Raw genomic sequence first — 114,306 nt, forward strand, 5'->3', positions numbered from 1 at the left:
GCAACACGGCTTCGCGTACATCGATCATCATGATCACGAACAGGAAGAGGACCATGATCGCGCCGACATAGACGAATATCTGGATGACGGCGGGCAACGGTGCGTCAAGCAGGATGAAGATTGCCGAGATCTGCAGGAAGCAGGCCATCAACGCCAATGCGCTATGAACGGGATTGCGCGCCACGACCACAATGAGGGCCGCAATCACGCACACCGTCGCGAACAGAAGAAAAAACCCCTGACCCATCGACGCGACCCTCCCACGCAAACTGTCACCCAGCGCGAGATGGCCGGATTTGAGATAGTTGCGCACCTCAGGTGCATTTATAAATTGTGCCCTAGTCTCGGATCTTTCACAAGATTATTGTCATGGTGGCAGAAAACCCGGGCCCAACCCGCGTAGGGCGAACGATGCTCAAGAGAACCACTGGCCGGGGAGCCACCGGTTCCGTCACCGACGCGCTCTGCGTCGCTGCGACGCGCCAGAAAACTCCGTCTTGCCGCTGGTTCAAAACCGAAAGCACATCATCGGAGCTGGTCAATCGCGGGGTGAGGTTCACGCAACCCATATCTGAGGCTTGACGAACGCGATATTGGTTGCACCTCAGCGAGCCTCTGGAAGGCACTCGATGTGCTACAGATCCTGCTTCATCACGCCGTGATCTGGGTGGGCGTTTGCACCGCCCGACAGCAGCGTCGCGATCCACTTTCCAGATGGCGTGCCTGCGCAATAGACGATGAAGGCGATCAGAATAGGCACGCCGATGAAGGCACCGGAGATGCCCCACATGAAGCTCCAGAAGAAGACTGCGAAAATGACGGCGAAGGGAGATATTGCCAGCGACGCACCGGTAAGACGCGGCTCCAGATAGCTCCCGATGATGAACTGGATCACGTTCAGACTTGCGAAAATCAAGACCACGGATTGCCATTTCTCGAATTGGGCAATGGCAAACAGCGTTGGGAGCGCGGTTGCGACAAACGGTCCGAGGAAGGGGATGTAGTTGAGCGCGAATGCGATCGCGCCCCAAGCGGTCGCAAGTTCAAGCCCCGCACCCAGCGCAAACAGCCAGACCACCAGTCCGGTCAGGATACTGGCAAACGTCCGGACGGTCATGAAGCGACGCAGCTTGGCACCAATCACGCGATTGGCAGTCAGGATACGCATTCCGTGAGGTTGCGCTGCGGGAGAGACAAGGCGTTTGTTAAGGTCCTCGACCTCGAGGAGGCCGAGCATGACGAAGATGAAGACCAGCAGCGCAAAGCCGGCGAAGCTGTTCAAGCGGCCGGCCATTCCCTGCACGAAACCAACGAGCCAGGCAACATCGAAACGGTCGGCCAAGGGACCAGCGACCGCAAGGCCCCGCTCCTCCAGCCAATTTGTCCAGTCGACATAGACCGCCTGGAAACGGTCAGCATTGACGAACAGCCATTGCGCGAGCTTGCCAAACCCCCACGCTACCGCAGACCCGATCGCGATGATAACGGTCATTGTGACGATCAGCGTTATCAGGAGGGCGACGAGCTTGGGAAGCCAGCGCTGCAGGGCGGCCTGGCATGGCCAGACCAGGGCTATTACAAAGAGCGAAAAGATCAGGGGCGCAAAGATCGATTGGGCGACATAAAGCAAAGCGAGCACCAAAATACCGGTTGCTATCGAACCGATCATGCGACCACCGCCCGCTTCCTGCATGCTCGCCCCTTGAATAGTGATAGAGTTTCCGGATGCCGGCCGATGATAGCGGAGCTCGACGGCAAATTGAATACTTCGCGCAGAACTGGAATTTATCTACCGCAACTGCTGCGGATAGCTTAGAACAATGACGTGCTTCGGCTCATGCATGTTGCCACAGGAGCGACCGGACCGCTTGTCTTTGTTGTTGACCCTTTTGATAAGCTTGGCAGAAGATTAGGTCGAGCCCGTGTCCTCAATCCGTTTGTCGGTCATTGTTGTCATCCTGTTGGCTCTCGTCGGTTGTGGCGGACCGCGTGCGGTCCTTGGTCTCCCCGTCGCATCATCATCAGGCGCAGAACCGCGAGCCATCGTTCCGATCTATGTCGCGACCAACCGCGCCCGATCCAATAATCTCTCCCTGCCATACTCGGCTGAGCGGTCGAAAACATTGAATTTTGCAGAAGTCGACGTTGGGATTCCGCAAAACCATGTCGCCGGCCGCGTCGAGAAAAGTGGCAGGACCCCCGATCCGAGAAGACACTTTTCGGCAAGGACCTATCAGCCAATTGCCGGGCGAGAGGACTTCATCCGACGGCTGAATGCGGCGCTGGCGCAGAAGGCGCCCGAAAACCGTGAGATCTTCATCTTCGTCCACGGTTACAACAACAACTTCGCCGACAGCGTCTTTCGAAACGCCCAGATCAGCTACGACTTCGATGTCAAATCGGTCTCTTTGCATTACGCCTGGCCGTCAGGCGCGTCGATACCGCTCTACGTCTTTGATCGTGACAGCGCCCTTGTTGGCCGGCGTGGCCTTGCCGAAACAATCGAGATCGCAGCCGAAACCAATGCGAAGAGAATAATCCTGGTTGGTCATTCCATGGGCGCCTATGTCGTCACCGAGGCCCTGCGCGATCTCGCCCTCAGGGGGCGCACCAGTGCATTGAAGCGGCTGGGTGGCGTGGTTCTTGCTGCGCCCGATATTGATGTCGACGTGTTCCTGAGCCAGCTTGACGACATTGGGGACATACCGAGACCGTTTACAATCATTGTCTCGCGCCGTGATCGCGCGCTCGGGTTTTCACGGCGATTGGCAGGCGGCCGTCCGCGCGTCGGCAGTGGCTCCGAGCTCGCCGTCCTTCAGGCAAGAGAGATCGCGGTCATCGATGCCTCTGCTGTTGATGGCGGCACACACAGCGTCTTTGCGAGTTCACCGACGCTGATGGACATGGTCAACAACGATACTTTGATGCGTGGTCTTATCAGAGATGACGAGCCCCCCGCCGGCCAGACAATGCTTGCCGACGGCGCATCGGTGATCGAAGGCGCTGCATCGCTGATCGTTTTTCTGCCAAGCCGCATTCTGGGCGGGATCACACAGGCAGCCGCCAGCCAATAGCCATCGTGCCGGATTGCCGGCGCGATACGCTTGGCCCCAGGTTCGCCTGCTTCAGTAACTGCAGGGCCGATCGTTGCCGAATCCGCCCCTGCACGCTGGCCGCAGCGCAAAGTCGGCATTGTGAGCGCCATACCCGACCGACCCCGTCGTTCTGGGAGCCTCCGAGCTCGTCGAACACGCCGTCGCGACGCCCGCGACGGCAACCACTATTCCCAGGCACATCATTTTTCGAAGCGTTTTCATTGCATCCACCCCTACGTAGCCTGCCACCAGTTGTGACAGAAACTAGTTCGCGGCGGGATCGGGGAAACGGCACGTCAGATCAACACTTCGGCATCGAACGCTGCCAGGGGCGTCCTTCTGCAGCCGCAAGGCCGCCCTTCATCAGTTTGGCACGGCGTATGCATGACCTTTTCCGGGGTTCCTTTGTCAGGAGGGAAAAATGACGGCTTTGGTTAGCGATATCGTCAGCGCCACTGGTCAGCTTGAAGCAGCGATTCTCGATGCGACCACTGCAGATCCGGACATTCTGGTCTGCTCCAAGTCCTTGAGAGAGAAAGCAAAATTTCTCCCGCAGGTTTTGGTGGAGCACTACCCGGAACTCTTCTGGATCGAGAGCGAGCTGCGCGGCGTATTCGAGGCCTGCTCTGATGCTGTTGATCGCAAATCGGTCAATCCGTTGGTCGCAAAAGCGGCAATCTCGATCGCGGAGGAATACCGGCAGGTTATCGATGAGGTGAGGCGAAACAACTGACGGCTCACGAGAGCCGGTATCAGTTCGGATTGACCATCACAATCGCGTCCAGATAAGCGAGACGCAGATCACCTTCATCGTGCAGCCGCGCATACGCACGGTGTCGCCGCTCAGGGTCAGTACGCCAGTGAATGTCTTCTTGCTCTCGGGCTCGACGATGCTGCCGGTGAAATTGCCGTTGCTGCCTTTAAATGATCCTATGCGCCTTCCCGCATTATTGCCGGTTTTCATGGTAATGCAGTAGCCTTGGGCGCATTCGTCGATGGTCGCGGTGGTGCCGACTTGTGTCTTCCAGTTACCCACAACAGGCTCTTGAGCCAGAGCGGTGAAGGTCACGAGCGCCATTGGCGCGGTGATCAGTGCCAGCCTTAGCATGGTTTGCTCCCCTTCTTTGGAAATCAGGGTGAGGCCGTGGGAGGCCTAAAGCGTTCCACTATACGCCCCGATGGCGCCCCGCTCCAGCGCTGCGTGCTCCCCATGCTGTCTCGGCAGGTCATGCGCCCGGGACTGGTGTTAGGCAGACCCGGGCGATTGTTGCTGTCGGCTCAGGCTTCCAGCCACCTCACCTGTTCTGGTGTGAGCTTGATGTCGAGCGCCGAGAGGCTGTCTTCCAGTTCGGCGATAGTGCGCGGCCCGATCAGGGGAATGACCGGGAAAGGCTGGGCGATCACATAGGCGAGCGCGATATGGATCGGGCTGCGGCCGAGCTTGGCTGCCAGCTCGATGGCCTTGTCCCGGCGGTCGAAATTGCGATCCGAATACCAGCAACGGACGATTTCTTCATCGTCGTGCTTGCCGCGGCCCGCACGGTCGGTAAAGAAGCCGCGGCCCTGGCTCGACCAGGCGAAGTTCGGGATCTGCTTTGCGTTCAGCCATTTCTTCCAGTCGTCGTCGGAGGCCGCCACGCATCCAGCCCAGATCGGATCAAGCATTTCGGCAAGCGAGAAGTTGTTGGATAGGGCAGCCGGCGCCGTCTTGCCGTTCTTGGCCGCATATGCTGCAGCTTCGTCCATGCGCTCTCGCGTCCAGTTTGAACCGCCGAAGATGCCGCGGATCCGACCGCGCCTGACCTCCGCGTCCATGGCGTCGACAAACTCGCCGACCGGAATGTCGGTGTTGTCGCGATGCATGAAGTAGATGTCGACGTAATCGGTCTTCAGTCGGTTCAATGACTGATCGAGCTGCTTGCCGATCACATCGGGATAGCAGAGTGGGGAATGAACGCCCTTCCCGATCAGCACGATCTCGTCGCGCGGAACTTTCCGGCTCGTATGCCAGTCACCAAAGATGGCCTCCGTCTTGCCGCCGCCATAGACGAAGGCCGTGTCGAAGACGTTGCCGCCTGCCTCGTAGAAGGCGTCGAGGGTCAGCGACGCGGCAGCGAAATTCGGGAAGAACTCGAAGCCGAGAGTGACGACCGAAGCAGGCTTGGAAATGCCGGGGATCTGCCGCTGCGGAATACTGCTGCCGCGCCGAACGACACCGCCTGCAAGGTCCGTGGTCCGCCTGTCTGACTTCTCGACCCCATATTCCAGGCCGATCGAGGCGCGCCATTGATCGAGAACGCGCAGGTTTCCGATGGAATCGCTCCAGCCCATGCCGGGTGCTCGGAATTCCTTTTCGCCGGCGCGGATTGCATCGCCGGCTGCGTCTACTTCGAAGGAATAGAGCCAGCGGTCTTCCTTGACCTCGACGGTCTGCTGCTCGCTGCCCTTGAAGATCTCGATCCGGCCGACGCCGCCCTTGTGACCGGAGGCAAACCAGAAGTCCTTGACCTCGATGCGACCCTCCGAACCGATGATGCGAAGCGTGTTGTCCTGTTGCGCCATGATGGAGCAGGACACTTCGGCGATAACGCCGTTCGGAAATTTCAGGACCGCGGAGGCCCATTCATCGACACCCGACTGACCGAGATGACCGACACCGGAGACCTTGTCCGGTTCGAGGAACGGTTTGCCCTCGGCAGCACCCGCAATCAACCGCGCCATGGAGACCGGATAGCCGCCAACGTCGAGGATGCCGCCACCTGCGGTATCATTGGAAAAGAGACGATGTTCGGGTTTGAACGAGCCCATGTTGAAACCAAAGCTCGAACGGATGATCCGTACAGTGCCAATGACGCCGCTCTTGACCAGTTCGACGATCTTGGCGGTCTGCGGGTGAACCCGATACATGAAGGCTTCCCCGGCGAAGACGCCAGCCTTTTTGGCTTCATGATAGATCGCATCGGCATCGAATGCGGAAAGCGCGATTGGCTTCTCGACAAGAACGTGCTTGCCTGACCGGATCGCCTTGATCGCCCATTCAGCATGGCCGGTATGAGGGGTCGCGATATAGATCGCGTCGATCTCTGCATCTGTCAGCAGCGCGTCATAACCTTTGACAATCCGGGCGCCTGGGAAGTTTTCGGCAAGCCCCGGCTTTTCCGGATTGCGGGTGGCGATGGCAACGAGCTTTCCGGTGCGCGAATGGGCGATACCGTCCGCGAAGGTGCGGGCGATCGTACCCGGGCCGATGATGCCCCAACGGATCGGTTGGTCTGTGCTCATGGGAATTCCTCTTTCATTGAATAGGTCTTGGGATGAGGTGGCAGTCACCGGAGGCGGTTGCCGGCGCTGTCGAACAGGAAGCTGCGGTTGGCGCTCAGACCGACAGTCAGCGTGTTGCGATTGCCGGCCGCCCGCGATTCGGGACGCTCGATGATCAGCTGTTCGCCTGCCGCCGTGGTCGCATAGATGTAACTGGTGTTGCCGAGGTGTTCAGCGACATCGATCGTAACGGTAAGATCCGCATCGCCCTGCCCCGCGTCGACGAAGTGCTCCGGGCGCAACCCAAGCGTTACCGACTGACCAGCCTCGAGCGGGCCTGTTACCGGCATGGTCAGACGAACATTCTTGTCACCGGTGACCGCAACGGTGACGCCTGCAGCATTCCGTTCCAGGATTTCGGCCTTGAGGAAGTTCATTTTCGGCGAACCGACGAAACCGGCAACGAACTGGTTGGCGGGATCATCATAAAGGTCGAGCGGCGCGCCCACCTGCTCGATCTTGCCGGCCCGCAGGACGACGATCTTGTCGGCGAGCGTCATCGCTTCGGTCTGGTCGTGGGTAACGTAGATCATCGTCGTACCGAGCTGCTTGTGCAGTCGTGATATCTCGACACGCATCTGCACCCGCAGTTCGGCATCCAGGTTCGACAGCGGTTCATCGAACAGGAAGACCTGCGGTTCGCGCACGATGGCACGGCCGATGGCGACGCGCTGGCGCTGGCCGCCGGACAGTTGCTTCGGCCGTCGCTGCATCAACTCGTTGATCTGCAGGATGTTGGCCGCGTGCTTGACGCGCTTTTCCGTATCCTGCTTCGGGTTGCCGTTCATGCGCAGGCCGAAGCTCAGATTTTCCTCGACAGTCATGTGCGGGTAGAGGGCGTAGGATTGGAAGACCATGGCGATGCCGCGCTCGGCAGGTTCGACGTCATTGACGACCTTGCCGCCGATATTGATCTCGCCGCCCGTGATATCCTCAAGGCCCGCGATCATGCGAAGCAATGTCGACTTGCCGCAACCGGAAGGGCCGACGAAGACGACAAATTCGCCGTCCTTCACTTCAAGATTGGCGCCATGGATGATTTCCAGCGCGCCGAAGCGCTTGACGACATTTTTCAACGAAAGTTCCGACATCAGGCGTTCCCCGATTATTTGACTGCGCCGGCCGCGATGCCGGCGATGAAGTGGCGTTGCAGGAACACAAAGACGACCAGGATCGGGGCTGTCAGCATGATCGCACCCGCCATGATGCCTCCCCAGGACACCTTGGTCAGGCCGATCAGCGTTCCAAGGGCCACAGGCGCCGTCATCATTCCGGGCTTGGAGTTGATGAGGAGCGGCCAGAGATAGTTGTTCCAGGAGTGCAGGAAGAGGATGATGGCCAGCGCGGCCATCGTCGGCCTTGCAAGTGGCAGGGCGATGCGAAGGAAGATTTGCCACTCCTTGACGCCCTCGACACGTGCGGCATCGAAGAGCTCGCCGGGCATCATCGAAAACGCCTGACGCATGAAAAGAACGCCGAGGGAATTGAAGAGCGGCGGGACGATCAGCGCGATCCACGTGTTCGCCAGCCTGAATTCGCGGGCCACCATGATGAACTGCGGGATGACGACGACGGCAAAGGGCAGCGTGATGGTCCCAAGAATGATGCCAATGACGATCGACCGCCCGACGAAGCGGTAGCGCGCCAGCGCCCAGCCGGCCATCGAAGTGAGAAGCACCGACAGGAACGTATAGATCGCCGCAACGCCGATGGAGATGAACATTGCGCGGAGGAAGTCGGTGTCCGCCTGCAGGTTTTTAAAGTTCTCGACGAAGTTGGTCGACGGCCAGAGAACAATCTCGGGGCTGAAGATGCCGAAATCCGACATCGTGGAGAAGACGAACATCATCCATAGCGGAAACAGCCAGATGATGGCGAGCGGCGTCAGGACGGCATGAAGAGCGATCTGTCGCAGCAGCAGGGATTGAGACTTCGATCTCATTTGGGTTCCCTTCCGATCCAGAGGTTGAGCAGCGAAATCGCCACCGCCAGAGCTGCCATCGTGTAGGCGACAGCGGAGGCGTATCCGAAATTGAGAGAGCGGAAACCTTCGCGATAAAGCAGCAGGCCAAGCGTTTCGGTTCCACCGCCCGGGCCGCCGCGGTTGGTGATCAAGAATGGCTCGGTAAAGAGCTGCATCGTGCCGATGACCGACAGGATGACGCAAAACAGGATGATCGGTTTCAGGAGCGGCAGGGTGATGTGGAAGAACTGCTGTGTCTTGCTGACGCGATCGAGCGTTGCTGCCTCGTAGACGTCGTCTGGAATGGATTGCAGGCCGGCAAGTATGATGATCGCGTTATAGCCAGCCCAGCGCCACGTCACCGCGATGATGATCAAGGCCATGGCGGCGTTGGCATTGTCGAACCAGGAGACCGCCGGAAGGCCAACCAAGGTGATGATCTTGTTGATGATCCCGAAATCGAAGCTGAACATCAGGCGGAAGACTGCGGAATAGGCCACTTCGCCGACGACGACGGGTGCGAAAAACGCAAAGCGAAACAGGGGCCGCGCCTTTAGAAGCGGGGAGTTCAGCAGGACAGCCATGACGGTCGCAATCGTGATCATGACCGGCACCTGGATGACCAGGATGATCAGCGTGTTGTAGAGCGCGTTGTAAAAGGCAGGGTCACCAATGAGACGACCCCAGTTAACGCCGGGACTGAATTTCCAGGGGTTGACACGGGTATTCTGAAACGAGGTCAGAAACGAACTGATGATCGGCCATATCCAGAAGGTGGCAAATACCAAGAGATAGGGCGCAAGAAAAGCGTAGGCGTTCCGGTTCCGGATCGGCATTCTATTCTCCTCACAGACGAGACGAGCCATCCCTGAGGATGGAGGCCGGGCGCCAAGCGACGCCCGGCACCGTTACTCATTTCGCAAGGGGAAGACCGGTCGCCGTCGCGATCTGTTTTGCGGCGTCGTCAAGCGCGGCCTTCGCATCAGGATAGCCGCCGGCGAAGTACTTGGTCTGCGCTGCCCTGTAGATCGAGTCCGCATCCGTCTGGAACGGCGTCCCGCGGCTTGGAACGATCTTCGGCAGGGTCGAAAGGATATCGGCCCATACCTTCTGGTCGTGCCAGTAGGCCTGTGGTTCGTTTACGAACGGATCCTGGACTGCGGTCAACAGCGACGGGACGAGGCCGAAGGATTTCAGCATCGTCACCTGGCCCTCATTGGTGCCAAGTGCGTAGTTGATGTAGGTCCAGGCTGCTTCCTTGTTCTGGGAATTGGCAGCGATCGCAAGCGACGAGCCGCCGAGATTCGCAGCATGCGGTCCATCGGGCGTCAGGCTTGGCATCATGTAGACGCCCCACTTGCCGGAAAGGTCGGGCGAGCCGGAGCGAATGGTGCCTTCATACCAGCCGCCATACATCTGGCTTGCCACCTTGCCAGCGGTATTGGCCTGGATCTTCTCGTCCCAGATGGCCGCCGTCAGCGTTCCGGCGTCCTTCATCTGCTTGACTTTTTCGAGTGTCGCAACGCAGGCCGGCTGATTGATGGTAATCGTCTGGCCGTCCGTCGAGAAATAGCCGCAGCCCTGCTCGTTGGAAATCATGCGGAACCATTCGCTGTCGCCGTTGAAGTCGGCTTGCGCCATGACGACGCCCGGATTGGCCGCGGAGATCTTCTTGCCAGCCGCAATGAAATCGTCCCAGGACTTGATCGTCGACGGATCAACGCCGGCCTTTTCATAGAAATCACGGCGATAGAAAACGGCGACCGGACCGGAATCCCACGGCATGGCGTAAGCGACATCACCGACTTCAAGCTCCGTGCGCTTGAAATCCGGGAATTTCGCCTGGATTTCGGGAGTGTAGCCCAGCTCTTTCAGATTGGCGAAGCAGTCAGGGAAGCGGCTCCAGAAGATTTCCGCCTCGAAGTTTTCCACGCTGACGATGTCGGGCAGTCCTTCGCCACCGGCGGCGCAGGCGGCCAGCATCTTGTCGAAGACCTGCTGGTTGCCGAGATCCTCGACCGTGACCTTGATGTCAGGATGCTGCTTGTTGAAGCCTTCGAGCGTGGACTTCAGCGCCGATGCGGCGATGTTCCAGCTCCAGATGGTCAGATTGCCCGACTGCTGTGCAAAGGCAGAACCGGAAGCAAGAAGTGCGACTGCGGCGGTCGCACCGATGAGTTTGAAGCGCATTGAAAATCCTCCCTTTTCAATTGCCGTCCCTTAGCGAACGCGGCTAGACTATCTACAAGGGAGCCGCTGTCTCCTAAAAAGGGAACATGGACTTGGCGGAAAGTAAGATCGTAAGGCGGGCAGTCTATCAACCGGGAGCGAGCAGCATCGAGGGTTTGCCGACGGCCCTTCAGATGTTTCACAACCATCCACCAGTGATGCTCATGCCTCATTGGCATGTGCAGGTCGAAGTGAATTATATCATGCAGGGTAGCGTGCACTACCGCATGAACGGCCAGAAAATCTCGATGAAGGCGGGCGATATGTGCCTGTTTTGGGGTGGGCAACCGCACCAGATGGACGATTGTTCCGAGGACGCAATCTATGCCGGCGGCCACCTGCCACTGGTCTATTTCTTCCGTATGCGCCTGCCGATCAACATCTCCAGCCGACTGATGAAGGGTGAGATCCTGTTCACCTCGGCAACTGATGCGGCCGACCTCGAGAACTTTCCGCGCTGGGTGCGCTATACCAAATCCGGCGATCCCGCCAAGGCTCAGCACGCCGTCGACGAGATGCTGTTGCGGGTGGAGCGAATCGCACTCGAACCCTATTCCATGATCCCGACCCTCGGGCCGACGGATGCCGACGATATCGAGCAATGCTACCCGCAATCGTCGCGAAGCGTGGCGCGTATGTGCGACTTCATCGCTGTCAACTTCCTGCAGGAAATCGATTCGGTCGATATCGCTCGCGCCGCCGATCTTCATCCGAAATATGCGATGAACCTGTTCAAGAAGACCACAGGCATGACGCTCAGCAAATATGTCAATCTGCTGCGTCTGTCACGGGCGCAGGCAATGCTGATGAACGATGAGGCGAACGTCTTGCAGGTCGCGATGGACAGCGGCTTCGGGTCGATCAGCGCCTTCAACAAGTCATTCCGCCATATCGCCGGGATGTCGCCTTCCGATTTTCGTCGCGATGCGCGCATGGTCACGCAGTATGCGCCCTAGTCCACGGCCTCACAGATTTCGTGTCGTGGCAAACACATTGTAGACAAGCTCGGCGGAGGCCGACAGTTCACGTTCCTTGAGCTTGATGAGGCCGAAACCCGGAACGGAGATGTCTCCCTCGATCTGCAGCGCCTTGACGAGACCATGCCTCTCGAGGAGCGCGGCAACAGGCTCGGCGAAGATGCCAAGCCGCTGGCTCTGCAGGATCAACAGCATGGTCAGGAGCGCATCAGAGGTCGAAACGACGCTGGCCGGTACGATGCCATGGCGCCGGATGAAATCATCAATAACCTGCCTGAGAAACGAGCCATGCGGCTGCAGCACCCAGCTCTGGTGCCGGAGGTCGTCCTCGGTGACGACAGGTTTTGCCGAGAGCGGATGATCCACCGCCACGATGACGCGCAGCGTCTCCTGGCCAACAGGCAGATAATCAAACCAGAGTGGGTTCATGCCGCTCGGAATTCGGCAAACGGCAAAGTCGAGTCTCCTGCTCAGCACGTCCTCGAGCAGCACGTCGCTGCTTCCTACAGCGATGCTGATGTCGATTGTCGGATGGGTCTGGAAGATGCGTTTGAGCGCGGGCGCGACATAGTCGGCGGCTGGCGTCATGATCGTTCCGAACGCGACGCTGCCGCCCTGCCCGGCTGCTGCGACCACCATTTCGTATTCGGCGCGCTGTGCCTCGGAGATCAACATCTTGGCGTGGCGAACGATCACTTCTCCTTGAGGGGTGGGGATAAGTCCACGGTTGTGTCTCTCGAAGAGCTGGTGTCCGGACATTTGCTCCAACTCGTTCAATGTCCTCGACAGTGCCGGCTGCGAGACGCCGAACATTTCTGCAACGACACCGAGCTTTCCGTGCTCGCTGAGCGCCACGAGCATCTTCAGGTGGCGTAGCCTGAAACCATCCAATCCCATACTTGCCTCACTTGATATAAGGAATTTGCATATCAAAATGCGAAAGACTGATTATACATTCCTGTATCGATCAGCTAAGTGCATGACAACAACGGCGTCAAAGCAAGGAAATTCATCGTGGTTGAGAAGACACCTTCCCCGAATCAGAACGCAGTTCAAGAGCAGGACGGATCGCGCCAGCTTCGCTCGAAGGCCTGGTTCGACAATCTCGCAAATCCCGACATGACCGCGCTCTACCTCGAGCGCTACATGAACTTCGGTCTCAGCCAGGAAGAGCTGCAGTCGGGTCGCCCGATCATCGGTATCGCGCAGACGGGCTCTGATCTGTCGCCCTGCAATCGTCACCACATCGAACTCGCCAAGCGCGTTCGCGAAGGCATCCGTGACGCTGGCGGTATCGCCATCGAGTTCCCGGTCCACCCGATCCAGGAAACCGGCAAGCGCCCGACGGCGGGCCTCGATCGCAACCTTTCCTATCTCGGTCTCGTCGAGGTTCTCTACGGCTACCCGCTTGACGGTGTCGTTCTGACCATCGGCTGCGACAAGACGACGCCGGCCTGTCTGATGGCCGCGGCAACCGTCAACATTCCCGCGATCGCGCTGTCGGTCGGCCCGATGTTGAACGGCTGGTTCCGCGGCGAACGCACGGGCTCGGGCACGATTGTCTGGAAGGCACGCGAAATGATGGCGCGTGGCGAAATCGACTATCAGGGCTTCGTCAAGCTCGTCGCATCCTCCGCGCCCTCGACCGGATATTGCAACACGATGGGCACGGCAACCACGATGAACTCGCTTGCCGAAGCACTCGGCATGCAGTTGCCGGGCGGCGCCGCCATTCCGGCCCCCTATCGTGACCGTCAGGAAGTTTCCTATGAAACCGGCCTGCGAATCGTCGAAATGGTTCGGGAAGATCTGAAGCCTTCCGACATTCTGACCAAGGAAGCCTTCATCAACGCGATCAAGGTCAACTCCGCGATCGGCGGCTCCACCAATGCTCCGATCCATCTCAACGCACTTGCCCGCCACATCGGCGTCGAGCTCACGGTCGACGATTGGCAGACCTACGGCGAGGAAATCCCCCTGCTCGTCAACCTGCAGCCGGCTGGCGAATATCTCGGCGAGGACTACTATCACGCCGGTGGCGTTCCCGCTGTCATGGGCGAACTGATCAAGCATAACCTTCTCAACACCGGCGCAATGACCGTCAACGGCAAGACTGTTGGCGAGAATTACACCACGGCGACGATCGAAGACGACAAGGTGATTCGCCCGTTCGAGCGTCCGCTTAAGGAGCGCGCCGGGTTCCGCGTCCTGCGCGGCAACCTCTTCTCGTCGGCAATCATGAAGACGAGCGTGATCTCGCCCGAGTTCCGTCAGCGTTATCTCTCCAACCCGAATGATCCGGAAGCCTTTGTTGGCCGCGCTGTCGTCTTTGACGGACCGGAAGATTACCATCACCGCATCGACGATCCGTCACTGGCAATCGACGCTTCGACGGTCCTCTTCATGCGCGGCGCCGGCCCGATCGGCTATCCGGGTGCGGCCGAAGTCGTCAACATGCGCGCTCCGGACTACCTCCTGAAGCAGGGCATCAGTTCCCTGCCCTGCATCGGCGATGGTCGCCAGTCCGGGACGTCCGGATCACCCTCCATCCTCAACGCTTCGCCAGAAGCGGCAGCAGGCGGTGGGCTTGCGCTCCTCAAGACCGGCGACCAGGTTCGTATCGATCTCAAGAAGGGGAGCGCCAACATCCTCATCAGCGACGAGGAGCTCGCCGAACGCCGCAAGGTGCTCGAGGCGGCCGGGGGCTACGTCTATCCGGAAAGCCAGACGCCCTGGCAGGAAATGCAGCGTGCCTGTGTTGGTCAGATGGAAACCGGTGCCGTGCTCGAGCCTGCCGTCAAGTATCAGCGTATCGCTCAGACGAAGGGCATTCCGCGCGACAACCACTAAGTCGTCGGCGCGCGGGCGAGAGCACGTGGCGCCGAAGACAGTCCGATCGAGTACAATGGGCGCGACGCTGTCTCCGGCATCGCGTCCATTTGTGTTTCCGGTCGAGAATCCTTGGTTTTGACCTTGTCGTCAGGCACCGATTGTGATCGATTTTCGCGGCCGCTGGGTTGGAGGGCGGCCGGTTCGTTTTTCATTTTGAGCGCGTCCATCGCTCGCGTGACGGAACATGACGATGTCTTATACTCTTCTGGACTCTGCTGCCGCCGGTGGCTTGTTTGTAGGTCGTGCCTGGAACCCTGGTGTCCAAGGGCCGAGCGTCGTGGCGGTTCGGGATGGCCAAGTGGTCGATATCACCTCCAAGGCCGTGCCGACGCTGAGCGCACTTCTGGAGCAGGCCGACGCCGCAGCAGTTGCCCGTAGTGCACAAGGCCCTGTGCTCGGCACGCTGGAGGAGATCGCTGCCTCGGGCATCGGCACGCCCGACCTGTCGCGCGTCCATCTGCTTGCTCCGGCTGACCTTCAGGCTATCAAGGCCTGCGGCGTGACGTTTGCCCAGTCGATGATCGAGCGGGTCATCGAGGAGAAGGCCGCCGGAAACCCGGATCGTGCAGCAGCCATCCGGGAGCGCGTCAGCACGCTCATCGGCGGTAGCCTCAACAACCTGAAGGCCGGGTCGCCGGAAGCTGCCAAGGTCAAGCAGGCGTTGATCGAGGAAGGCATGTGGTCACAATATCTCGAGGTCGGCATCGGGCCCGACGCCGAGGTGTTCACGAAGTCGCCGGTGCTTTCTTCTGTCGGCTGGGGGGCCGATGTTGGTCTGCATCCGATCTCGACCTGGAACAATCCCGAACCCGAGATCGTGCTTGCCGTGAATAGTCGCGGGGACATCAAGGGTGCAACGCTTGGCAACGACGTCAATCTGCGCGACGTCGAGGGCCGCTCGGCGCTCCTGCTCGGCAAGGCGAAGGATAACAATGCTTCCTGCTCGATCGGCCCGTTCATCCGACTGTTCGACGAGACCTTTGGCCTCGATGACGTGCGCAGCGCAGAACTCGACCTCAAGGTTACCGGGACAGACGGTTTCGTCCTGCACGGCAAGAGCTCGATGTCGAAGATCAGCCGCGACCCGACTGACCTCGTCAAGCAGACCTGCGGCGCCCATCATCAGTATCCGGACGGCTTCATGCTGTTTCTGGGAACGCTGTTTGCCCCAACGCAGGATCGCGATGCGCCGAATCAGGGCTTCACCCACAAGGTTGGCGACGTCGTCGAAATCTCCTCGGCGGGTCTCGGCTCGCTCGTCAACACGGTGAGGCTTTCGACCGAGTGCCCGCCCTGGCGATTCGGGATTACGGCCCTGATGGCAAGCCTTGCAAGGCGCGATCTGCTGTAGGTTTTGAAGACGCGGTGCGGGCAGGCGCCGCTGAAATCTTGCGCCGGACGGGCGGGCTACCTGTTCCGGCGGAACTGATCACATATATGCTTCTAAAACAGGGTCGAAGCGTTGAGGATGCCATGAAGAAGAGAGCTCTTGTACTGGTTGGAGCATTGCTTCTTGCTGCATGCACGGCTGCAAAGGATTTTTCATCGCCCGGCCTCGAGCCGATCCCCGGCAGTGTCACCTATGGCGGTCAGCCACGCACCAAGCTGACGAAATCCCCGCCCGGATCGACGTTCCCCCACAACTTCATAGATCAGTGGGGTCAACAGGTCGATGAAACCTACATGATACAGCCCGACAGGTCTTTGAAGATCGTCCACAGGGAGTTCCGGCCAATTCGCTTCCACCGGTGAGCAATGTTGACACGGGGCCTTAGCGAAGGCCGTAGCCTGGCGATACTTGTGAGCGAGCCCTGGCCGCATGTTCGGGCTGGAGTCACATTCTTGTCAGATGATATTACCCAAGTAGGAAGAACTACCAATTGAATTTGGCCCATGCCTAATACACATTTATGGGAGTGCTATACCGGAGATCGAGCGATGATCGCCACGCCGGCCCGGTCATGGAAACGCGTATGATGAATGCAAAGACACCAAATGCCATCGATACCTATGTCGGTTCTCGCGTGAGGATGCGCAGGCAACTCCTAGGTCTCAGTCAGGAAAGGCTTGCCGACCAGATCGGTGTTACGTTCCAGCAGGTGCAGAAATACGAGAAGGGTCTGAACCGGATCGGTGCCAGCCGGCTGCAACGGATTGCCGAGGTCCTGAGTACGTCGCCGAGTTTCTTCTTCCAACAGAACGAATCCGAGGCGGTGAGCCTGGTTGAGACGAATGTCGCGGCTGACCCCGTCGCCGAATTCCTGCATTCGAAGGAGGGGCTCGCACTTAACCGCGCGTTCCTGAAGATCACCGATACGCAGCTGCGCGAAAAAATCGTCGCCTTGGTCAAGGCCATGGCGCAGGCGCAGGAAGGGCGTGACGTATCAGGTGAGCGAGGAAAACACGGCGAAACCTTCGCCTGAGCAATCAGGCTCATGTGATGTAGGGCCGGCCGGCAAGATGCAATTCCGCCTGTCATCCCGTGCGTTGTTCGGGCGGTCGGGCAACTTATGCTCGCTCTTCCCAAACCCTTGCAAGCTCAACCAGAGTGGCGACGGCCCTTTCCATGTCCTGCCTGCTGATCCATTCGCGTGGTGAGTGGAAGGCGTGTCCGCCTGCAAATATGTTCGGACATGGCAGCCCCATGAAGGAGAGACGCGAACCGTCCGTTCCGCCTCGAATACTGCCGCGGACCGGCGACATTCCGGCATGGCGGATCGCTTCGATGGCGTTTTCGACGATCTGCGGGTGGCGATCGAGAACCACCTTCATGTTGCGATACTGCTGCTTGACGGCGAACGTGTAAGACGAGCCGGGATAGTCCTCCATCACCTCCCGCACGATCGCTTCCAGACGCTTCTCCTTGTCGGCGAGGCCGCTTTCTTCGAAGTCCCGGACAATGAGGCTGATAGCCGCCTTTTCCATCGATCCGCTCAGACCGGTCGGATGGATGAAGCCTTCCCGTCCGTCGGTCGTTTCCGGTGCGATATTCCTGGGCAACCGATCTATGATCGCACCGGCGATCTTGATGGCGTTCTCCATCCTTCCCTTGGCAAAGCCTGGATGGATGGCGACGCCTTCGATGGCAATTTCCACACCGTCGGCCGAGAACGTTTCGTCTTCTATGTGTCCGGCTGTCTCCCCATCCATCGTATAGGCAAACTGCGCACCAAGCTTGGTCAGGTCGACCTTGTCAACGCCGCGACCGATCTCCTCATCGGGCGTGAAAAGCAGCTTGATCGTTCCGTGCCTGATGTCGGGATTGTCCATCAGGATTTGCGCCGCCGTCATGATTTCGGCGATGCCGGCCTTGTCGTCGGCACCGAGCAGCGTCGTCCCGTCGGTTGTAACGATATCGTTGCCGATCTGGTCATTGAGCGCCGGATTCTCAGTAACGCGAATGACCTGCTTCTGGTCGCCGGAGAGCTGAATGTCGCCACCGCCATAGTTGTGCAGGACTTTTGGCCTCACATTCGTTCCCGTGAAATCTGGTGCCGTGTCCATGTGCGAGCAGAAGCAAATGACCGGGACTGTCTTGTCGGTATTCGATGGAATGGTCGCATAGACATAGCCATGCTCGTCGAGGTGAGCATCGGACACGCCAATCCCCAGCAACTCGTCCACGAGCAATCGACCCAGGTCCTTCTGCTTGGCTGTCGACGGCTGTGTTGGTGAGCCCGCATCCGATTGAGTGTCAATAACGACGTAGCGGAGGAAACGATCGAGGACAGTATCGGTCATGGCGGCTCCGGTTTGTGTTTGGCGACGCACGGGTATAGCCTTCCAGGAGAGGTCTTGAATAGTGGTCTTCGACGCCCATGTTCGACCGCACGTTGGCGAAACCGGGGGTCCTGCCGTCCAGCGAATGTCAGTGTCAGACCTAAGTCCGATGGAACCTTGAGACGTCCGACTTAGTTCCTAAGCCGTAACGCAAAAATCAATTATGGTTGGAGTGGAAGATGAGAAAAATTATCCTGATTGGTGCATTTATGGGCGCGTTGGCCTCGTGCACCGCGACCGAGAAGGGAACGGCGATCGGCGCCGGTTCGGGAGCCATCATCGGCGGTGCAGTCAGCAATAGCTGGGAAGGTGCGGCCATTGGTGCCGTGGCCGGCGGCGTGGCGGGTGCCCTGATTGGACGCTCTACCGAACATCGCGGCTACTGTGTCTATCGTGACCGGTATGGCCGCAGGTATGAGGCGCGCTGCTAGGCGCATGCCCGATGACCGCCTCCTCCTCAAGAGGCGGTCATTTCCATCATGACCCCGCTAGTGGGCACTTTGTTGTTTTGCCCGCGCGACGATCTGCGTCGGGTTGACGAACTGCAGCGCGAGGACAAGCCAGAACAGTGTCGTGACCATATAGACCACCGCCATCGCATCGATGGACTGGCCTGCCCGGACGCCTGACGCGAAGACGGCGTAGTAGAGGGAGACGACGAGTGTTTGGGTCGTGGGGCCGGCAATCAGGAAGGTGAGTTCGAACATCGCGATGGTTCGAACCAGAACCAGAAGCAAGGCGGCCAGCATTCCCGGCAGGAGCAGCGGTAGCAAGATTCGCAGAAAGAGGCTCGTCGTTCCTGCACCGAACACGCGGGCTGCCGCTTCGATACGCGGGTCTATCTGCTCGATGAAGGGGATCATCACCAGGACCACAAAGGGCAGCGAAGGCACGATGTTGATCAGCACGACACCCCAGAATGTGCCGCCGAGGCCGAGCCGATAGAGGACGGTTGCAAGCGGAATACCGTAGGTCAGCGGCGGGATCAGCAACGGCAACAGGAATAGCAGGACGACAAGGCCCTTTCCGGGAAAGTTGCGCCTCGCAAGCGCATAGGCGGTCGTGACGCCCAGAATTCCAGAAATGATGACGACGGTGAAAACGATCTCGAAGGTGACGAGAACGACACTGGAAAGCTGAAATTCCTTCCAGGCACTGAAGTACCAGCGTGTCGTCCAGCCGGCCGGCAGCCATGTGCCAAGCCAGCGCGTCGCAAACGAATTGACAATGACGGCTGCGATGACGGCAAGCAGGTTTAGCACAAAAAGGATGGCTAGCGCCCAAATGGCGAAACGCCAGATCTTCGAGGTGAGGCCCTGATCTCGGATCATGATTAGCCTTTCGTGCCGCCGGCGGGGCCGCGGTAGAAGAGTGAGCGTATGGCGAGAACCGTCAGCACGACAGCGAGCTCCACGGCACCCATGATGAGCGCGATCGCCGAACCGAGCGAATGATCATATTGCTCGAAGGCGGCCTGATAGGCGGCAATGGAGATGACACGCGTCGGCCCTGCCGGCGCACCCAGAAGCACGGCGGAGGGAAAGACAGCGAAGGCCTGGACGAAGGCAAGGCAAAAGGTGACGGCTAGGCCCGGAACCAGAAGCGGCAGGAAGACGCGGAAGAAGCGCTGCCGTGGCCCTGCGCCCAATGTTGCGGCTGCCTGTTCAATCGCGGGATCGATACCGGTGACGTAGGACAGCGTGAGCAGGAAGGCAAACGGAAAGCCGGTGATCAGTAGCGAGGCAAAGACGCCCCAGTAATTGTTCGTCAGCTTCACGGGGCTGTCGAGGATGCCGAGCAGCAGGAGCGTATGATTGAACCAGCCACGCGGTCCGAGAAAGGTCAGCAGTCCGTCGGCCACGAAGACCGTGCCAAGGGTGATTGGCAAGACGAGAATGGTCGTCAGCAGGCGCTGTCGGCGCATCAGACGCACGCGCAGGGCAACCGGCACCGCGAATGCGAGGTTGATTATGGTTACCGGCAGGGCCAGCCACATGGTCGCAGCGATCGTTTGGTACTGGAACGGATCGCTGAAGAATTTTGTGTAGTTGGCATACCAGGCGCCCTCTTTCGGCATGAGTGAATCGGCCAGGCCATAGAGGAAGGGGTAGACGAACAGCGCGATCATGAAGATCAGGCCTGGCAGAAGCAGCAGCGTCGTGCCGTCAAGCCCACGAGCGGCAAGTCGAGTTTGCAGCGAGGGCTGGTTCATCCCGCCGCCCCCGAAAAGACCAGGGCCCGACCGGCAACCGGCTGCAGCCTCGTCGATGCGCCGCGGCCCAGCGGCTCGTCCGCCCGGAAATAGAGTTCCGAACCGTCGCCTGCCCGCGCCATGCCGAAAAATGCGCGTCCGCGATACTCCATGCTGCTGACGGTGGCGGCGATCCCCTCGCCGCTGGACGCGACAAGATCCTCCGGGCGGACGGACAGGATGGCTGCATCACCTGCCTTGAGGGGCGAACGCATCGTGCCGACGAGGCGAGCGCCGGCGACCTCGATCTCAGCCTCATCGCCGGACACGCGCGTAATGCGGCCCGGAACACGGGTTCTGAAGCCCATGAAGTCGGCGACATCAACGTTGACAGGCCGCTGGTAAAGATCCTGGGGCGAACCGATCTGCTCGATATGACCCTGGCTCATGACCACGATGCGGTCGGCAAGCGACAGCGCCTCGTCCTGGTCATGCGTGACATAGATGGTGGTGGACCCGATCTGGTCGTGGATACCGCGAATTTCGGCGCGCATTTCAAGCCGGAGCTTTGCATCAAGATTGGATAGCGGCTCGTCCATCAGGACGATTGGCGGGCGAATGACAATGGCGCGCGCGATTGCGACGCGCTGCTGCTGCCCGCCAGAGAGCTGGCCCGGCAATTTGTCGGCTTGGCTTTCGAGGCGAACCAGGGCCAAGGCATCGCGAACGCGCTGGTCGGCCTCGGGACCCTTTATGCCCTGCATGGCAAGCCCGAAGCCGACGTTCTTTCGGACAGTCATGTGTGGAAACAGGGCGTAGCTCTGGAAAACCATCCCAAAGCCGCGGCGCTCCGGTTCGAGCTGGTCGATGCGCGTGCCACCAAGGCGGATTTCGCCACCCGTCAGTGCAAGCAACCCGGCAATGCAGTTCAGCGCGGTCGACTTGCCGCAGCCGGATGGACCAAGCAGCGCCACGAACTCGCCGGGCTCGATCGCAAGATCGATGCCATTCAAGGCGTTGAACGCCCCGAAGGCGCGACGCATTCCGTCGAGTTCCAGGCGCGCGTTCTTGCGCGTCGATGCTGCGGCATTCGATACCGAGGTCAAACCAATCTCCATCTGCAGAATGAGGTGGCCGGCCTGGGACGAAATCCCGGCCGGCTGATGCTGTTCGATCAGCCCTTCTTGGCGCCGATCTTCTCGTCCCAGATGCGGAAGGCTTCGACCAACTGCTTCGGCTCCAGCGGAACCTCCAGGGGATTGTTGGCGATCCAGTCGGCATATTCCGGTCGACCGAATTCCTTGAGGGTGTCCTGGCTTTCCTGCGGCGCCATGTCAATTGTGACGTCCTTGACGGCCGGACCCGGATAGAAGTAGCCGGCGTCGTAGGCGATTGCCTGCTGCTTGGGCTGCAGGACGTAGTTGAGGACGTCGATCAGCACGCCGATCTTCTCGTCGGACACGCCCTTCGGGATCACTGCGTAGTGGGCGTCGGTGACCCAGTGGAAGCCATCGAGCTTCTGCACCTTCGCTTCAGCCGGAACGATGCCGAGCGCGCGCGGATTAATGTCCCACCCGGTCGTCGAGACGACGATGTCGCGGGTTCCCTCGCCAAGCTCCTTCATCACCTGGCCAGTGCCGGTCGGATAGTATTCGATGTGTTCGCCGAGTGCTGCGAGATAGTCCCACGTCTTTGACCAGCCCTTGGCGGGGTCACGCGGGTCGCTGTCGCCGAGCAGATAGGGCAAGCCCATGAGGAAGGTGCGGCCGGGGCCGGAATTGGCAGGGCGAGCGTAGATGAAGCGGTTCTTGTTGGCCTTCGCCCAGTCAAGCAACTCCTGCGCCGACTTTGGCGGCGTGGGCACCTTGTCAGGCATATATTCGATGAGGGGACCGGACGGGTAATAGGTGACGACGACGCCCTGATCCTTGGCAAGGGCCTGCATCTTGAAGGCCTGCGGCTGCAGGATTTGCTCGAGGTTGGGAAGCTCGGACTTGTGCGCTCCGAGATCGATCCAAAGTCCCTGGTCGAGGCCGGCCGAAAGTGCATCCGTGCCTGTCAGGACGAGATCGATATCGACCTTGCCGGCTGCCTGCTGCGCCTTGATCTTGCCAGGGAGTTCCGGCGCCGGTGCCTTTGTGAAGGCGAAGCTCGAGACCCATTCCGGCTTCTCCGCGGCATAGGCCTCGAACATGCCCTGCGTGAGCGCGAGGTTGCCGGCGACATCCGCGATCGTGATGGTGACCGGACTTGCCGGTTTCTTGGCCTGTGCAAAGACCTTCAACGGCAGCATGCTCGCGACGGCGGCGCCTGCGGCGGTGCCGACAAATGTTCTGCGGGTGACTTTCATATTGTTTCTCCTCCTCTTGTTGCCGGGCACCGCAAAACGTGGTGCTGCGCGTCCCCGAACCGATCGTTGCAGGGATCGGCACCTTCTCTTAGATGTCTGAAACATCTGAAATGATTGCCGAAAACACCATTCCTCCCGGTGCAGCTTGGCAGTCGCGATAAATTGATATACTAGTATTCACGAACGAGTCAATGTCAGGGCCGCACGTAATGCAGGCAACAGTTGTTTCCACTCCCGCGACCCTGCCTTCCGGGGCTGAGAGGCCGGCGAAGCTTCGTCGCGTGACGACCGCAGATGCCATCTACGACAGGCTGTACGCCGACATTCTTGCTCTGCGTATGCGACCTGGAATGCAACTGCAGGAAAAGCGCATTGCCGAAGAGTTCAACGTCAGCCGCACACCCGTGCGTGAGGCGCTGCTTCGACTGTCGGAAGGCGGGCTTGTCGATATCTATCCGCAATCGGGCACCGTCGTGTCGCGCGTGCCCGTCGCGGCCATCCCGGAGGCAGTCGTCGTTCGCAAGTCGCTTGAGGGTACCACGGTGGAACGAGCGGCCGAGATCGCGACAGCTGCCGATATCAGTCGCCTGGATGGCATCATCTCACGACAGAGATCACTGGCCGCACTCGGCGACCCCTCGGCGTTTCACGAAGAGGATGAGGCGTTCCACGAGGCGATTGCCAGCATCGCTGGATATCCTGGGATCTGGACGATCCTCAAGACGGTCAAGGTGCAGATCGACAGGGCGCGTCGGCTGACGCTGCCGGTTCTTGGCCGGATGGACAATGTCGTGCACGAACACGAACTCATTCGCGATGCGATTGCGGCCCATGATCTTCAAGCAGCGCGCGCGGCAATGATGCATCACCTCAGCGCCGTCATACCCGATGTCGCCGAGCTTCGAACGCAGTATCCAGATTACTTCTGCTGAGCCGATCAGCGGACAACGACAAGACGATCCCAAGGAGGAAGTGCATGCGCCAGGGTTGGAGATGGTTTGGGCCTGAGGCTCCGGTGACACTTGATGAGGTGCGCCAGACCGGAGCGACGAATATTGTTTCGTCCCTGCATCAGGTTCCGATCGGGCGCGCGTGGACTGAGGCTGAAGTGCGTGAGCGGCAGGCGATGATCGAAACCACGCCGGCTGGGCGCTCGAGCCTGACATGGTCCGTCGTCGAGAGCATCCCCATCCCCGATGCGGTCAAGCGCAATGGCGGGCGGGCAAAGGCGGAAATCGAGGCCTGGATTGCCAGCCTGGAAGCTGTTGCCGCCTGCGGTATTCCAATTGTTTGCTACAACTTCATGCCCGTCGTCGACTGGACGCGCACCGAACTCGACCATGTGATCGATACCGGTGCCACCGCCATGCGCTTCGATCACGAGAAGTTTGCTGCCTTCGATCTGTTTGTACTACAGCGCGCAGGTGCCAAGGAACAGTACAGCGCCGAGGATGCGGCGCGGGCGCGCGAAGTGTTCGACACGATGAGCGAAAGCGAAATTGCGGAGATCACCCGGATCATCACATCTGCCCTGCCCGGCTCTACGACCGAGCCATTGACGATCCCGCAGTTCCGCGAAAAGCTCGCCGCCTATTCCGGGGTCGATGCCTCCAGGCTGCGCCAGCACCTCATTGAATTCCTTCAAGCAGTGACACCGGCTGCCGAAGCGCGTGGCGTGAAGCTGACGCTGCACCCCGACGATCCGCCGCGCTCGCTGTTTGGCCTGCCGCGTATTGCATCTACCGCGGATGACTATGCCGCACTCTTCGATGCCGTGCCCTCTGAGGCAAATGGCATGTGCTATTGCACCGGCAGCCTCGGCGTTCGTGCAGACAACGACCTGGCCGCAATTGCCCGGCGCTTTGCCCCCCGGATCCATTTCGCGCATCTGCGGGCAACCAGGCGCGAGGGCGACGGCCGTACCTTCCATGAGAGCGCCCATCTGGAGGGTGACGTTGATATGGTCGCCGTCCTGAAGGAGCTTGTTGCGGAGGACCGACGGCGTCAGGCAGACGAAACGATCGTTTTCCGTTCCGACCATGGTCATCGCATGCTCGACGATCTCAACAAGAACGTGACGCCAGGCTACCCGGCAATCGGGCGTTTGCGCGGTCTGGCCGAGCTCCGCGGCATTCTCCATGCGCTGGGGGCGGCGCCGTCGTGACGGTGGCCGCATCGCATTGAGGATCTTTTAAAGCGCTTGTTGCGGGGGTGAAACGGCGGATCGTCCGGGACGCGGCATTTCCCGCATCCGGAACAAACTTGGGCACGGCTCATTTCTCTTCTTGCAGAGAGGAGAAACGACATGACGTACGACCCCAATGATCCCAACCGCAATCCCGACACAGATCATGATCTGCGCACGCCACCGGTGCGTCGCAGCTCGAGCGCCTGGATCGGATGGGTTGCCGCGATCGCTGTGATCCTCGTTGCGGCGTTTGCTATCACGGAATGGTTCGACCGGCCGGGTACCGACATGAACCCGACGGCTTCGACGACTGAAACTCAGCCGGTGAAGCCGCCGGTAGCGCCCGCCGCGCCGTCAAGCGAGCCGGCAACACCAGCCCCGCCCAATCCTTCGACCGGCGGCACGACACCGCAATAACCATGACCGGAATCGGGAGCCTTACCGGTCCTCGGAGGCTTCCCTTTTCTGATCGCACTCTGGTCGGTTTCAGTCGGCCGCGGCTCTCCTGGCCACGGCCTGGGTCTCGACCGAGAGGGCGTGTTGTCCGGCTCCCCGGAGCCAGGTCCACGCACCATCAGTGTGTCGCTGCGCGCTTTCTGGAGGCGGCGAGGATGTAGTCGTCAGCAATATCGGCGATTGCCATTGCGATTTCCGTCGACGAAAAGCCGTCGAGTTTTTCGCCCTGGATGATCAGATAGACGGCTTGCTCGATCTTCTCCCTGCAGGCGGAAAGCCTGTCGGCGTGACTGATTACTATAGGACGTAGTTCCATTGCCCTCTCCGGTCGTTCTTGATCTGTGTTGAATGCTGACATTGGTTAAGCGGTGCACCTGTTGACAACCGAGACGCTGTCGCAGACGCCCACCCATCGCTCAGTTCAGCGAAATGGCTTTGCCGCCAATCATCTCCGCTGGAGCGATCGGCGATCGAAGCTTCAACTTAACCGTGCCTCGACCATAGTCGCAAAAGTTCAAAGCGGCTCGTGAAATCGACGTGACACGACCATAAATTGCATCGCCAAAAATATGTACCGCCCAGGGTCAGTGTTGTGCTGCATCAATACTGTTGCTTGACCGCTTTGACCTTGGTCTCATTTGCGCGACAGGGATAAATTCGCAACGGCGGGGGAAAAATTTGGGCGATCGGCAATTAGCTTCTTGAAATAATTTACTCTTGGTTGTATTTTTTCAGAGTTCAAAGATATTGCCAGTCTGACACGAGGAAACGGTGAGCGCCATGAAGGCCAAGACTCCAAACGCCATTGATGCCTATGTGGGCGAGCGTGTCAGGTTGAGGCGGAAGCTACTTGGCATGAGCCAGGTTAGCCTTTCAGAGTCGCTTGGGATTACGTTTCAACAGCTCCAGAAATACGAAAAAGGCGTCAATCGCATAGGTGCGAGCCGTCTGCAGCGGATTGCGGAGGTCCTTGGCGTGCCTATTGGCTTCTTTTTCGATGAAGAGGGGGCGCATACGGCAGGTCTGCAGTTGAGCGCTGAGACCGATGAAGTTGCGCATTTCATCGCCTCGAAGGAGGGGTTGGCGCTAACGCGCGCCTTTATCGCGATCGAAGATCCGAACATTCGTCGAAAGCTGTTGGCGCTTGCAAGGAGCCTTGGCTCCTCGCAATCGGGCACGGATTCGCATGAGGGCTGGGAACGCGCGGACGAAACACGAGGATAGGCGGTGCTGCACCTCCAGACATTTGGCGAACTGCGGCTGACAGATGAAGCGGGCAATGCAGTCGGCTATCCCGCCAAGGCACTGTTGACGATGGCGTATCTCTTCACGTGCAAGGGTCATGCGCTCACACGCCAAGAGGTGGCTTCGTTTCTGTGGTCGGATGCCGAAGCCGATCAGGCCGGTCTCAATCTGCGAAAGCTGATTTCCCGTATTCGACAAATCGATGACAGCCTTGCCGCGCCACTTCGGATCACCTCGGCCTCCGTCGAACTGCGGGCGGAACTCCTGACCGTTGATATTGGAATACTCGATGAGGCAAAATCGCCGATGGACCGGCTGAAAGCGAGTAGCGATCTGCTTCAGCGTGAATTCGTCGGCAATGTTCGCTCAGCCAGCAAAGCGGTCGACCACTGGATCGCGCGGGAGCAGCGGAGCCACAGGGCCAAGTTGCGCCAGACGCTCCTCGATGCGGGCTCGGCTGCTCAGTGTGCCGACGATTATCGCGCTGTGTCGGGCGCTGCTTTACAGCTCCTGGAACACGACCCGTCCGATGAGCAGATCCGGGCGATCCTCCGCGGGCTGCCGGGAGGAGCCGACCCGGACCTACTGCCTCGGGGCGAACGCCAAGCGAGAAGCTATTTCGTGTCAGCGGAGGCGCAGAATGCGACCACTCGTGAGGCGGAACCTCGAGCCGCTTCGAGCCTGCCGCGGCTGGTTCTGCTTCCGCCAACGTCCCAGGGTAACGTCGTTGGTCTGTCGCTTGCCGCCGCGCTGATCGAAGATGTCACGATCGAGCTATGCGGCCTCCGAAACATTTCCATCGTTGCGCCTCACACTGCGGAGCAAATCCGTCGTGACTCTGACAAGGCGGCCATGATTGCCCGCCACTCGATCTCCTATCTTCTCGATACAAGGTTTTCGGGCGAGGGCCTCTATGCGCAACTGGTCTATTTCCCGACGGACGAAATCATCTGGGCCGTGAGATTTCCCATGACCGCGGCAACGCTGCCAACCCAGCGACGGCTCATGGCCCAGCACTTGTCATTATCCGTCGTGGATGAGCTTGCCAGGAATGAGGAAGCCCGGCTTAGCCTGGAGGCGAACCCGCAGGCATATCACTCCTACCTTGTCGGCGCGAGCCTGATGGGCAAGCTGACCTTGCCGCACATTCGCAGGGCGAGAGCGGCCTTCAAGGAGGCGCTGAAATATAATAAGGATTTTTCACCAGCGTTTACCGGCCTGGCGCGGACTTACACCAGCGAGTGGCTGGTGACGGCGCAGGGTAACGAGGAGCTCTTGGGCCTTGCTGAACAGAGTGCGTTGAAGGCCATCGAGCGGGACGAAGCTTTCGCCGGCGGCTACCGCGAACTCGGCGTGACAAAGCTTTATCTCGGCGACGTCGATCAGAGCGTGGCGGCGCTCCGCCACGCGGAAGAATTGAGCCCTCATTTCGCCGACGTGATCTATAGCCACGCCGACACACTTGTTCATGCCTCGCGTCCCAAGGAGGCATTGGCCAAGATCGAGAAGGCGATCTCGCTGAATCCAATTTCGCCTGACAGCTATCTTTGGTGTGCCGCAGGCGCGAGCTACTTCCTCGAGCGCTACAACGACGCCATTGCCTATGTGGAAGCCATGAAGGACAAGGAGCCGGCTTACCGCATTGCTGCTGCGAGTTGTGCAATGATTGGCGATCGCAGGCGGGCCCAGTTTTATCGGCAGCGTGCGCAAGCGCTGAACCCGGTCTTCGACCTGGAAAAATGGCTTTCTGTCATTCCGTTCAAGGAACAATGGCAGAAGGATCTCTACAGAGAAGGGCTTTTGAAAGCTGGATTTTGACACCAACGAAAGGAAACGTCATGTCAAGGGCAGTAGTATTCGGCATTGCAGGGGATACGAAACTTTGGATTGCCGACCTCGATGCGGGGACCGTCAAGCCACTCGATGGGGCAACCGGTGATCTGGCGAAGGTCGCGGATCTGCGCAAGTCAGGTGCCTCCGTCGTCAAGAAGGTGGATTTCGCAATTGCGGTTTCTTCGGCGAAAGCGGCGTTCTCCGGCCACGTCGAGCCGAACCCCTGACGAGCATCAAGCTGGCCGCCTATTCCGACCGCACGGTTCCACCCTCTGAGACGCTGGCCCGAACCGCGCCACTACTCGCGAACTTTGGTATAACACGCGTGGCGCGCCACACCGGATTGGACAACATCGGCATCCCGGTGTGGTGCGCTTATGTCCCCAATGGGCGGTCGATCGCGATCGCCCAAGGCAAGGGTCTGACCGACGACGATGCCAAGGCTTCGGCCGTTATGGAGGCGCTTGAGCGCGTCGTTGCCAACAGGCCCGCCATTGCAACGCTTTGCGCCTCGGCGAACGATCTGCGGGAGGAAGGATTCTCTTTTGACACGCTTGCTTGCCTGATCGGTCGGCATGAGGACGACATTCGGCTCGATGAACAGATTGACTGGGCGCTTGGCAAGGATCTCCTGACCGATCGGGACGTGTATGTTCCCTTTGAGGCGGCACTTCTGGACCGCACCCGCCGCAATCGCTTCTGGATGTCTTCCGATGGTCTTGCCTCCGGCAATACGATGGAAGAGGCCACCCTGCACGGACTCCTTGAGCGTGTCGAACGCGACGCATTTTGCCTCTGGCAGGTTGGCGCCGTTGAGGATCGGCTTTCGCGCTGCATTGATCCGGCAAGCTTCGAAGATCCATGGCTCGATGACCTCGTTCGAAAGATTGAGGCGGCCGGTCTTGTCGTTCGCCTGTTCGATATGACAAGCGATATAGCTGTGCCCTGCTTCACGACCGTCCTCGGGCCCGCGGAGCGACGGGGCGACAATATTCGCTTTGTCGAGGTGACGGGAGGAAGCGGTGCGCATCCCTCCCCTGTCCGCGCGGCCATTCGGGCAATAACAGAAGCCGTTCAGTCGAGGATAACATTCATCAGCGGCGCCCGTGACGACCTGTCGCCGGACGAGTTTCAAAGGCCTGTGCCTGCGGAGACCTTGCATGCCCTCGATGCCATCCCAGTCGCCTGGATCGCTGCTGCGCGCTACGATGACAAACCGCACCTCAACAGGATCCTCGATGCCTTGCGGGAGCGACAGATCGCGCCAGTGATAGCGCTACCACTCAGCGACCCCGCCTTGCCCTTCCATGTCGTCAAAGTCTTCGTTCCAAGCCTCGAAAACCCCGAGGGCGCGCGGGCGCGTCGCTTTGGCGCCCGCGCGATCGCAAAGGCGCTGTTTTCATGAAAGTCATCTTTGTTGGGCCAAGTCTCCCGGACGCAGCGACGCTGGCAGGAGATGGGGTCACCGTATATCCGCCCGCCGTTCAAGGTGACGTGTTGGCCGCAGTGCGGAGAGGCGCGCGAGTCATCGGCATCGTCGATGGCGGTTTCGAATACACCGCGCCCGTCTGGCACAAAGAGATCCTTTTTGCACTCTCACGGCAGGTCCGTGTGTTCGGTGGTGCAAGCATGGGGGCGCTTCGCGCGGCGGAATGTAAAGTCTTCGGAATGGTTGGCGTTGGCCGGATCTACGGCGAATATGCCTCGGGAGCGACGGTGGACGACGCCGATGTAGCGCTGCTGCATGGACCCATGGAACTTGCATATCGGGCGTTGACCGTGCCGCTGGTGAATGTCAGGTCGACACTCGATAAGCTGGAGGGCCGGCAGATGCTGACGCATGAACTTCGCGTAGCGCTCGAAGTCGCTGCTGTCGATTTGTTCTTTAAAAAGCGGACTTGGAGGGCGATTGTGGCAAATGCGGACGTTTCCGCCGATCGGCAGGAACTCCTGTCGTTGCTGCGATCGAACGAGGTCGATCAGAAACGGGCGGACGCTCTCGCTCTGCTGGACGCTGTCCGAGTGGCGGACAATGACTGCTCGCCCCCGGCTGAGTTGGCGTGGCAATTCAACGAGACCTTTGTCCGCTCGGAAGAGCGATAATTTGGAAACTGTCTGCTGTAATGCAACAATAAAGTGTGTCACGGGGTTTTCACGGGCCTTTTGCGCGCACACTGAATATTCTCCAATGGTTCGAGGGAGAATAGTTATGAGTGCAGCATCGGCAAACGGATCGGTGGTACTAGACGGCAGTGAGCGATCTTCTGAGGACTTGGATGAGCTCGTCGCACTGGCGCGTATGATCGCCTATGCGAAATATGCCGCTGGAGATGCCGATCTGGTGGGGGCTATGGACTACCTTGGTATGGCGCTGAATGAGGTTCTGCGTGAAATTGGGGACGGTCCGCATGAGGGCCTGGCGGACGTGATGGCGTCCAAAGCGGCGACATGCCTGAATTGACATGAATTGAGGGGACGGTGGGGATGGGGCCGGCGCGTTGCGTCGGCCCTATTTCAATTTCTTGGAATAGACGCAGAGCTTTTCGGAGTGTTCATAGTGGTTGCTCTTGTAGTACTCCGCAACGCCGCCCGTGCTGCGCGAGACGAGCCAAACATGGACATAGCCCATTATGCGCGCGTCCTCCTCCAATGTGTGCAGGAGGCGGGAGCCGATCCCCGTGCGCTGGTAGCGTGGCCTTATCGCTATTTCCGCGACGTGGATCCCGCGTCCCATGACAGAGGTGTGCGGCAGGCCGAAGGCGAAGCCAACGGGTCGTTCGGCATCGAACGCGGCCACCGCCAGGCACATCGGCGTCGTTGTCAGTTCGTCTATGCGTGAGATTGCGTTCTGAAGGCACCACTCCTCGTGCCAGGGCGGCCTCGCGTAGGCTTCGACGATGATGTCAGCATTGAGGAGTGCTTCATCCCGGGTCACGCGTCTATAAATTATCGGCATTCATACACTGTCGCCATCACCGCGCACGACACGCTTGATGGCGCCTTCCTGTTCACTCCGCCCCAGAGCGTTAAAGCATAGGCCAAACGATCCGTGTTGTGACTTCATCGTGACACGCGTTTTGCGCGAACCCCGGGGCAACCTGCAAGCCAGCGCTTTGTGCCGGGTGCCGCCCGGCAAAGAAAGGGCGCTACGTGAAAGACTGAGCGCCTTTTTCCTTTTGACATTTGCTGTTGCTCGCCCGAAACAGCGTATGTTGTGGCGCGAGGAGAAACCGCAGATGAACGATAATGTCATTCAATTCCGTCGACGAAAGCCGCCCCGGCCACCCCGGCCAGGCCTTCGCAAGCTCGCGATCGCCGCAGCAATTCTTGCGCTGTTCGTTGTGGCGTGGGGGTATTTCACCCTGTTCAGCCCGCCGGTCTGACATCGCGTCGCGCTGGTGCGGGTTGGCGTTTGACGCTGGCAGCACAATTACATGGCCTGATGTGCAGGCCGCGTCGTTCGGCAAAACTCTCTCATCCAGGCATTTGATCTGAGGCAAGGCGCGCTACTCTTTTAAATGGAGTGGTGCGCAAAACTCGTGTGGGCCGCATAGTTTCGCCCGAAGTGCCTTGTCATGAGAACCGCACATATCGCGGAAGCGAGAGATTCCAATGAAATTGCCCGCAATTGACAATATCGATCGAAAGATTCTCCGATTGCTCCAGAGCGAGGGTGATCTCAGCCACGCCGCGCTGGCCGAGCGGGTCGGGGCATCGAGCGCGTCGTGCTGGCGCCGCATCAGGGCGCTGGAGGCGGCGGGCATGCTGGGGCGGACTGTCAGGCTCGTGAGCCCCGAAGCCGTTGGCCGTGGGCTGACCGTGTTCTGCCAGGTGCGAATGAAGACGCATGATCCGGCTGCAAGAGATGATTTCGAGCGCTTCGCAGAGAGCCATGAGGAAGTGCTTGAATGCTATTCGATGTCTGGTGATTGGGACTATCTGTTGCGCGTAGCCGTCGCCGATGTCCAGGACTACGAGCGTCTCCTCATGCAGGGTATTCTGACGCACCACGCAGTGGCGACATCGTCGTCGCATTTCGCCTTGAAGCGGGTGAAGTACTCCACTTCGGTTCCAGTCTGAGCCGGTCGCTTTTTTCTGGTTACTCCGGCGAGGCCTGTTGTTCCCCTCAGTAATGTTCGGACCTTGGTCCTAGGAGGGCCGGACTAACGTCCGGTGGTGGTCAAGGAAAGGTCTGATGTCAACGATTGCGAATTGACGGTCGGGTCGACCCGTGGGCAAAATTGGTAAGGGTTGAGCGGCTAGCATTTGCAATGCCGCGCGGTTTATCTGGGCCCCAGCCCAAGATGGCTGACAGCGCCGGCTGGCTGGATCGCGACCAGGAAAACCATGGAATGCAAGGGAATGGTGATGCTCTCACGACGTAGCTTTGTTGTGGCTCTATGCTCGATGTCAATCGGCCTGTCGCTCGCGGCAATGCCGTTCAAGGTCGCGGTTTCGGGCGGCTCGTTCAAGCTCAGCCTCCAGACTGCCGAGGCCGCCAAAGGCGGCAACGGCAATGGAAACAGCGGCGGCAATGGCGGTAACGGCAATGGAAACGGCGGAGGCAATGGCGGCGGTGGCGGCAACGGTGGCGGAAATGGCAACGGTGGCGGAAATGGCGGCGGCAATGGTAACGGGAATGGCGGGGGAAACGGCAACGGCGGGGGGAATGGTAACGGGAACAGCGGCGGTAGGTCCAATGGCAGCGCCACGACCGGAACAGGCTCGACGGTTGATGTTGATACGGACAACTCGTCAATAGAGGTTCGCCACCGCGACGGCATGAGCGAATTCATCCGGAACGGCCGTTACATCATGAAGGACGCCCGTGGACGCACGATCGTCAATCGGCGGGCAACCTCAGCAGATGAGGCGCGCCTTGAATCCTTCATTCACTGATTGCCCCGCCCGTCGGTGGCATCGCGCAGCGCTATAGCCGCTTCCGTTCGGTTGGCGACCCCGAGCTTGGCCATGATCTGCGTCATGTGATGTTTGACGGTCTTTTCGTGCAGATCGAGCTGCCTTGCCACGTGCTTGTTGCTCAAGCCGGAAGCGACCAGCTGCAGGACCTGCAGCTCACGGGCGGTCAACGCCTCCAGGGCCGATGGTGTTTTCGGTGCGGGTGAAGAGCGGCTTGAAAGTAGCCGCGCAGACAGCGCCGGCGCGACATAGCTTTCACCAGCTGCCACGCTGCGGATAATCTCTGCAAGCGCCCTTGAACCGACCCCCTTCAACACATAGCCCTTTGCGCCGCAATTCAATGCCGCCGTGACATCATCGCTGGATTCGGAAACCGTAAGCATGACAATCTTTTGTGATGGTACGGTTGTCAGAATGGGAAGGATCGCGTTCAACCCGCCGCCAGGCATTGAAATGTCCATGAGCAGGACATCGGGCTGGAGGGTCTCGGCGACCCTGATTGCATCGTCCTTCGTGCTTCCTTCCGCGACAATATGAAATCCATCTATCTCGGACAGGCTCCGGGATACCCCTTCCCTGAACAATGGATGGTCATCTATGACGGCGACGCGAATTCCTGCTGTCATGACTGGGCAATCTCCTCGCTGCTGAGCGACATGCTGACTATGGTACCTTGTGCGGATGTTCGGAGCTGGAAGGTGCCGCCCAGGCTTTCAATCCGCTCTCGCAGTCCTGCAAGGCCAAGGCTGGCAGGGCCGACATCGTCGGGATCAAAGCCGGGCCCACCGTCGGAAACCTCGATGCTGATGCGGTCACCTTCCATGCGTTGCACGACCCGTTGTTCTTTGCCGCCGCCGTGACGGTAACCGTTGTTCAACCCTTCCTGCACAAAGCGATATACGCAGATTTTGGCGGAGGGCGAAAGATTTTCGGGCGTCTCCGCTACCGATAGTTCAACGCTTGAGCCGGTTCGCTGCTCATGCGCGCGCACACTGCGCTCCAGTATCTCCGTTAGGGTTGCGGCTTCGATCTGCGGCAACACCAGCCCATTGCAGATGGTCCTGATCTCATGCATTGCCTCGTCCAGGCTTTCCTTGATGGCTGCAATTTCACCCTCGCGCCTGGATGCCGGTGTTGAGGGATCGACCAGCGCATTGCTGTCCAGGCGCAATGAGGCAAATGCAACAAGCTGCGCTGGTCCGTCATGGAGATCTGCACCAATGCGCCGCAGGTGGCTTTCGTTGAGGGCTGTGGCGCGTTGGGACGCACGCTGGACGCGCCTGCGCAAGGCCTGGTTCTGGGATAGCAACGCTGAAAGGTCATCCACGCGCCGCCTTAGAGCATGCCGCTGATCATCGATGGTTCGGCTGCCTCTCAACGCGATCGCCGACAACACGATAAAGAATGCAAGCGTGAAGGCGGCGACGGCCATCCAGCTGTGCAATCGCGCCTCATTGAGGCTGCGCTCGAAATCATTGGCTATTTCATAGAATTCGGACACGGCGACAACCTGTCCGGACCATGGCTGCAGAACGGGGTTGTAGATTTCGAGCAGGGGTTTGCCGCTCGCCCGCTCGACCTCGTCTTCCGCATCTTCCAGACGATTGAACTGGGCGACCATCGTGCCAGAAAAGGCCGCCTTGAGGTCGTCGCTCAACTCGAAGCGCTTTCCTTGCATGGTTTTGTCGTTTGAATAGAGAACCGTGCCGTCCGCGCGCCAAAGCCGGAAGGAGATCAGGCGGTTTCCAAGCGCCCCCTGCTCCAGCGTCTCGTCTAGCGCGCGGGAAACACTATCGTCGAGCTCTTGGGCCGTCAGCATGTCAGGCAGGAGGGGGGCAATCACACTGTCGACGTAGAGGGCGGTGGATGCCGCCGAGTTGCGGGTCACCGCGTCTTCGATCAGACTGCTCACGAATGCGCCGACCAACACCATCGCCACCAGCGACACGGCGCCTCCTGTGAACAGGAACTGCCTGGCCAATGATTGCGAATTCCATCGTTTTATGAGTTCACGGGGCCGCACGAGATGTCTCGGGATCGGCCGCCAAAATTGCGTGGCGGCACTTTAGTTGTTTCGATCGTAACCTAGCTTCATCCAGCGGCGGGTCAAACGATATCGCCTCGCAGCCCCCAGGTTTCCGACCTTTGGTCTCCTTTTGGCTAGGACCTAGGTCCTATCCGGTTAAGCAAAGGTCTGACCGCCATGGAGCCTGCGCGGGACGCAGGCTATCGTCGTTGTGATCTGGAACGCGGCATGTCCGCGTCCGGCCGGAAGGCTGGCGTCTTGCCTGCCGCGAGCAGCTTGGCTTTCCGGACATAGGAACAAAAGACGGCAAAACGGTTTTGGACCGGGAGGTTGATATGAGCATTTCAAGTATTCTTGGACGCAGCGTTATAGCGCTCACAATTGCGGTTGTACCCGCCGGTGGCGCTTTCCTGGGATTAGAGGGCATCGCCTATGCAAAGGGTGGTAACGGCAACGGAGGCGGCAACGGAGGCGGCAACGGCAACGGAGGCGGCAACGGGGGCGGCAACGGCAACGGGGGCGGCAACAGGGGCAACGGCGGCGGGGGGAACCACGCGGGCGGCAATTCCGAACACGGGAAGAAATCCGATACCGTTGGCTCACACGGCTCGCATGCAAAGAGTAAGGACGACACCCGGAGAGATCACCCGACGTTGAAGTCGTTCTTCACACACGAGAAGAAGGCGGCAACGACGACCAGGACCAGAACCGCCACAACGACAAGAACGAAGGCCGCCAAATCCGAGTTTGCCGGGCTGAACTCGCTGAACAGGAATTACCACGCCTACTTGCATTCGAACGATCCGCGAATGGCGGCGGTTTCGGCCTATGTGATGGCCTATGCAGAATTCGAGGCCGAGAATGGGCCGGATGTCATCCCTACGGACCCTGCTCTTAGCGACGAAGCCCTTCGCGAAGCACTCTCGAGCTTTACCAAGGGCGGCGAAGTGAGTGACGGGGCTCTCGAGCGAGCAAAGGACATCTTGGGCGTAGGGCCCGCCGTTGGCAAGATTGATCAGGTTCGTGACACTCTTCCAGTGGAGGAGCCTGCGCCGGAGCCCGTCGAAAGCGCGCCTGTGGAGGATGAGGCGCCGCCACCGCCGGTGACGGTCATCGTCGAGCAGCCCTGACGCTTTCAAAACTTGGCCACCGCACGGATACAACGCGCCGTGCGGTGGCCCAAAAATGCAGGTTGCACCAGCCACGGGCTCGGCAACCACTACTTAGATCGAGCCAGGGATGGCTCGGACGGGGCAGCGCCGCCGCTCTTCGCCGCCTGTTCCAAGGCGCATCGGTGCCTTCTGAACCTTCACCTTCTTGATCCGGGATTGCTTCTGTCGCGCTAAAGGCGTGTCTCTCAAGGCAGTTCCTTTCGCCGTTTGTGAACAGCTACAGGCGGAATCGGTCCTTTTCACCTTCTCATGTAACTCGACGGCGGCCGGCCGCGGCACGGCTGGGTGAACCTCGTCCTCATATGTGCGGCCTCCGTCAGCTGACCACATAAGGGAGCCAGTGACGGGTTTGCCGAATCTCGCGAATCGAGCTAGTTCTGTAACTACGCAAAAAGAGCGAATTATCGCTATAGAGCGAAACAATTACTGAATTAACTGTTCATCAACCGTATCGGCGCTTAGGCTATTGGAACGAACTGAGGAAAGAATCGTGAATCGCCACTTGAGCAGCCTCGACTTCATGCAGAGCTTTTCCACCAAATTGGAGCTCGCCCTGCAAAATCTTTCGATGGCACAGTATCCACCGGATGCGCGCCGCGAAATGCGGAAATTTTCCTCGTCGGAAGTCGCAGCGCTCCTGGATGTCTCGGAAGCCTATATCAGGCAGATCGTTCTGAAGGACAAGGGTCCCTCGCCCGAGACGACGTCAAACGGCCGCCGCATGTACACGCTCGAGCAGATCCTCGAGCTGCGACTGATGCTGGCCGGAAAGGGTCGCAAGAAGTGGATGAACCCGCGCCGTGTCGAGGGCGAGGAATGCCAGATCATTGCGGTCACCAATTTCAAGGGCGGCTCCAGCAAGACATCCACGACCATTCATCTTGGTCACTACCTGGCGCTCAAGGGCTACCGGGTATTGGCGGTCGATCTCGACCCGCAGGCGTCGCTTACAAGCCTGCACGGCGCGCTTCCGGATTTCGATCCGCGCGAGGACGAAACGCTCTATGCGGCCATTCGCTTCTCGGATCCCAAGCCGACGAAATCGCTGGTCCACACCACGCATATTGCCGGCTTCGACGTGATCTGCGCCGGGCTCGACCTGACAGAGTTTGAAACGGCTGTCGCTCTCGAGATGCGCAAGAATGGCGGCACGAGCTTCCTTCTGCGGGTATCTCAGGCCCTCGAGCAGGTTGCGGATGACTATGACGTAATCCTGATGGATTCCGCGCCTTCTCTGAACTTCCTTACTCTGTCGTCGCTGACCGCTGCCACCGGCGTCATCATACCGGTCCCGGCACACATGCTGGACGTCGATTCGACGGGGAAATTCCTCGAGCTTGCCTCGTCCTACATGCAGATATTGAGCGAGATGGGGAGTTCGGCCCAGTGGGATTTCGCGAAGTTCCTCGTGACGAAATTCGAAGCCAACGATCACCCGCAGGCCAACATGACCGCGTTGATGCGACAGGTCTTTGGCGAAGACCTGCTGTTGAACATGGTGACGAAGTCGACGGCTGTTGCTGATGCATTGACGTGGAAGCAGAGCCTCTATGAGGTGCAGCGTTCGCGCTTCTCGGCACCGAAAACCTATGACCGCGCAATGGAATCGATCAACGCGGCCAATGCCGAGATCGAGAAGTTGCTTTGGGCAGCATGGGGGCGCGAATGAGCCGCAAGGATTCGCGTGGCATGTTTGCCAATGTGCTCGGTCAGCTTGAGCAACCGAGCGCAGCGCCGGCCGCAAAGCCGACAACATCTCCACACCTTCTCAAGGTCGCCGCAGGCGTCAGGCAGATACAGGAAAAGGGGGAGGTTCTCGACAGGCTCCTCAAGGACGGCGACCATATTGTCGAGGTCGACCCCGATGACGTTGCTCCCTCCTCGATTCCCGACCGCTTCGATGGCGCCTATGACGATGCGGCCATTGATGAGATTGCGACGTCCATCAAGGAGCGTGGGCAGATTGTCCCTGGCTTGATCAGGCCCCACAAAGGTGATGGACTGCCATACCAGATCGTGTTCGGAAGACGGCGTCTGGCTGCCGTCAAGATTCTTGGACTGAAGTTCCGTGCTATTGTCCGCGAACTCAGCGACGAAGAGGCGATCGTCTTCCAGGGTGAAGAAAACGCCAATAGGAATGACCTTTCCTTTATCGAGAAGTGTGCATTCGCACTGTCACAGGAGCAGGCGGGATATCGGCGCGACGTAATCTGCGCGTCGCTGGCGACAGGAAAGTCGCACGTGTCGGAGATGCTGCGGATTGCAACGGCTATCCCCCGGGATGTTCTGCTCGCGATCGGCTCGTCGCCCGAGATCGGCCGTCGTAGATGGATCGAGTTTGCGGATGCCTTTGCCAAGCGCCAGGACGGGGTGGCGCGCGTCAAGCAATCGCTGAGCGAGGACAAGCTCGTCGCCGGGAAAGATCGCTTCGCTGTCGCATTAGGTGCGCTGAAGGCTGAGCAAGCGCCGACTGCCGCGCGGCCTTCCGTCACCGAAATACGTGCAAATGGCTTTCTTCTGGCGACCGTAAGCTACGCGAAGACCGGCCCGAAGATGAGCTTCACCAAGGCTGTTCCGGATAGTTTCGTAGACTTTTTGAACGATCGTATGGAGGCGCTTCACAGCGAATTCGTGCAGTCAATACAACGCAAAAGCAAAGGATAACGCCGCAAAAGAAAAAAGCTCCCGAACGTTGCCGTAACGGAAGCCCTTCTCATAGGTTAGCAGCTAGAGAATCGCATTTCCGGGAATCCCTGTCAAGTGTGGGCACCAATCTGGTGAGTGGATTTCTTTTGCCTTCAACAAGGTGAAGGTGATGGAAACAGGAAGTGTGACGACGCCCTTTGGGCAGCGTCCGATGACGCTTGGCATGCTCGCGAGCCAGAAGGCAGCAAGCGAGCTTCAGGCTGATCAATCGGTCGACAAGTGGAAAATCTACAGGTCCCTGTGTGCAGCCAAGCCCTTGCTTGGAGTGACGGATCGCGCGCTTGCCGTCCTCAATGCACTGCTCAGCTTTTATCCGAAGAACGTCCTGTCGGAGGAAAACGGCCTGGTGGTCTTTCCGTCAAACGAACAGCTTTCGCTGCGCTCACACGGCATGGCGGAGCAGACGATCCGCCGCCACCTGGCGGTCCTGGTCGAAGCGGGGTTGATCATCCGCAAGGATAGCCCAAATGGCAAACGCTATGCCCGCAGGGCGAAAGAGGGTGAGGTCGCAGAGGCATTCGGCTTTTCATTGGCGCCGCTGATCGTGCGTGCCGAGGAGATCGAACGCCTCGCATCGGAAGTGGCGGCCGAGCGGCTACATATGCAGCGACTGCGTGAGCAACTCAGCCTTTGCCGCCGGGATGTGGCCAAGCTCATTGAGACCGCGATGGAGGAGCAGCTGGCAGGAGATTGGGAAACCGCGTTCGCCTATTTCAGGGAGCTGGTAGGCTCCATACCACGTACAGCGACGGCCGAGCAGCTTTCCACTGCACTCGAAACGATGGAAACGCTGAGAGACGACATCACTAGCAGACTGGAAACATTACTAAAAGCAAAGAAAACGAGCGGCAATCACGATCAAAATGAGCGTCACATACATAATTCAAACCCCGACTCTACTTTTGATCTTGAACCAGCTTCCGAAACGAAGCAGGGGGCAAACTCGGAATTCATGATTGAGCCGAAAACCGTGGCGTCGACGCGGAAACAGAAAAGTGACGCTGGACGCATAGCCAGGGTTCAGAGCCAGGCGGCCAACGATCGCCCGGACCTTAAGTCCTTCCCCCTCGGGCTGGTCCTCCAGGCTTGCCCCGACATGGTGAGCTACGGCCCGGGTGGTTCGATTGCAAATTGGCGAGACTTGATGGCGGCTGCGGTCGTTGTGCGGGGAATGCTCGGTGTAAGCGAGTCGGCCTACGAGGAGGCTGCTGCCACGATGGGACCGGAGAACGCCGCCACGGTCATGGCGTGCATCCTCGAACGTGGCGGGCATATCAACTCCGCGGGTGGTTATCTGCGAGACCTGACCCGTCGCGCCGAACGAGGTGAATTCTCGATCGGTCCGATGTTGATGTCGCTGGTGCGAGCACGCGGCGGCGGAACACGGCGGGCGGGATAGCACGCTCATGCAAGCCTGACATTGTTTCGCAGGGGCGAGCTGTTTCGGAAAGGGAAGCGGGTGGCGGGGGTAGAAATCCGTTCGAGGCAGCGGATTGGGCCGGTCGGAAACAGCGGCGTGGGAGCGGGGAAAAAGTGGGGGGAAGAAATTTTGGGTAAGCATGTGCCTTTTCTGAAGGGGCATTACTTGGCTCCGCAATTAAAGATGATCATCTCGGTCGAGCGTCTTGGCATCGACGGCGTGTCGCAGCGTTGCGACATTGCCAAGGTCGACCGGTCTCTCGATGGGGCCTGTCTCAACGATTTTGGCCTCTCCCTCGAAGAAGCCAAGGAGATCCAGCGGCGCCTGCAACAGGAACTGACGCAGTTTCAGGCGGATCAAGCCGGCCACCGAGATCGGAAGTGCCAAGACTGTAACCGCCGTCGGTCGGTGCATGATAGTAGGTACCGTACGATCCATTCGCTCTTTGGCTCTTGCCAAGTGCGTGTGCCGCGGTGGTGCCGCTGTGCATGGGAAGCGTCGAGACCCTGTTGAATGGCCGAGCTACCCCCGAGTTGGAGCGCATCCAAGCCGAACTGGGGTCCCGGTTGTCATTTCGAGAAGCAGCCCGTGTACTTGATATCTTTGTGCCGGCCACGCGGCCTCATAATCATCGAACCGTAAGCAACCGGCCGGCTAAGGTTGCCGATCAGATCGAAAAGTGGGATGTCGCAGGCCCCTATCGTATCAGTCGCGCCGGCAAGTCTCCCGTTTCCGTTTTCATAAAAGAGCACGTGACAACAGTCGCAACGCGTCATAACGCCAGCGCTCGCGTGAGGTCGTCGTGTTCGAAGGCGCTGGCCATGCGGTTGATCTCGGCCGACCGGGCACCAACGGCCATGGCTGTCTCGCGCCATGTTGAAGTCACGGTCGCGACGTCTTTGATGACTACACGTGCCTGCGCCAGCGTGAGCGCGAAATATTCGGAAGCCTGTTCGAGAAGATCAAGGGAGCAGGTGCCCTCGTCGAGGTCAATGTTCGTAGTCAGCACCCGCGCTTTAAGATCCGTAGGCACCGGATTGAGATCATAGGCGGGCGAGAGCGACCATCCGGCCTTGCCAAGCCAGAGGAAGCCGTGGTTACGCAGATGATCGTCGACATTGGAAATCAGCACATTGAAGACGACCCGCCGATAGAGCGCGTGAGTGTCCCTCTTTCCCTGGGAGCCATGCCGGGCCAGGGCGTCGACAATTTCGGGGTAACTGCTACGGTCGCCGTCCTTGGCGCCCATCATCCCCATTGCGGACAGGAATGGGATGCGGATCACGCCATCGCGATCGAAGCGTCGCGATAGCATCACTGACTTGCCGGCCACTTTGACAAGTTCGTGTCGTGGAGTGGCAATGCGGGCTTGGCCGGCCAGCCGCAGCGCAATCTCCTCCCAGGTTTCCATGCTGTACTCGTCCGTCTCCTTCGGAAACTTGGCGATGGAGAGATGGCCGTGTTGGTCGATGACCGACGCCTTCGGCCGCGCACCTCCGAGGGAGGAGCCGGGCGCGAAGATGAGTTGAAGGTCTTCGTCCGTTTCCTCGTCCCGCAGAATCCGCTCGGTGATCTGAAGCAGGCGGCCAAGCTCTATTAGGGCCGGCACGCCGGCTCTGACAGGCGCCTGGAAGATATCCTCGCCGACCCAGCGAAACCGCAGCGCGCCGAGCCGCGTCTCATCTGCGACCCAGAGCAGGTAGTCGCTTTCCGCGAGCGTGCGCACGGCGCGGCCCTCGCGATCGGCAAAGCGACGCTCGGCGCGCTGCATGAGGCGGCGGCCCCACGTATCTGGCGCGGAGTCGCCGATCGAGCCGAAGGTTGCTAGTCCGGCAGGAGGAGCGAAGGCGCCGCGCGTCAATGCAAGTGCTGGCTCCAGCGAGAAGCGGTGCGGATCCTCAAGCCATGTATCTTCGTACTCGAAAAGAATAGTTTCCGCGCCGCGGACGCGATTGCTCCTCGCCAATCCGATCGGGCGCGTGCGACCATGCAGATCGATGTGCACCTCGAAGTCAGCCATCGTGGGGCGATCGGGTTGGCCGCCTAAGATGAACGTGCTTGGGCAGATCGGCACTGGCCAATGCCTGTCCGACACTGTCGTTGCTGATGTCGGCGATTTGCCCCAGACCTTCGAGCAGACCGAGGGCCTGAAGGACGCCAGCATAGATGCCGATGCTGACATTGGTGTCGCCGGCTTCGACCCTTTGCAGGGTTGAGCGGGATGTGAAAGCACGCTGCGCCACGACCGCCATAGGCAGTTTGCGACGGCGGCGGGCGTCGTGGATATCCGCGCCGAGCTTCCGCAGGGCGCGGCGCACGGCCGCTGGAGGGTTATGGGGAGTAGGCATTTGAAACCTTCGCGCTACAGATTAGCGGGATATGTAGCACGAAGTTTACAATATTTCTAGCCATGATTGGAATCTGTCGTGGCGTTTCCCGGCAGTGGAAACTACCTAGGTGAGGTTGGTGGACGTCTCACCCTAATTTACAAACTGCCTGCAAGTTGATCGCCGACCACATAAACCGCTGCATTATCCGACACCTCGCGTAGCCCCTTGTAGGACGCGTGTCTCAGCTTGCCGTCATGCGTCCTGGCGCGATACTCGATCTCGGCAATTAGCGTCGGCTGGACCCATAGGAGGTTCTTTCGACGCCCGTCCTATTTCACCGGCGGCGTCTTGCGCTTTATGCGATCGAGCGCCTTACGGCGTGATCAAATTGGCATGGTTCGCGATCGTCCTTCATCCGCAGACTGCCGCGCATCGAATGTGCGAAGACCTGGGCGGTGTCGACGGCAAGTGCCCTTGAGAGGAAAAGGGCGACATGCGGTGCAAATCGCGAGGTTCTGCTTGAGGCGAGCAGAGGAACGCGTCCCTGTCAGGCGAGATTGGGAGGAGATACGGGCACTCGTCTGGATCCGGAAAAAAATTGAGCAACCGCTTCATGGGCGAGGCAGTTGCCACCCGGCCCTGCCCGTGGTCTCGGGCATTCGTTGGGGCGGAAGTGGCAAGTTCCTTTGTCCTCTGGATGACCGAGCCGTGTCGTCATCGGTTCCGCGCTCCCCGTTTCGGCCCATGGCACTGCATGAGGCGGGCCTCGGCGGGGTCCGAGCTTTGCAGCGCGACTGCGACCGAACGGCACAGGCGGATAAACATATATTGCCAATATATCTTATGATGGTTACGTCACCTTTGTCGACGGAACAAATTTTGGAGACCATGATGACGCAAACATTGACCGAGGCCACGAAGGCAATTGTCCGCGCAACAGCGCCTGCCCTCGCAAGTCACGGGACCGAAATCACGGCGGCCATGTATAAGCGGCTGTTTGAGAATGCCGAGGTCCGCAACCTGTTCAACCAGTCGAACCAGGGAGAAGGCGGGCGCCAGACGAAGGCGTTGGCGCAGGCGATCCTCGCTTACGCCCAGAACATTGACAATCTCGCCGTACTCACCTCAGCTGTTGAACGGATCGCCCAAAAACACGTCGGCCTGCACATCCGGCCCGAGCATTATCCCCATGTCGCGACGGCCCTCCTGAATGCGATCAAGGATGTCCTCGGCGAGGCGGCGACGGATGAAATCCTCAACGGATGGGGCGAGGCCTTCTGGTTTCTGGCCAATATTCTGATCGAACGTGAAGGACAGATTTATAATAGTCTTCAAGCGTCCGAAGGCGGCTGGAATGGATGGAGGCAGTTTGCCGTCGTGTCGAAGCGCCGGGAGAGCGACATCATCACATCGTTCGTGCTGCGACCGGTTGATGGCGGGGCGGTGATCAGTCATCGGCCTGGTCAGTATCTGACATTTCGGTTCGATATTCCGGGTCTTCCTCCGCAGCATCGAAACTACAGCATTTCTTCTGCGCCCAATGCCGAGAGCTACCGCATCTCGGTCAAGCGAGAGACGCATGGGCTGGTATCAAGGTTCCTTCATGATCAGGTTGAGGAAGGCGCGGTCATCGAGGTTGCCCCTCCTACGGGAGATTTCCATTTGCCGACTGGGCAGGAAAGGCCCGTCGTGTTGCTGAGCGGCGGTGTCGGTCTGACGCCGATGGTGAGCATGCTGGAGACCATTGCAAACGATGGACGCGAGGTACCCGTGCATTACGTCCATGGTGCCGAGAACGGTCGTGTCCATGCGATGGGATCGCATGTCCGCGATATTGCCAAGGACCGGGAGCATCTCAAGACGACAATTTTCTACGGAAGCCCGCATGCGCAGGATCAGAGGGGCGTTCACTTCGACCACGATGGCCTCATCACGGTTGAATGGCTGGCAAGGAACACGCCGATCGCAGAGGCCGACTTCTATCTCTGCGGCCCGCGGCCCTTTCTCGCCGTCTTTGTGAACGGGCTCGCAAAGGCCGGTGTCCCGCAGGATCGTATTCACTACGAGTTCTTCGGTCCGGCCGACGAACTCGCTGCTGCATAGGTTTTCGGAAATGCAAGGCGACCGGCGACGGCCGCCTTGCTATTTGATATACGTTGCCGATATCTTTTATGCGATTGCGCCGATTTTTCCGGGAGGATCTGGTGATGCGTTTGACCGTTTACTCCGACTACGCGTTGCGGCTCATGATGTATCTTGCGCTCAAGGGAGAGCGGCTGTCGACGATTGCGGAAATCGCCGAAGCTTATGATATTTCAAAGGCGCATCTGATGAAGATCACCCACGAACTCGGGCAAAAGGGCCTGATCGACACTGTACGAGGTCGTCACGGCGGCATGCGGCTCGCACGTGCCGTCGAACAGATCGGCGTCGGTGAGATCGTGCGGGCCTGCGAACCCGACTTTGCGATCGTGCCGTGCATGGAAAATGGTACGGAGATTGTCTGTGTCGTGCAGCCTGCGTGCGTATTGAAGAGGGCGCTCGCTTCGGCGGCTGCGGCATTTCTCGATGTGCTCGATGGCTACACGCTTGCCGACCTGACGCGACCAGCCGTACCATTGCGCCGCCTGCTCGCGCTGCCGGAGGCGGAAGCCCACGCAGGGCACCCGGGATGACAACAGGATCGCAAGGACCGTTTGCTCGGCAGAAGCACACCGGATGATATCGCCATCGTCGGACAGGACGGCATCGCCATGGCGGCGCAAGGCTGCAATAACCCGACGACGCTAAGTATAGACCACGTCGCCTTCATCGATGCAGTCATGGGAGCTTGTCGAGTGCCACGATGCTCAGCTGGAAGGCCCGTAGCATCACCCTCACCTTCACGGACCGCTGGGGCTCGACATCGTGAAACCTCTCCCGTGACATTGTTTCAGATGAAATTTAAGCTTGGCGAGATCGCGTGATCACCAGATCTTCGGCTTCTTCTTGGCTCATATTGAGCACCGTCCTGCCCGTTTCGTAGCTGAAGCCATTGCGCCCGAAGGCCGCCATTTCCTTTGCGTTGCGCTCCCGATCGGCGTCGCCACGACGAAACGGTCCGAAGCGACGCTTGCGCGCAAAATGCACGGCTGCGAGCAGTTCATCCGCCTCATCAAGTGCGGTAGTGATGACTCCTTGATCGACGCCCTTTTGTGTAAGGGTTTGAGCGATGCGCCGTTTCGACCGGCCACTGCGAACACCAGAGCGCGTGCTGATCTCGGCATAGCTGATATCGTTCAGGCCGCCATTGTCATAGGCGAAGGTCACGGCCGATTCTGCAACCGCTCTGAGCTGCATTTCGGTGATGTTTTCGAATTTGTGCTTCGCCTTCCGGATGATGGCATCGTACAGCTGTCTTTCGGTCATCATTCGCTGCTCGAGCCGATAGATGGTGGAGTTTCGGGCCCAACTCAGCATCCGTGCACTGGGAAGGTCTGATGGTGCTTCATCATTGCTCACGATTCAGTCGCACCCCTGGTGCTTACCTGTGAGAGAAGCCAGGTCGTGAACGCCACGCCGAGGGCATGTTCGCGCTTACCGTCTGGCATCACGACATAATAGCTGTTTTCCGTCGCCATCGGCCGGTCAAAGACGATTTGCAGCTTTCCAGCACTCAACTCTTGTTCGATGAGATAGAGCGGTAGAAGCGCGAACCCCATCGCCATCGTAGCCGCCTCGATGATCATCGAAAACTGGTCGAACCGATTGCCGCGATAGGAAGGATCTGCGTCGACGTCGCAAAATTCGAACCATTGGCGCCAGAGTCGTGGGCGTGTAGCCAGATGCAGCAGGGGCCTGCGCATGAGCTCGGCCGGGGTTGCAACCGGATCCGCTTGTAAAAGGGTTGGGCTGGCAACGGGAACGATCTTCTCGTCGCAAAGGAAGGTGCAGGTCGCCCCTGCCCAGATTGGCTGGCCGTAATGGATGGCGAGATCGACGTTTTCCTGCTCGAAATCGAAAGGCTCGGAGCGCGATGTTATGTCAACGAGGGAGCCGGGATGGGCAGCCAGGAAGTTCGGCAGCCGAGGCGTCAGCCAACGACTGCCGAACGTCGGCAAGGTCGCAATCGAAAGCGTCGCAGTCGCATCGGCGCCCGATGCTGCACGGATCATCATCTCTTCTGTCTGATGGAGGAGCCGCCTTGCCTCAGGCAGCAGCCTTCGTCCGGCTTCCGACAGGATTGCCCGCTGGCGGACGCGTTCGAAGAGAAGGACCCCCAACTGGGTTTCCAGGTCCTTGATCTGGCGGCTGATGGCGCTTTGCGTCAGATGAAGTTCAAGAGCGGCGCGCGTGAAATTGCCGTGTCGGGCGGCAGATTCAAAAGACTGCAGCGTTGTCAGGTCGGGCGTCAGCTTTCGGGGCAAAGTCATTCCAAAACCGCATCATCTAAGCTTGATTTATTGTTATTCATGTACTCCACGCGCGATATGATCGCAATCCAGAATGAACTCTTCCAACTATGGCGCGTGAGGCAATAAATGTTGACCAGAAGTTTCGTTTCCTCCTGCAGCATCCGCTCTGCATTCTCGGCGGCAATGTCGGCCATGTATCGCACCGAGGTGCCCGCTTACGGCACCCTGATGGACATTGTTGCAAAAGTGAATGAGGCCACGCTTGCAGCCGATCCAGCCCTCAGGCGCAGGTTGGAAGAAACGGATTCCCTCGAGCGTGTTTCCGAAGAGCGCCACGGCGCCATCCGTCTCGGAACTGCCGACGAACTTGCGATGATGAGACGCGTCTTTGCCGTCATGGGCATGTTCCCGGTCGGCTATTACGATCTCAGCGAGGCAGGCGTACCAGTCCATTCCACCGCTTTCCGCCCGGTCGGCGATGTAGCGCTGAAGCGCAATCCTTTCCGTGTTTTCACCTCGCTGCTGCGCCTCGACCTGATTGCCGACGAAGAACTGCGCGCCGAAGCCGAGACGGTCCTGCAGAAGCGTCATATCTTTACCGCTGGCGCCATCGAACTGACTGAAAGGGCCGAGCGCGAGGGCGGTCTAGGCGAGGACGATGCCAAGCGCTTCGTCGCAGAAGTGCTGGAGACTTTCCGCTGGCATCATCAGGCGAACGTTGATCTCGCCATGTATAGGCGCTTGCATGATGCGCACCGGCTTATAGCCGACGTTGTCTCCTTCAAGGGACCGCACATCAATCACCTGACACCCCGCACGCTTGATATCGACGACGTGCAGCGGTTGATGCCGGAATATGGCATTGCGCCGAAGGCAGTTGTCGAAGGTCCGCCGAGCCGTCGTTGCGCGATTCTGCTGCGGCAGACGTCGTTCAAGGCCCTCGAGGAAGCCGTCTCTTTCAAGGATGCGGGCGGGAACTGGCAGCAGGGCACGCATACCGCGCGTTTTGGGGAGATTGAGAGCCGCGGCATCGCCCTGACACCGAAGGGCCGCGCCCTCTACGACAAGCTCTTGGCGGATTCGCGCAAGGTCGTGCGCCCCGCGGCCGATGGCTCGAACGCTGCGGCTTACGAAAAAGCACTCGCCGAGGCTTTCGCGCCTTTCCCGGACAGCTGGGCCGAAATTCGCGACCAGGGTCTTGGCTACTTCAGCTACTCACTCACGCCGAAAGGCCGGAGCGCGATTGCCTCGGCTGATGCCAGTGTCGATCAACTTGTGGCGGAAGGCCTCATCTGCTTCGACCCGATTGTCTACGAAGACTTCCTGCCCGTCAGTGCTGCGGGTATCTTCCAGTCCAATCTCGGGGACGAGGCTGCGCAGGAGTTTACTGCAAGCCCCAATCAGCAGCGCTTCGAGCGGGACCTCGGCGCCTCGGTTCTCAACGAATTCGATCACTATGCTGATATCGAGGCGCAATCAATCGCCGAATGCCGGGCCCTTCTGACCGCGGCGCAGGCGGCCGAGTAGGCCAACAGACCGAACCAGCAACCATTCAAAACGTCAAAGAGTGCACAAATGACCATCGCAGCGAGAACAGTGAATGTGGCCCAAGAAGCCGTCGGGCTCCTCGACAAGATCGGCGTCGACAAGGCGCTCTACACAGGCGGCGACCTGGCCTCCTACAGCCCGGTCACGGGCGAGCAGCTCGCGGCTTTGAAGACAGACAGCCAGGACGCGGCGGGCGCCAAGATCGACAAGGCTGCGCGCGCATTCCAGACCTGGCGCCTTGTCCCGGCGCCGAAGCGCGGTGAGCTTGTCCGCCTCCTGGGCGAAGAGTTGCGTGCCGTCAAGACGGAGCTTGGTCGACTGGTATCGATCGAAGCCGGCAAGATTCCGTCCGAAGGCCTGGGGGAAGTACAGGAGATGATCGACATCTGCGATTTCGCGGTCGGTCTTTCCCGCCAGCTCTATGGTCTGACCATCGCAACCGAACGGCCGGGGCATCGAATGATGGAAACCTGGCATCCCCTCGGTGTTGTCGGTGTCATCTCTGCCTTCAACTTTCCTGTCGCAGTCTGGGCCTGGAACGCTGCTCTGGCGCTGGTCTGCGGCAACGCGGTCGTCTGGAAGCCTTCCGAAAAGACGCCGCTGACCGCACTTGCATCGCAGGCCATCCTGCAGCGCGCCATTGCCCGCTTCGGTGATGCGCCAGAGGGTCTGAGCGAAGTGCTGATCGGCGACCGTGCGATCGGCGAGGTCCTGGTCGACCATCCGAAGGTGCCGGTGGTTTCGGCGACGGGTTCCACACGTATGGGACGGGAAGTCGGTCCTCGACTTGCTCGCCGCTTTGCCCGTTCGATCCTGGAACTCGGCGGCAACAATGCCGGCATTGTCTGCCCGTCTGCCGATCTCGACATGGCGCTGCGCGCAATTGCCTTCGGGGCAATGGGCACGGCCGGCCAGCGCTGCACGACACTTCGCCGCCTGTTCGTCCACGAGAGTGTTTATGATCAACTCGTACCGCGCCTGAAAAAGGCCTATGCCAATGTCTCTGTCGGCAATCCGCTTGAAAGCACGGCTCTGGTCGGTCCCCTGATCGACAAGCTTGCCTTCGACAATATGCAAAAGGCGATCGGCGAGGCTAAAGCCCATGGTGGCACGGTCAACGGCGGTGAGCGCGTCGCGATGCCCCACGACAAGGCCTATTACGTCAAGCCGGCGCTCGTGGAAATGCCGTCGCAGGTCGGGCCGGTGCTGGAAGAGACCTTCGCGCCGATCCTCTACGTGATGAAATACTCCGACTTCGACAGCGTTATCGAAGACCACAATGCCGTCGGCGCGGGGCTTTCCTCGTCGATCTTCACGCTGGACCTGCGTGAAGCGGAGCGCTTCCTGTCAGCCGACGGATCCGATTGCGGTATTGCAAACGTCAACATCGGAACATCAGGCGCTGAAATCGGTGGCGCATTCGGTGGCGAGAAGGAGACCGGTGGTGGCCGCGAGTCCGGTTCGGATGCGTGGAAGGCCTACATGCGCCGTGCAACCAACACGATAAACTATTCGAAGGCTCTGCCGCTGGCGCAGGGCGTTTCCTTCGAGATCGAATAGGTGTTGCCATGACGATCGATGTGAAGATTGAAGAGGCGGGCTTTCGTCCCGCCTCGAGGATATCTGCCATAGGCGTCTCGGAGATCCTGCAGATCGGGGCGCGCGCCGCTGCCATGAAACGGGACGGCAAGCCGGTCATCATCCTTGGAGCCGGTGAGCCCGATTTTGAAACGCCAGACCATGTCAAGCAGGCTGCATGGGACGCAATGCAGCGCGGCGACACAAAATACACGGCGCTCGACGGCACGCCGGCGTTGAAGGAAGCAATCCGCACCAAGTTTCAGCGCGAGAACGAAGTTTCCTTCGAGGTTGGCGAGATAACCGTTGCCACCGGCGCCAAGCAGATCCTCTTCAACGCGATGATGGCAACCGTCGATCCCGGCGACGAGATTATCATTCCCACGCCCTACTGGACGTCCTATTCCGATATCGTTCAGATCTGCGAAGGCAAGCCGGTGCTTGTCCCATGCGATGCGGAGAGCGGCTTCCGGCTGACCGCCGAAAAACTCGAAGCGGCGATCACGCCGCGGACGCGTTGGCTGCTGCTGAATTCGCCGTCCAATCCGTCCGGTGCGGCCTATAGCGCAAAGGACTATCGCCCGTTGCTGGATGTACTGCTCAGGCATCCGCATGTCTGGTTGATGGTCGACGATATGTATGAGCACATCGTCTATGACGATTTTCGGTTCGTCACGCCGTTGCAGCTGGAGCCGCGCCTGCGTGAGCGCACGCTGACGATCAACGGCGTCTCCAAGGCCTATGCCATGACCGGGTGGCGTATCGGCTATGCATGTGGCCCGAAGGCGCTTATCAAGGCTATGGCCGTGGTGCAGAGCCAGGCAACGTCCTGCCCATCTTCGATCAGCCAGGCTGCCGCCGTTGCCGCACTCAACGGGCCGCAGGATTTTCTTGCCGAACGAACGCAGAGCTTCAAGCGGCGCCGCGATCTCGTCGTTTCCGGTCTGAACGCAATTGATGGTCTCGATTGCCGCGTTCCCGAGGGCGCCTTTTATACCTTCTCCGGATGTGGCGGTATTGTCGGCCGGACTGCCCCAGGCGGCCGCAAGATCACGTCGGACAGCGAGTTTTGCGCCTATCTGCTCGAGGAGGCGAATGTCGCTGTCGTTCCGGGCTCGGCCTTCGGCCTGTCGCCGTACTTCAGGATCTCCTACGCTTCAGCGGAAGCGGACCTGAAGGAAGCCCTGGAGCGAATCGCAGCGGCTTGCAGGCGGCTCGGCTGATTTTCCGAGCGAGAGAGGGGCGCCATTTTCCCGCCACAAGGCAAAGTGAATTGAGTTTGACTTTCGTTGCCAGGCAGACAACGCAAAAGCGCCCGGATCATTTCCGGGCGCTTTTTCTTGTCCACTTTGATCGGACGATCAGCCGGCGATCTTTTCGCCGTACGGCTTCTGCGCATAGTGGTGGCCGAAGCGGCTGTCGAGGAATGCGTCGAGACCAATATCTTCCTGGCGGATGAAACCCTTGCCAGGCAACTCACCCTTGGCCAGCATGTCGAGCACGGCGCAGATGCTGCAGGCGGTGGTGATCTGGATCGCACTCATCATGCGGCCGGCGACAACAGCGCTGTAGACCTTGTTGGCATAGGTTTCCTGCACGAGACGGCCGTTCTTCCAACCGGACACAGTGACGAAGACGATGACGACGTCCTGCATCGTCGACGGCAAGGCGTGCTCGAGGATGTCCTTGAGAACTTCGCGGCGATGACGAAGGCCGAGGTCGCTCAGCAATGCCTTCATGATCGCGGCGTGGCCGGGATAGCGGATCGTACGATAGTTCAGCGTGCGAACCTTGCCCTTCAGCGTCTCACACAGCGTGCCGAGACCGCCGGATGTATTGAAGGCCTCGTAGGTCACGCCGTCGAGGGAGAACTCTTCCCGCTCTTCCAGAGCCGGCACTTCGATGAGCTGGCCGTCGACGATCGCCTCGCAGGGCTCGATGTACTCGTTGATGACGCCGTCGGTGCTCCAGGTCAGGTTGTAGTTCAAGGCATTCGAGGGATACTGCGGCAAGGCGCCGACGCGCATGCGAACACTGTCGAGCTTGTCGAAGCGGCTCGCAAGATCGTTGGCGACGATCGAGATAAAGCCCGGCGCCAGGCCGCATTGCGGTATGAACGCGGTGGATGCACCGGCGGCAATTGCCTTGACGCGGCGGGTGGATTCGACGTCTTCGGTCAGATCGAGGTAGTGCACGCCGGCTTCGGCCGCAGCCTCGGCGATGGCAATCGTCAGATGGAACGGGGCGGCACTCAGTACGGCAAACTTGCCGGAAAGGAGTTTGACCAGGGCTGCGTGGTCGGCAATGTCCACTTCCGCCAGGCTGAGCGCGGCGTTCGTCTCCATGTGATCCAGCTGTTGCTTGCTGCGGTCGGCAAGCGTGACGTGGTAGTCGCCGGAATGGATGAGAAGACGGGCGATCGTCGAGCCGATCTTGCCAGCGCCGATGACGACAATGTTTTTCATATGCGTTCCCTCATATTGGTTCGAGAAATCTTTATGCCCCCTTTATTCCTGTCGGTTTGGTTGATTCACAGCGCGAGAATGATAAAATCGACTGGAATTCTTTGGCATATCGCCGTCTGGATTGATCAATATGACGATGAGTGACAAGGATCGGCAGCTTCTGTCGATTCTCAGCGAAAACGCCCGGATGCCGACCGCCATGCTGGCCCGCAAGCTCGGCCTGTCGCGCACAACAGTGCAGGCCAAGATCGAGCGCCTGGAGCGCGACGGCGTCATAGCAGGCTATGGCGTGCGGCTATCGGATAACTTCGAGAGCGGTCAGATAAAGGCCCACGTGCTGATCACCCTTGCTGCCAAAGCGCTCGGACGCGTCACCCAAGAGCTGCAGGCAATTGCGGACGTCCGCTCGGTCCATTCGGTCAGCGGTAGCTTCGACATGATCGCAATCGTGGCCGCCGGCTCGATCAGCGAGCTCGATACCGCCATCGACAAGATTGGAGATATCGACGGCGTCGAGAAAACCCTCTCTTCGATCATCCTGTCGACGCGCATCAATCGCTAAAGGGCACCTGCATCTCGCGGTCAGCCTGGATTGCCGGAAGCACTAGACGCGGTAGGTGACGGCCGCCCCGGTGAGACCAGCACCGGCTGCTACAAGAAGAAGGGTTTCACCCTCCCTGAGAGGCCGGGCGGCTGCATCCAGCGACAAGGTGAGCGGGATCGTCGCGGCGGAAGAGTTTCCGAACCGGTCCAGCGAGCAGACGGTCCGTTCGGGCCCGATCCCGAGATTGGTTGCAACTGCCTGAAATATCCGGACATTGGCCTGGTGCGGTACAAATCGGGTGATCGCTGCAGCTTCCACGCCAGCCATGTCGAGCGTCCGCTGCGAGGCGGTGCTCATCATCTCGACCGCCCGGGAAAACACCTCACGCCCGTCTCGCATCGTCATCAGATAGTCCGTGGCGGCGCGCCCCGGTGCGAAGGGCTTGTTGCTGCCGCCGGCGGCAATCGAGATCAGGTCATAGTTGCTGCCCTCGGAGCAGAGTTCAGTGCCGAGAATTCCGACGGAAGGATCGCTGGAGGGCGTCAGCACTACTGCGCCCGCCGCGTCAGCAAACAATACGCAACTGGCACGCTCGGCCGGATTGATGCGGCGACTGAGAATATTGGCGGCAACGACAAGAACCGGCCTCCCCTGGGTGCGAACGAATGCGTCTGCGAGTGTCAGGGCATAAAGAAAACCGGAGCAGGCGCCGGCCAGGTCGATCGCGCCACAGTGCTCTAGTCCAAGCCTGTGTGCCACGAGTGGCGCCGTCGGGGGCAGCAGCTGATCCGGCGTGGAGGTTGCCAGGAGCATCAGGCCGACCTCGGATCGATCGATCCCGGCATTGTCGAGGGCCATGGCTCCGGCTTCGGTGGCGAGGCCGCTGAGGGTGTCGCCCTCTTCTGCCCAGTATCGGGTGCGGATCCCGGTGCGACGCTCGATCCAACCGGTTTCGAGCCCGAGGGATTGCTCGATTTCGGCGTTTTCGACACAGCGACCCGGAACAGCGTGCCCAAAGCCTGCGATGCGCGCGGAGCGGACCTTCATCATGCTGCCGTTCCGATCAGTTCGTCCGCAGCCTCGTCTATGGCGTCATAAAGGCGATCGATTTCGGCTTCCGACACGCAATAAGGTGGCATGAGGTAGATGACGTTTCCAAGTGGGCGGATGAGCAGGTGGCGGTCGCGAAAGAAGCCGCGCAAGCGCGGTCCTATGTCGGCTAAATATCCTTCCGAGCCGACAGCCATGTCCAGCGCCGCAATGGTGCCGGTCTGGCGGACGTTCATGAAGCGCCGATCATTGGCAAAGCGTCGCAGCGCCTTCTCCTGCAGGGCAGCGAGGCGATCTATGCGCGCCTGGACCGGCTCGTTCGTCCAGATCTCCAGGTTGGCGACCGCTGCCGCGCATGCAATCGGGTTGGCAGTGTAGGAACTCGAATGGAAGAAGGTCTTGCGGCGGTCGGTGGAAACATGCGCGTCAAAGATCTCGCTTGTGCAAAGTGTGGCAGCGAGCGGCATGGCGCCCCCGGTCAGTCCTTTTGATGTGCAGAGGATATCCGGACAAATGCCTGCCTGATCGCAGGCAAACAGGGTGCCTGTCCTGCCCCAGCCGGTCATCACTTCGTCTGCGATGAAAAGCACATCGTGGGAGCGGGCGATCTCCCTGAGCTTGCCGAGCAAGGATGGCTCGAACATCTTCATGCCTCCGGCGCCAAGTACCAGTGGCTCAATCAACAAAGCCGCGACCTGGCCGGAGCAACAAAGGAGGTGAAAGGCATCAAGCGTCTGTTGCTCGGAACCAGGCTCCGGAAAGGCAAGTCGATCGACGCCGAACAGCAGAGGCTCGTAGGCGGCATTGAAGACGCCCCTTTCGCCGACGGACATCGTTCCGATCGTGTCGCCATGATAACCGTGCTCCATGACGACGATCCGATCGCGGCGCCTGCCGGTGTTGTGGAAGAAGCCAAGCGCCATCTTCAACGCAACCTCGACCGCCGTCGACCCGCTGTCCGAATAGAAGACGTGCTCAAGCCCGGCCGGACTTAGCTTGATCAGACCACGGGCGAGTTCTTCGGCAGGGGCATGCGTGTATTCGGCGAAGATGACCTGGTCATAACTGTCGGTCGCACGGCGGATCGCCTCCATGATCGTCGGATGCCGATGCCCGTGGGTGACGACCCACCATGAGGAGATCGCATCAAGAATGCGACTGCCGGCTTCGTCGATCAGATAGGCGCCTTCCGTCTCTATGACCTTTTTCATCGGCGGCTCGAGGCCGTGCTGTGTGAATGGATGCCATACAGGGGAGCGCGTCATGACGTTGAACTCCGAAAGACCGACACATCGAAGCCGCGATGAAAGGCTGCCATCAGGCCGTCGTGGGTAAGCGGGTTGGTCGGCTCCAGCCGTCCCAATTCCCGAGCACCACTCATGTGGATGATGATCCTCTGGGTTTCGGCGTTTTCCTTGCCCATAAAGGCAATGCCGAAGATGGGCACACATCGGCGCTGCAGCGCTTCTACGGATAGCAGCGTATGGTTGATGGTACCGAGCGAGGTTCTGGCGCACAGGATGACGGGTGCCTGCCAGCGAGCGAAGATATCGGCAAACAGGATTCCTGATGTCAGTGGAACGAGAACGCCACCAGCGCCCTCAATGACAAGCGGATGCGGGAGCGCCGGCAGTTCAAGCGCGCCGGGTTCGATCGTCACGTGATCAAGCGCCGCTGCGTGGTGGGGGGATGCTGGTGTCTTTAGCCGGTAGGCCTCGGGTAGAATCCGTTCGGCCGGAACATTGCCCAGTCGGGCGACCGTTTCTGCGTCGGTCTCCTCGTCCAGTCCCGACTGGACAGGTTTCCAGTAATGTCCTTTGAGTGCGCAGGTTAATGCGGCGGCGAAAACAGTCTTGCCGATGCCGGTGTCAGTGCCGGTGACGACGAAGCGCGACGTCATTGCTGCTCCTTTCGCATGACAACGGCCAGCCTCTCGAACAGCCGCGAAATTGTCTCCGGTTCGACGTTGAGGGTGATGGAGATGCGCAAACGCGCCGTGCCCTCTGCCACGGTTGGTGGGCGGATGGGTCTGACGTCGAAACCCTCGGTCCGCAAGCCTTCGGCGATCCGCACCGCGCGACGATTGTCGCCGACAAGAATGGGGAGGATCTGTGAGCCGCTGGATCGCATCCCGATCGTCCTTTCCATCTCGCGATTGGCAAGAGAGACAAGTCCGGCGAGCTTGTCGCGTCGCTCCGGTTCATCGTCGAGGATCCTCAATGCCTCCCGAACTGTCGCAGCCATCAGCGGGGATGGTGCCGTTGAATAGATGAAGTTGCGGGCGCGATTGACGAGGAAATCGCAGAGGACTGTCGGTGCAAGGACAAGCGCGCCCGACGCACCAAGCGCCTTGCCGCAGGTGTGCAGCGTTATGCAGTTTTCTGGATGCCCCAGCCCCTCCGCCAGGCCGCGTCCTCCCTTTCCGAAGACCCCCGTCGCATGTGCCTCATCGATGACGAGGAAACCATCATGGAGCCTCGCAAGTTCGGCCAACTCGCGAAGCGGCGCGCGATCCCCGTCCATCGAGTAGAGACTTTCGACAGCGATCCAGGGTCGGCCGGTGCCGCCGGCTTTGCGCCATGATCGGATGGCGTCGGCGACGGCGTTGACATCGTTGTGTGAGGTCGCGATCGATGGCGCCCGGCTGGCAGAAATGCCTTCATGAGCGCTGGCATGGATGAGCGCATCATGAAGGATGATGTCCTGGCGCTGTGGCAAGGTTGAGAACAACGCCACATTGGCAGCATAACCGTTGGCGAAGTAGAGCGCCCGTTCTGCCCCGAAATACGCGGCAGCCTCCCGCTCCAGCGCGTCATGCTCCGGATGATTGCCACGTAGCAGGCGCGAACCCCCGGCCCCCACTGCCACGCCGCGGTCCAATGCAGACCGAAGCGCATCTCCTAGCCGCTGCGATTGCGCAAGACCAAGGTAGTCGTTCGAGGCGAAATCCGCGCCGGAAGCGGCGACAAGGCTGCGGCTCCTTCCCTTGCGATCAAGGCCAGCGAGCTTGCGCTCATAGACTGCAAGGCCCCCGGCACTCACTCTACCCGTTCCAGCTGTTCGGCCTTCAACCCCAGGCGGCGAAAGAGAGCCGCGTCATGATCCTCACCGGGATTGTCCGCTGTCAGGAGGGTTTCGCCCACAAAGATGGAATTGGCGCCCGCGAAGAAACAGAGCGCCTGCATCTCGTCCGACATATCCGTTCGTCCCGCAGACAGGCGAACGTGGGAAGCAGGCATCAGGATGCGTGCCAGCGCAACCGTCCGAACGAATTCGATTGGATCGATCGGCTTTGCATTGGCGAGCTTTGAACCCGGGATCGGGATCAGCATATTGATCGGAACGCTCTCTGGCGGCGCCGGAAGATTGGCAAGCGTGACAAGCATCGAGATCCGATCTTCCGCCGTCTCGCCCATTCCGAGAATGCCGCCGGCGCAGACCTTGATGCCGGCCTGGCGGACATTGGCAAGGGTATCAAGGCGATCTGCGAAGGTCCGGCTTGTGATGATCTCGCTATAGAAACGCTCCGAGGTATCGATGTTGTGATTGTAATAGTCGAGGCCGGCATCCGCGAGCCTCGCCGATTGCTGCGGCGTCAGCATGCCGAGCGTCATGCAGGTCTCCATCCCGAGCGCCCGCACACCCTCGACCATCGCGACGATCGAATCCATGTCCCGGTCCTTGGGGCTGCGCCAGGCGGCGCCCATGCAATAGCGCGTTGCACCCCCTTCCCTCGCCTTTCGCGCTTCGGAAAGTACGCGGTCGACCTCCATCAGTTTTGAAGCCTTGAGGCCGGTCGGATAATGGGCCGACTGGCTGCAATAGCCGCAGTCTTCGGCGCATCCGCCGGTCTTGACGGACAGGAGGCGGCTCATCTGTACGGCATTGGGATCAAAATTGGCTCGATGGATGCCGTGGGCGCGAAAGAGAAGGTCGTTGAAAGGTAAATTATAGATAATTGTGGCGTCGGATGCGGTTATATGCCCCCTATTTCCGTTCGCCGCGTTTGGACAGTCGGTATGTGGCTGCATTTGACTAAAACCTTTGCGCTGCGGGATGTCGAGTCGTAGATAGAAATCAAAATTATCTATAATAAGTTCCCGCGACGTTAGGCAAGTGCGTTTTTCAGTTTGTTCGCCTGAGGAAGATTGGCGATCCGACTCAGGTGCTCCTGTGTCGGCTAGCGCCTGATTGGCTGACAGGCTTCGCGTTTTCGATGCCACTCTCAGAAATCAGGCTGCATTCCAGCGCGCAACAGGGATTGCGATCGCTCGGCCGATGCGCGTCGCTATTGTCCGAGCTCGGAGCGCAGGCTACCGCTGAACAGGAAACGCGCGGGGAGCAAGTGAGAACGGAGGCTAGCCGACGATTGCAAATCGTTCGCGAGCGGCATGCTGCATTCGCCGCGACGGGCCGCCGATCCATTGCACATGCCGCTCCAGCGCGGTCACGGCATTCTCGACCTTGCCGGCGCGAAGAAATGCGAGAATGCTGCGGTGGTCCGTATCGATTCGCGGTTCCCAGTCGGTGAGCCAGGTGGCGAACAAGAATCGGGCGCTCGCCGCATGCAGGTCGTCAATGGCGGAAAGCAGACGCGGCATTTCGCAGGGTTCGAGGATGAGCTTGTGAAACCTGCGATTGGCCTCTTCCCAGGTGCGAACGTCGCGCGCATTGTCGCCGTCGATCGTTGCCTGTTCGGCCTGGTCGAGACGCGAAGGCGTCAGGTGCTCTGCCGAGTGGCGCAGTGCAAGGCCCTCGAGGGCGGCGCGCATCTTCGCGACCTCCTGCACCTCCTTTAGATCGAAGGAGGCAACACGAACGCCGCGGCGCGGTTCGCTGACGGCAAGGCCTTGCGCCTCCAGACGGCGCAGGGCCTCGCGCACGGGAACGTGCGAGGATCCGAATTCCTCGGCTATGTGGTCCTGCTTCAGTTTCGAGCCGGGCGGCAAGGCGCCCGTCACGATGCGCTCCGCGAGCGCGCGACTTATGCGGCCGGCTATCGTGTCGTCGTTATGAATAGTCATATTTTAGAGATAGTTCCTGCGCTCGATGCTGTCGAGATGCGTATCACCGACTGCTGTGGATTTGTAGGTTGGCCCTGCAGCGGTTCCTGGCGGTTTTGACGCGTGCGGCAATGGTTGCAAAGTTCCGGCACGAAGATCGACAATGCCGGGCCCTGATTGTTTGTCCGTTCGACGCCAAGGCGGGGTCACACTGCGTTAGTTGTCTGACCATGACGGGGGACAATCTCTTATTCGTCCAAAGCCATCTTGCAATGATTGTGTTGGATGCAGGGAGGCGCGGGACGGCGGAAGGGCTCCTTGTCGGATTTCTGTGTCACGGTTGGACGCTGACGTCAGGATCCGTTCCGCACAGCGCGTTGAAGGCTTCCTCGTCGTTGGCGGTAACAGCCGCGGGCGCAAGCTTTGCGGCCTTTGCCTGTCGTCGGCGAACTCCACGCTCCGACGGCGGGCCGTGCCGGGCGGCGATAACATTTCGTCCTGGAAATAAAGACTTGGGCACGCCAGATGGCGCGCTCGTGCGTAGGATGGTGGCTTCACCGTTGCGTTTGCGGTGGTTTTCTTGCCGATGAGCGGCGCGCGGGCTTGCGTCATCTGAACGCCGCGACATGGCGGGCTGACCTTCTGTGGTCATGTCGGCACCGTGATTTGCGCGTGGTTGGTGTTGCAGCTGCTGTCGCCTGTGTGCGGGCGTCGGCCTTCGCGGATGCGGGGGCGGGGCGTGAACTCGGCGGCGTTACCTACAGGCCTTCGCGCGCCGGGCAAGCATGAGAGGGCTTTTCGCGAAGAGCCGAGGTGGTGAGCGACAATGCGGTCGGCGCTTTCGGTGACGGTGGGTTGGTGCATGCAGGACGATTGATCGTTGTCGCAGGGCTTGGCTCGGAGATGAGGGGATCAGCGACTGGACTTGCCAAGTCTCTCGGCGCTGCCTGCCTGTCTGGCGCTCGCATTGGCCGGAAGACCGCCGGGGGGCAGCATCGGGAGATGCCCTTACCATCGGTTGCTGCCAGCCTCGCAGGGTCCGGGTTCGAGCGGAGTTCCCCGCGGGGAACAATGGGCCAGATGACGTGTCGTGCCGCTATCCACCGGCGCGAGGGGAAGTATCAGTTTGAAAGGAATCCTTGGCGTTGTCGCAGGGCTTTGCTCGGACATGAAGGGATCTGCGAATGGCCTTGCCAAGCATTGGCCGGAAGACCGTCGGGGTGCAGCATGAGGAGATACCCTGACCATCGGTTGCTGCCAGCCTCGCAGGGTCCCGATCAAGCGGAGTTCCCCGCGGGGAACAATGGGCGAGATGACCTGTCGTGCCGCTGTCCACCGGCGCGAGGGGAAGTATCGGTTCGAAAGGAACCGTTTGGTGTCGTCGTAAGGCTTGGCTCGGACATGAAGGGATCTGCGATCGGCGTTGCCAAGGCGCTGGGAGCTGTCTGCCTGTCTCGCGCTCGCATTGGCCGGAAGATCGTCGGGACGCAGCATCAGGAGGTGCCCTGACCATCGGGTTGCTGCCAGCCTCGCAGGGTCCTGACCATGCGGAGTTCCCCGCGGGGAACGGTGGGGTCAGATCATTTGTCGCGCCGCTGATCCCCCGGCATTGAGGTGCAGGATCATTTCAGAATAGCCGCGCCGTGATTGGTTTGCCTTGGTGACAATTCCCCGTTGATCGGGCGATTGTTGTTGACAAAGCACGGTCTTGTCCGAGATTCTGTTGGCAGGTTTCAGCATTTGCGCCGCTCGCAGGAAGCGGCGCAAGGACATATTCTGGATGCCGCAGCCGTCATCGAGGCAATTTCAGCAGCATCCTTCGGCTTTGGCTTCCCGCCCTGCAAATAGCATGTAGCGGAACCAAACGGGTCGTTGGCTGCCGTAAGTGAAAATATGTACGGTTGGTCAATGATTTAGCGGCGGCGCAACGACTGTGTCAGCAGACGCTGCGAAAGCGATCAACACATGTGGAGAGCACCTTTTCCCCCGGTCGTTTCCACCAGTTCGCTGCCGAAAAGATTTCGACTTCCTGCGCTCCATGAAAACCGGCAGCCTCGATGGAGCGTCGGATCCCCTTAAGATCGATCACGCCGTCTCCCATCATGCCGCGGTCCAGCAACAGGTCCGTGGTCGGAACCAGCCAGTCGCAGATGTGGTGTGCCAGGATCCGGCCCGACGCCCCGGCTCGGGTGATTTGCTGCTCGAGTTTCGGGTCCCACCAGACGTGATAGACGTCGATGGCCACACCGACGCCGTTGCCGAGAAGGTCACAGATATCGAGTGCCTGCTCAAGTGTGTTCACGCAGGCGCGGTCGGCGGCATACATCGGATGCAGCGGTTCGATCGCAAGTGGTATGCCGGATGCGCGTGCGTGCGGAAGGATTGCGCCGATCCCGTCTGCAACCATATCGCGCGCGTGGGCGATATCCCTGGACCCCGCAGGCAGGCCTCCGACGACGAGAACGAGGCAGTCGGCGTTGAGAGCAGCTGCCTCATCGATCGCCCTCTTGTTGTCGTCGATTGCTGCAGCTCGCCCCGCAGCATCCGCGGCGGGGAACATGCCCCCGCGGCAAAGCCCGGTCACCTGCAGTTGGTTGTCGGCGACGATCCGGGCAGCTTCCGACAAGCCGATCGCATGCACCTGATCACGCCAGGGAGCGATCGCAACAATATCCTGCTTGAGGCAGGCCTCGACCGCCTGCTTCATGTCGTACTGCTCTCGCACCGTCGCGAGGTTGATGGAAAGGCCATTGACTGCCATTTTTGATATTCCTCCCTCACCTCGCGATGCGAAGTGCATGCCGTGATTTTCAGATACCTGCAGTCGCCAGGATCGTCTTCATCCGGCTGACCGCGAGATCCGGATCCCGCAGGACGCGGGCCTCGTCGGCAAGCCGGAACAGTTCCGCCAGATGCACCATCGAGCGCGTGCTTTGCTGGCCACCCAGCATCTGGAAGTGATTCTGGAAACCATTGAGATAGGCCAGGAAGACAACGCCCGTCTTGTAGAACCGCGTCGGCGCCTTGAAGATATGCCGTGAAAGCGGCACCGTCGGCGCCAGGATCTCGTGGAATCCGGCGAGATCGTCTGCGCCAAGCTTCTGCAGGGCAGCGCTGGCCGCAGGCGCGATGGCATCAAAAATGCCGAGCAGGGCGTGTGAGTATCCTTTCTCGTCGCCGGCGATAAGCTCCGCGTAGTTGAAGTCATCGCCCGTATACATCTTGACCGCCGGATCAAGCTTTCGACGCATGACGATCTCTTTCTCCGCGGAGAGGAGGGAGATCTTCACGCCGTCCACCTTGGTTGCGTGGTCATTGATGATGGCGACGGCCGTTTCCATGGCCTGCATATCATCACGCGAACCCCAATAGCCGGCGAGCGCAGGATCAAACATATCGCCAAGCCAATGGATGATCACCGGCTGCCGGACCTGCCGCAAGATGCGATCATAGACACGCACGTAATCCTCGGGGCTCTTGGCGGCGGCCGCAAGCGCGCGGCTTGCCATGAGGATGATCCGGCCGCCCTGCTCTTCGACGTAGGCGACCTGCTCCTCATAAGCGTGGATGACATCATCGATGCTAACGCCAGGGCCTGGTGGCAGATGGTCGGTGCCGGCGCCATAGGCGATGAGGGCATCCGGGCGCCTGCGCGCTGCCGATTGGACATTGGCGATGAGTTCCTTGGCGCCAGCCCAGTCGAGCCCCATGCCGCGTTGGGCGGTGTCCATCGCCTCGGCAACGCCGAGGCCGAGATCCCAAAGATACTCGCGGAATGCAACGGTGCGTTCCCAGTCGATGTTGCGGTCGAGCCATGGATCGTTGTCTGCCAATGGATCGACGACCACATGAGCGGCCGCGTAGGCGACACGGTTGAAGGCATGGCCGCCGGCCGGGCGTTCCGGCGCGGCAAGCGGTGCGTTGGCGATGGCATAATCCTCCAGCGTGCCGCCGGAGACGGGGAGACGAAGTGACTTTGCCATGGCCGTCAGGCAACCTTGCGGACTGATGTATCGGCGAGCGAGGGAACATCCACCCAGCGGCGTTCCTTCCAGCTCTGGTGCGCCAGTTCCGCAAGCTGAACACCCTTGGCGCCCTCGCGCAGCGTGAACCTCCACGGCGCGTCTTCGACGACGTAGCGCAGGTAGTCTTCCCACTGCGCCTTGAAGCCGTTGTCGAAAACCTGGGTTTCCGGAACCTCGTCCCATGTCCTGTAGAAGTCGATCGTCTGCGGCTGATCGGGATTCCAGACAGGCTTCGGTGTGTTGACCCGATGCTGCGTCCAGCATTTGGTCAGACCGCAGACGGCCGAACCATGTGTTCCGTCGACCTGGAAGGTCACGAGGTCGTCACGACGCACGCGAACCGCCCAGGAGGAGTTGATGTGGGCGACGATGCCGCCCTCGAGTTCAAAAGTCGAATAGGCTGCGTCGTCGGCATCTGCCCTGTAGGTCTTGCCGTTCTCGTCGACGCGGCTCGGGATATGGGTGGACGCGTAGCAGCTGACGGCCTTGACCTCGCCAAAGAGGTTGTCCAGCACGTAGCGCCAGTGCGGCAGCATGTCGAGGATCATGCCGCCACCATCGGCCGCGCGATAGTTCCAGGATGGACGCTGAGCCTTCACGCCCCAGTCACCCTCGAATACCCAGTAGCCGAACTCGCCGCGTACCGAGAGTATCTTGCCGAAGAAGCCGCTGTCCTTGAGCAGCGCGATCTTGCGCAGTCCCGGCAGGTAGAGCTTGTCCTGCACGACACCATTTTTGACGCCGCGCTGTTCGGCAAGCGTCGCAACGGAAAGCGCCTCCTCGAGCGTCTCCGAGATCGGCTTTTCGCAATAGACATGCTTGCCGGCCTCGATTGCCTTTTTCAGGAGCGAGACGCGCATTTGCGTCGAGCCTGCGTCAAAAAAGATCCTGTTGTTGGGATCCGCAAGGGCGCTGTCGAATTCAGTGGTCGTGCGCGTCAGGCCGTGCTTGCGGGCAATGGCCTCGATCTTGTCGGCGTTGCGTCCGACGAGGATCGGATCGGGCATCAGGCGGTCGCCGTTGGAAAGCTCAAGGCCCCCCTGCTCGCGGATCGCGAGAATGGAGCGCACCAGATGCTGGTTATAGCCCATGCGGCCGGTGATCCCATGCATGATAATGCCAAGCGAAATCGTCGCCATCTGCGTCTTCCTCCCGTAAATAACTATTTAGTTACATAAGTGCCATGTGCTCCCCATGCTGTCAACCCGGCCCGTTGCTGGCGACCAAGAAATGGCGCGGGCGCCAGCCCCCACAAAGTTCCTGAAGCTCGCTCTTGCTCGTTGCAACGCCTGCGCACAATCACGCGGATGGGGCCGACCGCCGGGATGCAATCTGCTGGATATAAATGACGGAACCGCTTATGCGGTAAGCAAGGTGATTGTTTGGAACGCTCGCAAGTCAGGCCAATGAAGGCAATTTCAGGCACCAATCTCGAACAGGCAAAATCGCACAACCGACGCGTCGTGATCGAAGCGGTCCGGACGAATGGACCGTTGTCGCGGGCGGCCCTCTCCCGGTTGACGGCGCTCAGCACGCAGACGGTATCGAACATTGTCGAAGAACTCGAACGGTCCGAGTTGCTGAAGGCCGAAGCCCCGAAGAAGGCGGCGCGGGGACAGCCGATCACGCCCTACTCGATCAATCCGGACGGTGCCTACTCCATTGGCCTGGAGCTGGAGCGGGATCGTGCGGTTGGCGTGCTGACCGATCTTTCCGGACGTGTCCGTGCCAGGATCGACAAGCCCGTCGACAGGCCGACGCCGACCGAGGCGATGCCGATCCTCGGCGGTATCGCTGACGAACTGCAACGGAACTTTCGCTTCGATCGCGCCCGCCTGCTGGGTGTCGGCATCGCAATGCCGGGGCGGTATGCGGCCGAAGGTGTGACATCGCTGAGCCCGGTGACGCTTCCCGGCTGGCAGGGTTTCCCCGTGGCCCCGGAACTTGCCCGACTTGTTGGCGTCCCGGTTCTCGTCGAGAACGATGCCACCTCTGCTGCGATCGGCGAGCGGCTCCACGGCGTCGCTCGGGGCTTGAGCAGCTTTGTCTATCTGTTTCTCGGCGGTGGTATAGGGGCCGGCATGTTTCTCGACGGCCATCTCTACAAGGGAAGCCGCAACAATGCTGGCGAAATCGGCCATATGATCGTGGTGCCGGATGGGCTGGCCTGCGTGTGTGGCAAGCGTGGTTGCCTCGACCGCTATGTCTCGCTCGGCGCGGCCTACGAATATCTCGACATTGGCGACCCCAGACAGCACGATCCTGAAACTCTTGCCGCCTTGATCGCGCAAGGGGACAGTCGGATTGATGCCTGGGCAGAAGCTGCCGCGAAGCCCATGCGTCAGACAATCGATGTTCTGGAATTGGCCTTCGATCCGCAGACGATCGTGCTTGGCGGTTCGATGCCCCCGTCACTGCTGCAGCGCCTCGCTCGAAAGCTGGATCCGTTACATACCCCGGTCAATCCCGGGGAGGAACGAAACCTGCCGCGCATCATGATCGGTGCGACCGGCAGGGACACGGCGCTTCTGGGCGCCGCGGCACTGCCGATCTTCTCGGAAACGAACCCGCAGTTCGATGTCCTTCAAAAACCTCTGGGCTGACAACCTCACGGATAGGCGTACAGGACCGGCATCAATCCCGCGACTGCCTTGAAGCGCTCCCAGGACTTGTCCGCGGGCTTTGTCCAGGCGCTCTCGGCAAGTGCCGAGATCCGCGGAAACACCAGGCGGTCAAAGACCGCGCGATCGGTCATCGGCTCCGACCAGATGCAGGCCTGGATGCCACGCAGCTTCTTTTTCTGCTCGTCGCTCCAGCCTTCGACCGGGTCGAAATTGTAGAGCTTCTCCGGCTCCGACCACCCGGCCCAGCTGGCGCCCGGCTCGTCCCAATCGGGGCTGTTTGCCATGTCGAGATAGTAGACCTGCCCAGGGCAGACGACCATTTCGTAGCCCTGACCGGCGAGCGCCGCCGAAACTTCGACACTGCGCCAGCCGCAGAGATAGCTCCTTGCCTTGTCGATGACATTGCCATGCGCTGCCTCTTCCCAGCCGCCGGTGATGCAGCCCTGCTCGGCGAGGAACTTCTGGATCCGGGCGAGGAAAATCGACTGCAGAACCGCGGCTCCCGATCCGTCTATGTCGTCGGCGCCGTGAGTATTGGTGATGACGTTGAGCCGCTTGGCATGTGCTTTAGCCACTGCATCTCCGCCAATCTCGCGCAGACGCGCCAAGGCCTCCGGCGAACCCGACCAGGCGCCGAGGGGCACTTCATCGGCGCCGATATGGATCGTCTTGAAGGGAAAGAGCTCGATCAATTCGCGGAAGATCGTTTCCAGAACCTCGTAGGTCTTCTCGCGTGCCGGGTTCAGGCAGTTGTCGGGGAAGCCCTGAACCGAATGGTAGCTCCCGGCTTCTTGCGGGTCGCGAAGTTCCGGGATTGCCTGTTGCATGGCATAGCAATGTCCAGGGACATCGATCTCCGGCACGACCTCGATGCCGAGCTCCTTGGCGTGCGCGACGATCTCGCGTACCGCCGCCTTGGTGTAGTAACCACCGGTGCGGGCCGCGCCAGAGCCGAGAAGCGGCGGAATGGGAAGGCCGTGTCCCCGCCAGGCGCCGACTTCGGTCAGGGCAGGATAGGCGTCGATCTCGATCCGCCAGGCCTCGTCGTCCGAGAGGTGCCAATGGAAGCGGTTGACCTTGTTCCAGGCGAGGATGCTGAGCAGCTTCTTGATTTCAGCCTTGCCGTAGAACTGACGGGCAACATCGAGATGAAGGCCGCGCCATCCCATGGATGGCTCGTCGCGGATCTCGCCTTCGACCGGAAAACGGAAGGCGTGCGGATAAAGGTGCGCACCACGCCAGACCTGGCCAAGCGTGATCAGGCCATAGAGCAGGCCGGTCTGTGTGCCGGCGGAAATGTGTACGGTCTCGCTCGAGAAGGACACGCGATAGGCTTCTGGCGCCAGGCCCTCGACGACGTCAAGCATCACGGGCATTCCGCCTTCCGAGACAGGACGAACGATCCCTTCGACCGCAAAGAGCTGTTCGACGAGGTCGGTAAAGGCAGCTGCCGCCGCAATGGCCGGGGGATTGCCGGCATTGAGCGCAAAGCCGGGAGGAACCGAGCGCTTGCCGGATACCGACACCACGTCGGGCCACGGGACGATCGCGACAGGCACAGGCGGATTGACCGGCACGGGATAGATTTCTGCGCCACGCTTCAATGGGGCATTGTTGGCAAGCGAGCGGGTCGGCTCGACAGATAGTGCAAGCGTGCCGCCGTCGGCGAACGCCACATAGGCACCGGTTGCCCCATCCGTCCAATGCTGGAACGGCCAGCTGAGAGCGGAGATGGTCAGCGTCCAGGTCTTGCCCGCCTCAAGCTCGAAATTCTCGGGCGGAAGAAATTCGGTGAAATTTGATAACCGGCGGCCGATCGTGCCCCCCTCGATGTGAACAGCCGGATCCACCCGTCCCGGACCGCTGATGCAGAGGGTGAAGTTGGCAAGGGAATTCGATGAAAGGTTCTTGAGGTTGAGCGTGTAGGCCTGGTCTCGTTCTTCCGAAGCGGGCAGCCATGAGGTTTCGAGCCGCAGGGCGGGTTGGCGCTGTATCGACATCATCATCTCTTGATAGGGTTGGGGACTATGTTGTTCCGATTTGATCAATCAATTTGATTTAATCAGCTTGCGTTGGCGATCGTCAATCGGCAGAAGGAATTATTGCGGGCCCGGCAACGGCCCGTGTGCCAGGCGCCACGAAGGGACCGTCACCCGCTGCAAGTGGTGAGATACAACTTGCAGCGTGTGATATCGTGATGTCGGTTAGACCGGCTTTGCCGCGTCCGGATGGGCAGCCTTGAACGCCGGCAGTGCGTTGCACGCGTCGACAATGCGAACGACGCGAGGAAACGCCGACATTTCGATACCCCAGCGACGGGCGTTGTAGACCTGCGGCACCAGGCAGAAATCGGCCATCGTCAGTGTGTCTCCAAATGTGTAGCGACCGGTCGTCGGCTCATCGAGCATCTGTTCCACCGCGTGCAGTCCGCTGCCGATGAACTTGGTCATCCACTCGGCTCGGGCGCCCTCCTCGCCAGTCAGGTGAGCGACGTGCGAGACGACATTAAGGTTGCAGATCGGATGAATATCCATCGCAACGGCATAAGACAGCGCCCTCACCCGCTGCCGCCCCACGGCGGTGTCGGGCAGGAACCCGCTGTCGGGATAGGTCTCGGCAAGGTATTCGATGATGGCCAGGGATTGGGTGAGCGTGCGTCCGCCGATGCGCAAGGTGGGGACCAGACCCTGGGGATTGATTTTCAGGTAGTCAGGATCCTTGTGCGCCAAGGCAAGCAGGTCGATCGGGACGGTCTCGAAGGCAAGCCCCAGCACATGAAGCGCGATGCGGACCCGGTAGCTGGCCGAGGAGCGCCAGTAGTCGTAGAGCACGATCCCGGTCATTGCCGCTCGTCCCCGGCGTAGAGTTGTACGGTCTGCTCGATCGCGCCGAAAATCGATGCGCCGTGCTTGTCCTTCATCTCGATGCGAACCCTGTCGCCGAAGTGCAGGTAAGGCGTTTTGGGGCCTCCGTGCTCAATGGTCTCGATCATTCTGATCTCGGCGATGCAGGAATAGCCGTCTCCGCCTTCAACGATCGGCTTGCCGGGGCCGCCGTCACGCTTGTTGGAAACCGTGCCTGAACCGATGATCGAGCCTGCCGCCAGCGGGCGTGTTTTCGCCGCGTGCGAAACGAGCTGTCCGAAGTCGAACGTCATGTCTCTGCCGGCGTTGGCGCGGCCAAACGGAATGCCGTTCAAGCTGACGAGCAATGGAAGATGGACCCTGCCGTCCTTCCAGGCGTCGCCGAGTTCGTCCACTGTCACGGCGACGGGCGAGAAAGACGACGAGGGTTTCGACTGGAAGAAGCCGAATCCCTTGGCGAGCTCATCGGGAATGAGACCGCGCAGCGACACGTCGTTCACGAGCATCACGAGCCGGATTGCTTCATGTGCCTGCCGAGACGTTGCGCCAATCGCAACATCGTCGACGATAACGGCAACCTCGCCTTCCATATCGATGCCGAAGCGTTCATCGGCGGCAAGGATCGGGTCGCAAGGGGCGAGAAAGTTGTCGGAGCCGCCTTGGTACATCAGGGGATCGGTCCAGAATGTCGTCGGCATGTCGGCATTCCGGGCCCTTCGCACCAGCTCGACATGGTTGACGTAGGCCGATCCGTCCGCCCACTGGTAGGCGCGTGGCAGTGGGGAATGCACATGGCGCGGATCAAAGGGCTCGGATGGCACTGAGCCGGCTTCGAGGCTTTCGGCGAGGTGGCTAAGTTTTGGCGCGGTTGCCGGCCAGTCGTCCAGCGCTGCCTGCAGGGTGCGGGCGACCTCGCCCGCATCGGCAAACTGTGTCAGGTCACGGGTGACGACGATCAGCCGGCCGTCGCGCGAACCGTCTTTGAGCGTGGCAAGTTTCATGTGATCCTCCGCGTTTGCGCCTACTTGATGCCAGGCGTCCCATCGAAACGGCGCTCCAGACCATCCCAGCAATCAATATAGTCATCCTGCAGCGTCTCCAGTTCCGCGGCGTATCTTGTCAGCTGCTGCGGGAAGCGCGTCTCGAACATGAACGCCATCGTGTGATCGAGCTTGACCGGCTTCAGCTCGGAGTTGGACGCTTTTTCGAAGCCGGAGGCATCCGGCCCATGTGGCAGCATCATGTTGTGCAGGCTCATTCCGCCTGGGACGAAGCCCTTTTCCTTGGCGTCGTATTGTCCATGGATCAGCCCCATGAACTCGCTCATGATGTTGCGGTGATACCAGGGCGGCCGGAACGTGTGCTCGGCAACGAGCCAGCGGGGCGGAAAGATCACGAAGTCGACATTTGCCGTCCCTTCTTCGCCACTCGGCGCCGTCAGGACCGTGAAAATCGACGGGTCCGGGTGATCGAAGAGAATGGCCCCGACCGGGGAGAAAGTCCTCAGGTCATATTTGAAGGGGATGTAGTTTCCGTGCCAGGCGACGACGTCGAGCGGCGAGTGATCGATCTCGGTCACGTAGAACTTGCCGCACCATTTCACATGCACGCGGCACGCCGTCTCCTTGTCCTCGAAGGCGGCGACCGGCGTCTTGAAGTCGCGGGCGTTCGCCAGGCAGTTGGCGCCGATCGGTCCACGATCCGGCATGGTGAACTTCGCTCCGTAGTTTTCGCAGATGTAGCCGCGCCACTCGGGCCCGTCGCCGAGACGTGAAACCTTGAACATCATCCCACGGGGGATGAGGCAGATTTCCGCCGGTTCGAGCTCCATGACGCCCATCTCGGTGAAGACGCTGATGGCGCCAAGTTGCGGAACAATGAGCAGTTCCCCGTCGGCATTGAAGAAATAGTCATCCACCATGTCCGCATTGAAGGCATAGGCATGCGCGGCCATCCCGACCTGGGTCATGACGTCGCCGGCTGCCGTCATCGTTCGGATTCCGGCAAGAAAGTCGGCGCTTACCACTGGAGCCGGGATCGGATCCCAGCGCAATTGACCAAGTGGCAGGGAGTGATCGTCGAGACATGGCGCCGATTTCCAGAAGGGGTAGCTCGCATTGGCGAAGCGGCGCGTGTGGCGAACGCTTGGCCTGATGCGATAGAGCCAGGAACGCTCGTTTGTTCCTCTCGGAGCCGTGAATGGCGAGCCAGACAGCTGCTCGGCATAAAGGCCATAGCTGCATTTTTGCGGGCTGTTCTGGCCCTGCGGCAATGCCCCTGGCAGCGCCTCCGTCTCGAAGTCGTTGCCGAACCCCGGCATGTAGGCCAGCTTGCTGGTCTCCGCCCGCGCACGGGAACCTGGTGCTTCGGTGGTGTCCATGCTTGCGTCTCCTCCGTCTATATAGTTACAAACGTAACCGTCGATTTTGTAACTATCAAGGAGCAGCCATGGAGAGTGGATTCGAGCTCGACGGCTTCATTCCCTACCGGCTCAATCGGGCGTCGGAACTCATCAGCCTGTCATTCGCGCGCCAGTACAAGCAGGAGTTCGATCTGACCCGGCCCGAATGGCGCACGCTTGCCGCACTCGGCAGTGTCGGCGTGATGACGGCAAAGGACATCGGCGCCCATTCACACATGCACAAGACCAAGGTGAGCCGGGCCGTCCATGCGCTTGAGCAGCGCCATTGGCTGAAGAGAATTCCGAGCTATACAGACAGACGTTTCGAGCAGATCGAACTCACGGCGCTCGGGCGCGAATACTACCGCAGGATCACAGTCCTTGCGCACAAGTACCAGGAGACTGTGTGCCTGAAGCTTGGCGAAGAGGCGATCCGCCACCTCGACCTCGCGCTTTCGGCAATCGAGGCTTCCGCAGGACTGCGGCGCAAATCGAAATGAATCTATGAGCCGCTGAGCGGGTAGCCTTCGAAGTGCTTCAACGTGTTGAGCACGATCGAGGTTTTCACGTGCTGGACGGATTCGTGCGGCAACAGAACGTCGTTGACGAACCGCGAAAGGCCCGACAGGCCGCGCGTCGCCACCTTCAGGTGATAGTCCATCTCGCCCGTCAGCGCATAGGCCTCCAGGACCTCTGGCAGGCCGTTGACCAATTGCTGAAAGCGGCGGGCATTGTCGCGATTATGGGTTGCCAGCGTGACCGAGATGACGACCAGCAGATTGAGCCCCAGCCTGTCCGGATCGAGATTTGCCTGATAGCCGCGAATGAAGCCCTCTGCCTCCAACCGCGTTCGCCGTCGCGAGCATTGGGAGGCCGAGAGGCTGATGCGTTCGGACAGTTCGATATTGGTCAACCGTCCGTCTCTTTGAAGTTCGGCGAGGATCTTCAGGTCGAAACCATCCAGCTGCTCAGACATTGTACGATTATCTCGTCCTATGCACATTCCGTGCGGATATTTGGCCATAAGCCACCACAATGCAAGCACATTGCACAAGGACAGGTCCATAATTTGCATCCAACTGGCTACAGCCTCAGGAGGAGCAAATGGGCCCCTATCCGCACGACGCACCGCCGTCTCAGATCACCGTTGACAATCCTGCCGGCACGGACGGGTTCGAGTTCGTCGAGTTCGCACATCCAGCGCCCGAGAAGCTGGCGGAACTGTTCGACCGTATGGGATATCGCGCCGTCGCCAAGCACAAGAGCAGGAACATCACGGTCTGGCGTCAGGGCGACATCAACTACATCGTCAATGCCGAGCCGGGCAGCCATGCCATGCGCTTCGTCGAGGATCATGGGCCCTGCGCGCCGTCGATGGCGTGGCGTGTCGTCGATGCCAAGCATGCCTTCGACCATGCCGTTGCCAGGGGCGCGACACCCTACGAGGGCAAGGACAAGACCCTCGACGTGCCAGCGATCGTCGGCATTGGCGGCTCGCTTCTCTACTTCGTGGAGCGCTACGGCGCGAAGGGCTCGGCTTATGATCTCGAGTTCGACTGGCTGGCCGAGCGTGATCCGCGGCCCAAGGGTGTCGGCTTCTTCTATCTCGACCACCTGACCCATAACGTCTATCGCGGCAACATGGACAAGTGGTGGGACTTCTATCGCGAACTCTTCAACTTCAAGCAGATCCACTTCTTCAATATTGACGGCCGGATCACGGGGTTGATGAGCCGTGCAATCACCTCTCCCTGTGGCAAGATCCGTATTCCGCTGAATGAATCGAAGGACGAGACCAGCCAGATCGAGGAGTATCTGAAGAAGTACAGAGGCGAAGGCATCCAGCACATTGCCGTCGGTACCGACGCCATCTACGAGGCGACCGACAAGCTTGCCGAAAACGGCCTGTGCTTCATGCCGGGTCCTCCGGAGACCTACTACGATATGTCACGCGAGCGCGTTCATGGACATGACGAGCCGATCGAACGAATGGCCAGGCATGGCATCCTGATCGACGGCGAAGGCGTGCTCGATGGCGGCACGACGAAGATCCTGCTGCAGATCTTCTCGAAGACGGTGATTGGTCCGATCTTTTTCGAGTTTATCCAGCGCAAGGGCGACGAAGGTTTCGGCGAAGGCAACTTCCGGGCGCTTTTCGAATCGATCGAAGCCGACCAGATACGCCGCGGTGTCATCAAGCCCGCTGCCGCCTAGCGGAAATGAACTTGTGAATTAGTGGCCGTCTGGGGCAACAGCCTCCGGCGGCACTGTTTCCAGCAGGTTCTTGCGATGGAAGATGAACAGGCCGGCGACGACGATGATCGTGCCGCCTGAGATCACATAGAGATCCGGAACGTCGCCGAAGAACAGATATCCGAGCGCAATCGCCCAGATCAGAAGGCTGTATTGCAGCGGCGCCAGCAGGGATGCCGGGGCGAGCTTCAGCGAACGCGTGATCAGAAGGTGCGCACAGGATGCAACGACGCCGAGGGCGAGCATGCCGGTGAGCTCGACCGGGCTTGTTGGCTGCCAGGCGCCGATGGAAAGCACCGCCCCGACGACGAGTGCGGCGACCATCTGCCAGGTGACAAGGGTCGTGTCACTGGTGTTGCGGAGGTATCGGTTGAGCACCAGGGCCATCGAAAAGGACAGGCTGCCGACAATGCCGAAAAGCGAGGGCAGCGACAGCATCGCCGAGGACGGACGCAGCGCGATCACCACGCCGCAGAAGCCGACGAAGACCGCCAGCCAACGGCGCCAGCCAATCCGTTCATTGAGGAAGAAATGCGAGAGAGCGGCGACATAGATCGGTCCGGCCATGTAGAAGGTCATGACGTCAGCGAGCGGCAGGTAGGCGACGGCGGCATAAAACAGGCCGACATCGACTGTTGCAAAGAGCACGCGAAGAAGCTGCAGCCCCTTCTGCTCTACCCTGAACAGTTGGGCTGGACCCTGCCTGGCAATCAGGGGTCCCAGGACGATGAAGCATCCGAACGAGCGGATCAGCAACACCTGACCGACAGAGAAGCTTGTCACGAGCCACTTGCCCATCGCGTCATTGAGCGCGAAGAGAAAGTCCCCGAGAAGCATCAGAACAACGCCCAGTAGCACGAAGTTCTTGAGGCCCGTCGCGGTAGGCTGCGGTTGCATGTCGGAATTCCTGTTGCCGGTCGCCGCATCGCGGCAGCCGGGGGCGTCGCGCATATCAGCGGGAGTGTCAAGCCACGGCAGAGGGCTATTCGGTCTTGCCGCGCAGCATTTCGATGATTGCAGAAAAATCGCGTGCGCCATTCCCCTGCTTCTCAAAGAGCGCATAGAGCTGAGAAGCTTCGGCGCCGAGCGGCGTCGAGGCGCCGGTCGACAGTGCCGCCTCCTGCGACAGGCGCAGGTCCTTCAGCATCAGTGCGGCCGCAAAACCAGGCTTGTAGTCATTGTTCGCGGGCGATGTCGGAACCGGTCCCGGGACAGGGCAATAGGTGCTGATCGACCAGCATTGTCCCGACGAGGTCGAGGCGACGTCGAACAGCGCCTGATGCGAAAGACCGAGCTTTTCGCCAAGCGCGAAAGCTTCACAGACGCCGATCATCGAGATGCCAAGGATCATGTTGTTGCAGATCTTCGCTGCTTGCCCTGCGCCCGCGTCCCCGCAATGGACGATTTTCCTACCCATGGCTTCCAGGACCGGCTTTGCCTTCGCAAACGCCTCGTCCGATCCGCCGGCCATGAAGGTCAGTGTACCTGCGGCCGCCCCGCCGGTGCCGCCGGACACAGGTGCATCGAGGGAAAGGCAACCGGCATTGCTTGCCATTACGTGCGCCTTGCGGGCGCTGTCGACATCAATCGTCGAACTATCGATGACAAGCGTCCCGGCGGGGATGGAGCGAAGGATGTCAGTCCAGGCGCTGAGCACATGCTTGCCCTGCGGCAGCATCGTCACGACGATCTCGGCGTCCAAAACCGCCTGGCTGATATGGCCTGCCGCCTTCACGCCGTGCTCTTCCGCAGCCTGCAGGACGGGGGCGGCGAGGTCAAAACCGGTGACTTCATGGCCAGCCTTGACGAGGTTGGCGGCCATCGGTCCGCCCATGTTGCCAAGCCCGATGAATGCAATCCGTGCCATGCCGTTCTCCTATCTGTTGTCCGCCAGGATCATCGCAGCTGCCTTTTCGGCGATCATGATCGTCGGCGAATTGGTATTGCCCGACGTGATGGCCGGCATCACGGAGGCGTCTGCAATCCGGAGCTTCGCCAACGCCCGGAACCTGAGGCGAGGATCGACGACACTTTCGCGATCGGAACCCATCCGGCATGTTCCGACAGGGTGGAAAATCGTCGTGCCAATATCCCCGGCTGCCTGCGCCAGTTCCGCGTCCCTTTGGTAATTCGGGCCAGGCCTGAACTCCTCGGGCCGGAACCGCGCAAAGGACGGCTGCGCGACGATCTTCCGTGTCATGCGTATCGCGCGAATAGCTATGTCGCGATCTCGTTCGGTCGAGAGATAGTTCGGACTGATCGTCGGCTGGAGAGCAAAATCCGGGCTCGCCACATGGACCGAACCGCGACTTTCGGGTCTGAGGTTACAGACGCTCGCGGTGATGGCAGGAAAAGGGTGAACTGGATCGCCGAACTTGTCGAGCGACACCGGCTGCACATGGTATTGAAGGTCCGGTGTCTCCTTGTCGGGGCCGGAGCGGGTGAAGATGCCAAGCTGGCTTGGCGCCATTGCCATCGGCCCTGAACGTCTGATCAGATATTCCAGGCCGATCTGAGCCTTGCCGATGAACCTTGTTGCCTTCTCGTTCAGCGTCGCAACGCCGGTGACCTTGTAGACCATACGAAGCTGCAGGTGGTCCTGGAGGTTCTCGCCGATGCCTTTTACCTCGGCAATGACCTCCACGCCCGCGCTTTTCAGCACCTCTCCTTGGCCCAGACCGGACAGCTCCAGGATGTGTGGCGAACCGATCGCGCCCGCCGCGAGGATCGTTTCCCTCGTCGCGTAGGCGCGCTTCGTGGTGCCCGCATGCTGATAATCGACGCCCGTGACAGCGCCATCCTCGATCAGCAGCCGGCGCGCCTGCGCCTTCGTCAGAACCGTCAGATTGCCTCGCCGCATGGCCGGGCGCAGGAAGGCCTTGGTCGTATTCCAGCGGATGCCGGACCGCTGGTTGACGTCGAAGTAGCCTGATCCCTCGTTGTCGCCGGTGTTGAAGTCGGGCGTTTCCGGAATGCCGGCTTCCCTGGCGGCGGCCTGGAACGCATCGAGTACCGCCCAGCGAACGCGGGCTTTTTCCACCCGCCACTCGCCGCCTGTTCCATGCATCTCGGTCTCGCCGCGATAGTAGTCCTCCGATTTGCGGAAGAACGGAAGCACGTCGTCCCAGCCCCAGCCCGAGCATCCCATCTGCCGCCAGAGATCATAGTCGCGTGCCTGGCCGCGCATGTAGATCATGCCGTTTATCGAGGATGAGCCGCCGAGCACCTTGCCGCGCGGATAATTGAGGGCGCGCCCGTTCAATCCCTGCTGCGGAACCGTCGTGAAGCACCAATCGGTGCGCGGGTTGTTGATGCAATAGAGATAGCCGACAGGAATATGGATCCAGTGGTAATTGTCGCTGCCACCGGCCTCCAGCAGCAGAACGCGCGTGTTGTGATCCTCGGACAGCCGGTTGGCGAGAACGCAGCCGGCGCTGCCGGCACCAATGATGATGTAGTCGAAGCGATCCATGCAAATGCCACCCCGCAGGTTAGCGGCGGTAGACGAAGCCAAGCTTCCGACCGAGACGCGACGCATAAAACTCGCCGATGATGCCGCGGCGGAAGATCAGCACGCAAACCATGAACACCACACCTGTGATGATCGTCACCGGGAATTCCGATGTTGCAAGGTAGTTTTCCAGCGTGACGACAAGGCCCGCGCCAAACAGCGGACCGATCAGGGTACCAATACCGCCAAGCAGGGTCATCAGGATCACCTCGCCAGACATCTGCCAGGCGACATCGGTCAAGGTCGCGAACTGGAAGACGAGGGATTTTACTGCCCCGGCCAGGCCCGCGAGTGCCGCCGACATAACGAAGGCGCCCAGCTTGTAGCGCGCGACGGAATAACCGAGCGATATCGCCCGCTGCTCGTTCTCGCGGATCGATTTCAGGATCATGCCGAACGGCGAATTGATGAAGCGCCAGATAATCAGGATGCCGACGACGAAAACGGCCAGCACGAAATAATACATGTTGGTCGAACTACTGAGATCGAGGACGCCGAACAGATGACCGCGCGGCACGGACTGGATACCGTCCTCGCCATGCGTGAACGCCGCTTGCAGGCAGAAGAAGAAGAACATTTGCGAGAGGGCAAGCGTAATCATCGCGAAATAAATACCCTGACGGCGGATCGCGAAGAAACCCATGACCAGGCCGAGGATGGCAGCACCTGCGACGCCGACCAGGATGCCGAGTTCCGGCGAAAACCCCCATTCCTTCACGGCATGGGCGGTAAAATAGGCAGCCCCGCCGAAGAAGGTCGCATGACCGAACGACAGAAGGCCGGTATAGCCGAGCAGCAGGTTGAAGGCGCAGGCAAACAGCGCAAAGCACAAAAGCTTCATCAGGAAAATCGGGTAGAAGAAGAACGGCGCCAATAGCAGGAGCAGCAGGCCGATGATCAGGAATGCCGCCTGTACCGATAGCGCGGTGCGGCTTTTTTCCGGACGGATGGTTTCGGTGATCTCTGTCATCGTCATGCATCCCGGCCGAAGAGGCCCGCGGGCCTGATGAGAAGAACGATTGCCATGATGACGAAGATCACGATGTTGGACGCCTCCGGATAGAAGACCTTGGTCAGGCCTTCCGCGATGCCGAGTACATAACCGGTGATGATCGCGCCCATGATCGAGCCCATGCCACCAACCACGACGACGGCGAACACGACGATGATCATGCTGGAGCCCATCAACGGCGACACCTGATAGATCGGCGCGGCCAGTACACCCGCAAAGGCCGCAAGACCGGCTCCAAGTGCGTAGGTCAATGTCAGGAGAACCGGCACGTTGACGCCAAATGCCTGGACGAGCGTTGCATTCTCGGTGGCGGCCCTGAGATAGGCGCCGAGCTTTGTCTTCTCGATCAGGAGCCAGGTGCCGAGGCAGACCACAAGCGACACGACGACCACCCAGCCGCGATAGATCGGCAGGAACACGAAGCCGAGATTGACGGCGCCGGCGAGGGCAGCGGGTTGCGCGTAGGGTTGGCCGGATGAGCCGTAGAGGTAACGGAAGGTGCCTTCGACCGTCAGGGCCAGACCGAATGTGAAGAGCAGTCCGTAGAGTGGGTCCAGATCATAGAGCCGACGGAGGAACAAACGTTCGATCACCGCGCCGGCCAATCCGACGATCACGGGGGCAAGGATTAGCGATGGCCAGTAACCAATGCCGGCATAGGCAAGCAGAAGGTAGGCGGCGAAGGCGCCGAGCATGTATTGCGCGCCGTGCGCGAAATTGATGACGCGCAACAGGCCGAAGATGATGGCGAGCCCGAGGCTCAAGAGCGCGTAGAATGAGCCGTTGATCAGACCGATCAGCAACTGGCCCATGAACGCCTGCAGGGGAATGCCGAAGATCATTGTCATTCAGATCACACTCCCAGAACCTTGTGCAGCGTATCCATCCGCTGGGGCAACTCGCCCACCGGGAACTCCGAAACCATCTGCCCGTGATCCATAAGATAGAAGCGATCGGCGATCCGGCTAGCGAAACGGAAATTCTGCTCGACAAGCAGGATCGTCATGCCCCGCTCCTTCAATTGCCTCAGCACTTCGCCGATGCGCTGGACGATGACGGGCGCCAGCCCCTCCGTGGGTTCGTCGAGCAAGAGCATGCGAACACCGGTGCGCAAAATGCGGGCGATTGCAAGCATTTGCTGTTCACCGCCCGACAGCTTCGTGCCCGCACTGTTGCGGCGCTCGTAAAGATTTGGAAACAGCTCGTAGATCTCCTCGACCGTCATGCCGCCCGAGGCAACGACTGGCGGCAGCATCAGATTCTCGGACACCGTCAACGTCGAGAATATGCCGCGCTCCTCCGGCACGAAGCCGATACCGCGATGCGCCGTCTTGTGTAACGGCACCTGCATCATGTCCTTACCTGCGAATGTCAGCTTGCCCTTGCGGGTGCGGACGATGCCGGTGATGGTGCGCAGCGTCGTCGTCTTTCCGACGCCGTTGCGGCCAAGAATGGTGACTGTCTCACCCTCGCCGACCCGCATGTCGACACCGTGCAGGATGTGGCTTTCGCCGTACCAGGCGTTGAGCCCCTGGACGTCCAGAAGTGTCGCCATCAGCCCTCCTCCGAGCCCATGTAGGCCTGGCGAACCCGCTCATCGCCGCTGACGGTCGCATAGTCGCCTTCGGCAAGGATTTCGCCACGCTGCAGCACGGTCACATGCTGGCAGATGTTGGCGACGACGGACAGATTGTGCTCGACCATCAGGACGGCGCGGTCGCGCGCCACCTCGCGGATCAGAGCGGAGACGACGCCGACATCCTCGTGCCCCATGCCGGCCATCGGTTCGTCGAGAAGGAGCACTCTTGGATCAAGTGCCAAGGTCGTTGCGATCTCGAGGACACGCTTGCGGCCATAGGAAAGATCGGCGGCGATGGCGTCGCGCTCCTTGAAGAGGCCGACCTTCGCAAGCAGCTGTTCGGCGCGATCGTTCAATGCGTCGAGTGCTGATAGTGGGCGCCAGAATTGCGTTGACAGCTTGTTGGGCCGTTGCAGCGCCACCCGCACATTGTCGAGAACGCTGAGATGTGGAAACACGGCCGAGATCTGGAATGATCGCACCAACCCCATGCGCGCCACCTTGTCGGGTGCCGTTCTGGTGATATCAGTCCCCATCAGCGTGATGGTGCCCGATGTCGGCTGCAGGAACTTCGTCAGCAGGTTGAACACCGTCGTCTTTCCCGCGCCGTTGGGGCCGATCAGGGCATGCACGCTCGCGTCATGGACGTCGAGATCAACATTCTTGACGGCAGTGAAGCCGCCGAAGTCACGACGCAGGCCGCGAGCGGAAAGGACCACCCGCGGCATAGCGTTCGATTGGGTCGCGGAAACCGCCATCGCCTAGTTCACCAGGGCGCAGCCGCTCTTGGCGGGATCGATATAGGCTTCCTTGCCCGGAATGGTCGCGAGAACGTTGAAGTAGTCCCACGGTTCCTTGCTGTCGGCCGGCTTCTTGACCTGCAGCAGGTACATGTCGTGGATCATGCGGCCATTCGGGCCGACGGTGCCACCGCGAGCGAAGACGTCGTCGACGGGCAGTTCGTGCAGCTGCTTGGCAACGGCCTCGGTGTCGTCGGTGCCGGCCTTGTCGATCGCCTTGAGATACTGGAGCACGGCCGAATAGGTACCGGCGTGGATCATGTTCGGCATCTTGCCGGTGCGGGCGAAGAACTTCTTGCCGAATTCGCGGCTCTTGTCGTCGAGGTTCCAGTAATAGCCTTCCGTTAGCGTCAGGCCTTGCGCTGCCTCGAGCCCCAGGCCGTGAACTTCGGCCAGCGTGAAGAGCAGTGCCGCCAGATGCTGGCCACCCTGAGTGATGCCGAACTCGGCAGCCTGCTTGATGGCGTTGGACGTATCAAGGCCGGCATTGGCAAGGCCGATCACCTTGGCGCCGGAGGATTGTGCCTGCAGCAGGAAGGACGAGAAATCCTGGTTCGACAGGGGATGGCGGACAGAACCGACGACCTTGCCGCCGGCGGACTTGACGAAATCGCTCGTCTGCTGCTCCAGGGAGTAGCCGAACGCGTAGTCGGCCGTCAGGAAGAACCAGCTGTCGCCGCCTTGCTTGACAAGCGCACCGCCAGTGCCGACGGCAAGCGCATGCGTGTCATAGGCCCAGTGGAAGCCGTAGGGCGAACAGGCCTTCCCGGTGAGATCCGTGGTCGCGGCCCCGGTGACGATGTTGATCTTCTTCTTTTCCTTCCCGATCGCCTGAACCGCGAGCGCCACTGACGAGGTGGTCAATTCCATGATCGCGTCCACTTGCTCCGTGTCGTACCACTGGCGGGCAATGTTGGAGGCGATGTCAGGCTTGTTCTGGTGGTCGGCGTCGACAATCTCCACCGGCACGCCAAGCACCTTGCCGCCGAAATCCTCGACCGCCATCTTGGCCGCCTCGACGGAGGACTTGCCGCCGAAATCAGCGTAGACGCCGGACTGGTCGTTCAGGATGCCGATCTTCACCTTGCCGTCGGATGCACCATCGGCGAGCACGGCAGTGCTGCTTGCAAGCAGGAATGCCAGCGACGCAATGAGATTCTTTCGCATATGTCTCTCCTCCCAGAGATTGGCCAGAATGCGGATCTGTTCAAATTTGGCCAGCCGCCCTCCTCAAGGCCGCCAGCGCATGCCCCACGATCACGGAATTGCACCAATCAGGCAAGGCCGCTTTACAACTAATTCCAAACAGTATCTGTTCGTTTTTGAACAGAACTATTGGTCTGTCGCGGTTCCCCAATGAATGCAGATCGTTAGGGCGCTTTCGTTGGAACCTAGGGCGGACGACGACGACGTGCAGGCCGGGGCGCATTAGACGAAAGACCAATATCGAACGGCTGGATGATGCAAGCGCCGATTTGGGGGATCCGAATGAACAATCCGCCGCAATTTACCTGGGATGACCTGCAGTTCTTTCTCGCGGTTGCCCGCACCGGACAGCTGTCGACGGCGGCGCGGCAATTGCGCACCAGCCACGCCACCGTGTCGCGCCGCATCGACCGGCTGGAGTTTGCGCTCAAGGTCAAGCTCTTCGAACGCAACCCTCGCGGCTATGTGATGACGGCGATGGGCGCCCGCTTCGTCGAAACCGCCGAGAAGATGGAGCAGGAGACCGAACGGTTGCGCGCCGACCTCACCGACGGCGCAACGACCCAACGCGGCGTGGTACGCCTCAGTGCGCCCGAGGGCTTCTCCAATTTCTTCTTCGCGCGTGTGTTGCCGCAGTTCGTCGCCCGGCATCCGAATTTGTCGCTCGAACTTGTGACGATCCAGCAGATCATGTCGCTGTCGCGCAAGGAGGCCGATATCACCGTCGTTCTCGATGAGCCGAAGGGCGGACCGTATTTCTCCGACAAGCTCACCGACTACCACCTTCAGGTCTATGGCTCGCGGGACTATCTGCACCGAAGCGCGCCCATCACCTGCCGCGACGACCTCCTGGGGCACCCGTTCATCAGCTACATAGAGGAAATGATCTTCGCCCCTGGCCTCGACTATCTTGGCGACGTGCATCCGCGCATCAAGCCGCAGTTCCAGAGCTCGAGCATCTTTGCGCAGCTGACGGCGACCAGAAACGGTCTTGGGCTTTGCGTGCTTCCCTATTTCTTCGCAAGTCGCTACCCCGAACTCGAGCGGGTTCTGCCTGAAGAGGTCGATCTCAGGCGGCACTACTGGATCACCTGCCATCGCGATCTTCGCCAGTCGCCGCGGGTGCGTGCGGTAATCGATTTCCTGCGCGAGGCGGTGACCGGCGAGGACGTCAGGTTCATTCCGCCCTGGGTGAAGCGATAAGGCGCCACCGAGCAGTGTTCTTGGCGAGTTGACCCATTCGACGGCCGGGTCTATGCCCGAAGGATGTTGGTGCCAGCAGGTAAATGAGGAGAAGTGACCATGCAGCATACCCGCGAGATCTTTGATTGGGCCGATCCGTTTCGCCTTGTCGAGCAGCTGACCGACGAGGAGCGCATGGTGCAGGAGACGGCGCAGGCTTATGCACAGGACAAGCTGGCGCCGCGCGTGCTCGAAGCCTTCCGTCACGAGAAGACCGATCCGGAGATCTTTCGCGAAATGGGCGAACTCGGACTGCTCGGGCCGACGATCGCGCCGGAATATGGTGGCGCCGGCCTGGGCTACGTCGCTTACGGTCTGATTGCCCGCGAGGTTGAGCGCGTCGACAGCGGCTACCGCTCGATGATGAGCGTGCAGTCGTCCCTCGTCATGGTGCCGATCGACGCCTTCGGCTCCGAGGCGCAGAAGCAGAAGTACCTGCCGAAGCTTGCGACCGGCGAGTGGATCGGCTGCTTTGGCCTCACCGAACCCAACCACGGCTCAGATCCGGGCTCGATGGTGACGCGGGCGAAAAAGGTAAATGGCGGCTACAGCCTGACCGGCGCCAAGACCTGGATTTCCAATGCCCCGATCGCCGACGTATTTGTCGTCTGGGCCAAGACCGAAGACGGCGTCATACGTGGCTTCATCCTCGAGAAGGGCTGGAAGGGCCTGTCGGCGCCGGCGATCCACGGCAAGGTCGGCCTGCGCGCCTCGATCACCGGTGAGGTGGTGATGGATGAGGTGTTCGTACCGGAGGAGAACCTGCTGCCCAACGTCTCGGGCCTCAAGGGCCCGTTCACCTGCCTGAACTCGGCCCGCTTCGGCATTGCCTGGGGGGCGCTCGGCGCTGCCGAGGACTGCTATGCCAGGGCACGTCAATATGTGCTCGACCGCAAGCAGTTCGGCCGGCCGCTGGCTGCCAACCAGCTCATCCAGAAGAAGCTCGCCGACATGGTGACCGAAATCGCGCTCGGCCTGCAGGGCTGCATCCGGCTCGGCCGCATGAAGGAGGACGGGCACCCGCCCGTGGAACTGACCTCCATCGTCAAGCGCAATTCCTGTGGCAAGGCCCTCGACATCGCAAGGCTGGCGCGCGACATGCTCGGCGGCAATGGCATTTCCGACGAGTTCGGCATTGCCCGCCATCTCGTCAACCTCGAGGTGGTCAACACCTATGAGGGGACCCACGACGTCCACGCCCTTATCCTCGGCCGCGCCGTCACGGGCATAGCCGCCTTCGCCAATTGAAACAAGTAAACCATCGCGCAAATTGAAACCTGTGCGACAATGTGCAAGCTTCCCATGACCGCGCTTGGATTGTGCGCGGCATGGGGATTGCACATGCTTTTGCTTCTTGCATTTCTGATTGGAATTATCGCGGGTCTCAGGGCCATGACGGCGCCTGCCGCCGTTGCCTGGGCCGCTGCTCTCGGCTGGCTTGACGTTTCGCAGACGCCGCTTGCCTTCATGGGATACCGTTGGGCCCCATGGGTGTTCACCCTGCTCGCTGTGGTCGAGCTGATCACCGACCAGCTGCCCTCGACCCCGTCCCGTAAGGTTCCGATGCAATTTGCCGCCCGCTTGATCATGGGCGGGCTGGCGGGCGCCACGATCGGTGTTACCGGCGTCTCACTCATTGGTGGACTGATTGCGGGCGTCGTTGGCGCAGCGATTGGCACGTTCGGTGGAGCGGCGGCTCGTGGTAAACTCGCCGCCGCCTTCGGCAAGGATACACCGGCAGCGCTGATCGAGGATGCGGTTGCGATCATCGGCGCGCTCATCATCGTGGGAGCAGTGTGATGCCCAGTTTCGACGCCATCGTCATCGGGGCCGGCCAATCCGGTCCCTTCCTCGCCGCGCGCATGGTCGCGAAGGGCATGAAGGTGGCGTTGATCGAACGCAAGTTCCTGGGCGGCACCTGTGTCAATGCCGGCTGCATGCCCACCAAGACGCTGGTGGCAAGTGCCCGTGCCGCCCACATGGCGCGGCGCGGCGCGGACTTCGGCGTGGTGCTTCCAGGTGGCGTGGGTATCGACATGACTGTCGTGCGCAAGCGTGCCGAAACCGTGACGATGAACGCCCGCAACGGCCTGATCAACTGGTTCGCCGGAATGGACGGCATGACCGTCATCTATGGGCATGCCCGCTTCCAGGACGCCCATAGCGTGACCGTCAACGGCGAGATCCTGACGGCCCCAAAGATCTTCCTGAATGTCGGCGCGCGGCCGACCATTCCCGATATGCCCGGGATTGGCAGCATAGACTACCTGACAAGCACCTCGATCATCCATCTCGACCGTCTTCCAAGGCACCTTGCTGTCATCGGCGGCAGCTATATCGGGCTTGAGTTCGCGCAGATGTATCGCCGGTTCGGCGCTGAGGTGACGGTGATCGAGCGCGGGCCGAAGCTTGCTTCGCGTGAGGATGCCGACATTTCAGACGCGATCGCTGACATCCTGCGCTCGGAAGACATTGCCGTACATACGGATGCCGACGGGATCGGATTTGCCAATACGGCCAACGGCATCAGCGTCAGCATCGGCAATGGTCAGCCGGCCATTGAGGCGAGCCACGTGCTGGTTGCCACCGGGCGCACGCCGAACACCGACGACCTCGGTCTTGACAAGGCAGGCGTCGCCACCGACCGGCGCGGTTACATCATCGTTGACGACAAGCTTGCCACCAATGTCGAGGGGATCTTCGCGCTCGGCGATTGCAATGGCCGAGGCGCCTTCACCCACACATCCTACAATGACTTCGAGATCGCTGCCGCGAACCTTCTCGACGGCGAGGATCGCAAGGTCAGCGATCGCATTCCTGCTTATGCGCTCTATATCGACCCGCCGCTCGGTCGCGTCGGGATGACCGAGAAGGAAGCACGGGCGTCGGGCCGCACCATCATGATCTCCACACGGCCGATGAGCCGTGTTGGCCGCGCCAACGAGCGCGCCGAGACCAAGGGCTTCATGAAGGTGATCGCCGATGCCGAAACGCAGCAGATCCTGGGTGCTGCAATCCTCGGGATCGAAGGTGACGAGGCGATCCACGGTTTCATCGACGCGATGAATGCCAAGGCGCCCTATCCGGTGCTGAAATGGGCGGTGCCGATCCATCCAACCGTGTCAGAACTCATTCCGACATTGCTCGGGGATCTGAAGACGGTCTAGCAAGTCGCCGCGGCGGCCGGTCTGGAGTGAGAGCCGCAATCCATGATCGCTCCCCCACTCAAAATCTTCGGTTACGTCGTCGCGGAGGGTCATTGGAGTGAGGTGCGCCACTCGATATCCCTCGTGACCACAGTGGGCGCACGCCCAGCAATGCGGGCAACACCGTCCCCTGCCCGTGATCGCCTCAGGCCGCCGCGACCAGATGCCGATCGCCGATGTCCGTCAGCTGATTGTAGACCGGCTGGTATCCGAGCGGCCGGATCGGGCTTTTGATCTCGCGCGCCGCTGCGTCGTAAAGTCGGCGCTCTCGGCGTGGATCCGGAACCGGCACGGCGCTGAGCAGCTGGCGCGTATAGCTGTGCCGCGGGTTTTCGAAGATCTGCCGGCGGGTTCCCACTTCCACGAACTGGCCCATATACATCACCGCGACGCGGTGACTGATCTGTTCGACCACGGCCATGTCGTGGGAGATGAACAGATAGGCGATGCCGGTCTCGTTCTGGATATCCTGCAGTAGATCAAGAACCTGTGCCTGGATCGATACGTCGAGCGCCGAGACGCTTTCGTCCGCGATGATGACCTTCGGTGACAGCGACAAGGCGCGCGCGATCGAGATGCGCTGGCGCTGGCCGCCGGAAAATTCGTGCGGATAGCGATTGATCTGATCCGGCGACAGGCCAACCCGGCGGAACAAGTACTCCACCCGGTCCTCGAGCTCGGAGCCCTTGGCAAGCCCATGGATTACCAACGGCTCGGCCACGAGATCGCCAACGCGATAGCGCGGATCGAGCGAGGCATAGGGATCCTGGAACACCATCTGCACGTCGCGGAGGATCGGCTTCATCGCCCGGCGACCGAGTCCGCTCGTCTCCTGTCCCGCAACCCGGATCGAGCCTGTCCACGGGATCAGGTTCATCAGCGCCTTGCCGGTCGTCGACTTGCCGCAGCCGCTTTCACCGACCAGCGAGAGTGTCTCGCCCTTCGCGATCTCGAAGCTCAGGCCCTCGACCGCATGGACGCGGCTCACCGGACGCTGGAGAATACCGCCCTTGATGTCGAAACGGACGGTGAGATCCCTCACCTCCACCAGCGCTCCGTCGGTCCGTGCCGCAGCCTCCGTGGCGGCAGAAGCGGGCACCGCTGGGATCGGCTTTGCACGCTTCGGCGTGTCGATGCCGTGCATTTCCCCGAGCGTTGGAACCGCCTCGAGCAGCATCTGCGTGTAGGGCGCGCCCGGTTTTTCGAAGATATTGTGCACGGTGCCGTATTCCACGGCTTTGCCATTCTTCATCACCAGGACATGGTCGGCCATTTCCGCGACGACGCCCATGTCGTGGGTGATCATGATCACCGCCGTTCCGTGCTCCTTCTGCAGGTGTCGGATCAGGCTCAGGATTTGCGCCTGGACGGTTACGTCGAGCGCCGTGGTCGGTTCGTCGGCGATCAGGATATCGGGGCCTTGCGACAGCGCGATCGCGATCATCACACGTTGACGCATGCCGCCTGAAAGTTCATGCGGGTATTGGCTTAACCGCCGTGCCGCGTCTGAAATCTGCACTTGTTCCAGAAGCCGCAGGGCCTCGGCCATGGCTTCGGCATGGCTCATCGGCCGTTGCGCCGTGATCGCTTCGACGAGCTGGCGCCCGATCGTCAGCACCGGATTGAGCGAGGTCATCGGCTCCTGGAAGATCATTCCGATTTCCTTGCCGCGTAGCTTGCGCAGTCCCTCGTCGTCGAGCGCGAAGACATCACGGCCCTTGAACAGCGCCAGGCCGGAAGCGACCCGTGCCATCGGCTTCGGCAGCAGCTGGATCAGCGACAGTGCCGTCATCGACTTGCCGGAACCGCTTTCGCCGGCGATGCACAGCGTTTCGCCGCGCATGAGATCGAAACTCAGGCCGTCGACGACGGTCTTCGCGCCCAAGGGGGTCGCCACCTGTGTCACGAGATCGCGAACAGAAAGTAGCGGTTCTGAGGATGTCTTTTGCGTCGTCGTCATGGCTTGCGATCAATAAGGGTGAAAGAAGCGGAGCCGCGTCTGAAACGCGGCTCCGCATGGCTTATTCGAACACGATCCGCGGGAAGTAGAACGACACGACCCAGTTCGGCATGTCGACGATTTCGCTGATGCGCAGGTCGCCGCAGACCGAGCAGAGCATATAGGCGTCGTCGGCGGAGAGGTTGTAAAGCTTGCCGAGCAGATCGACCATGTTGGAAACGGCGGCCTTGGCCCCATCCATCAGGTCGGCTCCGATCCCGGTCGTCACCTCGTAGCCCTTGGCGTCGAGATGACGGGTCACCGGGCCGGGCGTGGTGAAGCGCGGCATGGACAGCTTGGCGCCCTTGACGAGATCCAGCGTCACCGTGAGGTTCATCTGGCTTTCGATCGCCGTGCCGCAAACCTCGCCATCGCCCTGTGCAGCGTGCGTGTCGCCGATCGAGAATAGGCCGCCAGCGACTTCAACCGGCAGGTAAAGCACAGAGCCGGAGGACAGGTCCCGAATGTCGAGGTTGCCCCCCACCCGCCGCGGCGGAACAACCGAATGACGCCCTTCTTCCGCCAGCGCCAGCCCGATCGTGCCGGCGAACGGTTTCAACGGCACGCGGCCGTTCTTGCCGAACATAGCCGGCTCCATGCTGACGGGATCGTATTTCCACACCGTCAGGGCCGGGCTGGTGAACTGATCCGCCAGAAGTCCGAAACCCGGAATGATCCCCGTCCAACCGAAGCCGGAAGGCTCGAACTCGTGGATGGTGATCTTGACCGCGTCCCCGGGCTCGGCCCCGTCGATATAGACGGGACCGGTGACCGGATTGACCTTCGAGAAATCCAGCGTCGCGACATCGGCCGCGGTGCTGTTGGCATTGAAGTGCCCGCTGCCGCTATCCATGCATTCGAAGCGGATTGTCGAGCCCGGCGCGACTTTCTCGACGGGCGGGATCGAACGATCCCACCCGAAGTGATGATGCAAGCCGTGGATGGTGTAGTTACAGTTATTGCACATCTTTGGCGTAAACCTGCTCGTAGTTGATGGGGATGTGGACCGGATCGACGAAAATCGCGTCCGGACCACCGAGCCGCTCGGAGCGGATGGTGAATCGCTGCTCGTTGAAGACTGGTGCCCACGGGGCATCCTTCATGATGTCGAGGAAGATCGACCGCCAGGCTTCCTCGCGTTCAGCCTTCTTGGCCGGATCGGTGATCGAATCGGCCGCGGTCGCGCGCTCTTCCAGTGCCTTGTTGCAGTAGTAGGACCAGTTCCAACCACCCTTGACCGCGCCCGAGCAGCCGAGGATCGGGCCGTAGAAGTTGGACGGATCCGGGAAGTCGGCGATCCAGGCCATGCCGCCCGACCAGACCATCGGCGCCTGGTCCGGCTCACCGCCGGCGGCAATGACGTTGGCCTGGGCCAACGACTTGATTTCAGCCTTGATGCCGATGGCGGCGAGATCCTGTTGGATCGCCTGGGCGATGCGAGGCTGCGGGTCGGTGTTGTAGACGTAGAGTTCGGTTTCGAATCCGTCCGCCAGACCGGCTTCCGCCAAAAGCTTCTTGGCGCCCTCCACGTCGTACTTGTAGCCTTCGTAGTCCTTGGCGAAGCCCGGCATGGTCGGCGGCAGAGGCTGGTTCGCCGGAACGGCGCGGCCGTTGATGATGCGGATGATGCGATCCTTGTTGATCGCCATGTTGACGGCCTGACGCACCTTGACGTTGTCGAAGGGCTTTATCGTCGTCTTCATGGTGACGTAGCCGGTGTGCAGCTGACCGCCCTCGACAATCAGCTTGGCATAGGTCGGGTCGTTCTTCACCTCGAGGAATTTCGCCGGCGGAATGCCGTCGCCGGCGACGTCGACCTCACCTTTCTGCAGGCGCAGAAGTGCCACAACCGGTTCCTGGCCAACCTCAAAAGTGATCTGGTCGAGCTTCGGAAGGCCAGCGTTCCAGTAATCCTTGTTGCGCTCGAACACGAGCTTCTGGCCGAGCGTCCACTCGCCCAGCTTGAACGCGCCCGTACCGACCGGATGCTTGCCGAAATCGGCGCCCCATTTTTCGACTTCTTCCTTCGGGACGACAAAGGAGAAGTTGATCGCCATGACGTGCAGGAAGGTGGCGTCCGGACGGGTCAGTTCGAACTTGATCGTGTAGGGATCAACGACAGTGACGCCCTCCAGCGACTTGGCCGAACCGTCGGCCATCTTGTCGAAGCCCTTGATCGAGCCAAAGAAGCCGGCGCCGGGGCTCTGGGTCGCCGGGTTGGTGACGCGGTCCAGCGAGTATTTCACGTCCTCGGCAGTCATTTCGCGGCCGTTGTGGAACTTCACGCCCTTGCGCAGCTTGAAGGTGAAGGTCTTGCCGTCGTCGGAGATGGTGTAGTCCTCGGCGAGATCTTTCCGAAGTGTGGAAGTGCCGGGTTCGTAGTCCATGAGACCGTCGAACAGGCTCTTGATCATCGACCAGTTCTGCCAGTCATAGCCGATGGCCGGATCGAGCGTCGACACGTCGTCCTTGTAGGTCACGACCATCTGGCCGCCCTGCTTGATGTCATCGGCGTGTACCGCCGTCATGCCCGCTGCGGCAATGGCAAAGAACGCCACGCCTGCAAGAAGTGTCTTACGCATTTGCAATTCTCCTCTGGTTTTTTTGTACCTGTTCACGTTATCCGCCGACGATCGTCAGCGAAGCTTGATGCGCGGATCGATCATCGGGGCGATGAGGTCCGCCATGAGATTGCCGACGACGATGGCCAGGGCCGAGACCAGCGTGACTCCCATGATGATCGGAATGTCCACCCGCTGGATCGCCTGCCAGGCAAGCTGGCCGATACCGGGCCACCCGAATACGCTTTCGACCACGACGATGCCCGACATGAACATCCCGATGTCGATGCCGATCATCGCGATTACCGGCAGAATGGCGTTGGGCAGCGCGTGGCGGAAAATCACCGTGGCGCGGCCAAGCCCCTTGGAATGAGCCGTGCGGATGAAATCCTGGCGCAGCACGTCGATCATCGAGGAACGCATCATGCGCGCATACCAGCCCGCTCCCAGCACTCCGAGAGTAAGTGAGGGCAGCACAAGATGCGCGAAGGTGCCGTAGCCGCCGATCGGAAACCAGCCGAGCTGCACGGAAAAAACGTAGAGCATCAGGATGCCGATAACGAATTGCGGCGCCGAAACGCCGACGAAGGAAAGGAGCATCAGCCCGTTGTCGAGCCCCGAGCCACGGCGCAGCGCCGAGACGAGACCCATGGCGATGCCGAGAATGAGTTCGCAGGTGATCGCCCCTGCCATCAGAAGCAGGCTTGCCGGCAGGCGCGAGGCGATCAGCTCTACCACCTCGGTTTTCTGCAGGTAGGAGCGGCCGAAATCGCCATGCAGCAGTCCGGTCGCGTAGCGCAGATACTGCTGGTAGAATGGCAGGTTGAGCCCGAGTTGTTGACGGATGCTTTCCACTGTCTCCGGCGTCGCGCTGCGCCCGGCGATCTGGCGGGCCGGATCGGCCGGCAAAAGGTAAAGCAGCACGAAGGTGACCAGACTGATGCCGACCAGAATGAGCGCCGATTGCAGCAGGCGGCGGGCGACGTAGGAGATCATCAGTGGTGCCCCTGCTGAGTCGGGTCGAGGATGTCACGCAGGGCATCGCCGACGAGATTGAACGCGAGCGCGAGCAAGATGATCGCAAAACCCGGAATGAAGACGAGCCAGGGCGCGCTGGTGAAATAGGTCTGGTTCTCGAAAATGATGTTGCCCCAGGAGGCCGTCGGCGGCTGGACGCCGATGCCGAGGTAGCTGAGCGTCGCCTCGAGCAGCACCGTCGTTGCAATGCCGAGCGTCGCATAGACGACGATGGTCGATACCAGATGCGGGAAAATGTGGCGGGTGAGGATGCGGAAAGTCCCTGCTCCGAGCGCCCGTTCGGCCTCTACGAAATCCCGCTCGGCAAGCGAACGCGTTTCCGTGTAGAGCACGCGGGCGATCTGCACCCAGTTGACCATGGCGATCACCATGGCAACGATCAGGAGGCTCGGGCGGAAGATCGCCGCAAGCACGATGGCAAGCAACAGCGCCGGAAATGCCATCATCAGATCGGTGAAACGCATAAGCACAGTACTCACCCAGCCCTTGAAATAGCCGGCAGTGATACCGACCGCCGAGCCGATGAGGACGGAAACGCCGTTGGCGATGACGCCAATGATCAGCGAGGTTCGCGCGCCGTAGATGATGCGGCTCAGGAGATCGCGGCCGACCAGATCGGTGCCGAACCAGAACTGCGCGTTCGGCGCGAGCGGCGCGCCCTCGAGCGTCAGTCCTTCGAAGAACTGTTCATCCGGATTGTAAGGAACGATCCATGGCGCAAACACTGCGGCGAAAACGATCAGCGCAATGACGATCAGCCCGAAAACGGCAAGTTTGCGCTTCAGGAGTCGGCGAAAGACGCCGGGTGTCGGGGCGACAGGGGCGGAGATGGCGACCTCAGCCACGGCGCTTGCCCTCGTTCAACCCGGTTTTCTCCAGAATGATTTGAGCGACCTCGTCGATCGTTCGGCGTTCGTCCATCGCGCGGCGGCGAAGCAGCGCATAGGCGGCGTTGGCCGGCAGCCGCTCCCGCACCATCAGGATCGCGGTGGCCTCGGCAAGGTTTTCCCGGTTCGCCAGACGTTCGGAGAGCGTTGCGACTTCGCTTGAGAGCGACTTGCGGCGTTTAAACGCATGCGTGGCAATGACCAGCGCGCTATAGACGCCCGAACTGCCGATCGGCTTCAGGAGCTGCGCGTCGGCGCCGTGGCTGACGGCCCAGGTGATCCGTCCCGGCGCTTCGCTGCCGATCAGGGCGATCGTTGGAATGGGCGCCTCGCCGGCGCTCCAGGGAAACTGCTCATCATAGCCCATGTCTGCGTCGAACATCAGCACGTCGAAATCCTGAAACGACTGTTCGGCCGCAAGCTCCGGCCAGACGGTCACGGCGCTGACGCCGATGCGCGCGAACTGGCGTTCCAGCGCCTCGGTATTGGCGTGTTGGCGGTGCAGGATCAGCGCTCTTAGGCCTTCGAAGGAAGGCGTCATGAAGCCATTGTTCATTAGACGAGTCTCAGCTGTGGTCGGGACGGAGTCGTCGCGGTTTCGATTGCGGGAACGGCAAGCGCCGAGCGGATGAGGAAGGGATCCGGTGCGATCGCGTCGCGTCCTTGCCGGACGATATCATAACGGCCGCCGGCAGTCGCCCGAGCGACATGCGCGACCACGTGAATGTGGTTGTTGGCCGGGTCGATCCGCAACGGGCCGAAGGGCGTTTCGACCGCGCGTGCCTTGACCGCTTCGAGCACATCGAGTGCCGCCGCCTCGCCTGCGACCTCGATCCCGGCAGCGATCAGCAGAACCGCCGAATAGGCCTGCGCGAAGAAGGCCGAGATGCCGGCGGCGCGAGCCCCTTCTGGAAGTCCCGCGAGAAAGCGCGCGTTCTCCTGCGTCTCCAGCGTTTCGAAATAGGTGGCTGTGGTGTAGTGCCCTTCGGCCGCGGGCATGATCTTGACGATCTCGTTCTCACCGAGATTGCAGCTCAGCACCGGGCGACGGCCCGGCGCGAAATCGCCGTCGCGCTCGCCGAGCGCGCGATAGGCGCGCAGGAAAGCATAGGATGAGGGTCCGATGAGGGAATTAAGGATGAAATCCGGCTTCTTGCGATGAATTTCATCGATGATACGGTCGATATCGGCGTCGCCGAGCGGAACGTGCCTTTCGCCGAGGACCTCGCCACCGGAACGCAGGATCACATCACGAGCAATACGGCAGGTCTCCCAGCCCCAAATGTAGTTGGAGCCGAGGAGAAAACCCCGGCGGCCGAAGGCAGGAAGGGCGAATTCCAGCAGCGGTAGAATGTGCTGGTTGGCGCAGGCACCGACATAGACAACATTCTCGTTCGCCTCGAACCCCTCGTAGACGCAGGGGTACCAGAGGAGTGCCTGTGTCTTTTCCAGGACGGGGATGACCTCTTTGCGGCTCCAGGATGTCGTGCAGCCGACAATATGTCGGACCTCGCCACCGCTCACCAGCTCGGCGGCAAGCGCGGCATAGCGATCGGTATTTCCCTTCGGATCGGCAACACTGGCCTCAAGCCGGAACGGCAGGCCGGTGCGTGCATTGACTGCGGCGATCCCAGCCATTGTGCCAGCGTAGCCCTGCTCACCCAGATCCGCGTAGGGACCGGAGCGGGAAAACAATACGCCGACCTGAACAACCGTCCGAGTGTCCAAAAAGCACCTATGAACGAAAAAACCCCACGCGGGATGTCATCCCGGTGAGGCCGAACCGCCTGATTTTTTTCGATGTTCGGAATTGATAGCGCCCTTTATATAGGGCCGTCAAGTATAGGCGAAGCAAGGATTGAAGTGACGACAACCATTCTGAGGGCCAGAAACTGTGCTCCCGGTCCTATATGCCGATGATAGCCTCGGCGCATTTCGGCGTCATCTCTTGACCCGCCGCCCAAACGACGAAATCAATCATGAAACCGGGCTGGAAAAGAGCCGCCCCGGCGCGTTTCCAAGCGAGCGACGATCCGATATCGTTGGGACCGAGGTCCTGCGGGAGCTCCACAGTTTGATCGATGTCTTGGGTCACGTTTACCCTGCGGCCAAGGCGCATAGTCGCTCACGGCGCGAACGCCATGGTGGAGGAGAACGATCGTCATGAATTGCCATGCCTCGCCTGTCGATCGACTGATTTGCAGCCCCGGAAGATGTCCACTCCGGCAAAGCCGCGTTCGAGCAAGATCTTCACGCGGTGTCAGACGGATGCCGGCTTCATGAACCAGAAAGCGCCCCAGCCGGGATCTCATGTTCCCGTCCTACCCAGCCTTGCCGATTTTCATCCGCTGAGCGCCGCAGAAACGAAGGTCGTGGCACATCTGCAGCTCGGAGACTTCGACCGATTGGGCGACGGTCTGCGGCCGGAACAGGAAGATCCCGAGCGGACGGTGCGGGCGGACCTGTTGCGCTATCTCATCCTTGGCGACGGTGCCTATCGCTTGCATGAGAAGGGGTTGAGGCTGAGCGGAGCCTGGATCATTGGCATTCTCGACCTGGAGGGGTGCCGGATACCGCGCGACATCGGTCTCAAGGATTGTCACTTCGACGCCTCGCCGGTGCTGCGCTCGGCGGTTATCGACAATCTGTTCCTGGACGGTTCGGCCCTGCCCGGCTTGCAGGCCGACAGGTTGGAGGCACGGGGGGTCATTTCGCTTCGCGGCGCGATTGTTACCGGTGAAATCCGCCTTCCCGGCGCGCGGATTGGCGGTAGCATTGAGGCTGATGGTGTTTCGATCGCTTCGCCCGGCGATATGGCGTTCGACGCCGAGGCATTGGAAACACGCGGTGGCATCCTGTTGCGTGGCGCCAATGTGCGTGGCGGCATCAATCTTTCGGCGGCGCGCCTCGGGGGCGACGTCAATGCGGTCGGCGCGCAGATCGAACGCCCGGGCGAAGTCGCATTGAACGCAGACGCGATCGTGGCCGGGGGCGACCTTGCCTTGCGTGGGGCGACCGTCGTCGGCGAAACGCGCCTGCTCGGTGCCCGCTTCGGAGGTGACGTCAATTGCACCTCCGCATCACTTTCGCAGCCGGACGGCAATGCGCTGCGGCTCAATCGCGCCATCATCGACGGCGCATTCTTCCTGCGACAAGGTGCATCCGTCGAGGGTGCGCTCGACCTCACTGCGACGACGATCGGCGCTATCGATGACGATCAGAGCAGCTGGCCCAAGACTGGCGACCTGCTTTTGAACCGCTGCCGGTACGGTGCTTTCATTGGAGGACCAGCCGATGCGGCAAGCCGGCTCGACTGGCTATCGCGTCAGACGCCAGAACGGTGGAACGCGGACTTCTGGCCGCAGCCCTACGAGCATCTGTCAATGGTATTGCGGGAAATGGGCCATGACGAGGATGCCCGTGCGGTCTTGATCGCCAAGGAACGACTGCAGCGGCGTGCGCGCCGAGCGCGTGCCAAAAATCCAATCTTGCGGGCAAGCCTGGCGATTGTCGACGGTGTGCTTGCCGTCACCCTTCGTTACGGGCGGCAGCCTCTGCTGGTGCTGGTCTGGCTGATGCTCTTTTGGGCGATCGGGACGGGTGTCTTCGCATTCGCCTATCGCGACGGTGCGATGAAACCGAACAATCCCATCGTTCTGCGTTCCCCCGAATGGACGATGTGTGATCTCCCGCGAACCGAAATCCGCTACATGCCATCAACCGGACAGGACCTGGCTGGACGTGCCGCGGTCGGGGAAGACCAGCTCACTTGCTTCCGCAATCAGCCGGAAGCGGCCAGCTACCCGGAGTTCAATGCGCCAATGTATTCGCTGGATGTACTCCTGCCGGTAGCGTCCATCGGTCAAAGGGAATACTGGCGACCGGATTCGATGAAACCAAACGGCACGTTCTCCTTGAGATATTTTTTCTTCCAGTCCGTCATCGGCTGGGCCCTCAGCCTTCTGGCTGTCGCTGGTTTCTCCGGTCTGGTGAAATCACACTAAAATAGCCGGACGCGCTCGCTATCAAGGCTGAAGATGCGTGAGTTCCTCACCAAGCTGTCGCAACGGCAGCACCTCGATTTCGTTGTTGAGAGGATAGGCCTCGGACCCTGGGTAAACGACGATGCGGCGATCGGGCTTCAGTTCCAGACAGGCGTAATGAAAGCCGCGTTCCACTTTCGGAGTGAGACTTCGCTTGATCTCGATTGCCCAACGGCGCCCGCCGGGCAGAGTGACAATGAGGTCGACCTCGGCGCCGGCAGCGGTACGATAGAAGTTCGCATGTGCGCCCACTGGCATAGCGGCATGAAGCGTTTCGATCACGAATCCTTCCCAACTGGCGCCGGCGATCGGGTGCCCGAGAATATCCTCGAGCGTTGTCAATCCAAGTAGACTGTGGAGCAGCCCGGAGTCGCGAACGTACACACGCGGCGACTTTACCAGACGTTTGCCCGCATTGTTGTGCCAGGGTTCGAGCCGACGCACCAGAAGCAGATCCACCATGAGATCGAGATAGGAAGCAACGGTCTTTCCGTCGACGCCAAGTGCGCGGGCGAAGTCTGCCGCATTGAGAAGGCCGGATTGATGGTGCGCGAGCATTGTCCAGAATCGGCGTAGCGTTTCGGCAGCAATCCTTGGTCCAAGAAGCGGAATGTCCCGTTCTAGGTACGTTCGAATGAAATCAAGGCGCCACCGCCGGCTAACAGCATCTGTCCTGGCCAGAAGACTGTCAGGAAACCCACCCCGGTTCCACAGCGTATTGAGCTCAGTTGTGTGGACCTCGAGGCCGTCAATTGGGGCAAGCTCCAAATATGCTATCCGTCCAGCTAGGCTCTCGCCGGACTGTTTCAGGAGATCGATTGAGGCCGAGCCGAGCAAAAGGAAACGGCCGCTGCGCAATCCCTTTCGCCGCCCCTTGTCGATTAGTCCACGAAGAGCCTGGAAGAGGTCCGGAAGGCGGTGGACCTCGTCGAGAATAACCAGTTTATCCTCGTGACCGGAAAGGTAGAGCTCCGGCTCGGAGAGCTTGGCTCGATCGGCGTCCGACTCCAGATCGAGATAGATCGACGGCCGCTGTTCGCCTATTTCCAATGCGAGCGTTGTCTTTCCTACCTGTCGAGGTCCCAGCAAAGCGACGGCCGGATTGGAATCGATGAGCTCAATGAGTTCTAATGTTTTTCGCCTGCGTATCATCCTTGCAATTATGGAGTTCAGATCCAGAAATGCAAGGTTAAATATCGAGATGGGAGGGGAGACGTGCGATTCAAATCCCTGGGGCAAGCGAAAGAACGCTAACGATCTCAAGTCGTGAAGTGGCGCCCGAGCGAGTCATATCCGCGGGGCGCGCGTCCGCTGCGCCGGGTTGCAAGGTTGTAGCAGCTCGACGTCTGCTGCACCGACCGATGGCGTGATTGCTCCTCCGCCTCAATGAGAGGACGCGATCTTCCAGATGGTCCGCTTTCAAGAACTATAGTGCTCTCTCTCGGCAGAGAACCCCAAAGTTCAGCTTTCCTAAAGAGTTGGGATTTTCAATCCGCGGCCGCCGCAGCCGGAGGTTTGCTGTCTGGATCGACCCGATCGACACCAAAAAGCTGACGCTTGACCGCCTCCCTGACCGTTTGAACGTATATATAGAGGAGTGGAATTATCAGGAGGCCGACGACCGATCCGACCACCAGGCCGCCGAGAACCGTCGTGCCGATTGCCTGCCTGCTGCCTGCTCCCGCACCTGTAGCCACGACCAGCGGCACCACGCCAAGCACAGATGCCATCGCAGTCATCAGCACTGGCCTGAAGCGCTGTGACGTGCCATCGGTCGCCGCTTCCATGATGCTCAGCCCTTCCTCCCGGCGCTTCTTGGCGAACTCCACGATGAGAATCGCATTTTTGGCGGCCAGTCCGACCAGCAGCAGCAGGCCAATTTGGGCGTAGATGTTGAGGTCGATACCACCAATCAGAAGGCTGCCCAGCGCTCCCAGAACTGCCACCGTCACGGACAGCATCACTGCAAGCGGGACGCTCCAGCTTTCGTATTGGGCAACGAGGAAGAGGTAGGTGAAAAGGATCCCCGCAATCAGGATGATTGTTGTTTGGTTACCGGCCTGCTTCTCCTGAAGCGCCATGCCCGTCCACTCGTATCCGAAGCCGGGCGGCAGCTTTTGCGCAGCGAGTGTCTCCATGGCGTCGAGCGCGGCGCCTGTACTCGTTCCCGCGGCAGCCTGTCCGTTGATCGCCGCGGACGGGAAAAGATTGTAGCGGCTGATGGAGTTGGGTCCGTAGACGGTAGAAATGGAAAGCAGTCCCTGTAGCGGAATAAGGCTCCCCGACTGGCTTCGCACTCTCAGCCGTTGAATGTCCTCGATGCGGGTTCGAAAACTCGGTTCGTCCTGAAGGCGAACCTGGTATACGCGCGAAAAAATATTGAAGTCGTCGACATATGACGATCCCAGGTGGGCTTGCAGCGTGTTGAAGATCGTGGCGGGCGAAACCCCGTAAAGCTCCGTGCGCTTCCTGTCGATATCGAGATAGACCTCGGGAACGTCGGCGGAAAAAGTACTGAAGACACTGGTCAATGTCTTTGTCTGGTTTGCTGCGATAATCAGGCCCCTCATGACTTCGGCGAGCTCCGCCTGGCTTTGCCCGGCCCGCGCCTGAAGTCGGAAGTCAAAACCCCCCGTCGTCCCGAGACCGGGAATTGCAGGCGGATTGAACGGCACGACCGAGGCGGTCGAAATCGCGGCAAACTCCGCGCGCAATCGGTCCATGAGAGCAAAGACGCTTTGATCGGCCCCCCGTTCATTCCAGGGCTTCAGCGCGGAAATGATCATTCCGGAATTGGAGCCGCCGCCACCAACCATGCTTGCGCCGGCAATTCCGATCGTATTTGCAACGCCCGGCGTGCGTTGAAGCACGGAACTGACGGCCGCAATTGTCTGCTGCGTGCGTTCGAGCGAAGCGGCGTTCGGCAATTGCACATTCATGAAGAGATAGCCCTGGTCTTCCGAAGGAACAAAGCCGGTCGGAAGGATGCGATAGAAACCGTATGTACCGCCCACGATGACAGCAAAAACCAGCGCGCTGAGGGCAAGCTTGCGGGCAAAGAGATCGAGCAACCGCAGATAAAACCGCCGTGAAGCATCCAGTCCCTGGTTCACCTTGACAAAAAACCGCGAGCGGCTCTCGGGGGTGGTGCGCAGCATCAGAACGCAAATTGCCGGACTGAACGTCAGCGCGTTGATTGTCGAGAAAGTGATCGTGACCAGGATGGTGACCGCAAATTGCCGATAGAGCTCACCGGTTATTCCGGCGAGAAAGGCGACTGGCACGAAGAGGGCGGCCAGCACCAGTGTGGTGGCGACAATCGGGCCGGTGACCTGGTCCATCGTGCGCAGTGTCGCCTCGCGCACGTCGACGCCGGTTTCGCTCATGACGCGCTGGACGTTTTCCACGACGATAATCGCGTCGTCGACGACCAGAGTGACCGCAAGGATCATGGCGAACAGCGTGATTGTATTCGCTGAATACCCCATCACGTAAAGCACGGCAAAGCCGCCTATCAGCGAAACGGGAATCGTCAACGTGGGAATGACCGTTGCACGCCAGTCCTGCAGAAAAAGGAAGACGACCGCCACGACAAGCACAAAGGTGATTGCCAGCGTAATGAAAATTTCCTCGATGGTTTGGCGAACGAAAGTGGTCGTGTCGAAAACGACCGTATATGCGACGTCGTCAGGAAACTGCTTCGACAATGTTTGCAGTTCCGCAAGGACCGCGGCTGACACGGCGAGCGCATTTGCATCCGGAGATTGATAAACGACAACCGTGGCACTCGGCTGCCCGTTCAGGGTTGAGGCCGTGTCGTATGATTGCGCTCCGAGCTCCACCCGGGCGACGTCGCGAAGACGCACGATCGCTCCGTCTCTGTTGGTGCGGACGATTATGTTGCCGAACTCTGTTGCATCCGCAAGCCGTCCCTGGGCCTGGACCGTCAATTGCAATTGCTGGCCTGTCGGCGATGGAGGAGATCCTAGCTGGCCGGCGGATGCCTGCGCGTTCTGGCCCTGGATGGCCGCGGTCAAGTCGGATGCCGTCACCCCAAGCGCCTGCATCCGATCAGGGTTCATCCAGACGCGCATGCTGTAGACGGGACCAAATACGCTGGCTTCCCCGACGCCCGGCAGGCGTGCGATCGCATCTCGGATATTGATCGTCGCGTAGTTGCTGATGAAGACGTCGTCCTTGGTCCCCTTTGGGGAATAGACCGCAAAACCGAGAAGCATGCTCGAGGAACGACTTCTCACCGAGACGCCTGTTTGGGAGACCGCAGCAGGAAGGCGTGGTGTCGCCATTGCGACGCGATTTTGTACGTTGACTTGGGCAATCGCCGGGTCTGTCCCTGCCGCAAATGTGACCGTCAGACTATAGCTGCCGTTGTTGGTGCTCGAAGACGACATGTAGAGCATGTCTTCGACACCATTCACCTGATCTTCGATCAGTGCTCCCACACTGTCAGTCATGACACTGGCACTCGCGCCCGGATAACTTGCCGTCACCTGGACTTCGGGCGGGGTGATCTGCGGAAACTGCGCGACGGGTATCTGAAGGAGGGAGACGAGTCCTGCGATGATCATGACGATCGCAATAACCATCGCGAACCTTGGCCGGGCAATGAACGGCGCGGATATATTCATTGCGGCGTACCGGATGGTGATAGGACGGGAGTGGCAGAGGTCAGGTTGTTGTCATCAGGGGATATCTGAGTGACGGTCACAGCCAAGCCCTCGGAGACATTCTGCAGGCCCTCGACGATCAGCTTCTCGCCGCCTTTCAAGCCGTCGTCCACCTCCCAGTTTGCTCCCACTTGTTGGGAGACTTTTATGCGCCGCAGCGCGACCTCGTTCTTTTCATCGACGAGCAGGACAAACTTGCCCTCGCGATCCTGCTGGACTGCTCCGAGCGGCACAACCGGGCGCAGCGTCTTTTCCCTTTCCGAAATTATCACCGTTACGAACTGGCCCGGGGTGAGCAGGAGCTCCGGATTGGGAAACAGCGCTCGAATTGCCAGCGTTCCCGTTGATTCGTCGATCTCGTTTCCGAAAAACTCGATCTTGCCGGGTTCCTTGTACTGCTGACCGTTGGATAGTCGCAGGGTAGGCTCATACCGCTTTGCAAGATCGTCCTTGCTGGCACCTCCGGCAGCCGCACGCAGTTCAAGGATCGATCGGTCGCTGACAGAGAATACAACCCGGATCGGATCCAGCTCGACAATGCGAGCCAGTGTCACCGAACTGCCGCTGACGAAGCTGCCGACCGACAACTCGGCCGCCCCTATGCGCCCCTTGATCGGTGCGGTTATCCGGGTGTAGCTGAGATTAAGTTCGGCTTGGCCCACTCGCGCCTGCGCCGACATCACGGAAGCCTGAGAGGTTTCGACCGCGGCTTGACTTTCTTCCAGCGTTGCGCGCGATACGGTCTGTGTGGTCAGTGACTGATTTCGCGCAAGTCGACGCTGGGCGTCAGCCAGGGTCGCCTGCGCACTCGCAAGGGCAGCCTTGGCATCTGACAAGGATATTTCCAGGGATCGAGGATCGATAAGGAACAGGTCCTGATCCTTTTGGACGACCTGGCCTTCGTCGAAAAGGCGCTTGTCCAGGAACCCTTCGATCCGCGATCGAATATCGACGGCATTAACCGCTTCCACGCGCGCGACGAATTCGTGCTTGGGCGAAACATCTTCCACCGGAACGCTGATAACGCCAACCGATGGGGCAGTCTGTGCCACTGCACCCTGAGGCGCGGCCATCCAGGCTGCAAGCACGATCAACAGGCAGGCTGGCGGAACACGACGTGACAGTTTCATCGACCAGTCTCCAGCAGAACCGAGATGGCTTCTTCAACTCCAGGCACTTAAAAGTAGGTATCAGATCGACCGCAATTCACAAATGCTACCGTTAGTCGCTGAAATCGGCAAGCCCCGGGACATCCAGGCTTGGAACGCTGATGGCGAGCTGACAACGATGTCGTTGCCTCAATCGGGTCGGTCCCTGTCTCGAATGCGTGGGAAGGACGGTGAAGAGCCTGGCCTGGGAGACAGCAGGCCCTTCACCAAAGGCGTGGCCCGGAGGAAGGGCTCCGCGCGTGGCCATGGCTCAAACCTCCCAATCGCGAAAAGGTTCCGTTGGGCGTGAAAAATTGTCAGCAGACGCCTGGGCTCCCCGGCATGAAAGGGTTTTCTTCAGCAGCCCGCTCCCGGCGATCAGAGCCTTGATCTGCATCCATATCCGTCGGCTCATCTTGATCTGGTCGTCCCGCAGCTCGGTTCCACAAGTAGGGCTGCCTGGCGCGGCATCGCGGGACTATCGTGTGGGGAAAAGCACCCACATGGTTGACACTACTCACCGTTGCGGTCGATCAAATGCCGTCATCACAGGTTTGCCGAGGTCAGCAACTTTCAGTATCGCCGACATGTTTATGCAGCAAAAAACTGTATTTATCGGCTTACTTTCGATAAATCGCGCGACAAAAGATGTTTATTTATCCCTTGACTTAGTAATTTAAATTCCAAACTATAAGCACTGTTCTAGCTTACTTCACTGATGTCCGGAGGCGATGTCGTATTACATCGGGACACATGCAGTAACTTCGAACTAAGCCTGGGAGGAAGTTTCGTCTTAATCGAGGAACTTTCATGGCACCGAATAAGAGCCGGGTTTCGGCTATTTGCGCATCTCCGGGACTGCCCGACGTCATAGGTTCAAGTTTGTTGGGAGATTCCTCGATGTGTTTCGTCGACACGAAACGCAAGGAGGAATCTTTGGTCGATTTCATCGGTCGAACCCTCCCCACTGTTGTCATTTGCGAAGTGGGAAATGACGCTGACCTTGCAGTCGGCAGGGCCGTGCGTCGGCTGTCAAATGCCGAGCGGGATAGCTCGTTCAAGGTCATCTACGCGGTGGATCCCCTGATCGCGCGCCGGATCGACGAAATCTACGTCGATGGCATGCTAAACATCGTCTTCACCAACGACGATGATCAGCAGATCTATAAGGCGATATCGCTTGTTGCGCAGGGTGGCCACTACATCAGCGCGGCTGTCTTCAACAGCTTGTCGGCGCTCGATATTCGCAGTTTTCATTCCCTGATCAATAGCGGACCCGAGAGGATCGAGCGTCTTTCCGAGGGCAATCTCAGCGCCAGAGAGGAAATCGTGCTGAAGCTTTTTGCATATGGATTCAGCACGAAGGAAATTGCCGCCGAAATCCATGTGAGCACCAAAACGGTCGAGACATACAAGGCACGTGGAGCCGACAAGCTCAGCCTTTCCAGCCGGGCATCCATAGTAAAATATGGCGCATCGAGAGGCTGGTTCGACATATACAATACTTAAATCGCGCGCGTAAATAGAACGTACTATAGATGCTGCCGTCTATTCTACGGATCAATACAATTGCGCCTAAATATAAAATCGGATTTTCGCATTTTCCCTACATTTATTCTGTTTTTCCCGACTTCATTTCTTTTGTCGCGGGCATAACATTCTCTTGCGCCTGACGAGACTCGAGACTTGCCTAAAAAGCAGACGCTGCCGGATTCCGAAGCGAGAGTTTTTAGTGATCGTAAAACGGGGACATGACATGTCGAGAATAAGCATTATTGGCATCGGATATGTCGGTGCCGTTTCGGCTGCCTGTCTCGCGGAGGACGGTCACACTGTTGTCGCGGTTGACACCGATCCCTCGAAAGTGGCCAAACTCAATGTGGGTGAGCCGCCAATTGTCGAAGCTGGACTGGCGACGCTGCTGGCCCGAAACGTCAACCGTGGACGGCTCTCGGCCACGACAGATGTTTGCGCGGCAGTGGCCAATACTGACATAACATTCATCTGTGTGGGAACACCCAGCGCCGCCGAGGGCTCAGTTGAGCTCAACTATGTCAAGCAGGCGTGCAGCGATGTTGCCGGTGCCTTGCGCAAAAAGAACTCATTCCACTCCGTTGTCCTGCGTTCCACGATTGTACCAGGGACAATGGAAGAGACCTGCATACCGATCCTCGAGATGGTTTCGGGCCTGACGGCAGGGAGGGATTTCGGGGTTGGCTATTATCCTGAATTCCTTCGTGAAGGTACAGCCATCGATGACAACTACAATCCGGGCCTTATCGTTTTTGCCGCCCTCGACTCCACGACTGAAAACGTCCTGCGCGAGCTGAATGGCAGGCTTCCCTGCGTGTGCAGCGTCGTGCCGCTGTCGACCGCGGAAATGATCAAATACACGAGCAATTCGTGGCGCGCGGCCAAGATCACCTTCGCAAACGAAATCGGCAACATTGCCAAGAGCTGTGGGATCGACGGCCAGTTGGTCATGAAGGTTCTCTGCTCCGACAGCAAGGTGAGCATGTCGCCCTATTTCATGCGACCGGGGTTTGCTTTTGGCGGTTCCTGCCTGCCAAAGGATGTGCGCGCGCTGCGTCATGTCGCGCATAAAGGCGGTGTTGCGACGCCAATGCTGGATTCGGTCCTTGAGGCAAACACTCGCCAAATCGAGAGAGCCGAGAATCTCGTCCACAACAGCGGTGGCAGATCCGTCGGAATGGTCGGAATAAGCTTCAAGGCAGGGACGGACGATTTGCGGGAGAGCCCGCTTGCCGAGCTCGCATCACGGCTGATTTCCAAGGGCTTCGGCCTGAAGGTCTACGACCCGAGCGTCCGTGTTGCCTATCAGAGCGAGCTTGGTGGATCCGGGCGCGGCGACGGCAAGGTTCCCGACCTAAAGGAACGACTGGTTGCCGGGATCGAAGAACTGATCGACGAAGCCGACGTCCTTCTGGTCGGCAATCGCTATGAAGAGACGATCGAGCCATTGGCACGAGCCGCCGTGGCCAAAAGTCTTGTCGACCTCACCCGTCTCAGGCCGGACTTGCGGTCAGGCGGCTTCTACGAGGGCATTTGCTGGTAGGAGAGACCCGTATGCTTGTGCTTGGTCACATCCTCTACATGCTGGTGTTCGTGAGTATTGCGATTGCCGTGCCGACCCACCGGCTCGCGGAGAATGCCGGCCTGGCGCTGACAATCGGCACACTGGGTATCTGGCGCTATGGCTGGGGTGCTGTGAATTTCGCAAGGGCGAAGCTCTTCATTCACTTCGCGCATCCAGCCCGACGAGCAGCTGCAGTCAGGGCATACGAGACAAGAAACCGACCGGCTCACGCCTTCTTTGTCGTCACGAGCTACAAGGTTGATGTCGCGGTAACAGTGCGTGTCTACCGCGCGATTTTTCGGGCTGCAGCCGCATCCCGGGGCGGCGCCACTGTCGTTGCCTCTGTCGTGGACGTCGCTGACGAGCGTTTGGTTCGGCGAATTTTTTCGTTGATGCCGCAAAACGCCAGAGGCGTTCATCTGATCGTTGATCGGATACCGGCGACCGGCAAACGCGATGCCTTGGCTGCTTCCTTGCGTATCCTTTCGAGGCAATGCCCCACATATGATGACATTGTGGTCTTCGTCGACGGTGACAGCTGCCCACCGGAAGATGTTGTGGAGGCATGCGCGCCCTTCTTCGTTGATGACAGCCTGGGCGCTGTTACGACCGACGAAGATTGTGAAATCAGCGATTCAAAGCTCTTTCGCGACTGGTTCAATCTGCGCTTCACGCAGCGCCACATGATGATGTCTTCGATGGGGCTATCAAGGCGCGTTCTGACCCTGACCGGACGCCTGTCGATATTCCGTGCGTCTCTCGCCTGCAATGCCGATTTTATCGAGAGCATTCAGTACGACTCGCTTGAGCACTGGCGTCTTGGCAAAGTCCCCTTTGTCACCGGTGACGACAAGTCGACGTGGTTCTGGCTGTTGAAGAACGGCTATGAAATGGCCTACCTGCCCGACGTGCGCTCTGTTTCGATGGAAAGCCAGCCGAAGCCGGGGTTTGTGGGTTCCGCTGTGGCATTGATGCTGCGCTGGTTTGGCAACATGCTGCGAACCAATGGCCGAGCATTGGCTCTTGGGCCAAGACGCATTGGCTTGTTCACCTGGTGGTCGCTTCTGGACCAGCGCATCTCCATGTGGACTACCCTCTTCGGCCCGGTAGCGGTGCTCATGTCGACACTCTTCGTCAGTCCGCTCGTCCTGCCGATCTATGTCGCGTGGGTCATGTTCACGCGGTACATAAACTGCTGCCTGCTGGCGACATTCCGACCGTCCTTCCCGATATCCTATCCGTTCCTTCTTTATTTCAGCCAGATCTGTGGGGCGCTCGTCAAAAGCTTCGTGTTTTTTCGTCTCGATCGACAGAGATGGACACGTCAAACGGCCGAAGCCTCACACCGCATTCCATCCGCCTCCGAGCGCCTTCGCGGGCTCTCGTCGACCTACGTACACATCCTCGCAAGCGGGTGGCTGTTGTTCGCTGCCTTTATGATTTCAAGCGCCAAGATCTGATTTGGAGTTTCTCATGACGACATTTGATCAACGTGAACACAATGATAGCCCACCGCCAACAGACGCGGAACGCGACAGTTTGCTCGATTTTGCCGATGGCAACGAACATCCGCGCGTCAAACTGCCCTTTTCGGTGACCATCGACGGGCGATCATATGAGGGCTCCGCACTGTCCATGGTCGCGGCCCGCGTGACGGGAATCGTCGGAGCAAATTGGCCGGGCGCCCACAAATTGGCGATCTTTCGCTTCAATTTTGGGAGCTTCTGGATGTCTCTTCCAATCGACGTGACGGTTTCTGCTGCTGACAGCAAGACCGGAGCAGTTACTCTTCGCTATCGCGATCCGACCGGCCAGCACATGCCGCAACTGCGTTACATCCTGAATTCCTGGCTTGCTGGCGACCACGTCGACGTTAATGGGATGCTGGTGGCCGAAAGCAGTCTGCCGAAAGGCAAAAGTACCGCACACAAGGTCGCCCAGTCTGGCTCATCGCGCCTTTCGAAATTGCTCGGCACATGCGTCGTCGCAGCCGCGTCGGCTGCGCTATTTGTCTTTGCAGCATCGGTGCTCAGTGACCGCCTTTTCGTGACGGACGTCGAGGCACCGGCGATTGCTTACAGGCAGGGTTCGACGATGACCGCAACAACGGGCGGTCAGCTTGATTTTATCGACACTCATGCCGCAGTCGGCAAGCCCGCATATTCGATCCTTGCGTCAACCGGCGTTGCGGTAACGGCTACGATGCCTTGCGACTGCGATGTTGAGACAGCCGGTCTTGCGAAGGGTGGGACCGTGATTGCCGGTCAGCCGGTTCTCTTCGTCAGCGAGCCGGGAGCGCCGATGATCGTTCGCACGTCCTTCACGGGCTCCGACTTCCGCCATGTTGCGGACGGCGCGAAAGTGACGATTGAAACCGCCGATGGCGGCTCCGTTCCTGCGAAGGTCGAAGTTGATCGCGAAGCCATTGGTGATGGCCAATCAGCATCGGTAGTTCTGGTTCCACTGCAACCCGTGTCCGGACTGCAGCCAGGATCACCTGTTGCCGTCCGTCTAGACGCTACCCCGCAATGGCTGCGAACCATTCGCAGCGGCATCTCGTTTGCGGCCGAGCAAACCGTAGGAGGTGCACAATGAAGCGCATACATCCCCTTATTCTCTGCGGCGGCTCCGGGACGCGTCTCTGGCCGCTGTCCAGGGCTCATCAGCCGAAGCAGTTTCAACCCATTAACGGCGACGGCACGCTGACGTTCTTTCAAAGCACCGTTCAGCGCCATCGCACGCAAATGTTTTCTGATCCGATCGTGTGTGTGAATGCGCGACACGTGGAAACAGTGGGCCGTCAGCTTCGTGAAATACAATGCAAAGCCAGCATCCTCACGGAGCCGGTAACTCGAAACACCGGGCCGGCCGTTCTTGCCGCGGCCCTCTACCTCATGGCAGCCGAGCCTGATGCCGTTCTCATTGTCCTTCCTTCCGATCACGTGATTCAGGGCGACCTGAACCGTGTCATCGCGCGGATGCACCGTGCGGCTTTCGATGGAATGATCGTGACCTTCGGTATCCATCCGACCTATGCGGAAAAGGGATATGGCTACATCATGGATGGCGGCGAGTTTGACGATTATCCCGGCCTTCACAGGGTTGAACGCTTTATCGAAAAGCCGAGCGTCAATGTCGCCCAGTCGCTGATTGACACCGGCTTTGCGTACTGGGCTTCCGGTATCAGCATGTTCCGGGCCGATAAACTTGTCGATGAATATCGACGGTACGACCCAGCCACACTTGATGCAGTCACCCGCGCTTTGATGGCGGCTTCGCCGTTGGCCGCTGAAAGCGGACTGCTTCTGGAGGAGCATTTCTTTGCGCAGGCCGTCAGCCAGCCGACGGAAATGGCTGTGTTCGAAAAATGCAGGGATATCGCACTTGCCCCAACTGTAATCGAATGGGACGACGTAGGAGGATGGACCTCCGTCCATTCGATCGGCTTGAAGAACGAGAGCGGCAACGTCACATCGGGCGATGTTGTCTTGTTGGACACCCGCGGCTCTCTGGTTCGCGGCAGTGATCGCCTGGTGGCCGTGGTTGGCATGAATGACGTCGTCGTCGTTGATACCGATGACGCCCTGCTCGTCACCAACAGGGCCAGTGCGCAGGATGTCAAGAAGATCGTCGAACATCTCGTTTCGCTCAAGCGCCGCGAAGCAGAACGCCACCGCAGTCAGGTCACGGAATGGGGCGGCATGAAGACCATGCAGGCGGGTGCGGGATTTGCAATGGACCTGCTGACGGTTGATCCGGGAAAGCAGGTGACCCTGATAGGGGAAGAAGGCGTGTCGCGGGTGCTCGTGGTGATCCGCGGCAGCGTCAGCGTGAATGGCAACCGGTCTCAGGAACAGCTCACCGCCGGCTTGTCGGCGATGATCGATTCGGCAACGAGCGTAACGCTTTTCAACAATGCAGATGGTGCTGCGGAAATCGTCGAGATCAGCTGTGGAACGGTAATGGCCGGCGTCGTCGCGCCATCTCTGACACAGTTCGCAACCGGCGTGAGGATGGCCGACTATGCCTAGCTGGTTGAGGGTAGCCTCCCTGGTCGGTGCGATAGCAGTTGCAACGTCGTCGTCGGCGACGGACGGCGGACCTGCACAGAAGCAGCAACCGCTCCTGGCCCTGGTACAGGACGCCCGTGACCTCTCCGTCGCGGCGCCTGATGTCTTCCAGCGCGCTGCGGCCTTTGGGGAGGTTCACGCGCTCCCAGCACTCAAACAGCCAGACAGCGTCCCTGCTTCAAGTCGCCAGAAAAGGATCAGCCGATCTGCCGTCGACATTCTTGTGCGCCGCATCGGTCCATCAGCCGGCGCCGGTTTCATGGAGACGGTTCTGGCTGCGCAGCCGCCTGACGGGATCGGTGCAATCGTCATCGAGAGCGGCTCGTTCCGGCTTGGCGATGTCAGGCGTGAACTGGAAGCGCTTGGCCACGCCGGGCATCTCGAGGCAACGCCTGGTGGATACATTGCACACACGCCAATCTTCATCTGGAATGGCGCAGAGTTGAAGATAACGCCCGGCGAAATTCTCAAGATGGACAATGCCAAGGGCGCGTTCATGGTGAACGCCGGTTCGCTCACGGTTGATCATGCAACATTGCAAGGCATTGGCCGGGGCGCGTCGACATTTCGGGCCTTCGTCCTGACTACCTTCGGCGGCACCACAACAATTGATCGCAGTAATCTCGTCAGCCTTGGCTTCGACGCGTCAGCTGAAACCGCAGGCATTGCATTCGCCCGACAGCAATTTGCGAATGCCGCCAGGCCTTCGATCGTGCAAGGCAGTCTGTTCCAGGATGTCGCGGGCCTCAGCCTGATCGACGTCAACGGCTTGAATATTCTGGGTAATCGCTTCATTGACAGCCCAACGACGGCAATCATCCTGAGAGCTGCGCGCGACGTGCACATCGCTGGAAACATTATCGTCGGCGAACGTGGCTCGCATGGCATCAAGGTGATGAGCAGCTCGAGCGGCGTCACGATCAATGACAATCTCGTCGTGGGCGGCGCGGGCAACGGAATTTTTGTGACCGGTGGCGCGACATCGGTTGCGATCTCCAACAACATCGTTGCCCTGTCGGAACTGACCGGCATCGGCGTCGATACAGCAGCCTGCGTCACGGTGCAGCAAAACGCTGTCATCAACAATGGTTCCAAGGGCGTTGCGATGCGCACGGCACTTCACAGCCACGTTCGTCAAAACCACCTCGCAGGCAACGGCTTTGCTGGCCTTTCGGTCGACGACCAGTATCACGGCATGCCGCTCGAAGTATCCCGCAATGCGTTTAGCGAAAACCGCGCGGGCCTGGCTGGGTCAGGTGTCGGATCCGTGGTTCTGGTGGGAAATGATTTCGACAGGCAAATGCCGCGCCTCGGCGTCGGTGAATTTGCCGGTAGCGTCGGCCAATTGCTGGCTTTCGACGCGTCAAGGCAGCCTGGCGAATTTCGCCTTGCGGGAAAAACAATCGACAACCAGCCAGCTCTCGCGGCGTTTTCCGCTGTCGACCTTGCTGCCTGCGCAGGAAAGAGGGGATGAATCAAAATGGTATTCTCCTCCGAAGTCTTCCTGTTTCTCTTTCTGCCAGTTTTCCTGGCGGTCTATTATTTGACGCCCATGCGGGGCCGCTCCGTCACCATCCTTTTGGGATCCTATGTCTTCTACGCGTGGTGGCGCATGGACTTCCTTTTTCTTTTGTTCGGAACGACCGTCTGGGTTTACACCTTTGCAATCCTGGTCGAGCGCAATCTCGGTAGCCGCCATGCCAAGCTCTTCCTAACCATCGGGATTGCCGGGTGCCTGGCGGTGCTCGGCATCTTCAAATACCTGAATTTCTTTATCGACAGCTTCGCCCAGTTGATGGGAACCGATGCGCACGGCCTTGGCGTTCACTGGCGCCTCATCCTTCCGATCGGTATCTCTTTCTATATCTTCCAGTCGATCAGCTATCTGGTCGACGTCTATCGGCGTGACACGCCTGCAACCCGCAATTTCATCGACCTGGCCGCATACAAGGCCCTCTTTCCGCAGCTGATAGCAGGCCCCATTTTGCGCTTCAGGGATCTCGCCGGCCAGTTCCAGTCGAGGCAGCATACGCTCGAGAAGTTCACGGACGGCACGTCCCTGTTCGTCATAGGCCTTGCAAAGAAGGTGCTGCTTGCCGATCCCATCGCGCCCATTGCCAACACCGTTTTTGCAAGCTCGCATCCGACCATGGCGGAGGCCTGGCTCGGCGCGATCGCCTACGCGATGCAGCTGTATTTTGACTTTTCGGGATATAGCGACATGGCAATCGGCCTCGGGCTGATGATCGGTTTCCAGTTCAGACCAAACTTTGACAACCCCTACATCAGCCGCAGCATAACCGAATTCTGGCGTCGCTGGCACATCAGCCTGTCGAGCTGGCTTCGTGACTACCTTTACATTCCGCTGGGCGGCAGTCGGCTCGGCCCGACGCGCACCTATGTCAATCTGGTTCTGGTCATGCTGCTTGGCGGCCTGTGGCATGGAGCAAACTGGACGTTCGTGCTTTGGGGTGGATGGCACGGCGGATGGCTTGCGCTTGAGCGTGCGACTGGCTGGAACAGGATCGCCGACACCAGGTGGATCGCCCTGCCAGGGACCTTGCTTGTCGTGTTGCTAGGCTGGGTGATGTTTCGCGCCGACAGCGTGGCCGATGCTTTTGCGCTTTATGGCGGCATGCTCGGTCAAAACGGGCTGGGAATTCGTGCCGACACGCTTCTCGATGTCACGCATGAGGCAATGTTGACGCTGGCCGTTGCGTGTTTCGTGGTGGCCATCGAGCCGATGATGGGATCGCTCAGGCAAACAAACATTGCAGCACCGGCAGGTGACGGCGCCGCCGTGATGCGCCAGCCGATCGTCATGCCACTGCTGCTTTCCTTGCTCGCCACGGTCACCATTCTGAAGCTCGCGGAATCCAGCCAGACTCCCTTCCTCTATTTTCAATTCTGAGGGTGGTGCCATGTTTGAACGCGCAATACCGATTACAAAGTTCCTGCTTCCCGCCTTGCTGTTCGGCTATGCGGCCTTCGCCAATGTCGACATCCGAGATAAGATTGCCGGCGCCTTTTCACGGCTGCCAACCGATGGCGGCTCCCTGAGCCACGGCATGCTCGGAGACGGGCTCGACGCGCTCTACAAGACTGAGCTTCCCCACCGGGAACTCGCGTTCGATCTGATCGGTGCAGCCAGGTACATGGTCCTTGGGGAGGGCCGCCGCGGCGTTATCGTCGGAAAGGAAGGATGGCTGTTTTCGGACGAGGAATTTCGCGGTGCCGCGAGCGCTGAAGCCGGTATCGGCGACGCCACAAGGGAAATAGCCAAGATCGCGGCGACGTTGCGCTCACACGGCGTACGCCTGATTGTTGTTCCGCTTCCAGCCAAGAACGATGTCTATCGCGAGCACCTTGCAGATCCTCGTTACGCCGAGATTTCCCGGGATCGCTATCTGGACTTCACGCGCGCGATGGCTTCGGCGAATATTGAGTTTGCAGACGCAAGAGCGGCGCTTCTCGAGATGAAGTCGAGGGGATCGGTTTTTCTGAAGACCGACACGCATTGGACGCCGCTTGGTGCCAAGGCCGTCGCCGAGGCTACCGGGGCCAGGGCGGGTGTTTCCCCCATGGCGCAATATGCACTGAGTGATGCCCCAGCCGAGGATGTGCGGGGCGACCTGGTCAAATTCGTCACCGGCAGGGCGCTTGCGGCTGCGATCGGGCTGGCTGATGAAAGCATCACGCCGCAAACAGCGTCGCAAACCGGGTCCGACGCGCTAAATGACATTCTGGCAGACGAGAGCTTTCCAACGGTTCTGGTCGGGACAAGTTACAGTGCCAACGAGGCTTGGTCATTCGCTTCTTATCTTGAAGCGGCACTGGGATCGAACGTCCTCAATGTCGCCGAGGTCGGTCGAGGACCGGTTTTTCCAATGCACAAGTTCTTGTCCAACGCAAACGGCACGAGTTGGCCAGAGACCGTCATATGGGAATTTCCGATCCGCTACTTGACCGATCCGGCGTTGTGGAAGTCGGACGATCTCAAGACGAAGGAGTAATAGGATGCTCAGGACCGCGAGTCTGATCGCTCTTGGCATCGCGATATGCATCGCTGGCAGCGACGCTGGCGCGGTTACGCAGTCGGGCGCGGTTACCCAACCCAAGAACACCAAGGTCGAGACCAGGAAATCGAAAGCCGACGAACGCCGTTATCGACGCGGATTTAATCAGGGAGTAACGCGCACCGATCAGCTCAACAGCGCCCAGCTTCAGGGAATTCGCAAGCGCATGATAGGCCACCGAAAAGTGTCCTACAGGGAGCTTCAATTGTTGGCGGATCGTGGCGATGGCCTGGCTGCGCTTTACGTCGCAAAACGGCTCTCGACAAATCCCGCCCATAACGCGGATACCATCCACTACTA

General features: G+C 59.9%; 104 protein-coding genes and 3 pseudogenes (2 of these 107 cut by a window edge). 49 read left to right on the top strand and 58 right to left on the bottom strand.

What is annotated here, in order from left to right:
* On the bottom strand, positions 1-247 hold the beginning of the coding sequence (locus AF71_RS03345; protein WP_169679918.1) for an NADH-quinone oxidoreductase subunit J. 254 nt of this gene lie to the left of the window's left edge; 247 of the gene's 501 nt are visible here — the first part of the coding sequence; it begins with the start codon at positions 245-247; the stop codon falls past the left edge of the window.
* A 387-nt stretch (positions 248-634) separates the two neighbouring features.
* Positions 635-1,693 (bottom strand): AI-2E family transporter, encoded by a 1,059-nt coding sequence (locus tag AF71_RS03350; protein WP_169679920.1) that lies wholly within the window; start codon positions 1,691-1,693, stop codon positions 635-637.
* A 229-nt stretch (positions 1,694-1,922) separates the two neighbouring features.
* Here AF71_RS03350 and AF71_RS03355 point away from each other — a divergent pair, with 229 nt between their 5' ends.
* Entirely contained in the window at positions 1,923-3,074 is a 1,152-nt protein-coding gene (locus tag AF71_RS03355; protein WP_348644105.1) for an alpha/beta fold hydrolase, read from the top strand.
* Positions 3,075-3,516: 442 nt separating this feature from the next.
* Complete coding sequence (locus tag AF71_RS03360) at positions 3,517-3,828, top strand: hypothetical protein (RefSeq protein WP_169679922.1); 312 nt, start codon at positions 3,517-3,519, stop codon at positions 3,826-3,828.
* A gap of 36 nt (positions 3,829-3,864) precedes the next feature.
* Here AF71_RS03360 and AF71_RS03365 read toward each other — a convergent pair whose 3' ends face one another.
* From AF71_RS03365 to AF71_RS03390, 6 genes are all read right to left on the bottom strand, one after another.
* Entirely contained in the window at positions 3,865-4,203 is a 339-nt protein-coding gene (locus AF71_RS03365; RefSeq protein ID WP_062369409.1) for a DUF2147 domain-containing protein, read from the bottom strand.
* A 170-nt stretch (positions 4,204-4,373) separates the two neighbouring features.
* A complete protein-coding gene (locus AF71_RS03370) occupies positions 4,374-6,377 on the bottom strand; it encodes an aldo/keto reductase (protein WP_169679923.1) in 2,004 nt (667 codons plus the stop codon).
* Positions 6,378-6,421: 44 nt separating this feature from the next.
* Positions 6,422-7,507 carry a sn-glycerol-3-phosphate ABC transporter ATP-binding protein UgpC gene (gene ugpC, locus AF71_RS03375; RefSeq protein WP_169679925.1) on the bottom strand — a complete coding sequence of 362 codons (1,086 nt, stop codon included), beginning with the start codon at positions 7,505-7,507 and terminating at the stop codon, positions 6,422-6,424.
* 14 nt (positions 7,508-7,521) lie between these two features.
* Positions 7,522-8,358: a carbohydrate ABC transporter permease gene (locus tag AF71_RS03380; RefSeq protein ID WP_062369415.1), complete on the bottom strand. Its 837-nt coding sequence runs from the start codon at positions 8,356-8,358 to the stop codon at positions 7,522-7,524.
* Entirely contained in the window at positions 8,355-9,215 is an 861-nt protein-coding gene (locus tag AF71_RS03385) for a sugar ABC transporter permease (RefSeq protein ID WP_025658413.1), read from the bottom strand. The genes AF71_RS03380 and AF71_RS03385 overlap by 4 nt, the downstream gene beginning before the upstream one ends.
* Before the next feature lie 76 nt (positions 9,216-9,291).
* On the bottom strand, positions 9,292-10,569 hold the full coding sequence (locus AF71_RS03390) for an ABC transporter substrate-binding protein (RefSeq protein WP_018855536.1): 1,278 nt from the start codon (positions 10,567-10,569) through the stop codon (positions 9,292-9,294).
* 86 nt (positions 10,570-10,655) lie between these two features.
* On the opposite strand from AF71_RS03390, the gene AF71_RS03395 reads away from it, so the two are divergent.
* Positions 10,656-11,564, top strand: coding sequence for a helix-turn-helix domain-containing protein (locus AF71_RS03395; RefSeq protein ID WP_018855535.1), 909 nt, complete (start codon positions 10,656-10,658; stop codon positions 11,562-11,564).
* 9 nt (positions 11,565-11,573) lie between these two features.
* Here AF71_RS03395 and AF71_RS03400 read toward each other — a convergent pair whose 3' ends face one another.
* Positions 11,574-12,482, bottom strand: coding sequence for a LysR family transcriptional regulator (locus AF71_RS03400; RefSeq protein ID WP_025658411.1), 909 nt, complete (start codon positions 12,480-12,482; stop codon positions 11,574-11,576).
* Between the two features lie 117 nt (positions 12,483-12,599).
* Between AF71_RS03400 and AF71_RS03405 the strand changes: the two genes are divergently transcribed.
* The 4 genes from AF71_RS03405 to AF71_RS03420 all read left to right on the top strand — a co-directional run bounded on the left by AF71_RS03405 (position 12,600) and on the right by AF71_RS03420 (position 16,900).
* A complete protein-coding gene (locus tag AF71_RS03405; RefSeq protein WP_169679927.1) occupies positions 12,600-14,435 on the top strand; it encodes an IlvD/Edd family dehydratase in 1,836 nt (611 codons plus the stop codon).
* A gap of 232 nt (positions 14,436-14,667) precedes the next feature.
* Positions 14,668-15,828 (top strand): fumarylacetoacetate hydrolase family protein, encoded by a 1,161-nt coding sequence (locus tag AF71_RS03410; protein ID WP_169679928.1) that lies wholly within the window; start codon positions 14,668-14,670, stop codon positions 15,826-15,828.
* A 122-nt stretch (positions 15,829-15,950) separates the two neighbouring features.
* Entirely contained in the window at positions 15,951-16,229 is a 279-nt protein-coding gene (locus AF71_RS03415) for a hypothetical protein (protein ID WP_169679929.1), read from the top strand.
* Positions 16,230-16,453: 224 nt separating this feature from the next.
* A complete protein-coding gene (locus AF71_RS03420; protein WP_169680136.1) occupies positions 16,454-16,900 on the top strand; it encodes a helix-turn-helix transcriptional regulator in 447 nt (148 codons plus the stop codon).
* Between the two features lie 85 nt (positions 16,901-16,985).
* Here AF71_RS03420 and pepT read toward each other — a convergent pair whose 3' ends face one another.
* Positions 16,986-18,218, bottom strand: coding sequence for a peptidase T (pepT, locus tag AF71_RS03425; protein ID WP_169679930.1), 1,233 nt, complete (start codon positions 18,216-18,218; stop codon positions 16,986-16,988).
* Between the two features lie 218 nt (positions 18,219-18,436).
* Between pepT and AF71_RS03430 the strand changes: the two genes are divergently transcribed.
* Positions 18,437-18,688 carry a YMGG-like glycine zipper-containing protein gene (locus AF71_RS03430; protein WP_169679932.1) on the top strand — a complete coding sequence of 84 codons (252 nt, stop codon included), beginning with the start codon at positions 18,437-18,439 and terminating at the stop codon, positions 18,686-18,688.
* Between the two features lie 57 nt (positions 18,689-18,745).
* Here AF71_RS03430 and AF71_RS03435 read toward each other — a convergent pair whose 3' ends face one another.
* Genes AF71_RS03435 through AF71_RS03450 form a run of 4 tightly spaced genes read right to left on the bottom strand, consistent with a single transcriptional unit; the run spans position 18,746 to position 22,798 of the window.
* The gene (locus AF71_RS03435) at positions 18,746-19,588 is read right to left on the bottom strand and encodes an ABC transporter permease subunit (protein ID WP_018855527.1); all 843 of its coding nucleotides are present in this window, start codon (positions 19,586-19,588) and stop codon (positions 18,746-18,748) included.
* Between the two features lie 2 nt (positions 19,589-19,590).
* Entirely contained in the window at positions 19,591-20,469 is an 879-nt protein-coding gene (locus AF71_RS03440) for an ABC transporter permease subunit (protein WP_169679934.1), read from the bottom strand.
* Positions 20,466-21,566, bottom strand: a complete 1,101-nt coding sequence (locus AF71_RS03445; protein WP_169679936.1) for an ABC transporter ATP-binding protein — start codon at positions 21,564-21,566, stop codon at positions 20,466-20,468. The genes AF71_RS03440 and AF71_RS03445 overlap by 4 nt, the downstream gene beginning before the upstream one ends.
* A gap of 56 nt (positions 21,567-21,622) precedes the next feature.
* Positions 21,623-22,798 (bottom strand): extracellular solute-binding protein, encoded by a 1,176-nt coding sequence (locus AF71_RS03450; RefSeq protein ID WP_018855524.1) that lies wholly within the window; start codon positions 22,796-22,798, stop codon positions 21,623-21,625.
* Between the two features lie 209 nt (positions 22,799-23,007).
* Here AF71_RS03450 and AF71_RS03455 point away from each other — a divergent pair, with 209 nt between their 5' ends.
* From AF71_RS03455 to AF71_RS03465, 3 genes are all read left to right on the top strand, one after another.
* A complete protein-coding gene (locus AF71_RS03455) occupies positions 23,008-23,730 on the top strand; it encodes a GntR family transcriptional regulator (RefSeq protein WP_169679937.1) in 723 nt (240 codons plus the stop codon).
* Between the two features lie 44 nt (positions 23,731-23,774).
* Positions 23,775-24,962 (top strand): mannonate dehydratase, encoded by a 1,188-nt coding sequence (uxuA, locus tag AF71_RS03460; protein WP_169679938.1) that lies wholly within the window; start codon positions 23,775-23,777, stop codon positions 24,960-24,962.
* A 141-nt stretch (positions 24,963-25,103) separates the two neighbouring features.
* A complete protein-coding gene (locus AF71_RS03465) occupies positions 25,104-25,403 on the top strand; it encodes a hypothetical protein (RefSeq protein ID WP_169679939.1) in 300 nt (99 codons plus the stop codon).
* Between the two features lie 157 nt (positions 25,404-25,560).
* On the opposite strand, the gene AF71_RS03470 is transcribed toward AF71_RS03465, so the two are convergent.
* Positions 25,561-25,758 carry a hypothetical protein gene (locus tag AF71_RS03470; protein ID WP_169679940.1) on the bottom strand — a complete coding sequence of 66 codons (198 nt, stop codon included), beginning with the start codon at positions 25,756-25,758 and terminating at the stop codon, positions 25,561-25,563.
* A 464-nt stretch (positions 25,759-26,222) separates the two neighbouring features.
* On the opposite strand from AF71_RS03470, the gene AF71_RS03475 reads away from it, so the two are divergent.
* From AF71_RS03475 to AF71_RS03500, 6 genes are all read left to right on the top strand, one after another.
* Positions 26,223-26,666 carry a helix-turn-helix transcriptional regulator gene (locus tag AF71_RS03475; RefSeq protein ID WP_169679941.1) on the top strand — a complete coding sequence of 148 codons (444 nt, stop codon included), beginning with the start codon at positions 26,223-26,225 and terminating at the stop codon, positions 26,664-26,666.
* Between the two features lie 3 nt (positions 26,667-26,669).
* Entirely contained in the window at positions 26,670-28,505 is a 1,836-nt protein-coding gene (locus AF71_RS03480; protein ID WP_169679942.1) for a peptide antibiotic resistance protein, read from the top strand.
* A 20-nt stretch (positions 28,506-28,525) separates the two neighbouring features.
* On the top strand, positions 28,526-28,747 hold the full coding sequence (locus AF71_RS03485; protein WP_169679944.1) for a hypothetical protein: 222 nt from the start codon (positions 28,526-28,528) through the stop codon (positions 28,745-28,747).
* A gap of 11 nt (positions 28,748-28,758) precedes the next feature.
* Positions 28,759-29,925, top strand: a complete 1,167-nt coding sequence (locus AF71_RS03490) for a YcaO-like family protein (RefSeq protein WP_210258142.1) — start codon at positions 28,759-28,761, stop codon at positions 29,923-29,925.
* Positions 29,922-30,623 carry a TfuA-like protein gene (locus AF71_RS03495; protein WP_169679945.1) on the top strand — a complete coding sequence of 234 codons (702 nt, stop codon included), beginning with the start codon at positions 29,922-29,924 and terminating at the stop codon, positions 30,621-30,623. Before AF71_RS03490 ends, AF71_RS03495 begins: the two co-directional genes overlap by 4 nt.
* Positions 30,624-30,729: 106 nt before the next feature.
* Positions 30,730-30,981: a hypothetical protein gene (locus AF71_RS03500; protein WP_169679947.1), complete on the top strand. Its 252-nt coding sequence runs from the start codon at positions 30,730-30,732 to the stop codon at positions 30,979-30,981.
* A gap of 48 nt (positions 30,982-31,029) precedes the next feature.
* On the opposite strand, the gene AF71_RS03505 is transcribed toward AF71_RS03500, so the two are convergent.
* Positions 31,030-31,476 (bottom strand): GNAT family N-acetyltransferase, encoded by a 447-nt coding sequence (locus AF71_RS03505; RefSeq protein ID WP_169679949.1) that lies wholly within the window; start codon positions 31,474-31,476, stop codon positions 31,030-31,032.
* Positions 31,477-31,585: 109 nt separating this feature from the next.
* Here AF71_RS03505 and AF71_RS03510 point away from each other — a divergent pair, with 109 nt between their 5' ends.
* From AF71_RS03510 to AF71_RS31290, 3 genes are all read left to right on the top strand, one after another.
* Positions 31,586-31,903 (top strand): hypothetical protein, encoded by a 318-nt coding sequence (locus AF71_RS03510; RefSeq protein ID WP_169679608.1) that lies wholly within the window; start codon positions 31,586-31,588, stop codon positions 31,901-31,903.
* A 229-nt stretch (positions 31,904-32,132) separates the two neighbouring features.
* Complete coding sequence (locus AF71_RS03515; protein ID WP_169679951.1) at positions 32,133-32,600, top strand: Lrp/AsnC family transcriptional regulator; 468 nt, start codon at positions 32,133-32,135, stop codon at positions 32,598-32,600.
* 288 nt (positions 32,601-32,888) lie between these two features.
* Complete coding sequence (locus AF71_RS31290; protein ID WP_210258127.1) at positions 32,889-33,419, top strand: hypothetical protein; 531 nt, start codon at positions 32,889-32,891, stop codon at positions 33,417-33,419.
* On the opposite strand, the gene AF71_RS03525 is transcribed toward AF71_RS31290, so the two are convergent.
* Positions 33,413-34,066 (bottom strand): response regulator transcription factor, encoded by a 654-nt coding sequence (locus AF71_RS03525; protein ID WP_169679953.1) that lies wholly within the window; start codon positions 34,064-34,066, stop codon positions 33,413-33,415. The two genes, AF71_RS31290 and AF71_RS03525, sit on opposite strands and share 7 nt — an antisense overlap.
* On the bottom strand, positions 34,063-35,463 hold the full coding sequence (locus AF71_RS03530; protein WP_025658389.1) for a sensor histidine kinase: 1,401 nt from the start codon (positions 35,461-35,463) through the stop codon (positions 34,063-34,065). The genes AF71_RS03525 and AF71_RS03530 overlap by 4 nt, the downstream gene beginning before the upstream one ends.
* Before the next feature lie 338 nt (positions 35,464-35,801).
* On the opposite strand from AF71_RS03530, the gene AF71_RS03535 reads away from it, so the two are divergent.
* The 5 genes and pseudogenes from AF71_RS03535 to AF71_RS03555 all read left to right on the top strand — a co-directional run.
* Positions 35,802-36,596 carry a hypothetical protein gene (locus AF71_RS03535; RefSeq protein WP_169679610.1) on the top strand — a complete coding sequence of 265 codons (795 nt, stop codon included), beginning with the start codon at positions 35,802-35,804 and terminating at the stop codon, positions 36,594-36,596.
* 532 nt (positions 36,597-37,128) lie between these two features.
* Entirely contained in the window at positions 37,129-38,307 is a 1,179-nt protein-coding gene (gene repA / locus AF71_RS03540) for a plasmid partitioning protein RepA (protein ID WP_025658386.1), read from the top strand.
* Entirely contained in the window at positions 38,304-39,302 is a 999-nt protein-coding gene (gene repB / locus AF71_RS03545; protein WP_169679954.1) for a plasmid partitioning protein RepB, read from the top strand. The genes repA and repB overlap by 4 nt, the downstream gene beginning before the upstream one ends.
* Before the next feature lie 151 nt (positions 39,303-39,453).
* On the top strand, positions 39,454-40,743 hold the full coding sequence (gene repC, locus AF71_RS03550; protein ID WP_169679956.1) for a plasmid replication protein RepC: 1,290 nt from the start codon (positions 39,454-39,456) through the stop codon (positions 40,741-40,743).
* A gap of 186 nt (positions 40,744-40,929) precedes the next feature.
* Positions 40,930-41,507 (top strand): annotated as a pseudogene (locus tag AF71_RS03555) (ISKra4 family transposase); the annotation flags it as partial.
* 29 nt (positions 41,508-41,536) lie between these two features.
* Here AF71_RS03555 and AF71_RS03560 read toward each other — a convergent pair.
* The 3 genes and pseudogenes from AF71_RS03560 to AF71_RS03570 all read right to left on the bottom strand — a co-directional run.
* On the bottom strand, positions 41,537-42,784 hold the full coding sequence (locus AF71_RS03560) for a HipA domain-containing protein (RefSeq protein WP_169679958.1): 1,248 nt from the start codon (positions 42,782-42,784) through the stop codon (positions 41,537-41,539).
* Entirely contained in the window at positions 42,777-43,112 is a 336-nt protein-coding gene (locus AF71_RS03565) for a helix-turn-helix transcriptional regulator (protein WP_026371549.1), read from the bottom strand. Before AF71_RS03565 ends, AF71_RS03560 begins: the two co-directional genes overlap by 8 nt.
* 137 nt (positions 43,113-43,249) lie before the next feature.
* Positions 43,250-43,471 (bottom strand): annotated as a pseudogene (locus AF71_RS03570) (ATP-dependent DNA ligase); the annotation flags it as partial.
* 514 nt (positions 43,472-43,985) lie between these two features.
* On the opposite strand from AF71_RS03570, the gene hmpA reads away from it, so the two are divergent.
* From hmpA to AF71_RS32205, 3 genes and pseudogenes are all read left to right on the top strand, one after another.
* Positions 43,986-45,197, top strand: a complete 1,212-nt coding sequence (gene hmpA, locus AF71_RS03575) for an NO-inducible flavohemoprotein (RefSeq protein ID WP_169679960.1) — start codon at positions 43,986-43,988, stop codon at positions 45,195-45,197.
* A 104-nt stretch (positions 45,198-45,301) separates the two neighbouring features.
* Positions 45,302-45,769: an Rrf2 family transcriptional regulator gene (locus tag AF71_RS03580; protein ID WP_018855499.1), complete on the top strand. Its 468-nt coding sequence runs from the start codon at positions 45,302-45,304 to the stop codon at positions 45,767-45,769.
* 18 nt (positions 45,770-45,787) lie between these two features.
* Positions 45,788-46,005, top strand: a pseudogene (locus AF71_RS32205) (LacI family transcriptional regulator); the annotation flags it as partial.
* A 32-nt stretch (positions 46,006-46,037) separates the two neighbouring features.
* On the opposite strand, the gene recX reads toward AF71_RS32205, so the two are convergent.
* Genes recX through AF71_RS03600 form a run of 3 tightly spaced genes read right to left on the bottom strand, consistent with a single transcriptional unit; the run spans position 46,038 to position 47,682 of the window.
* A complete protein-coding gene (recX, locus tag AF71_RS03590; RefSeq protein ID WP_169679963.1) occupies positions 46,038-46,595 on the bottom strand; it encodes a recombination regulator RecX in 558 nt (185 codons plus the stop codon).
* Positions 46,592-47,506: a LysR family transcriptional regulator gene (locus tag AF71_RS03595; protein WP_169679965.1), complete on the bottom strand. Its 915-nt coding sequence runs from the start codon at positions 47,504-47,506 to the stop codon at positions 46,592-46,594. Before AF71_RS03595 ends, recX begins: the two co-directional genes overlap by 4 nt.
* Positions 47,503-47,682 (bottom strand): hypothetical protein, encoded by a 180-nt coding sequence (locus AF71_RS03600; protein WP_018855496.1) that lies wholly within the window; start codon positions 47,680-47,682, stop codon positions 47,503-47,505. The genes AF71_RS03595 and AF71_RS03600 overlap by 4 nt, the downstream gene beginning before the upstream one ends.
* Here AF71_RS03600 and AF71_RS03605 point away from each other — a divergent pair.
* From AF71_RS03605 to AF71_RS03615, 3 genes are read left to right on the top strand one after another with little or no spacing between them, the layout of a single operon-like run.
* Positions 47,615-49,015 (top strand): VOC family protein, encoded by a 1,401-nt coding sequence (locus AF71_RS03605; RefSeq protein ID WP_169679967.1) that lies wholly within the window; start codon positions 47,615-47,617, stop codon positions 49,013-49,015. The genes AF71_RS03600 and AF71_RS03605 overlap by 68 nt on opposite strands.
* Positions 49,016-49,063: 48 nt before the next feature.
* On the top strand, positions 49,064-50,596 hold the full coding sequence (locus tag AF71_RS03610) for an aldehyde dehydrogenase family protein (protein ID WP_169679969.1): 1,533 nt from the start codon (positions 49,064-49,066) through the stop codon (positions 50,594-50,596).
* A gap of 8 nt (positions 50,597-50,604) precedes the next feature.
* Positions 50,605-51,837, top strand: a complete 1,233-nt coding sequence (locus tag AF71_RS03615) for a pyridoxal phosphate-dependent aminotransferase (RefSeq protein WP_169679971.1) — start codon at positions 50,605-50,607, stop codon at positions 51,835-51,837.
* Positions 51,838-51,975: 138 nt separating this feature from the next.
* On the opposite strand, the gene AF71_RS03620 is transcribed toward AF71_RS03615, so the two are convergent.
* Entirely contained in the window at positions 51,976-53,079 is a 1,104-nt protein-coding gene (locus tag AF71_RS03620) for a saccharopine dehydrogenase family protein (protein WP_169679973.1), read from the bottom strand.
* A 130-nt stretch (positions 53,080-53,209) separates the two neighbouring features.
* Between AF71_RS03620 and AF71_RS03625 the strand changes: the two genes are divergently transcribed.
* The gene (locus tag AF71_RS03625) at positions 53,210-53,641 is read left to right on the top strand and encodes an Lrp/AsnC family transcriptional regulator (protein ID WP_112646901.1); all 432 of its coding nucleotides are present in this window, start codon (positions 53,210-53,212) and stop codon (positions 53,639-53,641) included.
* 42 nt (positions 53,642-53,683) lie between these two features.
* Here AF71_RS03625 and AF71_RS03630 read toward each other — a convergent pair whose 3' ends face one another.
* The 10 genes from AF71_RS03630 to AF71_RS03675 form a co-directional block, all read right to left on the bottom strand.
* On the bottom strand, positions 53,684-54,673 hold the full coding sequence (locus tag AF71_RS03630) for a beta-ketoacyl-ACP synthase III (RefSeq protein ID WP_210258129.1): 990 nt from the start codon (positions 54,671-54,673) through the stop codon (positions 53,684-53,686).
* Entirely contained in the window at positions 54,670-55,938 is a 1,269-nt protein-coding gene (locus tag AF71_RS03635) for an adenosylmethionine--8-amino-7-oxononanoate transaminase (protein ID WP_169679975.1), read from the bottom strand. The genes AF71_RS03630 and AF71_RS03635 overlap by 4 nt, the downstream gene beginning before the upstream one ends.
* Positions 55,935-56,573, bottom strand: a complete 639-nt coding sequence (gene bioD / locus AF71_RS03640) for a dethiobiotin synthase (protein ID WP_169679976.1) — start codon at positions 56,571-56,573, stop codon at positions 55,935-55,937. Before bioD ends, AF71_RS03635 begins: the two co-directional genes overlap by 4 nt.
* Positions 56,570-57,715, bottom strand: coding sequence for an 8-amino-7-oxononanoate synthase (locus AF71_RS03645; protein WP_169679978.1), 1,146 nt, complete (start codon positions 57,713-57,715; stop codon positions 56,570-56,572). The genes bioD and AF71_RS03645 overlap by 4 nt, the downstream gene beginning before the upstream one ends.
* The gene (gene bioB, locus AF71_RS03650) at positions 57,712-58,704 is read right to left on the bottom strand and encodes a biotin synthase BioB (RefSeq protein WP_210258130.1); all 993 of its coding nucleotides are present in this window, start codon (positions 58,702-58,704) and stop codon (positions 57,712-57,714) included. The genes AF71_RS03645 and bioB overlap by 4 nt, the downstream gene beginning before the upstream one ends.
* Positions 58,705-59,031: 327 nt before the next feature.
* The gene (locus AF71_RS03655) at positions 59,032-59,697 is read right to left on the bottom strand and encodes a GntR family transcriptional regulator (protein WP_025658367.1); all 666 of its coding nucleotides are present in this window, start codon (positions 59,695-59,697) and stop codon (positions 59,032-59,034) included.
* A 1,554-nt stretch (positions 59,698-61,251) separates the two neighbouring features.
* Positions 61,252-61,443: a hypothetical protein gene (locus AF71_RS03660; protein WP_169679980.1), complete on the bottom strand. Its 192-nt coding sequence runs from the start codon at positions 61,441-61,443 to the stop codon at positions 61,252-61,254.
* Positions 61,444-61,612: 169 nt separating this feature from the next.
* Positions 61,613-62,437 carry a sugar phosphate isomerase/epimerase gene (locus AF71_RS03665; protein WP_169679982.1) on the bottom strand — a complete coding sequence of 275 codons (825 nt, stop codon included), beginning with the start codon at positions 62,435-62,437 and terminating at the stop codon, positions 61,613-61,615.
* Positions 62,438-62,486: 49 nt separating this feature from the next.
* Positions 62,487-63,659 carry a dihydrodipicolinate synthase family protein gene (locus AF71_RS03670; RefSeq protein ID WP_169679984.1) on the bottom strand — a complete coding sequence of 391 codons (1,173 nt, stop codon included), beginning with the start codon at positions 63,657-63,659 and terminating at the stop codon, positions 62,487-62,489.
* A 5-nt stretch (positions 63,660-63,664) separates the two neighbouring features.
* Positions 63,665-64,840, bottom strand: a complete 1,176-nt coding sequence (locus AF71_RS03675) for a Gfo/Idh/MocA family oxidoreductase (protein WP_169679985.1) — start codon at positions 64,838-64,840, stop codon at positions 63,665-63,667.
* Positions 64,841-65,107: 267 nt separating this feature from the next.
* Between AF71_RS03675 and AF71_RS03680 the strand changes: the two genes are divergently transcribed.
* Positions 65,108-66,304 (top strand): ROK family transcriptional regulator, encoded by a 1,197-nt coding sequence (locus AF71_RS03680; RefSeq protein ID WP_169679987.1) that lies wholly within the window; start codon positions 65,108-65,110, stop codon positions 66,302-66,304.
* Positions 66,305-66,309: 5 nt separating this feature from the next.
* Here AF71_RS03680 and AF71_RS03685 read toward each other — a convergent pair whose 3' ends face one another.
* The 4 genes from AF71_RS03685 to hmgA form a co-directional block, all read right to left on the bottom strand.
* Positions 66,310-68,331, bottom strand: coding sequence for a beta-N-acetylhexosaminidase (locus AF71_RS03685; RefSeq protein WP_210258131.1), 2,022 nt, complete (start codon positions 68,329-68,331; stop codon positions 66,310-66,312).
* Positions 68,332-68,529: 198 nt separating this feature from the next.
* A complete protein-coding gene (gene maiA, locus AF71_RS03690; RefSeq protein WP_169679991.1) occupies positions 68,530-69,168 on the bottom strand; it encodes a maleylacetoacetate isomerase in 639 nt (212 codons plus the stop codon).
* Positions 69,165-70,190, bottom strand: coding sequence for a fumarylacetoacetate hydrolase family protein (locus AF71_RS03695; protein ID WP_169679993.1), 1,026 nt, complete (start codon positions 70,188-70,190; stop codon positions 69,165-69,167). The genes maiA and AF71_RS03695 overlap by 4 nt, the downstream gene beginning before the upstream one ends.
* A gap of 20 nt (positions 70,191-70,210) precedes the next feature.
* Positions 70,211-71,569, bottom strand: coding sequence for a homogentisate 1,2-dioxygenase (hmgA, locus tag AF71_RS03700; protein ID WP_169679995.1), 1,359 nt, complete (start codon positions 71,567-71,569; stop codon positions 70,211-70,213).
* Positions 71,570-71,637: 68 nt separating this feature from the next.
* On the opposite strand from hmgA, the gene AF71_RS03705 reads away from it, so the two are divergent.
* A complete protein-coding gene (locus AF71_RS03705; RefSeq protein WP_113470777.1) occupies positions 71,638-72,090 on the top strand; it encodes a MarR family winged helix-turn-helix transcriptional regulator in 453 nt (150 codons plus the stop codon).
* A gap of 2 nt (positions 72,091-72,092) precedes the next feature.
* On the opposite strand, the gene AF71_RS03710 is transcribed toward AF71_RS03705, so the two are convergent.
* On the bottom strand, positions 72,093-72,566 hold the full coding sequence (locus AF71_RS03710; protein ID WP_025658357.1) for an Lrp/AsnC family transcriptional regulator: 474 nt from the start codon (positions 72,564-72,566) through the stop codon (positions 72,093-72,095).
* Positions 72,567-72,694: 128 nt separating this feature from the next.
* Between AF71_RS03710 and hppD the strand changes: the two genes are divergently transcribed.
* Positions 72,695-73,804 (top strand): 4-hydroxyphenylpyruvate dioxygenase, encoded by a 1,110-nt coding sequence (gene hppD / locus AF71_RS03715; RefSeq protein ID WP_169679997.1) that lies wholly within the window; start codon positions 72,695-72,697, stop codon positions 73,802-73,804.
* 18 nt (positions 73,805-73,822) lie between these two features.
* Here hppD and AF71_RS03720 read toward each other — a convergent pair whose 3' ends face one another.
* From AF71_RS03720 to AF71_RS03755, 8 genes are all read right to left on the bottom strand, one after another.
* Positions 73,823-74,740, bottom strand: a complete 918-nt coding sequence (locus AF71_RS03720; RefSeq protein ID WP_169679999.1) for a DMT family transporter — start codon at positions 74,738-74,740, stop codon at positions 73,823-73,825.
* 85 nt (positions 74,741-74,825) lie between these two features.
* Positions 74,826-75,710 (bottom strand): 3-hydroxyisobutyrate dehydrogenase, encoded by an 885-nt coding sequence (gene mmsB, locus AF71_RS03725; RefSeq protein WP_169680001.1) that lies wholly within the window; start codon positions 75,708-75,710, stop codon positions 74,826-74,828.
* Between the two features lie 9 nt (positions 75,711-75,719).
* The gene (locus AF71_RS03730) at positions 75,720-77,315 is read right to left on the bottom strand and encodes an FAD-dependent oxidoreductase (protein ID WP_169680002.1); all 1,596 of its coding nucleotides are present in this window, start codon (positions 77,313-77,315) and stop codon (positions 75,720-75,722) included.
* Positions 77,316-77,334: 19 nt separating this feature from the next.
* Complete coding sequence (locus AF71_RS03735) at positions 77,335-78,324, bottom strand: branched-chain amino acid ABC transporter permease (protein ID WP_169680004.1); 990 nt, start codon at positions 78,322-78,324, stop codon at positions 77,335-77,337.
* Positions 78,325-78,326: 2 nt separating this feature from the next.
* Positions 78,327-79,214: a branched-chain amino acid ABC transporter permease gene (locus AF71_RS03740; protein ID WP_169680005.1), complete on the bottom strand. Its 888-nt coding sequence runs from the start codon at positions 79,212-79,214 to the stop codon at positions 78,327-78,329.
* A gap of 5 nt (positions 79,215-79,219) precedes the next feature.
* Positions 79,220-79,921 (bottom strand): ABC transporter ATP-binding protein, encoded by a 702-nt coding sequence (locus tag AF71_RS03745; protein ID WP_169680007.1) that lies wholly within the window; start codon positions 79,919-79,921, stop codon positions 79,220-79,222.
* Positions 79,921-80,703 carry an ABC transporter ATP-binding protein gene (locus AF71_RS03750; protein ID WP_169680009.1) on the bottom strand — a complete coding sequence of 261 codons (783 nt, stop codon included), beginning with the start codon at positions 80,701-80,703 and terminating at the stop codon, positions 79,921-79,923. Before AF71_RS03750 ends, AF71_RS03745 begins: the two co-directional genes overlap by 1 nt.
* 3 nt (positions 80,704-80,706) lie before the next feature.
* Positions 80,707-81,912, bottom strand: a complete 1,206-nt coding sequence (locus AF71_RS03755) for an ABC transporter substrate-binding protein (RefSeq protein ID WP_169680011.1) — start codon at positions 81,910-81,912, stop codon at positions 80,707-80,709.
* Between the two features lie 321 nt (positions 81,913-82,233).
* Between AF71_RS03755 and AF71_RS03760 the strand changes: the two genes are divergently transcribed.
* The 4 genes from AF71_RS03760 (at position 82,234) to AF71_RS03775 (ending at position 86,360) form a co-directional block, all read left to right on the top strand.
* Positions 82,234-83,154, top strand: coding sequence for a LysR family transcriptional regulator (locus AF71_RS03760; RefSeq protein WP_113113108.1), 921 nt, complete (start codon positions 82,234-82,236; stop codon positions 83,152-83,154).
* Between the two features lie 99 nt (positions 83,155-83,253).
* Positions 83,254-84,441, top strand: a complete 1,188-nt coding sequence (locus AF71_RS03765; RefSeq protein ID WP_169680013.1) for an acyl-CoA dehydrogenase — start codon at positions 83,254-83,256, stop codon at positions 84,439-84,441.
* 93 nt (positions 84,442-84,534) lie between these two features.
* Positions 84,535-84,993, top strand: coding sequence for a membrane protein (locus tag AF71_RS03770; RefSeq protein WP_018855460.1), 459 nt, complete (start codon positions 84,535-84,537; stop codon positions 84,991-84,993).
* Positions 84,993-86,360, top strand: coding sequence for an FAD-containing oxidoreductase (locus tag AF71_RS03775; RefSeq protein ID WP_169680015.1), 1,368 nt, complete (start codon positions 84,993-84,995; stop codon positions 86,358-86,360). Before AF71_RS03770 ends, AF71_RS03775 begins: the two co-directional genes overlap by 1 nt.
* A gap of 184 nt (positions 86,361-86,544) precedes the next feature.
* Here the strand turns inward: AF71_RS03775 and AF71_RS03780 are convergent, their stop codons facing one another.
* From AF71_RS03780 to AF71_RS03810, 7 genes are all read right to left on the bottom strand, one after another.
* Positions 86,545-88,359, bottom strand: coding sequence for an ABC transporter ATP-binding protein (locus AF71_RS03780; RefSeq protein WP_169680017.1), 1,815 nt, complete (start codon positions 88,357-88,359; stop codon positions 86,545-86,547).
* Positions 88,360-88,420: 61 nt separating this feature from the next.
* Positions 88,421-89,365, bottom strand: a complete 945-nt coding sequence (locus AF71_RS03785) for an acetamidase/formamidase family protein (RefSeq protein WP_169680019.1) — start codon at positions 89,363-89,365, stop codon at positions 88,421-88,423.
* The gene (locus AF71_RS03790) at positions 89,355-90,980 is read right to left on the bottom strand and encodes an ABC transporter substrate-binding protein (RefSeq protein ID WP_169680021.1); all 1,626 of its coding nucleotides are present in this window, start codon (positions 90,978-90,980) and stop codon (positions 89,355-89,357) included. The genes AF71_RS03785 and AF71_RS03790 overlap by 11 nt, the downstream gene beginning before the upstream one ends.
* 54 nt (positions 90,981-91,034) lie before the next feature.
* Positions 91,035-91,955 carry an ABC transporter permease gene (locus tag AF71_RS03795; protein ID WP_169680022.1) on the bottom strand — a complete coding sequence of 307 codons (921 nt, stop codon included), beginning with the start codon at positions 91,953-91,955 and terminating at the stop codon, positions 91,035-91,037.
* A complete protein-coding gene (locus AF71_RS03800) occupies positions 91,955-92,842 on the bottom strand; it encodes an ABC transporter permease (protein ID WP_169680024.1) in 888 nt (295 codons plus the stop codon). The genes AF71_RS03795 and AF71_RS03800 overlap by 1 nt, the downstream gene beginning before the upstream one ends.
* Positions 92,835-93,440 carry an ANTAR domain-containing protein gene (locus AF71_RS03805; protein WP_018855453.1) on the bottom strand — a complete coding sequence of 202 codons (606 nt, stop codon included), beginning with the start codon at positions 93,438-93,440 and terminating at the stop codon, positions 92,835-92,837. Before AF71_RS03805 ends, AF71_RS03800 begins: the two co-directional genes overlap by 8 nt.
* Complete coding sequence (locus tag AF71_RS03810; protein ID WP_281412435.1) at positions 93,440-94,612, bottom strand: transporter substrate-binding protein; 1,173 nt, start codon at positions 94,610-94,612, stop codon at positions 93,440-93,442. The genes AF71_RS03805 and AF71_RS03810 overlap by 1 nt, the downstream gene beginning before the upstream one ends.
* A gap of 551 nt (positions 94,613-95,163) precedes the next feature.
* Between AF71_RS03810 and AF71_RS03815 the strand changes: the two genes are divergently transcribed.
* The gene (locus tag AF71_RS03815) at positions 95,164-96,888 is read left to right on the top strand and encodes a hypothetical protein (RefSeq protein WP_169680027.1); all 1,725 of its coding nucleotides are present in this window, start codon (positions 95,164-95,166) and stop codon (positions 96,886-96,888) included.
* Between the two features lie 21 nt (positions 96,889-96,909).
* Here AF71_RS03815 and AF71_RS03820 read toward each other — a convergent pair whose 3' ends face one another.
* From AF71_RS03820 to AF71_RS03830, 3 genes are all read right to left on the bottom strand, one after another.
* Entirely contained in the window at positions 96,910-98,079 is a 1,170-nt protein-coding gene (locus tag AF71_RS03820) for an ATP-binding protein (RefSeq protein ID WP_169680030.1), read from the bottom strand.
* Between the two features lie 335 nt (positions 98,080-98,414).
* A complete protein-coding gene (locus AF71_RS03825) occupies positions 98,415-101,576 on the bottom strand; it encodes a multidrug efflux RND transporter permease subunit (RefSeq protein ID WP_169680032.1) in 3,162 nt (1,053 codons plus the stop codon).
* Positions 101,573-102,745, bottom strand: coding sequence for an efflux RND transporter periplasmic adaptor subunit (locus AF71_RS03830; protein ID WP_169680034.1), 1,173 nt, complete (start codon positions 102,743-102,745; stop codon positions 101,573-101,575). Before AF71_RS03830 ends, AF71_RS03825 begins: the two co-directional genes overlap by 4 nt.
* Before the next feature lie 918 nt (positions 102,746-103,663).
* Between AF71_RS03830 and AF71_RS03835 the strand changes: the two genes are divergently transcribed.
* The 9 genes from AF71_RS03835 to AF71_RS03875 all read left to right on the top strand — a co-directional run.
* A complete protein-coding gene (locus tag AF71_RS03835) occupies positions 103,664-104,272 on the top strand; it encodes a LuxR C-terminal-related transcriptional regulator (RefSeq protein WP_169680036.1) in 609 nt (202 codons plus the stop codon).
* Between the two features lie 247 nt (positions 104,273-104,519).
* The gene (locus tag AF71_RS03840; RefSeq protein WP_169680038.1) at positions 104,520-105,839 is read left to right on the top strand and encodes a nucleotide sugar dehydrogenase; all 1,320 of its coding nucleotides are present in this window, start codon (positions 104,520-104,522) and stop codon (positions 105,837-105,839) included.
* An 11-nt stretch (positions 105,840-105,850) separates the two neighbouring features.
* A complete protein-coding gene (locus AF71_RS03845; protein WP_169680040.1) occupies positions 105,851-107,320 on the top strand; it encodes a glycosyltransferase in 1,470 nt (489 codons plus the stop codon).
* A gap of 13 nt (positions 107,321-107,333) precedes the next feature.
* Positions 107,334-108,455 carry a hypothetical protein gene (locus tag AF71_RS03850; protein ID WP_169680042.1) on the top strand — a complete coding sequence of 374 codons (1,122 nt, stop codon included), beginning with the start codon at positions 107,334-107,336 and terminating at the stop codon, positions 108,453-108,455.
* Positions 108,452-109,891 (top strand): mannose-1-phosphate guanylyltransferase/mannose-6-phosphate isomerase, encoded by a 1,440-nt coding sequence (locus AF71_RS03855; protein WP_169680044.1) that lies wholly within the window; start codon positions 108,452-108,454, stop codon positions 109,889-109,891. Before AF71_RS03850 ends, AF71_RS03855 begins: the two co-directional genes overlap by 4 nt.
* Positions 109,884-111,404, top strand: a complete 1,521-nt coding sequence (locus tag AF71_RS03860) for a right-handed parallel beta-helix repeat-containing protein (protein ID WP_169680045.1) — start codon at positions 109,884-109,886, stop codon at positions 111,402-111,404. The genes AF71_RS03855 and AF71_RS03860 overlap by 8 nt, the downstream gene beginning before the upstream one ends.
* A gap of 6 nt (positions 111,405-111,410) precedes the next feature.
* Positions 111,411-112,841 (top strand): MBOAT family protein, encoded by a 1,431-nt coding sequence (locus tag AF71_RS03865; RefSeq protein ID WP_169680047.1) that lies wholly within the window; start codon positions 111,411-111,413, stop codon positions 112,839-112,841.
* A 10-nt stretch (positions 112,842-112,851) separates the two neighbouring features.
* Positions 112,852-113,943, top strand: coding sequence for an alginate O-acetyltransferase (locus tag AF71_RS03870; RefSeq protein ID WP_169680049.1), 1,092 nt, complete (start codon positions 112,852-112,854; stop codon positions 113,941-113,943).
* A gap of 4 nt (positions 113,944-113,947) precedes the next feature.
* On the top strand, positions 113,948-114,306 hold the start of the coding sequence (locus AF71_RS03875) for a hypothetical protein (RefSeq protein ID WP_169680051.1). It continues 439 nt past the right edge of the window; the window shows 359 of its 798 coding nt (coding positions 1-359); its start codon is at positions 113,948-113,950; the stop codon falls past the right edge of the window.

Source organism: Rhizobium sp. 57MFTsu3.2, from assembly GCF_012932765.1.
Taxonomy (GTDB): Bacteria; Pseudomonadota; Alphaproteobacteria; order Rhizobiales; family Rhizobiaceae; genus Rhizobium; species Rhizobium altiplani.

Bases quoted from the DNA above. Each gene is read 5' to 3' on its own strand.
- uxuA (WP_169679938.1), top strand. From the start codon at position 23,775: ATGCGCCAGGGTTGGAGATGGTTTGGGCCTGAGGCTCCGGTGACACTT.
- AF71_RS03565 (WP_026371549.1), bottom strand. From the start codon at position 43,112: ATGCCTACTCCCCATAACCCTCCAGCGGCCGTGCGCCGCGCCCTGCGG.
- AF71_RS03415 (WP_169679929.1), top strand. From the start codon at position 15,951: ATGAAGAAGAGAGCTCTTGTACTGGTTGGAGCATTGCTTCTTGCTGCA.
- AF71_RS03795 (WP_169680022.1), bottom strand. From the start codon at position 91,955: ATGATCTCCTACGTCGCCCGCCGCCTGCTGCAATCGGCGCTCATTCTG.
- AF71_RS03400 (WP_025658411.1), bottom strand. From the start codon at position 12,482: ATGGGATTGGATGGTTTCAGGCTACGCCACCTGAAGATGCTCGTGGCG.
- AF71_RS03465 (WP_169679939.1), top strand. From the start codon at position 25,104: ATGACGTACGACCCCAATGATCCCAACCGCAATCCCGACACAGATCAT.
- AF71_RS03765 (WP_169680013.1), top strand. From the start codon at position 83,254: ATGCAGCATACCCGCGAGATCTTTGATTGGGCCGATCCGTTTCGCCTT.
- AF71_RS03730 (WP_169680002.1), bottom strand. From the start codon at position 77,315: ATGGATCGCTTCGACTACATCATCATTGGTGCCGGCAGCGCCGGCTGC.
- AF71_RS03750 (WP_169680009.1), bottom strand. From the start codon at position 80,703: ATGGCGGTTTCCGCGACCCAATCGAACGCTATGCCGCGGGTGGTCCTT.
- AF71_RS03580 (WP_018855499.1), top strand. From the start codon at position 45,302: ATGCGTTTGACCGTTTACTCCGACTACGCGTTGCGGCTCATGATGTAT.
- AF71_RS03365 (WP_062369409.1), bottom strand. From the start codon at position 4,203: ATGCTAAGGCTGGCACTGATCACCGCGCCAATGGCGCTCGTGACCTTC.
- AF71_RS03605 (WP_169679967.1), top strand. From the start codon at position 47,615: ATGTTGACCAGAAGTTTCGTTTCCTCCTGCAGCATCCGCTCTGCATTC.
- AF71_RS03655 (WP_025658367.1), bottom strand. From the start codon at position 59,697: ATGACTATTCATAACGACGACACGATAGCCGGCCGCATAAGTCGCGCG.
- AF71_RS03865 (WP_169680047.1), top strand. From the start codon at position 111,411: ATGGTATTCTCCTCCGAAGTCTTCCTGTTTCTCTTTCTGCCAGTTTTC.
- AF71_RS03370 (WP_169679923.1), bottom strand. From the start codon at position 6,377: ATGAGCACAGACCAACCGATCCGTTGGGGCATCATCGGCCCGGGTACG.
- AF71_RS03785 (WP_169680019.1), bottom strand. From the start codon at position 89,365: ATGTGCAATAACTGTAACTACACCATCCACGGCTTGCATCATCACTTC.
- AF71_RS03420 (WP_169680136.1), top strand. From the start codon at position 16,454: ATGAATGCAAAGACACCAAATGCCATCGATACCTATGTCGGTTCTCGC.
- AF71_RS03710 (WP_025658357.1), bottom strand. From the start codon at position 72,566: ATGTCTGAGCAGCTGGATGGTTTCGACCTGAAGATCCTCGCCGAACTT.
- AF71_RS03505 (WP_169679949.1), bottom strand. From the start codon at position 31,476: ATGCCGATAATTTATAGACGCGTGACCCGGGATGAAGCACTCCTCAAT.
- AF71_RS03470 (WP_169679940.1), bottom strand. From the start codon at position 25,758: ATGGAACTACGTCCTATAGTAATCAGTCACGCCGACAGGCTTTCCGCC.
- AF71_RS03600 (WP_018855496.1), bottom strand. From the start codon at position 47,682: ATGGCCGACATTGCCGCCGAGAATGCAGAGCGGATGCTGCAGGAGGAA.
- AF71_RS03435 (WP_018855527.1), bottom strand. From the start codon at position 19,588: ATGATCCGAGATCAGGGCCTCACCTCGAAGATCTGGCGTTTCGCCATT.
- AF71_RS03380 (WP_062369415.1), bottom strand. From the start codon at position 8,358: ATGAGATCGAAGTCTCAATCCCTGCTGCTGCGACAGATCGCTCTTCAT.
- AF71_RS03830 (WP_169680034.1), bottom strand. From the start codon at position 102,745: ATGAAACTGTCACGTCGTGTTCCGCCAGCCTGCCTGTTGATCGTGCTT.
- AF71_RS03745 (WP_169680007.1), bottom strand. From the start codon at position 79,921: ATGGCGACACTTCTGGACGTCCAGGGGCTCAACGCCTGGTACGGCGAA.
- pepT (WP_169679930.1), bottom strand. From the start codon at position 18,218: ATGACCGATACTGTCCTCGATCGTTTCCTCCGCTACGTCGTTATTGAC.
- AF71_RS03385 (WP_025658413.1), bottom strand. From the start codon at position 9,215: ATGCCGATCCGGAACCGGAACGCCTACGCTTTTCTTGCGCCCTATCTC.
- AF71_RS03455 (WP_169679937.1), top strand. From the start codon at position 23,008: ATGCAGGCAACAGTTGTTTCCACTCCCGCGACCCTGCCTTCCGGGGCT.
- hmpA (WP_169679960.1), top strand. From the start codon at position 43,986: ATGACGCAAACATTGACCGAGGCCACGAAGGCAATTGTCCGCGCAACA.
- AF71_RS03840 (WP_169680038.1), top strand. From the start codon at position 104,520: ATGTCGAGAATAAGCATTATTGGCATCGGATATGTCGGTGCCGTTTCG.
- AF71_RS03515 (WP_169679951.1), top strand. From the start codon at position 32,133: ATGAAATTGCCCGCAATTGACAATATCGATCGAAAGATTCTCCGATTG.
- AF71_RS03450 (WP_018855524.1), bottom strand. From the start codon at position 22,798: ATGAAAGTCACCCGCAGAACATTTGTCGGCACCGCCGCAGGCGCCGCC.
- AF71_RS03825 (WP_169680032.1), bottom strand. From the start codon at position 101,576: ATGAATATATCCGCGCCGTTCATTGCCCGGCCAAGGTTCGCGATGGTT.
- bioD (WP_169679976.1), bottom strand. From the start codon at position 56,573: ATGACGTCGCGCTTCGTCGTCACCGGCACTGACACCGGCATCGGCAAG.
- AF71_RS03430 (WP_169679932.1), top strand. From the start codon at position 18,437: ATGAGAAAAATTATCCTGATTGGTGCATTTATGGGCGCGTTGGCCTCG.
- AF71_RS03475 (WP_169679941.1), top strand. From the start codon at position 26,223: ATGAAGGCCAAGACTCCAAACGCCATTGATGCCTATGTGGGCGAGCGT.
- AF71_RS03665 (WP_169679982.1), bottom strand. From the start codon at position 62,437: ATGGCAGTCAATGGCCTTTCCATCAACCTCGCGACGGTGCGAGAGCAG.
- repC (WP_169679956.1), top strand. From the start codon at position 39,454: ATGGAAACAGGAAGTGTGACGACGCCCTTTGGGCAGCGTCCGATGACG.
- AF71_RS03500 (WP_169679947.1), top strand. From the start codon at position 30,730: ATGAGTGCAGCATCGGCAAACGGATCGGTGGTACTAGACGGCAGTGAG.
- AF71_RS03740 (WP_169680005.1), bottom strand. From the start codon at position 79,214: ATGACAATGATCTTCGGCATTCCCCTGCAGGCGTTCATGGGCCAGTTG.
- AF71_RS03350 (WP_169679920.1), bottom strand. From the start codon at position 1,693: ATGCAGGAAGCGGGCGGTGGTCGCATGATCGGTTCGATAGCAACCGGT.
- AF71_RS03775 (WP_169680015.1), top strand. From the start codon at position 84,993: ATGCCCAGTTTCGACGCCATCGTCATCGGGGCCGGCCAATCCGGTCCC.
- AF71_RS03485 (WP_169679944.1), top strand. From the start codon at position 28,526: ATGTCAAGGGCAGTAGTATTCGGCATTGCAGGGGATACGAAACTTTGG.
- AF71_RS03630 (WP_210258129.1), bottom strand. From the start codon at position 54,673: ATGATGAAGGTCCGCTCCGCGCGCATCGCAGGCTTTGGGCACGCTGTT.
- ugpC (WP_169679925.1), bottom strand. From the start codon at position 7,507: ATGTCGGAACTTTCGTTGAAAAATGTCGTCAAGCGCTTCGGCGCGCTG.
- bioB (WP_210258130.1), bottom strand. From the start codon at position 58,704: ATGCAGCCACATACCGACTGTCCAAACGCGGCGAACGGAAATAGGGGG.
- hppD (WP_169679997.1), top strand. From the start codon at position 72,695: ATGGGCCCCTATCCGCACGACGCACCGCCGTCTCAGATCACCGTTGAC.
- AF71_RS03790 (WP_169680021.1), bottom strand. From the start codon at position 90,980: ATGCGTAAGACACTTCTTGCAGGCGTGGCGTTCTTTGCCATTGCCGCA.
- AF71_RS03720 (WP_169679999.1), bottom strand. From the start codon at position 74,740: ATGCAACCGCAGCCTACCGCGACGGGCCTCAAGAACTTCGTGCTACTG.
- AF71_RS03855 (WP_169680044.1), top strand. From the start codon at position 108,452: ATGAAGCGCATACATCCCCTTATTCTCTGCGGCGGCTCCGGGACGCGT.
- AF71_RS03680 (WP_169679987.1), top strand. From the start codon at position 65,108: ATGAAGGCAATTTCAGGCACCAATCTCGAACAGGCAAAATCGCACAAC.
- AF71_RS03870 (WP_169680049.1), top strand. From the start codon at position 112,852: ATGTTTGAACGCGCAATACCGATTACAAAGTTCCTGCTTCCCGCCTTG.
- AF71_RS03445 (WP_169679936.1), bottom strand. From the start codon at position 21,566: ATGGAGATTGGTTTGACCTCGGTATCGAATGCCGCAGCATCGACGCGC.
- AF71_RS03525 (WP_169679953.1), bottom strand. From the start codon at position 34,066: ATGACAGCAGGAATTCGCGTCGCCGTCATAGATGACCATCCATTGTTC.
- AF71_RS03860 (WP_169680045.1), top strand. From the start codon at position 109,884: ATGCCTAGCTGGTTGAGGGTAGCCTCCCTGGTCGGTGCGATAGCAGTT.
- AF71_RS03670 (WP_169679984.1), bottom strand. From the start codon at position 63,659: ATGGCAAAGTCACTTCGTCTCCCCGTCTCCGGCGGCACGCTGGAGGAT.
- AF71_RS03850 (WP_169680042.1), top strand. From the start codon at position 107,334: ATGACGACATTTGATCAACGTGAACACAATGATAGCCCACCGCCAACA.
- AF71_RS03610 (WP_169679969.1), top strand. From the start codon at position 49,064: ATGACCATCGCAGCGAGAACAGTGAATGTGGCCCAAGAAGCCGTCGGG.
- AF71_RS03360 (WP_169679922.1), top strand. From the start codon at position 3,517: ATGACGGCTTTGGTTAGCGATATCGTCAGCGCCACTGGTCAGCTTGAA.
- repB (WP_169679954.1), top strand. From the start codon at position 38,304: ATGAGCCGCAAGGATTCGCGTGGCATGTTTGCCAATGTGCTCGGTCAG.
- AF71_RS03805 (WP_018855453.1), bottom strand. From the start codon at position 93,440: ATGAACAATGGCTTCATGACGCCTTCCTTCGAAGGCCTAAGAGCGCTG.
- AF71_RS03535 (WP_169679610.1), top strand. From the start codon at position 35,802: ATGAGCATTTCAAGTATTCTTGGACGCAGCGTTATAGCGCTCACAATT.
- AF71_RS03675 (WP_169679985.1), bottom strand. From the start codon at position 64,840: ATGGCGACGATTTCGCTTGGCATTATCATGCATGGGATCACCGGCCGC.
- hmgA (WP_169679995.1), bottom strand. From the start codon at position 71,569: ATGGACACCACCGAAGCACCAGGTTCCCGTGCGCGGGCGGAGACCAGC.
- AF71_RS03440 (WP_169679934.1), bottom strand. From the start codon at position 20,469: ATGAACCAGCCCTCGCTGCAAACTCGACTTGCCGCTCGTGGGCTTGAC.
- AF71_RS03695 (WP_169679993.1), bottom strand. From the start codon at position 70,190: ATGAAACTTGCCACGCTCAAAGACGGTTCGCGCGACGGCCGGCTGATC.
- maiA (WP_169679991.1), bottom strand. From the start codon at position 69,168: ATGACCGGGATCGTGCTCTACGACTACTGGCGCTCCTCGGCCAGCTAC.
- AF71_RS03815 (WP_169680027.1), top strand. From the start codon at position 95,164: ATGAACCAGAAAGCGCCCCAGCCGGGATCTCATGTTCCCGTCCTACCC.
- AF71_RS03560 (WP_169679958.1), bottom strand. From the start codon at position 42,784: ATGGCTGACTTCGAGGTGCACATCGATCTGCATGGTCGCACGCGCCCG.
- AF71_RS03410 (WP_169679928.1), top strand. From the start codon at position 14,668: ATGTCTTATACTCTTCTGGACTCTGCTGCCGCCGGTGGCTTGTTTGTA.
- AF71_RS03845 (WP_169680040.1), top strand. From the start codon at position 105,851: ATGCTTGTGCTTGGTCACATCCTCTACATGCTGGTGTTCGTGAGTATT.
- AF71_RS03755 (WP_169680011.1), bottom strand. From the start codon at position 81,912: ATGCGAAAGAATCTCATTGCGTCGCTGGCATTCCTGCTTGCAAGCAGC.
- AF71_RS03595 (WP_169679965.1), bottom strand. From the start codon at position 47,506: ATGACTTTGCCCCGAAAGCTGACGCCCGACCTGACAACGCTGCAGTCT.
- AF71_RS03395 (WP_018855535.1), top strand. From the start codon at position 10,656: ATGGACTTGGCGGAAAGTAAGATCGTAAGGCGGGCAGTCTATCAACCG.
- AF71_RS03820 (WP_169680030.1), bottom strand. From the start codon at position 98,079: ATGATACGCAGGCGAAAAACATTAGAACTCATTGAGCTCATCGATTCC.
- AF71_RS03620 (WP_169679973.1), bottom strand. From the start codon at position 53,079: ATGAAAAACATTGTCGTCATCGGCGCTGGCAAGATCGGCTCGACGATC.
- AF71_RS03780 (WP_169680017.1), bottom strand. From the start codon at position 88,359: ATGACGACGACGCAAAAGACATCCTCAGAACCGCTACTTTCTGTTCGC.
- mmsB (WP_169680001.1), bottom strand. From the start codon at position 75,710: ATGGCACGGATTGCATTCATCGGGCTTGGCAACATGGGCGGACCGATG.
- AF71_RS03495 (WP_169679945.1), top strand. From the start codon at position 29,922: ATGAAAGTCATCTTTGTTGGGCCAAGTCTCCCGGACGCAGCGACGCTG.
- AF71_RS03735 (WP_169680004.1), bottom strand. From the start codon at position 78,324: ATGACAGAGATCACCGAAACCATCCGTCCGGAAAAAAGCCGCACCGCG.
- AF71_RS03835 (WP_169680036.1), top strand. From the start codon at position 103,664: ATGTGTTTCGTCGACACGAAACGCAAGGAGGAATCTTTGGTCGATTTC.
- AF71_RS03685 (WP_210258131.1), bottom strand. From the start codon at position 68,331: ATGATGATGTCGATACAGCGCCAACCCGCCCTGCGGCTCGAAACCTCA.
- AF71_RS31290 (WP_210258127.1), top strand. From the start codon at position 32,889: ATGCTCTCACGACGTAGCTTTGTTGTGGCTCTATGCTCGATGTCAATC.
- AF71_RS03625 (WP_112646901.1), top strand. From the start codon at position 53,210: ATGACGATGAGTGACAAGGATCGGCAGCTTCTGTCGATTCTCAGCGAA.
- AF71_RS03760 (WP_113113108.1), top strand. From the start codon at position 82,234: ATGAACAATCCGCCGCAATTTACCTGGGATGACCTGCAGTTCTTTCTC.
- AF71_RS03770 (WP_018855460.1), top strand. From the start codon at position 84,535: ATGCTTTTGCTTCTTGCATTTCTGATTGGAATTATCGCGGGTCTCAGG.
- AF71_RS03615 (WP_169679971.1), top strand. From the start codon at position 50,605: ATGACGATCGATGTGAAGATTGAAGAGGCGGGCTTTCGTCCCGCCTCG.
- AF71_RS03390 (WP_018855536.1), bottom strand. From the start codon at position 10,569: ATGCGCTTCAAACTCATCGGTGCGACCGCCGCAGTCGCACTTCTTGCT.
- AF71_RS03635 (WP_169679975.1), bottom strand. From the start codon at position 55,938: ATGACGCGCTCCCCTGTATGGCATCCATTCACACAGCACGGCCTCGAG.
- AF71_RS03705 (WP_113470777.1), top strand. From the start codon at position 71,638: ATGGAGAGTGGATTCGAGCTCGACGGCTTCATTCCCTACCGGCTCAAT.